This is a genomic window from Streptomyces sp. NPDC001858 (assembly GCF_053594615.1).
In genome coordinates, this window is record NZ_JBSFEV010000017.1 from 1 (window position 1) to 114,004 (window position 114,004).

Here is a 114,004-nt window from a genome sequence, read left to right on the forward strand (position 1 = left end):
CTCGCTGTCGTCGACGTCGCTCCGGTGGAAGTCGACGTCCCGGTCGTCGATCCCCTTCGCGGCCGCCGCCGTCAGGACGTCTCGAAAGCCGCCCGCCACCGCCTACCGGGCCACCGGCGGGCGGCTAGCGGTCGGCGTCCAGTGGCTCCAGTTCCTCGTCCTCGATGTCGTCCACCAGGTCCTCGTCGCCGTCCTCGTCGCCGTCGTCGCCGTCGTCGGCGTCGTCGTCGTCGAGTTCGTCGAAGACCGAGCTCACGTCGAAGCGGCAGACCACGCGCCCCGGGTCGACCTGGTCGAAGGGCGTCTCCAGCCACTCGCCCGGTTCGGCCGGTTCCTCGGCGGCCAGCACCCACAGGGTGGAGTCGCCCTCCTCCAGGCCGAACTCCTTGTGCCGGGAGGCGATCTCGTCCGCCTCGAACTCGCCGAACAGGATGCCCAGCGCCCCGTGCACGGTGCCCGCGACCTCCGCGCCCGCTCCGTCGTCGTCCGCCGCCTCCACCCGCTGGGCCTGCGCCATCAGCCGCTGCGGCTCCGCGACGGCGTAGTCGCGGCGGATCAGCACGCTCAGCGCGTTCGGCTCCTCGGGGCCCTCGTACGGCGGCAGGGAGTCCTCCGCGCCGGGGATCTCGAAGGGCGTGACCTCGTCGTAGCGGTCGTAGAGCAGTTCGTCGTAGACCTCGGCGGCCGCGGCCAGCTCGTTGAACGCCTCGTATACGGCCGGGTCGTCCTCTCCCGTCCTGCGTTCGACCGCCGCCAGGTGGCGGTCGAGCGCGGTCTTGACCGCCTCGGCGGCGGCTCGTACCTCGGCAGCGGTGGGCTGCGCAGCATCAGACATAGTGCAGACGCTATCCGTACCGGGCCCCAGCCCGCACAATAGATGCGATGCCGGAATACGAATTTGTCGACGTCTACGTGCCGCGCGGGGTCTCCCGCAAGGAGGCGACACGACTGCTGACCGACCATGCCGAGTACGGACACTGGGAGTTGGACCGCCTGAGTCTGCTGCGTGACGGCAGCCGCAGGGTGCGGTTGCGCCGGCGCATCATCCGCCAGGTGCGTGCCACGTGGTGAGATGAGACGAAGAACGGAGCGGGCCCCGCCGAGGCGGGGCCCGCTCCGTCGTGTGGGGCGTGCCGTGCGCGGTTACGCGGAGGCGCGCGCCTTGCGGTAGATCAGCGCGCCCGCGAGCAGCGCGCCCGCGCCGGCCGGCAGGGCGAAGCCGATCGGCAGTTCGCTTCCGGTCTGCGCGAGCTGTGCGGCGTGGGCCGGGGACCGGTGGGCGGAGGAGGAGCCGGCCGGCGTCACCTGATCCGGGGTGGACGGCACGCCCTGGGGTCCGGACGGGCGGGACGGGTTGGACTGGCCGTGCTCGCCCGGCTTGCCGGGGCCCTGGTTCCCGGGCTCGCCCGGCGCCTCGGGGCCGCGGGAGGGCGGCGTGTGCGCGCCGGAACCGCTGTCGTTCGCGCAGTCGTTGCCCATCGACGGGTTGAGGATCCCGACGACGTCGACGCTGTTGCCGCACACGTTCACCGGCACGTCGACGGGGGCCTGGACGTGGTTGCCGGAGCCGACGCCGGGCGATCCGCCGGTGTGCCCGCCCGCGTGCGCGCCCCCGGAGCCGCCGTGCGTCCCGGAGCCGCCGTGACCGCCGCCATGGCCCCCGCCATGACCGCCGCCGTGGTTGCCGGTATGGCCGCCACCGCCGCCCTTGTCGTCGCCGTAACCGCCCGACGACGCCCTGCCCCCCTTGTTGGCGCAGGAGTTGCCGAAGCTCGGGTTGAGCGCCCCGACGACGTCGACGGTGTTGCCGCAGACGTTCACGGGGACGTTGACCGGCGCCTGCACCGAGTTGCCCGACAGGACGCCGGGCGAGTCGGTGGCGGAGCCGTTCGCGGCGGAGTCGGCGTGGGCGTAGCCGCCTGCGGCGGCGATCACCCCCGTCGCCGCCGCCACGGTCATGAGGCTTTTGCGGGTGACCTGTCGCATTGCTGAATCCCTGCTCTCAAATCTCTTCCGGGAGAAAGACCGGTCGGCCCCGGAGCGCATGGCGTGCGCTCCGGGGCCGACGGCGAAAGACGACCCCTCAGCGGGTCGACGTCACTTGTTGATGCAGGTGTTGCCGAAGGCGGGGTTCAGCAGCCCGATCACCGAGATCGTGTTGCCGCAGACGTTCACCGGGATGTTCACGGGAACCTGAATCACGTTGCCGGACGCGACACCCGGGGAGTGCACCGCGGCACCCTGGGCGCCGGCGTCGGCGACGGCCAGGCCCGCTCCCGCGAGAACCAGCCCACCAGTGGCAGCCGCAGCAGCGACGACCTTCTTGATCATTATTCCTCCTTGTTGGCAAAGCGACCCCAAGCAGCGGATCGCATCACCAGTAACGAGGCGGAATTAATGGGGCTACGCGCTTATCGGCGCATTCACTCTTCCCAGTCATGCCCGTACAGGCGGCCGATTTCAGGACGCGTCGATGAAGCGGTCGAGCACCCGCACCCCGAACCGGAGCCCGTCCACCGGGACCCGCTCGTCGACGCCGTGGAACATCCCGGCGAAGTCCAGCTCCGGCGGCAGCTTCAGCGGGGCGAAGCCGAAGCCGCGGATGCCGAGGTCGTCGAAGGACTTGGCGTCGGTGCCGCCGGAGAGCATGTAGGGGATGGCCTTCGCGGTCGGGTCCTCGGCGAGCAGCGCGGACTGCATCGCCTCGACCAGCGCCCCGTCGAAGGACGTCTCCAGCGCCTTGTCGGAGTGCACGTCCTCGCGGCGCACCTTCGGGCCGAGGATCCGGTCGAGGTCGGCGAGGAACTCCTCCTCGTGCCCGGGCAGGAACCGTCCGTCGACGTGGGCCGTGGCCTCGCCCGGGATGACGTTGACCTTGTAGCCGGCGCCCAGCTGGGTCGGGTTGGCGGTGTTGCTGAGCGTCGCGCCGATCAGCTTGGCGATGCCGCCGAGCCGGGCGAGCGTGGACTGCATGTCCTCGGGGTCCAGCTCGAGGCCGAGGGCGTCGCCGAGCTCGTCGAGGAAGGCGCGGGTCGTCTTGGTCACCCGCACCGGGAAGGTGTGCCGGCCGAGCCGCGCGACGGCCTCGGACAGCTCGGTGATCGCGTTGTCCCGGTGGATCATCGAGCCGTGCCCGGCGGTGCCGGCGACGGTGAGCTTCATCCAGTGCATGCCCTTCTCGGCCGCCTGGATGAGGTAGAGCCGCCGCTCCTCGCTCACGGTGAACGAGAACCCGCCGACCTCGCTGATCGCCTCGGTGACGCCCTCGAACAGGTCGGGGTGGTTGTTCACGAGGTGCCGGGCGCCGTACAGGCCGCCGGCCTCCTCGTCGGCGAGGAAGGCGAGGACGATGTCGCGGGGCGGCTTGCGCCCGGAGCGCAGCCGGTCGCGGACGACGGCCAGCGTCATCGCGTCCATGTCCTTCATGTCGACCGCGCCGCGGCCCCACACGCAGCCGTCCGCGACCTCGCCGGAGAACGGGTGGTGGGTCCAGTCGACCGCGTTGGCCGGTACGACGTCGAGGTGGCCGTGGATGAGCAGCGCGGGCCTGGACGGGTCCTCGCCCTCGATGCGGGCCACGGTGGAGGCGCGGCCCGGGTGGGACTCGAAGATCTTCGATTCGAGCCCTACCTCGGCGAGCTTCTCGGCGACCCACTCGGCCGCCTTGCGCTCGCCCGGTCCCGAGTGGTCGCCGTAGTTGCTGGTGTCGATCCGGATCAGCTCGCGGCAGAGGTCCACGACCTCGTCCTCGCCGGTGACGCCCCTGGCCGTGTCGTCCGTCGCGCTCACTGAAGGTTCCTCCCGCTGTCACTGCTGGTGGGTCCCACTCATCCTCCCTCTCCCCCGGGCCGAGGCCCAAGACCGCTGCCCGCCCGTCACACGCAGTTAACGCGGGGCGTGGTCCCGGGGCGTCCTCGCGGGACGGCCGCCCGTGATCGGGCACTCCGGAAAGCCTGGTAATGTTTACGACGTCGCCGCGGGGGAAACCCCGCACGGCACACACCCTGTCCGGGTGGCGGAATGGCAGACGCGCTAGCTTGAGGTGCTAGTGCCCTTTATCGGGCGTGGGGGTTCAAGTCCCCCCTCGGACACTGGATCGCAGATCCGAACGTATCCGCTTGTGCGGGTCGAGCTGAGGCTCGGCCCGCACAAGCTGTTTCTGCGTGGTCTCGACCGGTCACCGTGCTCGACCGGAGCGCAGCGCGGACACATTTCTTCCACTCGCCCTTCCTACGCTCACGCCACCGTAAGGCCGTAGCCGTGTGAGCGAAGGAGCGACGCATGCCGTATGCCGTTGTCGACAGCACCCGGATCTTCTACACCGACGAGGGCGACGGGCCGGGGACCCTGCTGCTGGTCCACGGTGCGCTGTGCGACTCGCAGGACTGGTCGATGCAGATCGGCCCGTTCACCGACCGGTACCGGGTCATCGCCCCGGACCTGCGCGGCCACGGCCGGTCCGAGGACCATCCGGTCGCGCACGATCCCGACGCGATGGCCACCGATCTCGCCGTGCTGCTCGAACGGCTCGGCACGGGGCCGGTGACCGTGGTGGGTCACTCCCTGGGCGCGTTGGTGGCCTCGGTGCTCGCGGTGGAGCATCCCCACCTCGTCCGTGCCGTGGTCGCGGTCGATCCGGCGTACGGCTTCGACGAGGAGTACGCGGCGGGCGTCATCGAGGGTATGAGCGGCGCGGATCCGCTGGGCCTGGCGGTGGCGGTGCTGAGCGGTTCGGAGGGGCCCGGGTCGGGGGCGCCGACCCCGCGATGGCTGTCGCACTGGCACCGCCGCCGGGCGTTGAGCGCCACGCCCCAGGTGGTCCGGGACGTCTTCATCGGCACGTTGGAGGCCTGCCACCGGGCGGCCGTGCGTCCCGCCGCCGAGGAGTACCTCGCCCGGCGGTCCTGTCCCGTGCTGACGGTCTCGGCGCGTGCCTCGCTGCGGGCCAAGGGCCTGGACGCCGAGTGGGACAAGGCGGTCAGCCCGCACCCCGCCAGCGCGGCCGTGGTGCTGGACGACGTCGGCCACTGGTTCTTCCAGGAGCGCCCGGAGGACTTCGACGCCCTGGTTCTGGAGTGGCTCGCGGGCCTTCCCACGGCCGGACCGGTACCGGCCGTGGGAGGCGGCGGCCTCGGGTAGGCGGGTCGGGGGAGGTCGGCAGCGCCCTGAAGGGGCGCGGGTGCGCGACCAGCCACGACGGCACATCGCGGCACTTCCAGCGGTGCGCTCAGCGGCGGCTCCGCGCGGGAGTGGTCGTCAGAGGCGGAGCCGTTTGATCATCGCTTCGGCCAGGTCGAGCAGTTCGGCGGTCGTGGTGGCCGTCTGCTGGAGGTCGATCAGCACCTCGTCCGCGCCCGCTTCGGCCGCGCCGAGGAGGTAGTCGGTGATCTGGGCGACCGTTCCCCGGGTCGGCGCCTCCTCCGGCGGGGCCTCCTCGGCGGTCACCGTCGGGTTGACCCGCAGGACCATGCGGAGCGCGTCCGCGTCGCGGCCGGCGGCCTCGGCGGTCTGCCGGATCGTGTTCCACATCGCGGTCAGATAGGGGACCGGCATGCCGACCGCGAGCCAGCCGTCGGCGCGGCGGCCGATCCGCTCCAGGGAGGCGGGGGAGAAACCGCCGAGGAGGATCGGGGGGCGCGGACTCTGCACCGGCTTGGGGCCGATGTGCGAGGCCGGGATCGTCCAGCGTTCGCCGTCGTGGCGGACGGTCCCGTCGGTCCAGACGGCCTCCGCCACGTCGAGCCACTCCTCCAGGCGGCCGGCGCGGTTCTCCCACGGCACGTCGACGGCCCGGTACTCGTCGCGCAGCCAGCCGAGTCCGATGCCCACGTCCAGTCGTCCGTGGCTGATCACGTCCAGCGTGGTGAGGGTGCGGGCGAGGAGGACCGGAGCGTGCCACAGCGCGTTGAGGGTGCTGGTGCCGAGCCGGACGCGGCGGGTCGCGCCGGCGGCCAGGGTGAGGACGGCGAGCGGATCGAGGAAGGTGCGGTACTCGTCGGGCATGGTGCCGTCCCCGCCGGGGTACGGGTCGCTCGGCTCGTGCGGGGTGAGGATGCGGTCGGAGGCCCACAGGCTGTCGAAGCCGAGTTCCTCGGCGGCCGTGGCCACCTCCACGATCGCCTCGGGCGTCGCGAACAAGCCGTACTGCGGTACGGCGATACCTATGCGCATCTCGGGAACTCCTTGCGGTGGAAGGGCGGAACGGGGTGGTGGGTCAGAGCTCGGCCGCTGACGACACGGCCGCGATCCGCGGCGCCGGAACCTCGTCGCCGAGGGCCGACAGCCTGGTGCGGATCTCGCGGGCCGCCGTCGGGTCGGTGCGGGCCAGGAAGCGCAGCGCGCGCTCCCAGACCGTGCGGGCCGATCCGGAGTCGCCGGTGGCGAGGTAGGTGTCGCCGAGCCGGCACAGCGTCCCGGCCTCGCTGAACGTGTCGCCGACCTCGCGGTAGAGCCGGAGCGCGCACTGGTAGGCGGCGAGGGCCCGCGGGTGTTCGCCCAGGCGGTGGCGGGCGATGCCGAGGCTGTCCCAGGCGCCGGCCTCGGCGTACCGGGTTCCGTCGTGGCCGGCCAGGCCGGTCAGGGACTCCTCGAAGTAGGCGGCCGCCCTGCGGTGTTCGCCCCGCGACAGATGGGTCCGGCCGAGGGCGTGCAGCGCGCTGGTCTGCGCGATGCGTTCGTCGAGGGCCCGGTAGAGGGCGAGCGCCCGGCCGGACGCGTCGAGGGCTCCGTCGTGGTCGCCGAGCCGGTCGAGCAGCCAGCCGTGGCTGCGGTGGGCGTGGGCGAGGCCGAGCCGGTCGCCGAGCTCGGCGAACAGGTCGAGGGAGTGCCGGACCTGGGTCCGGGCCTCGTCGTGGCGCTCCAGGCGGGCCGAGGCGCGGGCCAGGCCGCGGTGCAGATGGGCCTGTGCGGTGCGGTGGCCGTCGCGGACGGCCGCCTCCAGACCGGCGCGCTGGAGTGCGGCGGAGTCGTGCCAGTGGCCCTGCCGGTCCATGAACCGCTCCAGGGACCAGGCCAGGCCCCAGACATGGGCGTCGTCCCGGCGTGCCGTCGCCCGCTTGGCGACGGCGCGCAGCACCTCCGACTCGGCCGTGTACCAGCGCAGCGCCTGCGCGTCGTCGGCGAAGGTCTCGGGGCGCGCCCCCTGGGCGGCCGCGGGCAGCGGGTTGAGCCGCCAGAACGGCGAGTAGACGTGGCAGGCGGCGTGCGCGGAGTGCAGGTAGTGGTCGAGGAGACGCCGCACGACGGCTTCCCGCTCGCCCGCGCCGTCCTCCTCGACGGCGCGTTCGCTCGCGTAGGTGCGCAGCAGGTCGTGGCAGACGTACCGGCCGGGCGCGTGCTCGGTGAGCAGATGGGACCGGGTGAGCTCGGCCAGCAGCCGGCGGACCTCGTCCGGGCGGTCGCCGGTGGCGGCCGCGGCGGCCGGCAGGGTGGCGTCCGGGCCCGGGTGCAGGGACAGCAGGCGCAGCAGCCGGGCCGCGCCGGGGCTCAGCGCCCGGTACGACCAGGAGAAGACCGCCCGTACGTCGCCTGCCGGGTCCGCGTCGGTGAACGCGTCGAGGCTGCCGTGGGTCGTGCGCAGTTCGTCGGCGATCGCGGCGAGCGGGAAGTCCGGGTGGGCGGCGGCCCGGGTGGCGACGACGGCCAGGGCCAGCGGGAGGCCGGCGCACCGGGCGACGATCTCGTCGACGGCGGCCGGTTCGGCCTGGACGCGGTCGGCGCCGAGGCGGCGGGTCAGGGACTCGCGGGCCTCGGCGTCCGGCAGCCGGTCCAGGGCCAGGGGGCGCGCGGCCTCGGCGGTGACCAGGCCGAGGAGGCGGTCGCGGCTGGTGACGACGACCAGGCAGCCGGGGCTGCCCGGGAGCAGCGGGCGCACCTGTTCGGCGTCGCGGGCGTTGTCGAGCACGATCAGCACCCGGCGTCCGGCCAGCAGGCTGCGGTAGAGCCCGGTCTGGGCGTCCGGCTCGGCCGGGATGCGCTGCGGAGGCACCCCGAGGGCCTCGATGAAGCCGCGCAGGGCCTGCCCCAGGTCGGTCACGGCTCCGCCCGGGTCGAAGCCGCGCAGGTTCAGGAACAGCTGTCCGTCCGGGAAGCGGTGGGCGATCCGGTGCGCCCAGCGCACCGCGAGCGTGGTCTTGCCGATTCCGCCCATGCCGCTGATCACGGCGATCCGCATGCCCGGGGTCTCGGTCGCCGACGTCTGCGCCACCTGGGCGAGTTCGGTCCGCCGGCCGGCGAAGGCGGGCAGGTCGGCGGGGAGTTGGGCGGGCCGGACGAAGGGATCGGGGGGTTGGGGCGCCGCGTCCGCCGTGCGCAGCCCCGACGGCTGCGTCCGCCCCGGCGCGTCGGGCACCACGAACAGGCGGGCGGCCGCGGTACGACCGCCCGGGGACGGCGCGACGGGCTTCGTCCGCCCGGCCGTCGCGGAAACGGACGTCGTGGGGGCAGGCGTCGTCGGAGCGGACGCTCTGGGGGCGGGCGTCGTGGGGGCGGGGGTGCCCTCGCGCAGGACGTCGCGTTGTGCGGCGCGCAGTTCGGGGCCGGGCTCGACGCCCAGTTCGGCGACGAGCCCGGCGCGTATCCGCTGCCAGGTGTCGAGCGCTTCGGCCCGCTGGCCGGTGGCGGCCAGGACGCGCACGAGGCGGGCCTGGAGCTGTTCGTCGAGCGGATGCTCGGCGGCGGCGCGGTGCAGGACGGCGAGCAGGCGTCCGGCCGAACCCGCCGCCAGCAGCACGTCGGCGGCCTCCTTCACCACCGCGAGGTGCTCGCGCTCCAGCGCGTTGAAGGCGGGGTGGGACCGCGCCTCCACCGGGACGCCGGTGGCGACGGCCCCGGTGCGCAGGTTGAGTGCCTCGACGTAGAGCGGCACGGCGGATTCGGACGAGCCCGCGGCGGGGCCGCGCGTCCGCTCGGCTTCCCTCGCCCGCCGTACCAACTCCCGGAAACGCAGTACGTCCAGGGTCTCGGGGGACGCGTTCAGCCGGTAGCCGCCCGCGTCCCTGACGAGCCACTTGCCGGGCGCCCGGAGCGGCAACCCCGGCTCCAGCAGCCGGCGCAGCACTCCGATGTGCCGGTACACGGCGTTCGTGGGCGAGCCCGGCGGCGCCTCGCCCCAGAGTGCCTGCTGCATCTCCTCCATGGGCACGGGCCGCCCCGCGTGCGCCATCAGCAGGGCCAGCAGGAGGCGTTGCTGGGCCGCCCCCAGCCGTATCTCCCCGTCGTCCTGCCAGACCCGCACCGGCCCCATGACCGCGAACCGCATCGTCACCATTATCCTTGTATGCCCCGTGTGTACGTCGTCCCCGTGTACCGCCCGTCTTCGCTCAGGCGGACGGCAGCCCGTCGATCCAGCCCAGTACCAGCGCGTTGAACTCGGCCGGCCGCTCCTGGAACAGCCAGTGGCCGACCCCTTCGAGCACCACGGACGCGCTGTGCGGGTGCCGGGTCAGGTTCTCCTCCCAGTCCCCGTCTATCCCCTTGGCCTTGAGGGAGTCGGCCGCCGACAGCGACAGCACCGGGCAGGTGCGGCGCGCCAGGTAGGCCTCGACGCCCGGGCGCACGGTCAGCGGGGTGGCCGCCTCGTCGAACAGGCCCTGGAAGACGTCCCGTACGGTCATCGGGTCCATGGCCAGGACCCGCCTGCGGTGCTGGACGCGCAGGGCCTCCGCCTCGGGTCCGGCCTCGGCGGTGTTCTCCAGGCCGCCGAGGACCGCCGCGGCGGTGCCGACCGGGTCCGGGACCCGGAAGGCGGCGGCGAGCTGCGGGGCGAACTCCGCCTCGAATCCGTACGCGGGGTCCACCGCGACGACGGCCCGCACCAGGGACGGGTACTCGACCGCGAGCACCGAGGCGACGAGCGCGCCCAGCGAGTGCCCCACGACGACGACCGGCCCGGCGTCGACGCTGTCCAGGAGCTCCGCCAGGTCGGAGGCGAAGTCGCGCGGGCGCTGTCCGCCCGTCAGCCCGGAGGACCGGCCGTGGCCGCGCAGGTCCGGCGCGATCACCCGGTGGCGCGCGGAGAACGCGCCGATCTGCGCCGACCAGTCGTGCGAGTCGCAGGTCGCGCCGTGCACGAGCAGCACCGTCTCGCCCTCGCGGTCCGCCGCGGGCCCTTCGACGGTGTGGAACAGCCGGTTGCCGTTGATCATGTTGTACGTCACTGAAGAGTGCTCCTTGCTCCTCGGCGGCTCATGGACTCTCCTGGCCGCTCGAAGGTGGCGGGAGCTTAGGCAGGACGCAGTGGACGAAGTGTGCCTGGCTTGTGAACGGGGCTGTGACCAGGGCGGCAGGCGGGGGCGGGGGCCGATGACGGTCGATCTTGCGCTGCACCTCGGCCGCCGCGACGGGGTCGAAGTCCCGGAAGGCGTCCCGGGCGCGCCGCCAGGCGCCGAGCGCGTCCCCGGGGTGGCCGGCCGCGAGCCGGGCGTCGCCGAGCCGGTCGCGTACGCAGGCCTCGTTGTAGAGGTCGCCGACCTCCCGGAACAAGGCGAGTGCGCGCTGATAGCAGGTCACCGACCGCTCGTGCGCGCCGAGTTGGGCGTGGACGTGGCCGATGGCGTCCCAGGTGTATCCCTCGGCGAGGCGAATGCCGAGTTCCTGGAACAGGGCGAGCCCGCGGTGCGCGAGGGTGAGCGCGCGGCGGCCGTCGCCCAGGCAGGCCTGTCCCCAGGCCGTGGCGACGAGCACGTCGGCCTGTCCCCTGCGCGCGCCCGAGGCCTCGTACAGGCCGAGGGCGGGCGCGAGTTCGTCGAGGGCGTCGGCGTGCCGGCCCTGGCGGGTCCGCAGGGCCCACAGGGAGATATGGGACTGGGCCCGCTGGTCGACGTCCCGGGCCGATTCGTCGAGCGAGGCGCGGAGATGGCCGAGGGCCTCGTCGTCGAGCCGCAGCATCATGCAGGCGCGGCCGAGCGCGCGGTGGGTCTGGGCGAGGGCGACGGGGTCGTCGAGGCGTCGGGCGGCCGCGAGCGCGGTGCGTTGCAGGGCGAGGTACTCGGGCCAGTGGCAGCAGCGTTCGTGGAAGCGCTCCAGGGTCCAGGCGAACTGCCAGACATGGGCGTCGAGTCCGTGGTCCACGGCCAGGCGCAGCGCGCCGAGGAGGACCGGCCGCTCGGAGGTGAGCCAGGCCAGGGCGGCGCTCTCGTCGGCGAGCGGCTGCGGTCGTACGGACGGCAGGGCCGGCTCGGCCGGTGCGACGGGGGTGATGACGGACGTCGGGGCGTCGAAGAGCAGCGCGGCGGCGTGTGCGGTGTGCAGACAGTGGTCGAGCAGCCTACGGACGGCGGCCCGCCGTTCGCCCGCGCTGTCGGTGGCGTGGACGAGTTCGCCGGCGTACGCGCGCAGCAGGTCGTGGCAGGCGTACCGGCCGGGCGCGCGCTCGGCGAGCAGGTGGGCGTCGGCGAGTTCGGCGAGCAGGATCCGGGTCCTGGCGACGGGTTCGCCCGCGAGGGCGGCGGCTGTCGGCACGGTGAACTCCGGCCCGGGGTGCAGGCCGAGCAGCCGGAAGAGCCGGGCCGCGGCGATCCCGAGCGCCTCGTAGGACCAGGAGAACACCGCGTGGACGTCGGTGGCGGGGTCGGAGTCGCGGAACGCCTCCAGGCCGCCGTGCGCGGCCCGCAGCTGCTCGGCCAGGGTCGCCAGCGCGAACGCGGGGAAGGTGGCGGCGCGGGCGGCGACCATGGCCACGGCGAGGGGCAGCCCCGCGGTGAGCGAGACGATCTCCCGCACCGCGTCCGGCTCGGCGGACACCCGGGCGACGCCGAGCCGCAGGGCCAGCGCGGAGCGGGCCTCGGCGGGCGTGAGCACGTCCAGGGTGAGCGGACGGGCGCCGTCGGCGCGGAGCAGGCCGGTGAGCCGGGCGCGGCTGGTGACGAGCACCGGGCAGCCGGGTGCGCCGGGCAGCAGCGGCCGGACCTGGTCGGCGTCACGGGCGTTGTCGAGCAGCACCAGCAGTCTGCGGCCCGCCAGCAGAGCGCGGTACAGGGCGGCCTGGGCGTCGAGCCCGTCCGGCATGCGCGCGGCCGGCACCCCGAGGGCGTCCAGGAAGCCCCGCAAGGCGGCCTGCGGACTCAGGGGCGGCGCGCTCGGGTCGAAGCCACGCAGATTGACATACAGCTGCCCATCAGGAAACCGATCAGCCACGTCATGCGCCAACCGCACGGCAAGAGCGGTCTTCCCGACACCGGCGGGCCCACCGATGACTCCGATCACGGGGGTGCGGCCGGCGGACGGGGCGAAGGAGGCGGCGGGGTCGGCGGACGGGGCGAAGGAGGCGCCGGGGTCGGCAGCGGGGGCGGACGGGGTGCCGGAGTCGGCGAGCAGGGCCGCAGGCCCACCGGGGTCCGCGGACGGGGCATACGGCGTTCCGGGATCGGCGAGCACGGCCGCGGGGCCGCCGGAGTCGGCGGGGCCGTGAGTGGTGAGCCGGGGCGTGGGGGTGTCGGAGGGGGTGGGTGGGGTGGTGAGTAGGGCTCGTAGGTGGGTCAGTTCGGTGGTGCGGCCGGTGAAGACCGGGATGGCGGGCGGGAGTTGGGCGGGCCGGAGCGGCAGGGGGGCCGGGGTGGGCGGGGGGACCGCGGCGGGGTTCGGGGCGGCCGGTGTTTCCGCGGGGTCCGGGACGGCTGCGCGGCGGGCGGCGGCGATCAGTTCGGGGCCGGGGTCGACGCTCAGCTCGTCGGTGAGCCGGGCGGCCGTCGCGCGGAACACCTCCAGCGCCTGGGCCCGGCGGCCGGTCGCCGCGAGGGCGCGGACGAGCAGGGCCTGAAGTCCCTCGTCGAGCGGGTGGCGGGCCGCGCTGCCGGACAGCGCGGGCAGGACACGGTCCGCCCGGCCGCAGCCGAGCGCCGCGTCGGCCGCCTCGCGCACCACGGCGTCGTACTCGCGGTCCAGTTCCCTGAAGACGGGATGCGGGGCGGCATGGGCCGGGCAGCCGGCGGCCGGGCCGCGGCGCAGCGCGAGCGCGTCCGCGAACACCTCGACGGCCCGCTCCGGATCGTCGCGCCGCAGCGCTTCCCGTGCCGTGTGCACCAGTCGACGGAGGATCAGCAGGTCCACGGAGTCGGGCGGCGCCATCAGCCGGTAGCCGCCGGCGCCGCGCAACAGCAGGCTGCCTTCGGCCCGGTTGGGCAGTCCGGGCTCCAACAACCGCCGCAGCTCGCCGACATGACGGTGCACCATGTTCACCGCGCGAGCCGGGGGCGGGTCCGCCCACAGCGCCTCGACGATCTCCGGCAGCGGAACCGGGGAACCGGCCCCGGCCAGCAGCAGCGCGAGGAGCGTACGGCGCAGCGGCGGGCCCGGATCCACCTCCGCCCCGCCCCGCCAGACCCGCACTTCCCCGAGGACCGTGAACCGCAACGGCATCGGCGACATGAACCCCTCCGCACCCGTCAGCCAGCGGAGGTCATGCTAGGCAGCGGCGGGGCCGCCGCTCACGGGGCAGGACATTCCGGGCGCGGCGCGGCAACGTCTACCTCTATGCCTGCGCCTACGCCCATTCGACCACCTCGGCGATGGCCGCGAGCGCGTCATGGCGCTCGAACTCCGCCTGCAACTCGGCCGCGCGCCTGCGGTGTCCGGGTTCGGCCAGCACGGTCCGCACGGCGTCCCGCACGGCTTCGGGCGACGGCCGGCCGGTCCGCAGATCGCGCCCCGCCCCGCTCCACTCGACGCGGGCCGCCACCTCCGGCTTGTCCTCCCCGTCCCCGCCGACGACGAGCGGCACCCCGTGCCGCAGGGCCTCGTGCACACCGCCGTACCCGCCGTTGGTGACCAGCACCGAGGCATACGGCAGGAGCATGTCGAGCGGGACGTAGCCGCCGATGCGCGCGTTCGACGGCACCGGCCCCGCCGCACGGACCTCGGCGGGCCCGTCGGCGCGTCCCGTGACGGCCACGACGAGGGCGTCCTCGTCGGCGAGCGCCTCCACCGCGGGCCGCACCAGCCGTCCGAGGTCCCAGTTGTCGAACGACCCCTGGGTGACCACGACGACCGGCCGCCGCGCCGACTTCACTTCCCCCCACCAGTCCGGGAGCGGCTGCGGCCGCGGGGGCGTGGCGGGCAGCGGTCCGACGAACCGGAACGAGCGCGGCAGGTCGGCGCGCGGATACTCGAAGCCCGGGACCGTCAGCTGCAGGTAGTGGTCCGGCGCGGTGACCAGCGTGTCGAGGAGGAAGCCCGGCAGTTCGACGCCGCTCTCTCCGAAGTTCTCCTCGATATGCCGCTGGGTGTCGGCGAAGACCTCCCTGACCTGGTCGTTCATCTCTCGGTGCCGCTTTTTCGCGTCCTCCCCCCGCAGCGGCGGCAGCCCGAACCCGATGGGGGGCGCGTCCTCGCTGAGCACGGTCGGCAGGGTGATGCCGAGGCTGACGGTGACCGGCCGATGCCCGGGCGCGGCGGACAGGGAGAGCGCCGTGGCCCCCCAGAAGTACGGGTCGCCGATCACGACGGACGCCGGGAACCGGCGGGCCAGCAGGGTGGTGAGCGCGCGGTACTGGGCGGCGGTCGGGTCGCCGAAGATGTGCTTCAGGTCGTACGACAGCTGCGCCGGTCCCGGCGGAAGGGCGGCGCGCTCGGGGAAGTACAGGTCGAGCTTGCGGTCGTCGAAGTCCGCCTCGGGCGGCAGCGCCACATGCAGGGCGCCGACGGCCCGCACGTCCTCGGCGAACCGGGCCCCGGTCAGCACGACGACCTCGTGTCCGCGCCGCACCAGGTCGGCGGTCACGGTGAGGACCGGCTGAACATGGCCGTGGAACGGTGCCGCGACGGCGATGACGAGTGTCATGGAGACTCCCTGGGTCGGGTGGGTGGACGGTGCCACGGGAGCGTAGAAACCCGGTGTGCAGAAGAAGTGGACCCCCTCTGACCTGCCCGCTGAACTGCCCGCTGACCTGCCCCTCGGGCCTGCCCGCTCAGGCCGGCCAATCGAGGTCGGTGACGCACAGACCGTGGTGTTTGTAGAGCCCTCGCACGGCCACCCGCAACGCGGTGTTGGGCAGCTCGGGCACTGCGGCGGGCCAGTCCCGGACGAGGATGTCCTGGAGGAGTTGGCGGTCGACGAACTCCTCCGACTCCGCCAGCTGGGCGAGGAAGTTGTTCAGCGTGGGCAGCAGCTGTGCGGCCCTGGGCGCGACCAGCCAGTACAGCAGCCAGAGGGCCACCTGGACGGCCCGGTTCTCCAGGCCGTCCTCGACGGCGGGGTCGGCGTGCCGGGGCCGGGGCCGCAGCAGCAGACGTTCGTACAGCAGGCTCCTGCACAGGTCGCCCAGCTCCGTGTCCGTGTAGTCACGCTCCCCCAGCGTGGCCAGGACGAGGTTCTGGGCCTGGCAGTTCAGCCGCGCCCCCAGGATGTGGACGAGGTCGGTCAGCGTCGCCTCGCTCAGGAGCCTGTCCTTGAGGTTTTTGCGCAGCTCGTCGGCGTGCGGGGGGTGCGGCTCCATCAGCTGTCTCACCAGTTCCTCGCGGACCCTGTGCTGCATCGGCTGCCTCGCCTTGAGGCGCTTCTTGGGCTTCGGCTGCGGGAGGACGTCCAGGAAGTGGATGTCGAACACCTCCTCCAGGATCGCCGCGCGCTCGTGCTGCGACAGCGGCGGGCCGTCCTGCCGGTAGGAGTCCGCGGCGCCGACGGCGGGCGGGCGTTCGGGCCGGGGCGGGACGGCCACGGTGGGCGCGGTGCTCGTCGGCGCGGCGGGCACCGGGGGCGGTGGTGGTGGAGGAGGTGCCGACGGTGGTGGAGGAGGCGGTGGCGGCGGCGGCTCGGTGGGCGGCACCGCCGTCGGACTGACGGGCATGACGGTCGCGACGGGCACGGCGGGTGCGACGGTCGGCCAGGAGTCCTCGCGCGGGTCCGGCGGCGTGGCCGTCTCGGGGACGCCCGGGTCGCCGATCTCCGGGTGGTGCGGGCTCTCGCGGCGCGGGTTTTCGCGGTGCGGGCTCTCGCTGCGGGCCGCAGTGTCGCGTCGTTCCGGCTCCGGCTCTGCCGTCGGCGCGGGCTCGGTCCAGAGGTGTTCGTCGACCCAGAGGCCCGGCTCGTCCTCGCCGGGGTTCACCTCCGGAGGGGAGGGGGCGGCGGGAGCGGCGGGCGGCCGGGGGGCCGGGGGGCGGGGGTGGAGGCGGGGGTGGCGGAGTTGGCCCGTCAGGGCGCCGTGGATGACGTCGTAGCGGTCCTCCTCCGGGAGGGACGCCGCGTCGGGGACGCGTTGCAGGGGGCGTGGGTACTTGTCCTGGGAGCGGGTGGTGAGCCAGTTGCGGTAGTGGGTGACCAGCTGCTCCGCGAGCTCGACCGCGCGGTCGCGGTCGGTGTCGGTGAGCTTGATGCGGCGCAGGTCGTTGTCCTGGGTGTGGGAGCGGCGCCAGTCCGGGACGAAGACCACGCGGTGCGGATGGGCGTCCGAGGTGTCGTAGGTGGCGTACGTCCAGCCGTCGTTGCCCAGCCAGTTGCCGAAGATGTCGCACAGGGCCCACAGGGCCGACAGGGCGGGGTCGGGGGGCTCTTCGTCGGTCTCGGCGCGGGCGCCGCGGGCGGCGTCGGCGGCCGACTCCAGGTCGCCGACGAGGGCCGACACCCGGCCGCCCGGGGTGCGTACGAGCTCGGCGACCAGGCGGACCAGCGGTTGCCGGATGTGCAGGACGCCGTCCTTCAGGGGGCCCTGGCGCCGGTCCGCCAGCTCCTGGACGGCCTTGAGGTCCATGCGCGGGATCGTGCCCCGGGCCTCGTCGAGCCAGCCGTCCTCCTTCCAGGGCCCGGAGCCGAGGGCCAGGCAGAGGCGGGCGGTGAGGGTGGCGGCCGGCGCCATGAGGGCGTGGCACACGGTGTTGCGGCGGCTGATGCCGTCGGTGTCCGGCATCCTGCGCAGCAGGACCGCCCGGTCGTCGTGGATCAGCCGCACCACGCTGGTGCGGCTGCCGCCGCCCTTCACCCGCAGCACCGAGCCGCGCTGTTCCACGAGTTCGCGTGCGAGGCGTTCCTCGCAGGAGTAGGCGACCGCGGTGATGCCGGCCCCGCGGGTGGGGCCCCGGTTGCCGGCCCACCGGAACACCATCTGGTCGACCACGCCGATCCCGTCGCTCACATCCCCACCTCGGCGGGACCGTCGGCGCCGGTGTCGGCGATCATGCCGCACATCGAGAGCACGGAGACCAGCGGTTCGAGGACGCGGCGCGGCCGGACCCCGTGCACGAAGCGGTCGTCGCGGTACTGGCTGCCGGTCGCGGAGGCGAAGTGCAGGGTGCAGCGCAGCACGGTGTCGAACGGCCGTACCCAGGCGGGTCCCGCGTGGTGGCGCAGGAACGCGTAGGCGTCGCAGCTCTCGGCGCGGAAGCGGGCGGCGGAGACCTGGGGCATGGCCGGTTGGGAGAGCCAGCGGTCGACCGGCGGTTCGAAGCGCAGCAGATCGCATTTGTTGATCACCACGGCCGCGGCGACCCCGAGATAGGTGCCGTGGCGGGGCAACCGGTCCAGGACGGTCTGGAAGGCCGGGTCGCCGCCGCGGGTGTAGTGGAACGCGCCGCGCAGCGGGTCGAGTTGGGCGTGCGGCAGGGCGCGCAGCGGATCGACGACGAAGATCAGCGCGTCCACGCCGAGCATGAAGCGCAGCAGGGCGTCGGTGCGCCGCAGGTCCTCGCCGCTGAGGTCGAAGAAGGCGAGCGGACGGGTTCTGCCGTCGGCGCCGGTGAGCAGCAGGGCCTCCTCGAAGGTGGCGGAGGTCTCCAGCTGCGGGGTGTGCTCCAGCATCCGGCCCGAGCGCAGCACGTCGACCTGTTCCTCCATGAACTCGCGGTGGTCCTGCGGGTTCACGGACTGCCAGGTGATGCCGTAGGGCTCCAGGCCGCCGTCGGTGATCTCGCCGATCATCTGGGTGAGCAGGTGGGTCTTGCCGGTCGCGGAGTCGCCGACCATGGCGACGGTGAGCGGGCTGCCGTTGGTGAGGTAGGGGACGGGGATGTAGTGGGGGGTGACGCCGTCGGTGTTGCGGCAGCGCTGGTAGGCGGAGCGCAGGGTGTCGGCCCGGCGCAGCGGGCTGGTCTGGCCGCTCAGGTCGAGGGTCTGGTACTGCTGGCGCTCGTCGCGGACGAACAGGTGGCGGTCGTCGTAGGAGACGACCTCCAGGCAGTAGGGGCAGAGCATGTCGGCGCCGGTCGGGCCGGCGGTGAACGGGCTCATCGGTAGCCACCCCTGTCGGTGCCGGCGGTCTCGGGATCGTGGGTGGTGCTGCCGCCGTAGAGCCAGGTGCTCGTGGCCTCGGCGGGGTCGGCGGGCGGCCGGGGTTCGCCGCGCCAGGGCGGCGCCGGGGGTGGTGCGAACGACGGGGCGGACCGCGGTGCGTAGGGCGGGGCGGACGGCGGTGGTGGGAGCGGGGCGCGGCGCAGCGAGGCGCGTTTGCGGAGCATCGCGGCGTCGAAGTCGCGCCGGCAGGGGTCGAGCGGGTCGGGCTGGGCGGCGGCGGGGAAGTCGGCTCCGGCGCCGGGCATGAGCAGTTGCAGCAGCGTTCCGGGCAGCGGCCGGTCGGTGGCGCGGGGTGCGAAGACCGGGGCGAGGGTCTGGGCGAGGGAGGGGTGGGCGGGGAGGTCGGCGGAGGGGCCGTCGGGATGTCCGGGGCGTCCGGTGACCAGTTGGTGCATGATCTGTCCCACGCTCCACAGGGCGTCGCGCGCGTCGGTGAAGCCCTCGCCGTGGCGCTGTTCGGGGGCGGCGTAGGGCGGGATGCCGTAGGGCCTGCGGGGGCGGCCGAGGTGGGTGACGGAGCCGAGGTCCCAGAGCTGGATGCCGTGGTCGTCCCAGCGCACGGCGGCCGGGACGAGGCCCTGGTGGACCAGTCCCACGGCCTCCATGAGCCGTACGGCGAGGACGAGATCGCGCTCGATGACCCGCTGCTGGCTGGTGGAGACGCCCTGGGCGAGGGCGGCGACCGAGCGGCCGCGGGGGGCGGCGTAGACGATGAAGGGTTCGGCGGCGTTGATGTCGTAGCCGATCGGCACCGGGAAGAGGCCGCTGTAGCGGGTTCCGGAGTAGGCGCGGTGCACGGCCAGGACGGCCGCGGTCTCGGCCTCGATGGCGGTCTGGGCCGGCTCGTTGGCCGACTCGGCTTCCGGCAGCCGCACCTGGAGGCCGGTCCGCTCGTCCCCGAACTGCACGCGCCGGCCGACGGCGGGCGGGCGGACCAGGCGCGGCAGGTCGGGTCCGAAGCGGACCTCGACCCGCAGCGGGGCGCCCTGCGGGGAGACCATGCTCAGCTCCTCGAACTCGCCGTCGGCTCGCGCGTTGTCGTCGTTCACCATGAGGCTCCCCCACTGTCGCCGTGCGACATCCGGCTGTCCGCCTTGTCGTCGTCCGCGGCCCGCACGCGGATCCGTACCGTCTCGACCGCCCCCGGGCGCAGGGCGGTCAGTCTGATCGCGCCGACGAAGCGACCGGACGACATCCAGACGGCGTCGTCGGGCGCGGACGCGAGCGCCGGACCCGGGCCCGGGCCCGCGGCCGGGCCGAGCGCGGTGCGTACCGCCCGCGGGGCGAAGCGGATGACGTGCATGGCCGTCGGGTCCCGGCTGAGCAGCGGGAGTTGGGCCGTGGAGCACAGCGAGCGCAGCCGGTCGGCGGCCTCGGGGGTCAGGGCCTCGCGCAGGGGTCGCAGGCCGCTGCCGAGCAGGGCCATGGCGTCACCGCGGCGGCGGCCGTGCCGGGCGAAGGGGGGCACGGCCAGCACCCCGCAGCGTTCCAGGTGGCGGCGGGCGGTGCCGAAGCCCTCGCGGACGGCCTCCGCGAGGGTGTCGGCGGGCCGGTGCGCGGTCGAGGCCGGTCCGGCGGCTCCCCAGAACCGGTGGAGGGCGTCGACGGTGGCGTCGGCGAGGTCGGCCACCAGCGTGGGCAGCAGTTCGGGGCCGCCGTCGGCGGTGGTGTGCACGAGCCAGTGCGGTGCGTCGGGGGCGGCGGGACGGCCGTCGGCGTGGGCCTGCGGCGGCTCGTGCGCGGGCGGTGGCTCGTCGAAGGCGGGGTCCTTGCGCCGGGGCACGTCGTCCCAGGGGCCCGCGTCGGCGGGGCGCTCGCTCCAGGGGTCCTCCGACCAGTCCTCGTCCGACCAGGTGTCGGCCGTCCAGGTGTCGGCCGTCCAGCCGTCGCCGGTCCGGCCCGCGCGGGCGGGATCGCCCTGGAGCGGATACGCGGCGGCGTCCGGCTGTCCGGGGACGGTCGGGGGGTGCGCGGTCCGGCTGCCGTGCGCCTCGGCGGCGCTGCGGCGCAGGACGACCGCGAGGGCGCGGGCGGAGTCGGCGCACCGGGTGCGTTCGTCGGCGGCCCACCACTGCCGGCGCATCGCGTCGGCCAGCACGGCGTCGACGCCGTCCAGGCCGTGGCGCAGCAGGGCGAGGCCGGTGCTCTCGCACCAGTCGTCCACGGCCCGCACCCAGTCGGCGCAGACCAGCAGCAGACAGGCCGAGGCGGCCACCGCCGCGCCGATCGCCCCGATCCACAGGGGCGGTTCCAGGAGCCGCCCCAGGAGGAACGCGCCGGCGGCGCCGAGGGCGACGGCCGCCGTGCGGGATCCGACGGCCTGGCGGATCGGGCCGCGCACGGCCGGGGCGGGGCGGCGGGCGGCGGCCAGCGCCCCGCCCGCCAGCAGCACCAGGACCGGTACGACGGCCAGCGCGAGGCCCGGCAGGCGGCCGAGCCCGGCCAGGGCGACGAGCGCCGCGAGCGCGGCGAGCCGCCCGGGTCCGGCGGAGGCGAAGCCGAAGGGGTGGGAGAGGCTGACCCGGCCGGGCAGCTCCGTCGGGCAGCGCTGGTCGAGGCGGGCGGCCAGGCCGGCGGCCGGGACCGTGGCGACCTGCTCGGACAGCGAGGTGAGCCGGCCGGCCACCGTGTGCAGGGCCAGGCCCCGGGAGAGCAGGCCGACGGCGAACGCGCCGAGCTCCAACTCGGCGGCGCGCTCGGGCCGCGCCGTGGAGCGCGGGCCGGCCGGCGGGGTGACCCCCAGCCGGTCGAGCAGGGCCGCGGACTCGGCGGGCGGGACGCCGGGTGCCCCGCTCTCGCGCAGGACGCGGGCGACGACGTCGCGGTAGCGGCGCAGGCCGCGGGAGGCGTCCTCGACGGCCCGGGGCAGGGCCTGCGCGGCGGTCTTGCCGGTGAGCAGCGCGAGCGGCCGGGCGAGGTCCGACCAGGCCGTGTCGGCGGCGTCCAGGGCCCTCGCGCAGGAGTCGCGTTCCGCGGCGACCGGTCCGTCGGGGCGCAGCATCCGCCGCGCAGGGGCGGCGGCGCCGTCCGGCAGCAGTTCGGCCAGTGCCCTGGGCAGATCCTCGGGCGCCGGGGCGGTCTCGACGCCGGTGGCCGGTGCGGCCGGGTCGCCGGCGAACCGGGCCAGGGCCGCGCGCCAGGCCCGGTCGCGGGCCTCGGCGGGCAGGTCGTAGGCGAGGACGTGGGCGGAGAGCGCGGCGGTGGCGGAGGGGCAGCGCAGGGCTTTGTCCAGCACCTCGTCGAACAGCTCGGGCGGGCGCAGCAGTTCGACCAGCAGGGCGACGGCCGCCTCGCTCTCGGCGGTCCGCACCGCGACGGGGCGCGGGTCCGGTTCCTGCGCCGCGCCGCTCGGGTCGGAGACCCACAGGACGGCGGCGCCGGCCGTGCCGAGCACGGTGGGCAGCCGCAGTCGGCGGCCCGAACCGGGCGCGCCGCCCGGTTCGGCCGCGGCGGGGGGCACGTCGCCGACCGCGACGCACAGCACCTGCGGCGCCGACGGGGCCGGGTGGCCCATGACGCGTTCGTAGGCGGCGGTGTGGGCGGTGAGGCCGACGGCGGTGTCCAGGACGAGCAGGCGCAGCGGTCCGGGTCCGCCGCGGCGGGCGCGGGCGAGCTGTTCCTGCGCCTTCCGCTGGGCGGCGGCCGGGTCGGCGGGGCGGCCCGGCGGCGGCCGCAGGTCGAGTACGCGGACGCCGTCGGCGTCGCCGTCGCCGGGCCTGACGTCGGTCACCGCGGGTCTCCCTTCCAGGGATCGTGCTCGCCCGCGTCGTTCCAGTCGTCCTGGCCGTCGCTGTGGGCGATCCCCCAGGGCGCCGAGGGGTCGGCGCCGGGCCAGGGCGGGTCGGCCGGGGCGCGGTCCGGGTAGGGCGGGTAGCCGACGGGCTGCTCGGAGACGGGGACCGTGCGGCCGGCGGTGGGCACCTGCGTCGGCCCGAGGGGGCCGCCGTGCTGCTCCTGCCGGGCGGCTTCGGAGCCGGGCCAGGGCGGCGGGGCCCCCTCGGCGGGCGCGCCGCCCGGGGGCGGGCCCGCCTCGGCGGGCCACCAGGGCGTGCCGTTCGCCGACCCGTCCGGGCCGGCCTCGGCGGCCCGACGGGACGGGTCCCCGTTAACCGCACCGGACCAGGACGGCGCGCCGCCCTGTGCCTCGGCGGGCGCGGGACGGTGCCACGGGTCCGCGGGCGCGGATGCGGGTCCGACACCGGGCGGCGACGTGCGGCCGGGCGGGCCCGCGGCCGCCGCGCCGGGCCAGGCGGGCGCGCCGGCCGGTGCCTCGGCGGGGGCGGGGCGGTGCCATGGGTTCGCGGGTGCGGGGTCGGTGCCGGGCGGCGTCCCGCCCGGGTGTTCGTGCCGGGGCGGGGGCGGGGGCGGTGGGGTGCCGGGGCGGCCGCCGATGCGGGTCCACTCCTCCAGCGCGCGCAGCGTCGACTGGACGGCGCGTTCCTCGTTGGGGAACGCGAGGTCGAGGGCGCCGGGGAGCGACAGGGACCAGAACTCGCGCAGCGGGCGCAGCCATTCGGCGATCCGGCCGCCGTACGTCCGCTCCCGTTCGGTCAGCAGTGTGAGCTGGAGCGGCGCGACTTCGTGGACCAGCTTGAGGTAGAGGGGCGACGGGCGGCTGCCGGAGGTGCCGAGACCGTTGGGGAGGGTGTTCATCAGGACCCGGCAGTAGTCCTCGACGATGGCGTCCTCCTCCAGCAGCGCCCAGCGCTCGTAGGCGCGCAGCAGGCTCGCCCAGCTGGACACGTCGTCGCGGTGGTCGTCGAGCCGGAGGGTGAGGCCGGGGGCCTCGGGGCCCATCTCGTCGTGCAGGCGCAGGGTGACGCGCTGCGGGGACGCGGGGTCGCCCTGGACGTCGACGCGGCCGTTCCAGATGACGCACAGCAGCCGCTGGAGGATGTGCCGGCGGTCGTCGGGGGTGCAGGCCAGCCAGTCGTCCTGGTAGCCGAGCCGTTGGCGCCAGCGCAGGACGTCGTCGTCGCGGCGGTCCTCCTGGGCGCGGGCCCATTGCCGCATGACCTCGCGGGCGCCGGGCACCTCGGTCAGGCTCATCTCGCTGCGGAACAGCACGACCGTGATCGAGTCGGTGTCCACGGGCCGGAAGACGATGCTGCGGCGGCCCTTGGGCAGGTGGAGGGCCTTCTCCAGGTAGTCCTCGATCGCGGTCCGGCCGCCGAGGGCGCTGGGGTAGGTGATGAGGATCTTCAGGGGGCCGTTGCCCTCGGGGGTGAAGCCGGCCGGGAGCAGGCCGGCCAGTTTGTAGGTGAACTGCTCCAGCGCGGGCTTGCTGACGCTGCGGGCGGCCTGGCCGTCGCCCACGGCCGCGGACAGCAGCGTGCCCATGCTGGGCAGCAGGGGCTGGGCCCGCTGCTGGGCGCCGGGCTCGGCGAACAGCTGCTCGACCCGCTTCTGCAGGACGGTCTTGACCTCCGCGACGGCGGCGGCCGGGTTGCGGCGGCCGGCGGTGAAGGCGGCCTCCCAGCGGTCGGCCGAGACCAGGTGGGTCAGCAGGTCGGCCTCGTCGCCGCCGCGGCCGACCTGGGCGCTCTCCACGAGACGGTCGATCAGGTCCTCGTAGAAGTCGCGCAGGCTGTTCTGCGGGGGCAGCAGATAGGAGACGCCGGCGCGGTCGTCGTACAGCTCCTTGAGCCCCGCGTCCCAGGCCCGCGGTTCCTCCTCCAGGTGCTTGCCGAAGGCCTCGGCGAGCCGGCCGAGGTCGTGCCGCAGTTCCTCCGCCGAGCGGCGCCAGCGCGGTTCCTGTTCGTCCCAGGCGCGGTGCCAGACGTCCTTGGCCCGCCACGCGTACCAGCGGTCCTGCTCGTCGAGGGCGGCGCGGACCTCCTCGTCGCCCCAGCGGGCCCGCGACAGGCCGCCGGCCCGGCGGTGGATGCGGGGCACGGACGGCGGCTGCACCTCGACGCCGGGCGGCCGGGCCGGTTCCTGACGGCGGTTCTCCAGCATCCCGAGGAAGCCGAGTCCGACGGCGCCGCTCTGGCCGGGCACGCCCTTGACGACCGTCTCCAGGCTCAACAGGTCGACCTTGCGCAGCAGTTGCTCGGCGGCCACCCGCGGCACGAAGGCGTCCGCCAGTGCGGGCGCCTGCCGCTTGAGGCGGGTCTCCAGGTCGCCGAGAAGCCGCTGCATCTCCTCCAGCCGGTCGCGCAGGGCCTGCTGGATCTCCGAGGTGCCCTTGGGCACCGGGTCCGGGTCGGGCACGGGAAGCGCCTCCCGTCGCCACACGGGCGCGATGCCGGCGGCGGTGAACATCTCCTGCACCAGGGCGCGGACGTCCAGGGAGGTGGGCGACGCGGTGTCGGTGAGCCGGCGGACGGCCAGGGCGAGCATCCGGGCCGCGACCAGTTCGGCGAGTTCGTCGAGCGGGGAGGTCATGGCAGCGACCAGGCTGGTGGAGATGCCGCGGTGGCCGATGCCGGTGGCGGAGCGGGTGCGGCGGTCCACCTCGGCGTTGATGAAGTTGGAGGAGAACGTCTGGTCGTCGTGGTCGGCGCCGCCGGCCGCCGACTCGCCCAGGTCGGTGCCGATCAGCGACATCACCAGGGAGACCATGGAGCGGCGCAGGTCGTCGGGACGGATGCCCGCGGTGGGGCTGAACAGGAACGCCGTCGGGACGGTGCCGGTGCGCAGCCGCACCGGGTGCATCTGCGGGTAGCGCATGGCCGTCGGGTCGGATCGGCCGGTGTCCCCCAGGTTGGCCTTGGGGTCCGGCACGTTCTGCTCGTCCACCAGCCGGGACAGGTCGACGACGGCCCGGGCGGCGTTGAGTTCGGCCCGGCGGCCGCCGCCCTTGCCCGGCGGGAACGCCTTGGGCATGACGACCAGCGGGTACACCCGGGCGGACAGCCGCTTCTCCTTGAAGACCTGCCCGATCAGGTACAGGTAGTCCAGGAAGATCCCGGCGCCGGTGCCGCCCGCCACGGAGAACGCGACGAAGACGTCGCAGCCGTTGAGGGGTCCGCCGCCCAGCTCGCTGAGTTCGCCGCCGGACAGGCCGATCGCGTCGATCGCCCGGCGCAGCGGGTCGAGCACCGGGGCCGGGCCGTCGCGCAGGGTGGCGAACAGCGCGGCGCGGCCGACGGTGGGCAGTTGTCCCGCGCCGCTGCGCAGCGGGGTGACCTTGGGTTCGTCGTCCACCGGCGGCAGCCAGCCGGCCACCTCGGTGCGGAGCACGGCCCGGAGCATCTGGGTGACCTCGGGCGAGCTGTCGAACTCGGCGGGCAGCAGGTCGTGGCTGGCGCGCGCGGTGCGGGAGTACGCCTGGCGCAGCGCCGGGTCGGCGCTGAGGTGGGGCAGTTTGGCGAGTTCGGCCTCGCTGTAGTCGGCGTACACGAACTGGACGCAGTCGGGCAGTTGGTGCGGGAGGCGGCGGCCGTCGCCGGTGAGGGCGGTGCCGTCGGGCCCGCACAGTTCGGCGCGCAGACGGCGTTCGAGCTCGGCCCCTACCAGGCCGCCCGTGCCGCCCAGGCCGACGAACAGCATCGGCTGGAATATCTTCATCGGTGCGATCCCCTCTGCCCGGGCGGCGGTTCGCGGCCCGGCAGCGTGTCCGTGTGGCCCGGCCCCCTGGTGCGGGCCGGTGGTTCGAGGTGTGCGCGACGGCGGGGCCGCGGGTGGTGTCCGGGCCCCGCCGTCCGGTCACAGATCGGGGTCGTAGCGTTCGGTTCCGGCGGCGGGCACCCGGGTGGTGTCGTCGTGGACGGTGCGTCCGCCGGCCGGCCCGGACGCTTCCTGGCGTGGCCCCGGTGTCGTACGGCCCGGGCGGCCGGGCCGGTCGGCGCGGGCGAGCCCCGGGAGCGCGAGGCGGGGCAGGCGCAGGCCCGCGCCGAACGCGGGTCGCCGGACGCGGCCGCGGGACGAGTCGACCTTGAGCCGCAGCCCGTCGGTGAGCGGCGCGGTCCTGCCGTAGGAGACGGGGATGCCGGCGCTCTCGGGGGTCTGCAGCCGGGCCATGCGCTGGGCGTCCCGCCGTACCGCGAACCGGCCCTGCCGGTCGGGCACCAGCCGGGGGTCGGTGCCGCTGCCGGCGACGACGCCGAACCGGTACTCGGGGCCGTCCGTGCGCACCTGGATGGTGCTGACGGGCCGTTCGCCGTGTCCGTCCTCGTCCGGGACGAGCAGGGTGAGGACCAGTCCGCGGACGTTGTGGACGCGTTTGCGTTCGAGCAGTTGCCAGCCGGTGACGGCGGTCGCGGCGGCCAGCAGCAGGCCGAGGGACAGGAGCAGGAGCCAGTGTTCCTCCGGCCAGTCCGGCGGCGGAGTCACCCGCAGGGTCAGCAGCCGGGCGTCGAGGACCCGTGCGGGCTGCCCGGTGTCGTAGACCACGATCTTGGCCGAGAGCCGGCCGGGGGCGACGCCGGTCCCGACGCGCACCTCGGCCCGCACGGTCCGGGTCTGTCCCGGCTCCAGGCGTACGCGGGCCGGGGTGACGGTGAGGTCGCCCCCCGAGCTGTCCTCCAGGATCAGGTGCAGGACGCGTGCCGCGGCGGATTCGTCGGACGCCTTGAGGGTCAGCGGCACGCTGTCGCCCGGGTGCAGGGTGGCGTCGGAGACGCCGAGATGGGCCTGCACCTGCGCGTTGACTCCGGCCACTCCGGTGACGAACGGCCGGTGGTCGGCGGTGAGTCCGACGGCGGTGAGCACGCCGGTCACCTTCAGCCGGTCCTTCGCCGTCCGCGGGACGGTGACGGCGCCGGTGAACCGGCCGTCGCCCGCGTGTTCGTCCTTGCCGCGGCCGTCGTCGGCGAGCGGCACGCCCTGGGGGGTGAAGCCGGCGCCGTCGAGGGTGGCGGAGACCTCCAGCGCGTCGAGGTCGGCCGGGTCGCTGACCGGCCGGCCGTTCCAGGTCTGGAGCTGGAGGCCGACGGTGGCCCGCTCGCCGGGGCGCGGCGAGGCGGGCGTCATGACGATGGACGAGCGCAGCGCGCCGCGCCACTGCACGCCCACGCTGGCCAGCTGGTCGCGGTGGCCCTCCGGCGCGCTCAGGTCCACGGTCCAGATGCCGGGGCGCGGGGCGACGACGCGCAGCGACTCCACTTCCTGGTCGGCGCCGGTGCGCCGGTAGGAGGACACGCCGTCGTCGCGGGTGCCGTCGATCTCCTCGCCGCCGGGGGCGCGGATGCGCACCTTCACCGCCGCGTCGCCCTTGGACACCACGATGGTGGCCAGGGTGGCCAGCGGCGAGATCCGCAGCCGGAAGGTGGCGGGCGGGGTGTCCTGGTGAGTGGGGTCGGCGATGAGACAGCGCGCGCTGGCGAACGCCTGCTGGACGGCCTCGCCCAGCGCGGCGGAGTCCGCGACGACCCGGGAGGCGGGCTTCGCCTGTGGCAGGTCGACGCAGGCGCCCTGGTAGCCGCCGGCCGCCATGGCGCGCAGGGCTTCCGGGTCGGGCGAGCCGAAGCCGAGCGGCCAGATCTGCACCTTGGCCTGCCTGGCCTCGGCGAGGGCCCGCTGGAGCTCCCGTTCGCCGTTGGCCTCCCGGCTCTCCGCGTCCGCACCGTAGGCGGGGCTGTCCGAGACGTCCAGGACGCCGTCGGTGAGCAGGAAGAGGATCCGCGGGCCGGTCACCGACCCCTCGGAGAGGCGGGCGATGCCCTGTCGGACGGCGGCCGGGAAGTCGGTGCCGGTGCCCTCGCCCTTGCCGCGCCGGTCGAGCTTTCCGACGCAGGCGGCGATCTTCTCGCGGGCCACCTCGGTCAGGGCGGTGGTCGGGCACACCTCGTCGACGGCCTGCTGTGCGTCGTTGTCTGCGCTGGCGAAGCCGAGCACGGTCAGCCGCGAGCCGGTGGATATCTCGCCGAGCGCGATGCGCTGCGCGGCGTCCCGCTCGCGGTCCACGTCGTCGGCGCTCAGGCTGTTCGACTCGTCGACCGCCACGGCCAGGTTGATCGGGTCCGGCGCGGCCGGAGCTGTGGCGGGGCCCGCGCCCGCGGCGCCGGGCGCCGGACCGGCGGCGCCGATCAGCAGCGCCGCCGTGATCAGCGCGGCGGCCGCCCGGACACGCGCCCGTGCGGTGGAGCGACGCACCCGAAAACGTATCGAACATTTGCCCACATACCGGACATCATTGCTGGATGGATTCCCCACGTACCCCACGTTCTCCACGTTCCCCACTTCGTCTTCCGATGCGGTCCCGGTCCCGGACCCCGTCCCGGACCGGTTGATCAACCGACCAGCAACCCGACCGTGGCGCACACCAGCCCCGTGAGCGCCGAGAGGATCCCCCACCGGATCCACCGGTACTTCGCGGCGAGGATGGCGCTGACGTCGACCGCCTGGGTCAGCAGCCAGACCACCGGATCCCGGCCCGCCCGGGCCGCCTCCGCCCGGATCCCGTCGATGCCGTCGTCCCGGTGCAGGGCCAGGACGTCGGCGTAGTAGGTGAGCCCGGGGCCGCTGCGCCGGGTGCCGCTGCGCGGCAGGACCGCGTGGACCAGCGCGCCGACGCCGGTCAGCCATCCGACGGCCGCGAGGGCGAACAGCACCGGCGCGGTGGTCGTACGCCAGTGCGGCAGGCCGGTGATGCCCACGACCAGCGTGGGCAGCGCGATCACCAGCGTCAGCAGGAAGGACGCCTTGGCGTCGGCGCGTCCCGCGTCCTCCCGGATCACCGCCAGCAGCCGCGCCGCCACGAACTCCGCCTCGCCCTCACCGGCCATCGCCGTCGGGCCCTTCCGGAGCGGCGTTCCAGTAGTCGTCGTCGCGTCGCCGCCGCCGCGTGCTGTCCGGCGGGTACGGCTCCGGGGTGTACGACTCGGGTGGGTACGGCTCCGGGCGGTACGGCTCGGGCCGGTATGCCGGTGGTTCCGGCCGGTCGGGCCTCGGCCAGGGCGGGGTGTCCTCGGGCTCCGGCTCCGTGCGGGCGCGCGGCGGGGGCTCCGCCGTCGGGAGTTCCCTCGGCGGCGGCACGAAGGGGCCGGGCACCGCGGGGCCGGGCACGGCCGGGGGTGCGAAGCCGCCCTGGGTGAGCGAGGCGAGCACCCTGGTGCGCAAGAACGCCTCCAGCTCGGGGCTCGTGATCCGGCCCTGTTGCAGCATGCGGAGGAAGAACTCCTGCGTCTCGCGCCGGCCCTGGGCCTCGTCCTCCCGCATCATGGCGATGACGTCGGCCACGTCCTCCCGATTGCCCATGGCCATCAGATAGGTGAGCCGGCCTTCCGCCGAACCCGTCGGCAGCTTGGCGAACTCCTCCAGGCGGCGGGCCGCCGCGTCCCGCTGCGCGGCCTCCTCGCGGGCCTCGGCGACCTGGCGCTTGCGCATCTCGTCGGTGTCCACCTCGACGAACAGCCGGGTGTGCAGGCCCACATCGGCCCCGAAGTCGGCCCAGCGGTCGGTCTCGGTCTCCGCCAGGATGGCCTGGTTCGCCCGCTGCACGTCCTCCACCGCGAACCGGCCGGAGACCTGCCGCAGCCGGGAGACGATCTCCGGGCCCAGGTCGCTCTCGATGCTGGCCAGGCGCACCCGGGCGACGCGTTGGTAGTCCGTCACCTCCCAGCGCAGGGTGACCTTCGTCGGGAAGAAGGTGGCCCCGTTCGCCGTCGGCAGGTCGACGGTGAAGACGGTGGTGTGCCGTCCGCACGCTATCTCGCAGACGCTGACCGGACGAGCCCGGTAGCGCCGGGGCACGAGGTGCTCCGTGCCCTGCACGGTGACCAGGCTGGACCCGCCGCCGTCGTAGTAGACGATCGAGGCGATCTCGGCACTCGTGTGCTGGAACTTGGCTCCCTGCAACATCCGTTCACGCAGATAGGGCCCGATGACGGTGCCCGGCAGACCGGCCGGCTCCGGCTGCGGTTCGTCGCTCACTGCTGTCCCTCTCCCCGGCCGCGCAGGCCTGCCCCCACCGCGTCGAGCACCTGGCCGACGAAGCGTTCGTCCATCGGCTCTCCCGGGTCGGCGGCCATCGCCTCCAGGACCCAGCCGAGCCGCTGCCAGTCCCGCTCCTCACGGACGAGGAGGGGGAGGAACCACACGAGCGCCCGCAGCAGTTCGCCGTCCGCCGCGTCTGTCGCGTCTGTCGCAACCGCTGGAGCCGCCGCGGCCGCTGTCGGGGCCGCTGTCGGCGCCGCGTCCTGTTCCGCCGCGCGCAGCCACGAGGACAGTCCGTCGAGGGCGCGCTCGCCCGAGAGATGGCTGTCGAAGACCCGCCAGAGCAGTCCGGCCAGCGGACCGGCCGCCTCCGGCACCGTGACGGCGAGCGCGAGCGCCAACGGCCAGTCCCGCAGCCGGCCCAGCTCCGCGTCGACGGCCGCGACGTCCGCCCGGGGCACGGCCGGGCGGTCCGGGACCGTCCGCCACATGCCGGGCAGCCGGACGGTCGAGGCCGCCCGGCCCGCCGACCGCGCCGCACCCACCCAACCGGGGCGTCGGGAAGGCCGGCCCGCACCGGCGGGGCCGGTCCGGGCGTCCCGGCCGGCGGGTTCGCCGCCACCCCCGCCACCGCCGCCGTCACCGCCGTCCGTGTCGCCCGCGACTTCCTCCGCGTCGGGGCTCTCCGGTTCCCAGTAGTCCTCACCGACGGCGGTGCACAGCCGTACCCCGGTCAGCAGGGCGAGATCACGGCGCTCTCCGGCGACTTCGGCGGCCCATTCGTCCAGCAGCGTCAGCGCCTCGGCGGCCCTGCTGCCCGCGGCCAGCCGGGCCAGGGCGTAGGAGGCGACCTGGAGGTGCCTGCCCTCGTCCCGGGTGCCGAGGCGGCCGAGCAGTTCCACCGCGGTGCGGGTGTCGGGCTCGACCCTGCCGTGGCCGAGGGTCAGGGCGGCCGTCCAGCGCAGTCCCGCGTCGTCGGCGTGCGCCCATTCCTCGACGACGGCCCGGACCGCGCTCCGGTAGGGCTCGCGGCGCCCGGCCTGGTCCAGGGCGGTGGCGGCGGCGTACCGCCTGCGGGGGGAGCGCGCGGCGGCGAGCGGAGCCACCAGTTCGACGAAGCCGTAGCCGGGATCGGCGGTGCACAGTTCGCCGGCCGCCAGGGCGGCGCGGACCCAGACCTGCGGCCGGGGGTCGTCGGCGAGCGCGCGCAGCCAGCGGACGACGGGCCCGCGGGCCGCGTGATGGCTGTGCCACACCTCGGCCAGGACCGCGCCGGCGAAGGCGTCCCCCCGGTAGCGGACGGTGCGCACCGGCAGCGGCACTCCGGCCAGGCTCTCGTCGTCGGTCCGCCCGAACTCGGCGCGGGCGGCGGCGAGGAGGCCGTCCCAGTCCTCGGCGAAGACCGGACGTCCGGGCTCCTCGCCGGGGGTCCGGGCGGTCAGCAGTTCGCGGGCCAGCAGGTCGGCCGCGTCGGCCACCGAGCTGAAGGCCTCGCCGTCCAGGACCGCCAGGGCCACCCGGAACGCGGCCTGCCGCAGCAGGGCGTGGGCCGCCTCCTCGGTCGTCGCCGCCGCCTCCCTGGCCCCGGCGAACCAGGACCGGGCCTGGGCGCGCGCCACCTCGCCGCAGCGGTCCAGGAGTTGAGCCCTGGTCAGTGGGCCGCGCAGGTGCCGTACGACCAGCCCCGCGAGTGCGTCGGTCTCGGCGGGACGGAGTTCGTCGAGCGGGATCCCGAGCGCCTGGCGCAGCAGCGGGTGGCGCAGGATCCGCTCGCCCTTGTCGAGGGTGTCCGGGCCCGCTTCCGCCTCTTCGGCCGCGAGGCGTCGCAGCAGGTGCCAGGAGAGCAGTTCGGGGGCGGGCGCCGACGGGCAGCGCAGGGCGTGGCGCCCGGTGAGCAGGGCGCCCGCCGGGGTGGACGGCGAGGCGACCAGCACGGCGTACGCGTCCCGCCGGGCGAGGGCCGCGGCCAGGGCGCCCAGATGCGCCTCGCTCGGCGCGGTCCAGTCGCCCGGTGCGTCGGGCAGCTGGAGGACGAACCCGCCGCCGGGGGCCACGCGGGCGGCGACGGTGGCGGGGTCGCGCAGGATGTGCTCCAGCGACGCGGCGTCCAGGCGGGTCACCTGGCCGGGGGCGAGCTCGGCGTGCTCGCCCGGGGCGGCGGGCGGTTCGGGGGTGTCACCGGCCGGTTCGTGGATCGCGTCGGCCGGCTCCTTCCGGGCCTGCTGCCGGGCGTCCCTGGTCAGCTCCTCCAGCAGGCACAGTGCGGTGGTCCGGCGTCCGGTGCCGGGCGGCGCCACGAGGACGAGCACGCTGCGCTCGCGCAGCACCTCCTTGAGCGCCTGGTAGCCGTCGGGAGCGCAGTAACTCCGGCTGAGTCGGACGAGTTCGTCCTCCGGCACCTCGCCGAGGACGGCGGAGCCGGCGTCGCCCGCGCCCAGGTAGACGTTGCCGAAGTGCGCGTAGCCGATGCTGCTGCGGTCGAACACGCTGCTGTTGCCGCGCACGGTGAAGCGGGCGCGCCCTTCGGAGCGGGACCGGCTGACGGCCCGGGCGCCGCCGGTGGCGCCGTCGGCCGCGACGGGGTCCTGCATCGCCTCCCGGAAGCGCTCGCCATCGCGCCGCTGCTTCTCCTCCCACTCCGCGCGGGCCCGCCGGGCGGCTGCGTCGTCGTCGCTGTCGCTGTCGCTGTCGCGGACCTTGGCGTGAGCCTTGTCGTTGGCCTTGGCGTTGGCGTAGCCCTTGTCGTCGAGGTCGCCTGGCCCCCGGTCGCGGTCCCGGTCGGCGGGCTGCGGTGGCGGTGGTGACGGCGGCGGTGGCGGTGGCGCGGCGGCGACGTCCGCGGGTGCCGCCGCGGCGAGGCCCTCCGGGCTCACCTGGTCGCTCCGTCGCCGGTGCCGCGTCCCCCGAAGTGCGTCGGCCCGTGCAGCACGGAGTCCGTGACGACATAGCTGTCGCCCTCGACGTCGATGTCGAACCGGCCTCCCGCGCCTGCCGCGCTTCCCTCGCCGTCCGTGCGGTCGGGCTCCGGCGTCCGGCCCGCTCGGGACGGCGCGGCGGCGGGCTCGGCGGCGGCGCGCTGCTGCGCGAACCCCTCGTCGCCCGGCACCGCGGGGAGCGGCCCGCCCGGGAGGTGGAACCAGGCGGTCGTCGGGCCCTCCTTGAGGATGACGGGCGCGGCGCGGTAGGCGAGGGGCTCGATGAAGCGGCCGCCGTGCCTGACCACGTCCTGGTAGAGCCGCTCGCTGACCACGCAGACCAGGTCCCGCCCGGAGCGCTCCAGCACCGCCCGGGTGACCTCGGCGTCGGCGAGTCGGCAGACCAGGTCCATCGCCTCGCCGGCCAGGCCGTTGTCGTCCTGTGCCACGGGGCCGACGTGCAGGGCGACCCGCAGGGCCAGCGGCCGGCTGCGCTCCTCGTTCAGGGGTCTCAGCCCCTGGTGGACCTCGGCCAGCCAGGACCCGATCAGCCGGGCCGGCGGCACCCGCGCGTCGAGGGCGGCGATGAAGCCGTCGCCCCGGTCCTCCCGGTGGATCAGCGCCGGGCCGACTCCCACGGCGTGGAAGGCGTTGTCGGTCAGCTCGTAGAGGTCCCGGCGCATGCGCAGTTTCGCGCCATCGGGCAGACCCCCCGATCCCCGGACGTCCACACTCATCAAGAACTTGTAGACAGCACTGCCCGCCACCCGCATCGCCCCCATGCTGCGTGAATGGGCATCAGCATTCCGGAATCCGGAGGGGCTGGATGTAGCCGTTCACACATTGCGATGCTCCAGCGGGAGCATGCCGGGAGGTGCGCGCCCCAGGCGCACGAAGCCATCCCTTTTTCACCACTTCACGCCCCGAACGAAAGGGATATTCGAACGACTCGGCCGCTGTTCCCGCCGATGTGGGGCAAGTCTCGCGGGCTTGCGAACCGTCCAGGTCAGAGCGTTGCCGATGATCAATTCCGGGCACCCGGACGGCCTACCGGGGTGGCCGGGCCAAGCGGGCGCGCCTAGCGTCGTACTAAAATTTCCGGCTTGTTACGGTGCTGGACCGGACAACCCCAGGCAGACCTGCGGGCCCGCCGGCGCCCCGGAGGCTTCCGGGATCGAGACGCGAGGACCGATGGCAGCCATACACGAGAGCAGTGCTCTCGGCCTGCTCGACGAAGAAATCCGCGTACAGCTCGGCGACACCGCACGCTTCTCCGGTGGCCCCGCCGCCTCTCCCCGCACCCTCGTCGACGTCTTCGACGCGGCCCTGCGCTCGTTCCCGGACGAGCTCGCCCTGGACGACGGCAGCACCCCCCTCACCTACCGGGCCCTCGCCGTCGAGGTGGAGCGCCTGCGGCACCGGTTCGCCGCCGCCGGGGTCGGACTGGGCGACCGGGTGGGCGTGCGCGTGCCGTCCGGCACCAACGACCTCTACGTGGCGATCCTGGCGGTCCTCGCCGTCGGCGCGGCCTACGTGCCGGTGGACGCCGAGGACCCCGACGAGCGGGCCGAGCTGGTGTTCGGCGAGGCGGACGTACGGGCCGTCGTCGGCGCCGGGCACGAGATCACCGTGCACGGCGCGTCCGAGGCCGCGGCCGGCCGGCCCGGCACCGAGCACGACGCCTGGATCATCTTCACCTCCGGCTCCACCGGCAAGCCCAAGGGCGTCGCCGTCAGCCACCGCAGCGCCGCCGCGTTCGTGGACGCCGAGGCCGCGCTGTTCCTCACCGAGGAGCCGATCGGCCCCGGCGACCGGGTCATGGCGGGTCTGTCGGTGGCCTTCGACGCCTCCTGCGAGGAGATGTGGCTGGCCTGGCGGTACGGGGCCTGTCTGGTGCCCGTGCCCCGGTCGCAGGTCAGAAGCGGCGCCGACCTCGGGCCCTGGCTCGTCGAGCAGGAGATCACGGTCGTCTCGACCGTGCCGACGCTGGCCGCGCTCTGGGAGCCCGAGGCCCTCAACGAGGTCCGGCTGCTGATCTTCGGCGGCGAGGCCTGCCCGCCCGAGCTGGTGCAGCGGCTGGTCACGGAGGGCCGGGAGGTCTGGAACACGTACGGGCCGACCGAGGCCACCGTCGTCGCCTGCGCCTCCCTGATGTCGGGCGAGGAGCCGATCCGGATCGGGCTGCCGCTCCGGGGCTGGGAACTCGCCGTGGTGGACGAGGCCGGGGAGCCCGTGCCGCTGGGCGACAGCGGGCAGCTGGTGATCGGCGGGGTCGGACTCGCCCGGTATCTCGACGCCGAGAAGGACGCGGAGAAGTACGCGCCGCTTCAGTCGCTGGGCTGGGAGCGGGCCTACCGCAGCGGCGACCTGGTGCGCGCCGACGCCGAGGGCCTCGTCTTCCTCGGCCGGGCCGACGAGCAGATCAAGCTCGGCGGGCGGCGCATCGAACTGGGCGAGGTGGACGCGGCGCTGCAGGCGCTGCCGGGCGTCGCGGGGGCCGCGGCCGCCGTGCGGACCGCGCGCAGCGGCAACCAGCTCCTCGTCGGGTACGTCGTCACGCAGGACGGCTGGGACCAGGCGGCGGCCGTGGAGCGGCTGCGCGCCGAGCTGCCCGCCGCCCTGGTGCCGCTGCTCGCGCCCGTCGACGACCTGCCGACGCGGACGTCCGGGAAGGTCGACCGCAACGCGCTGCCCTGGCCCCTGGAGGGCCTGGAGACGGCCGGCCCGACCGAGCAGCTCTACGGCACCGAGGCGTGGCTCGCCGAGCAGTGGACGGAAGTCCTCGGCATCCCCGTCGGCAGTGCCCGCGACGACTTCTTCGCGATCGGCGGCAGCAGTCTGGCCGCCGCCCAGCTGACGACGCGGCTGCGCACCCGCTACCCGAGCGCGGCCGTCCTCGACATCTACCAGCAGCCGACCCTGCGCAAGCTGGCCCGGCACCTGGAGGAGTCCGCGCAGGGCGACGGCTCGGCGCGGGTCATCGCCCCGGTGCCGACGCGCGCCAAGGCGATCCAGCTCCTGCTGCTCCTGCCGCTGTTCACGCTGCGCGGAGTGCGCTGGACCGTGCCGCTGGCCCTGATCGGGAAGCTGCTGCCCGGATACGCCTGGCTGCCGACCGCCCCCTGGTGGCTGATCGTGGCCGGGCTCCTGCTGCTGTTCAGCCCGCCCGGCCGGCTCGCGATCGCCGCGGGCGGGGCGCGGCTGCTGCTGCGCGACGTCCAGCCCGGCCGGTACCCGCGCGGCGGCAGCGTCCATCTGCGGCTGTGGACGGCGGAGCGGCTGGCCGAGTTCAGCGGGGCGACCTCGCTGACCGGAGCCTGGCTGGAGCGGTACGCGCGGGCCCTGGGCGCCAAGGTCGGGCCGGACGTGGACCTGCACTCGCTGCCGCCGGTGACCGGCATGCTGAAGCTGGGCCGGGGCGCGGCCGTCGAGTCCGAGGTGGACCTGTCCGGGCACTGGCTGGACGGCGACCGGCTGGAGATCGGCCCGGTCAAGGTCGGCGCGCACGCGGTCGTCGGCACGCGCAGCATGCTCTTCCCGGGCGCGCGGGTCGGCAAGCGGGCCGAGGTGGCGCCCGGTTCGGCGGTCACCGGCCAGATTCCCACCGGTCAGCGGTGGGCGGGCGCGCCCGCGGTCAAGCTGGGCAAGGCCAAGCGCAACTGGCCCAAGGAGCGGCCGGCGCGGGGCACCCACTGGCGGGTGATGTACGGCCTGACCGGTTTCGCGCTGACCTCGCTGCCGGTGCTGGCGGCCGGGGCGGCCCTGCTGGTGGCGAGCCTGTTCGTGGCGTCCGGCGACGGGCTCGGCGAGGCCCTGCGGGGCGCCGCGCTCGCCCTGGTCCCGGCCACGCTCGCCTTCGGCCTGGCGTACGCCGTGGTGCTGCTGATCGCGGTGCGGCTGCTGAGCATCGGCCTGCGCGAGGGCACGCATCCCACGCACAGCCGGATCGGCTGGCAGGCCTGGACCGTGACGCAGCTCATGGACCGCTCGCGCGAGACCCTGTTCCCGCTGTATGCCGGGCTGGTCACGCCGGTGTGGCTGCGGCTGCTGGGGATGCGGATCGGCAAGGGCGCCGAGGTGTCGACCGTCCTCGCGCTGCCCAGTCTGACCACGGTCGGCGAGGGCGCGTTCCTCGCCGACGACACGCTGACCGCGCCGTACGAGCTCGGTGGCGGCTGGGTGCGGATCGGGCGCGCGGAGATCGGCCGGCGGGCCTTCCTCGGCAACTCGGGGATGACCGCGCCGGGGCGCAGCGTGCCGGACGGCGGCCTGGTGGGCGTGTTGTCGGCGACCCCGAAGAAGGCGAAGAAGGGCAGCTCGTATCTGGGGCTGCCGCCGGTGAAGCTGCCGCGGAACACGACCGACGGCGACCAGAGCCGGACCTACGAGCCGCCCGCGCGGCTGCTGTGGGCGCGGGCCCTGGTGGAGCTGTGCCGGATCGTGCCGGTGTTCTGCTCGGCGGGGCTGGCCGTGCTGACGGTGGCGGCGCTGTGCGCGCTGGGCGGCTGGGCGCCGCTGCTGTCCGGGCTGGTGCTGCTGGGCGCCGGGGCCGCGGCGGCTCTGCTGTCCGTCGTGGCGAAGTGGCTGCTCGTGGGCCGGCACCGCAGCGGGGAGCACCCGCTGTGGAGCGGCTTCGTGTGGCGCAACGAGCTGGCGGACACGTTCGTCGAGGTGGTCGCGGTGCCGTGGCTGGCGGGCGCCGTGCCGGGCACGCCGGTGATGACCGCGTGGCTGCGCGCGCTCGGCGCGCGGATCGGCGCGGGCGTCTGGGCGGAGAGCTATTGGCTGCCGGAGTCGGATCTGGTCACACTGGGAGACGGGGCCACGGTCAACCGGGGCTGTGTGCTCCAGACTCACCTCTTCCACGACCGGATCTTGCGGACGGATACTGTGGTCCTCCGTGAGGGCGCCACGCTGGGCCCTGGCGGGATCGTGCTGCCCGGCAGCACGATCGGGGCCCGTACGACCCTGGGCCCCGCGTCGCTCGTCATGGCCGCGGAGTCCGTCCCGGACGACACCCGCTGGCTCGGCAACCCGATCGAGGCGTGGCGTCCCTGAGAGCGGGCCGCTGAAAGCCGGCGGGCGGGGTAGTAGGGACCCGGCGGCGGGTGGTTCGAGCACAGGTCAGGGAGCGGACGGGGAAGTGGCAGTTCAGCAGACGGTCGGGCCGGATCCGTACTTCCCGGCCAACGGTGACTCCCGGTACCGGGTGCACCGCTACGAGCTCACGCTGGACTACCGGCCCGGTCCCAACCGGCTGTCGGGCGCGGCACGGATCAACGCGATCGCGGGGCGCTCGCCGCTCGCCGAATTCCAGCTGAACCTGGCCGACTTCAAGATCGGCCGGGTGCGGGTGGACGGCCGGCAGACGCACTACACGCACCGCGGCGGGCGGCTGCGGATCCGTCCCGCCAAGCCGATCCGCGCCGGGGCCGCCTTCACCGTCGAGATCCACTGGTCGGGCAATCCGAAGCCGGTGAGCAGCCCGTGGGGCGGGATCGGCTGGGAGGAGCTGGGCGACGGGGCGCTGGTGGCGAGCCAGCCCGTCGGCGCGCCGTCCTGGTACCCGTGCAACGACCGGCCCGCGGACAAGGCCTCGTACCTGATATCGGTCACGGTGCCGTCGGCGTACTCGGTGGTGGCCGGCGGCCGGATGCTGACGCGGACCACCAAGGCCTCGACGACGACCTGGGTGTACGAGCAGTCGGCGCCGACGTCGAGCTATCTGGTCGGGCTGTCGATCGGCAAGTACCAGACCGTCCTGCTGGGCGATCCGGGGCTCGGCGGCATCCCGCAGCACGGGCACATCCCGGGGCATCTGCTGGCGGAGTTCTCCCGGGACTTCGCACGGCAGCCGGGCATGATGCACCTCTTCCAACAGCTCTTCGGGCCCTACCCGTTCGACGAGTACGCGGTGGTGGTGGCGGACGAGGAGCTCGATGTCCCCGTCGAGGCACAGGGGTTGTCGCTGTTCGGCGTCAACCATGTGGACGGGGCGCGGGGTTCGGAGCGGCTGGTGGCGCACGAGCTGGCGCACCAGTGGTTCGGCAACAGCGTGTCCATCGCCGACTGGCGGCACATCTGGCTGAACGAGGGGTTCGCGAAGTACGCGGAGTGGCTGTGGTCGGAGCGGTCGGGCGGCCGCAGCGCGCAGCAACTCGCCGCCGTCGCGCACCGGTTGCTGTCCTCGCGCCCCCAGGATCTGCGGCTGGCCGACCCCGGCCGCAAGTCGATGTTCGACGACCGGCTCTACGAGCGCGGCGGCCTCACCGTCCACGCGCTGCGCTGCGCGCTGGGCGACGAGGCGTTCTTCCGCCTGCTGCGGGCCTGGCTCGGCCTGCACCGGGGCGGTTCGGTGACGACGTCGACGTTCGTCGCGCACGCGGCCCGCTTCGCCCCGGAACCGCTGGACGACCTGTTCGACGCCTGGGTGTACGGCACGGCCCTGCCCCCGCTGCCGATCCTGACACCGGCCCGCAGCGCGGGCGCGGAATCGGCGTGACGCTCCGCTGTGACGGGGCAGAATGAGGCCCATGTCCCGACGCCCCGCCTCCTGTCCCTGTGGTCTGCCCGAGCCGTACGAGGCGTGCTGCGGGCGGTTTCACGCGGGCGGTGACGCCGCGCCGACCGCCGAGGCGCTGATGCGGTCGCGCTACTGCGCTTTCGTGAAGGGCGACGCCGGGTATCTGCTGCGGACCTGGCATCCGCGGACGCGGCCGGAGCGGCTGGAGCTGGATCCGGGGATGCGCTGGACCGGCCTGGAGATCCTCGCCGCGGTCGGCGGGAGCGCGTTCCACACCACCGGGGTCGTGGAGTTCCGGGCGTCCTACCGGGGCGGGGCGCTGCACGAGCGCAGCAGCTTCGAGCGGGTGGCCGGGGCCTGGGTGTACGTGGACGGGGAGTTCCCCGAGTAACGCGTGCCCGAGTAGCGCGCCCGAGCGGCGCGTCACGGCGCCAGGATGTCCAGTTCCTTCAGCGCGCCGAGCGTGATCTCGCGGGTGAGGCTCTCGGCCCGGGCCGGGTCGCGTTCGCGGACCGCCTCCGCGACCTGGACGTGCAGGGTGACCGCGGCCGGGGCCGGATCCTCGAACATGACCTGGTGATGGGTGCGGCCGGTCAGGACCTCCGCGACGACGTCGCCGAGGCGGGCGAACATCTCGTTGCCGGAGGCGGTGAGGATCACCCGGTGGAAGGCCACGTCGTGGTCCAGATAGCCCTCCAGCCGGTGGCCGCGTGAGTTGGCCACCATGCCGAGCGCGCACTCCGTCAGCTCGGCGCACTGCTCGGCCGTCGCGTGCTGCGCCGCCAGGCCCGCCGCGACCGGCTCGATCGCCGAGCGCAGGACGGTGAGCGAGCGCAGTTGGTGCGGGCGGTCGGCGCCGGCCAGCCGCCAGCGGATGACCTGCGGGTCGTAGACGTTCCACTCCGCCTTGGGCCGGACCGTCACGCCCACCCGGCGGCGGGACTCGACGAGGTGCATGGACTCGAGGACGCGGACCGCCTCGCGCATGACCGAGCGGGAGACGTCGAAGCGCTGGGCGAGTTCGTCGGTGCGCAGGACACTGCCCGGCGGGTAGCCGCCCGCGGTGATCGCGGGGCCCAGGGCGTCCAGTACTTGGCCGTGCAGACCCCGGCCCGGAGTGGTCATGCACACAGAGTACGGGGTAGATCACGGAGCCAAAAAGTCAGACTTATTTGTCACACACTCTTGAATTAGTCCTACCTAATCGGCTTCAGTGTCCGTCGGCGTCCGTTGACGTCAGGTGTCGAAGAAGACAGCGAAGAAGACAGCGAGGCATCAGATGCGTACCCCCCACGTCGTCGTGGTGATGGGCGTCGCCGGCACGGGCAAGACCACCATCGGTCCCCTGCTCGCCGCCCGGCTCGGCGTCCCCTATGCCGAGGGCGACGACTTCCACCCGTCGGCCAACATCGCCAAGATGTCGGCCGGCACGCCGCTCGACGACGACGACCGGTGGCCCTGGCTCGACGCCATCGGCGCCTGGGCGGACGGGCGGGCCGGGCTCGGCGGGGTGGTCAGCTGCTCGGCGCTGAAGCGGTCCTACCGCGACCGGCTGCGGGCCTCGGCCTCCGGTGTCGTCTTCGTGCACCTGGCGGGCGACCGTGCGCTGATCGAGGACCGCATGGCGCACCGGCAGGGTCACTTCATGCCGACGACCCTGCTGGACTCCCAGTTCGCCACGCTCCAGCCCCTCCAGGCGGACGAGGCGGGCGTCGTCGTCGACGTCTGCGGCAGCCCGGAGGACATCGCCGGGCGGGCCGTGACCGCGCTCGCCGCTCTTCCCGACACCGCCGCGTAAGCCTCCGCACTCCCCCTCACCCGTCTCCCCCCTCACCTCTAAGGGACCCCCGTGACCAGACTCAGTGTCGAGGCACTGGCAGCGGACACCGCCGAGCCCATCACCTCGGCCGGCCACGCGCAGTTGGGCATCGCCGTTCTGGCGGGCATCGCCGTGATCGTCCTGCTCATCACCAAGTTCAAGCTGCACGCCTTCCTGGCGCTGACCATCGGCTCGCTCGCGCTCGGCGCGTTCGCCGGGGCGCCGCTCGACAAGGCCATCGCCTCCTTCACCACCGGGCTCGGCGCCACGGTCGCCGGCGTGGGCGTGCTGATCGCGCTGGGCGCGATCCTGGGCAAGATGCTCGCGGACTCCGGCGGCGCCGACCAGATCGTGGACACGATCCTCGCCAGGGCGAACGGGCGCACGATGCCGTGGGCGATGGTGCTGATCGCCTCGGTGATCGGTCTGCCGCTGTTCTTCGAGGTCGGCGTGGTGCTGATGATCCCGGTGGTGCTGATGGTCGCCAAGCGGGGCAACTACTCGCTCATGCGAATCGGCATCCCGGCGCTGGCCGGTCTGTCGGTGATGCACGGGCTGGTGCCTCCGCACCCCGGCCCGCTGGTCGCGATCGACGCGGTCGGCGCCAACCTGGGCGTCACCCTCGCGCTGGGCGTGCTCGTCGCCATACCCACGGTCGTCATCGCCGGCCCGCTGTTCTCCCGGTACGCCGCCCGCTGGGTCGACGTCCCCGCCCCCGACCGGATGATTCCCCAGCGGCCGTCCGAGGACCTGGAGAGGCGGCCCGGGTTCGGCGCCACGCTCGCCACCATCCTGCTGCCCGTCGTGCTGATGCTGTCCAAGGCGCTGGTCGACATCGTCGTGGACGACAAAGAGAACACCGTGCAGCGCGTCTTCGACGTCGTCGGCTCGCCGCTGATCGCGCTGCTGTCCGCCGTGCTCGTCGGCATCTTCACGCTGGGCCGACCCGCGGGCTTCAGCAAGGAGCGGATCTCCCAGCTCGTCGACAAGGGTCTCGCGCCCATCGCGGGCATCCTGCTGATCGTCGGCGCGGGCGGCGGCTTCAAGCAGACGCTGATCGACTGCGGCGTGGGCCAGATGGTCCTGGACGTCTCCGAGGACTGGTCGATACCGGCCCTGCTGCTGGCCTGGCTGATCGCGGTGGCGATCCGGCTGGCGACCGGTTCGGCGACCGTGGCGACCATCTCGGCGGCCGGCCTGGTCGCGCCGCTGGCGGCCGACATGTCGACCACGCACACCGCCCTGCTGGTCCTGGCCATCGGCGCCGGCTCGCTCTTCTTCAGCCATGTCAACGACGCCGGGTTCTGGCTGGTGAAGGAGTACTTCGGCCTCAGCGTCGGCCAGAACATCAAGACCTGGTCGGTCATGGAGACGATCATCTCGGTGGTCGCCGGCGGTCTGGTCCTGCTCCTGTCACTGGTCATCTAGGCGAGGCGGGCCGCGGTTCGGCAGCGCCCTGAAGGGGCGCGGGGAACTGCGCGACCAGCCACGACGGCGCCGCACCGGAACGACGACGCATCGCGGCACTCCCAGCGGAGCTCTCCGCGGAGCGCGTGGGCACCGCCGGTGGCGTCCTCGACGGATCTCCGTCACGGGCGCCACAGGCGGTGTTCCCGCTCCGCCCACTCCCGGCTCACCGTGCCCGTGCGCATGCCGCGGCGGGCCTCCGGGTCGCCCAGGGCCATGCCGATGTGCCCGGCGAGGACGACGCCGATGGTCAGGGCCAGCCAGTCATGGACGAAGGTCGCGCTGGTGCGCCACATGATCGGGGTGAGATGGGTGAACCACATCAGCAGACCGGTGCCGACCATCACCAGGGTCGCCCCCGCGATCCAGGCCGTGTAGACCTTCTGCCCGGCGTTGAACTTGGCCGCCGGACGCGACTCCCGGCGCTTGTCGCGGCGCAGGGCGGCCCGCAGCCAGCGGCGGTCGTGCGGGCCGAAGCGGTTCAGGTGCCGCAGGTCGGCGCGGAAGGCGCGGGAGGCGAGGCCCGCCAGCACCGGGACGGGCAGGGCCAGGCCCGCCCACTCGTGGATCCGGACCACCAGTTCGCGGCGGCCCACGAGCTGGGCGAACTCCGGGACATAGAGAAAGGCCGCGGTCACCACGCAGACGCCCATGAGGAGGGCCGTGGTGCGGTGCACCCACCGTTCGGCGCGGCTGAACCGGCGGATGCCCGTGGCGACGGGCGGCGCGTCAGCTCGTAGGCTCATCGTCGCGTCCGTTCGAACGGCCGACCCAGGCGTCGACGTCGTAGCCGCGCTCCTCCCAGTAGCCGGGCTTCACCTTCTCGGTGACGGTGATGCCGGAGAGCCACTTGGCGGACTTGTAGAAGTACATCGGGGCCACATAGAGGCGGACCGGGCCGCCGTGGTCGTGGCCCAGGTCCTTGTCCTGCATACGCAGTGCGACGAGGACGTCGGCGCGGCGCGCCTGGGCCAGGGTGAGGCTCTCGGTGTAGGCGCCGTCGAAGCAGGTGAAGCGGATCGCGCCGGCCTCGGCCCGGACGCCGGCCGCGTCGAGGAGCGCGGAGAGCCGGACGCCCTCGAAGGGCGTGCCGGGGACCCGCCAGCCGGTGACGCACTGGACGTCCTTGACCATGCGGGTCTGGGGCAGGGCCCTGAGCTGGGGCAGTGTGTAGCTGCCGGGGCGGTCGACCAGGCCGTCCACGGTGAGGCGGTAGTTCGTGGCGTTCTTGTGCGGGACCGACGAGGTCACCGAGTAGTAGCGGAAGCCGCCGCCGTTGGGCAGCAGACCGGTGAGGCCGGTGGGGTCCTTGTCGGCGGCGCCGGCCAGGAAGGACTCCATGCCGCGCTGGAGCGGGGGCGCGGCGACGACGCCCAGCGCACCCAGGGCGAGCGTGCCGAGGAAGATCCGACGGCCCACGGGCGCGCCACGTTCACCGGGAGACTCCGACGGCTCGGAGGGCTCGGACGCCGCTGACGGTCCGGATGGTTCGGGGTTCACCTTTCCATTCGAACACTCGCGGCCCGCCGGGGCCAGGGATCCCGGACGTCCGCCGGACTCGGGTCGTCACTTCTTACCTCACTCGGCAGGGTCCGGCCCTGGTGGGAGCCGGTGCGGCCTCGGCTTCGCAGAACCTGTGTGGTGTATGCCATGGCGCGGCCTCGCCGGAGCCCACACCATGGCCGTAGAGGGACGCTAGAGTCGGCCACCACGCACCCCGTCCGTGGTCCGACCGGATGATCGAGGTACGCAGCGTGTCGGTTCTGGTTCTGGTTCTCGCCGTGAGCGCCGCCTGCTGCCTGGGCTTCGGGTACGTGCTCCAGCAGAACGCGGCCCAGCGCGCACCGCTCGGCGACTTCCTCTCGCCGCGGCTGCTCCTCGACCTGATGAAGGTGCCGCGCTGGCTCGGCGGCATCGGCCTCATGGTGGCCGGCATGGCGCTCGGCGCGGTCGCGCTCGGCCAGGGCGAGATCTCCCTGGTGGAGCCGCTCCTGGCGACGAACCTGCTGTTCGCCCTCGCGCTCTCCCGCCATCAGACCAAGCAGCCGCTGGGCCGCCAGGGCTGGGCGGGCCTGCTGCTGCTCGCGGGCGGGGTCAGCGCCTTCATCGTGGCGGGCGAGCCGCGCGGCGGCAGCGCGCTGACGGATCCGCTGCGGCACTGGCTGATCATCGGCGTGATGGTCGGACTGGCCCTGCTGCTCACGGCGTACGCCAAGCGCTCCCGGCTGAGCTCCGGCCCGGTCCTGCTCTCCCTGGCGGCCGGTCTCCTCTACGGCGTCCAGGACGCGCTGACCCGGGTCAGCGGGCAGCGGTTCTCCGCGGGCGGCCTCGGCGAGATGCTCACCGGCTGGCAGCCCTACGCGGTGCTCGCGCTCGGCGTGACCGGGCTCGTGCTGGTCCAGAGCGCCTTCGAGACGGCGCCGCTGCGGCTGTCGCTGCCCGCGCTCACCGCCGCCCAGCCCCTCGCCGGGATCATCTGCGGCGTCGGCTTCCTCGGCGACCAACTGCGCACCGACGCCGGCTCGCTGGCCTGGGAGGCGGCGGGGCTGGCGGCGATCGTCGCGGGCATCGTGCTCCTCGGGCTCCACCCGGCGATGCCACGGGGCGGGGCGCCGCGCGAGCAGGTGCCGGACCTCCAGCCCCAGTAGCCGCCGCGGTCAGCGGCGGCGGGCCTGCTTGGATGGGGGCATGAGCGCTGCTGACGAGATCCTCGACATCGTCGACGAGCACGACCGGGTGGTCGGACGGTTCCCGCGCGGGCAGGCGTACGCCGAGGGCCTGCGCCACCGCTGCGTCTTCATCCGGGCCCGGGACGCCCAGGGCCGGATCTTCGTGCACCGCCGCACCCCGACCAAGCTGGTCTTCCCCTCCCTGTACGACATGTTCGTCGGCGGGGTGGTCGGCGCGGGCGAGAGCTATGACGACGCCGCCCTGCGCGAGGCCGAGGAGGAGCTCGGCGTGAGCGGTCTGCCCCGCCCGGAGTTCGTCTTCAAGTTCCTCTACGACGGCCCCGCCGGGAGCTGGTGGTCGGCCGTCTACGAGGTCCGCTGCGAGCTGCCGGTGAACCCCCAGGCGGAGGAGGTGGCCTGGCACGACTTCCTCCCGGACGACGAGCTCGAACGGCGGCTGTCCGACTGGGAGTGGGTGCCGGACGGGCTCGCCGCGTACGAGCGGCTGCGGGAGTTCCGGGCCCGGGGCGACGGGTAGGGTCCTGCGGGTGATCGAGTGGGTACGGAACGTCCGGTTGTGGTTCGCGCCCGCGCGGGTGCGGGAGGGGGGCAGCACACCCGACTACCGGTTCTCGCTGGCGAACGAGCGCACGTTCCTGGCCTGGCTTCGCACCGCGCTCGCGCTGATCGGCGGGGGCTTCGCGGTGGACCAGTTCCTGCCGGACCTGCGCTGGGGCTGGCGGGTCGGGCTCGCGCTCGCGCTCCTCGCGGCGGGCGTGCTGTGCGCGCTGCGCGCGGTGAACCACTGGGTGCGCTGCGAGCAGGCCATGCGCCGGGGCGAGGACCTGCCGGCGACCCGCTTCCCGGCGCTGCTGGGCGTGCTCGTCGCGGTGGTGGCCGTCGCGATGGTCGTCGTGGTGCTGTTCGGGTGGGAGGGATGAGCGGCGCGGCGCTGCCGGAGCGCGACCCCGGTCTGCAGCCCGAACGGACCCGGCTCGCCTGGCGACGGACGACGCTGGCGAGCACCGTCGTCGCCGTGCTCGGCCTGAAGACCGCGCTGCACGGCGGCCCGTCGGCGGCCGCGATCGTCGGCTGCGCCCTGGTCTGCGGCCTGTGGCTGGCCTTCCTGCTGCTGGCCCACCACCGTATCCGCGCCCTCGCCGCCACGGCGGACCCGGCGGCCCTGACCCCACGGCACGCCACGGCGGCGGCGCTGTGCACGGTGGCCACGGCGGTGTGCGCCGCGGCCCTCGTCCTCTGAGTCGGCTGCGCGCCCCGAAGGGGCGCGAGGCGCTGACAGCTGCGGCTCCGCCGCGATGGGGGTCCCCCCGCTCGAGCGCAGCCGAGAGTGGGGGAACGACCGGCCACGACGGCGCCGCAGCGAAACGACGGCCCATCGCAGCACGTCCAGCGGAGCGCCTACTCGTCCGGCCAGTCGACCGTCACCACGATCTTGCCGCGGGTGCGGCCCTGCTGGTTCAGCCGGTGGGCGTCCGCCGCGCGCTCCAGCGGGAACGTGTCGGAGACGTGCACGGAGACCACGCCCTGTTCGACGAGTTCCCCCAGCCGGGTGAGGTCATCGGCGTCGGGCCGGACCCAGTAGTACCGGCCGCCGTAGCCGACCACGTCCCCGTCGGCGATCGACGCCAGGCGGCCTTCCGGGGCCAGCAGGTTGGCGGAGACCTTCAGGGTGTCGCCGCCGACCGTGTCGAAGGCCGCGTCCACGCCCTCGGGGGCCAGTCCGCGCACCCGCTCGGCCAGCCCCTCGCCGTAGGTCACGGGCTCGCCGCCCAGCGAGCGCACGAAGTCGTGGTTGGCCGCGCTCGCGGTGCCGATCACCCGGGCCCCCAGATGGCGTGCGAGCTGCACCGCGATGGAGCCGACGCCGCCCGCCGCCGCGTGGACGAGCACCGTCTCGCCCCGCTTCACCCGCAGAGCCTTGGTCAGCACCTGGTAGGCGGTGAGCCCGGCCAGGGGCAGGCCCGCGGCCTCCTCCCAGCTGAGGTTGCGCGGCTTGCGGGCCAGGGTGCGCACCGGCGCGGCGACGTACTCGGCGAAGGTGCCGCGCGAGAGGAAGTCCTCGCGGACATAGCCGATGACCTCGTCGCCGACCTCGTACTCGGTCACGGACACCCCGAGCCCGACGACGACCCCCGAGACGTCCCACCCGGGAACGACCGGGAAGACGGCGTCGATGATCGGGTCCAGGTACCCCTCGCGGCACTTCCAGTCGACGGGGTTCACCGCCGCCGCCCGAACCCTGACCAGCACCGAGTCGGGACCGACCTTGGGGTCCCGGACGTCTCCATAGCGAAGCGTCTCCGGCCCGCCGTAGCGTGAGTAGCTGATGGCCTTCATGGGTCCGACCCTCCGGGGTACCCGGACGCCACGCAAGCCGAAATGAGCCGTTGTGCGGAGTTCGGCACGATACGCGTGGCAGCCTGTCCGACGTCGTCATCCCCCCCGCAGCTTCGAAGGCGAGCACCCCATGACCACCCTGCACGTCGAGCACCCCGCCCACCCGCACAGCCACGGCCCGGACTGCGGGCACACCCGGGTGAGCCACGGCAACCACGTCGACTACGCCCACGACGGGCATCTGCACCGCGAGCACGGCGGCCACTGGGACGAGTGCGAGCCCGGCGGGCACGTGACCCACGCCGGGCACGAGCACCGGCACGGCGCGGACTGCGGGCACCCGAGCGTGCTGCACGGCGACCACGTGGACTATCTGCACGACGGCCACCGGCACGCCGAGCACGACGGCCACTGGGACGACCACTGACGCGACGCCGGCAACTGACGCGACGCCGACGCGACCGAAAACCGCCTGTCGACGGCTCCCCGGGTGCCCCCCGGGGAGCCGTCGACCTGTCGTGACCCCCTATCGTGGCCCAGATCACGTTGGACGCGACTACTGGACGGCATACCGACCGGTCGGCATCATGGTGCGGAGCCTTGTTCACCCGTCCCGTCCGTAGGAGCGACGCATGAGCCCCGATCACCCGCCCGGACTCGACCTCGACGGGCTGCGCGCCCTGCTGGAACGTGAGCGCCCCGGTCTGGTCCACGGCCCGCTCACCGGCCGGCTGATCGAGGGCGGACGCTCGAACCTCACCTACGCGGTCTCCGACGGCGAGACGAAGTGGGTCGTGCGGCGGCCCCCGCTCGGGCACGTCCTGGCCACCGCGCACGACATGAAGCGCGAGCACCGGGTGATCAGCGCACTGCACCCGACGAGCGTCCCGGTGCCGCGCCCGGTGCTGCTGTGCGAGGACCCCGAGAACGAGGCGGCGCCCGGGGCCCCCTTCTACGTCATGGAGTTCGTCGAGGGCATCCCCTACCGCACGGCCGAGGACCTCGCCCCGCTCGGCGAGCAGCGCACCCGCGGCGCGGTGCTGTCGCTGGTGGACACGCTGGTGGAACTGCACGCGGTGGACCCCGCCGGGGTGGGCCTGGCCGACTTCGGCCGTCCCGAGGGGTTCCTGGACCGGCAGCTGCGCCGCTGGGGCAAGCAGCTGGACGCCTCCCGCAGCCGCGACCTCGCCGGGATCGACGAGCTGCACGCGGCGCTCGGCCGCGCGCTGCCGCACTCCCCCGCCCCGGCGGTCGTGCACGGCGACTACCGGCTCGACAACGTCCTGATCGGCGCCGACGACCAGATCAAGGCGATCCTCGACTGGGAGATGTCCACGCTCGGCGATCCGCTGACCGACCTGGGCCTGCTGGTGATGTACAGCGTGCCGCTGGAGCTGCCGGACTCCCCCATCTCCACGACCGCCACCGCCGTCGGACACCCCTCGGCGGCCGAGCTGATCGAGCGCTACGCGGCCCGTTCCGGGCGGGACGTCTCGGCGGTCGCCTGGTACACGGCGTTCGCCTGGTTCAAGCTCGCCGTGATCCTGGAGGGCATCCACTACCGCTACACGCTGGGCCAGACCGTCGGGCGCGGCTTCGACCGCATCGGCGATCTCGTCCCCCTGTTCATCGCGCACGGCACGACCACTCTCCAGGAAGGCTGACCGGCATGGACTTCGCGTTCGACGCCCGCACCGAGGAACTCCGCGCCAGGCTGCTCGCCTTCATGGACGAGTACGTCTACCCGGCCGAGGCCGTCGCCGAGGAGCAGCGCGCGCTGCTCGCCTCGCCGTGGGACACCCCGGCCGTGGTGGAGGAGCTGAAGGCGGAGGCGCGCAGGCAGGGCCTGTGGAACCTCTTCCTGCCCGACGCCGAGCACGGCGCCGGTCTGACGAACCTGCAGTACGCGCCGCTGGCCGAGATCACCGGCCGCTCCCCGCATCTGGCGCCGACGGCCCTGAACTGCGCCGCGCCGGACACCGGGAACATGGAGGTGCTGGCGCAGTTCGGCGACGAGCGGCAGCAGAAGCAGTGGCTGGAGCCGCTGCTGGCCGGTGAGATCCGCTCGGCGTTCGCGATGACCGAGCCGGACGTGGCCTCCTCGGACGCCACCAACATCACCACGCACATCGAGCGCGACGGCGACGAGTACGTCGTCACGGGCCGCAAGTGGTACATCTCCGGGGCGATGAACCCGGACTGCCGGATCTTCATCGTGATGGGCAAGACGGACCCGGACGGCGCCGATCCGCGCCGCCAGCAGTCCATGGTCCTGGTCCCGCGCGACACGCCCGGTGTCACCGTGAAGCGCGCGATGAAGGTCTTCGGGTACGAGGACCACTCCCACGGCGGCCACGCCGAGGTGCTCTTCGACCACGCGCGCGTGCCGGTGACGAACCTGGTCGGCGAGGAGGGCGGCGGCTTCGCCATCGCCCAGGCCCGGCTCGGCCCCGGCCGCATCCACCACTGCATGCGGCTGATCGGCATGGCGGAGCGGGCGATCGAGCTGATGTGCCGGCGGGCCGTCTCCCGTGACGCCTTCGGCACCTCGCTGGCCCGGCAGGGCGTGATCCACAACTGGATCGCGGACGCGCGCGTGACGGTGGAGCAGCTGCGGCTGCTGGTGCTGAAGACCGCCTGGATGATGGACACGGTCGGCAACCGGGGCGCCCACACCGAGATCCAGGCCATCAAGATCGCGACGCCCCGCGCGGTCGTCGACATCATCGACCGCGCGATCCAGCTGCACGGCGCGGGCGGCGTCAGCCAGGACTTCCCGCTGGCCGAGCTGTACGCGAGCGCGCGGACCCTGATGATCGCCGACGGCCCGGACGAGGTGCACCAGCGGTCGCTGGCGCGACGGGAGCTGAAGAAGTACCTGTAGGCCTGCGGTGCGGGCGCCGCTACGGACGCAGCGCCCGCAGCAGCAGGTCGGCCAGGTGGTCGGCGACCTCCTGGGGGCTCATCGGCCCGCCCGGCCGGTACCAGGTCGACAGATGGTGCACGGACCCGAAGTGGTAGTCCACGACCAGGTCGGCCGGGGTCGCCGTGGAGAAGACGCCGGACTCCTGGCCCTCCTCGACGAGCGCGCGGAACCGTTCGTGATAGCGCCGCCGCTCGGCTCGGACCTGCTTGTTCTTCTCCGGGCTCAGATGGTGCATCGACCGGAAGAAGATCATCGCGTCGTCGAGGTTCTCGATCGTCGTGACGACGACGTCCGCCGCCGCGGCCCGCAGCCGCTGCTCGATCGGCGCGTCGGCGTTCGCGAAGGCGTCCAGGCGCTCCTGCTGGACGCGCAGCACGCGCGCGTACACCTCGTGCAGAAGGTCGTCCTTGGAGCCGAAGTAGTGGTACAGCGCCCCCTTGGTGACGCCGGCCGCCTCCACGATCTCCTGCACCGAGGTGCGGTCGTAGCCCTGCTCGGCGAAGAGCCGGGTGGCGGCGGCCAGCAGCCGCTGCGGCACGGGGGTCCCCTCGCCGTCCGTCGTCCTGGGCACTGCCGCCACCTCTCGCTTCGTCTCTACCGGCTGTCGTGCGCGCGGGAACGCAGTTCCCGACGGAGGATCTTCCCACTCGCCGTCTTGGGCAGGGCGGGCAGGATCTCCACCTGACGCGGACACTTGTAGGCCGCCAGTCTGTCCTTGCAGTAGGCGGCGAGCGTATCGGCATCCGCGTCGGCGCCGGGGCGCAGACCGATGTACGCCTTGACGGTCTCGCCGCGACAGCCGTCCGGCACCCCGACCACAGCCGCCTCGCGCACCGCCGGGTGGGTCATCCGGCGGCCTCCCACTTCTGCTGGAGGTGGTTCATGTTGGTCAGCCAGCGGTCGGGGTCGCCCGCGCGCACCTGGTAGTACCCGGCGACCTCGGGGTGCGGCAGGATCAGGAAGCGGTCCTCGGCGATGCCCTTGAACAGGGCGTCCGCGACGTCCTGCGGCTCGATCGCGGTCGGCTTGAGCACCAGGTCGCCCGCGCTGCCGGTGGCGTCCAGCATGTCGGTGCGCACGCCCTGGGGACAGATCGCGTGGACCTTGATCCCGCGGTGCCGGTAGGTCAGCGACAGCCACTCGGCGAAGGCGTACGCGCCGTGCTTGGTGACGCTGTAGGGCGCGGCGCCGATCATCGTGAGCAGCCCGGCCGCGGAGACGGTGGAGACGAACCGGCCCCGGCCGCGCTCCAGCCAGTCCGGCAGCAGTGCGTGCGCCGCGCGGACATGGGCCATGACGTTGACGTCCCAGGCCTGTGCCCAGACGGCCTCCTCGGCCGCCTCCGAGCCGCCCGAGGCGACTCCGGCGTTGGCGCAGTACACGTCGACCGTGCCGCCGAGCGCCTGCCGGGCCGCCTCGACGACGGCCGAGGCGTCGCCCGGAACCGCGATGCCGCCGATCTCGTCGGCGACGGCGCGCGCCCGGTCCGCGTCCAGGTCGTTGACGACGACCCGGGCCCCCTCGGCGGCGAAGCGGCGGGCCAGCGCGGCCCCGATGCCGCCCCCCGCTCCGGTCACGACCACTCCGGCATCCTGCACGGCTTCCACCATCGGTCTCCTTCGACGCGACTGCGGCACGACTGCGGCACGAATCGGCTCCGCCGTCAGACTAACCGGTCGGTATGTATCAGGAAAGGGTCGGCCGCGGGGTACGCGCGCCCCGGCGGACCCGTGAGGATCGTCTTTTGTGCGGATCAGCCGTGACGTATGGCCAAGTGCGGCGGTTGGCAGGACGATGCGCGCAGCTGGCGCACCACTTCGGGGGACGAGGGGGCCTGTCATGGCGGATCCGGCGATGAGCGTGACTCCCTACTGGGAACTGACTTTCGACGCCGACGGGGACGTCGACGGCACGCGGCGCGACCGGCTGCTGACCGAGGTGAAACGGCGCGGCGTGCAGCATCTGATCGTCTTCTCGCACGGCTGGAACAGCGACCGCTCCGGCGCGACCGGCCTCTACAGCCGCTTCTTCGCCCCGATCCCCTCGCTCGCCCCGGCCGCGAAGATCGGTTACGTGGGCGTCGTATGGCCGTCGATGCGGTTCTCGGACGAGCCGATCCCGGACTTCCCGCGGTCGGTGGCGGCCGGGCCGGCGCACCGCCCGGCACTGGACGAGGACACCCGGCACGCCCTCCTGGAGACGTTCCCGGGCCGGGCCACGGTGGTCGACCGGATCGGGCGGATGCTGGAGCAGCGGCCGCCCGAGGAGGCCGAGCTGGAGGAGTTCGGACGGCTGTTGCGGCTGCTCGTGGACGTGGTGCCGCCGGGACCGCAGGCGCTGTTCGCCGCGGACACGCTGGCGGAAGGGGTGCCGCAGGACGAGCCGGAGATGCTCACCGGCTCGACGGCGGAGGCCTGCGAGGAGTTCGCCCGCGCCCTGGCCGGACTCGAATCCCCGTCGGGTGTCCAGGAGTTCAGTGTTCCCAACCCGTGGGACGGGGCGCACGAGCTGCTGCGGCAGGCGACCTACTACGCGATGAAACGGCGCGCGGGGACGGTCGGTGAACGGGGACTCGGCCCGTTCGTCGGGCGGCTGGCCGCGGTGGCGCCCGGCGTCCGGGTGCATCTGGTGGGGCACAGCTTCGGCGGGCGGCTGGTGTCGTTCGCGCTGCTCGGGCTGCCGGAGGGTGTGCGCACGGTGAAGTCCGTGACGCTGCTGCAAGGGGCGTTCTCGCACTACGCGTTCTCCGCGCGGCTGCCGCACGACACGCGCGCGGGCGGGGTGCTCCAGGGGCAGCAGAACCGTATCGACGGCCCGCTGGTGTGCTGTTACTCCTCCTTCGACCAGGCGCTGAGCACGATGTACCCGCTGGCCTCGCGGATGGCGGGGGACGCGCGCGGGGCGGTCGAGGAGTTCGGCGTCGGGAGCGTGCTGGGCGCGAAGTGGGGTGCGATGGGGCACGACGGGGTGCAGGCGGTGCCGGGCACGCGCGCGTGCACGCTCGCCGAGGCGCTGGCCGGACGGCTGCCGGCCGCGGGCTGTGTGAACGTGGACGCGTCCGAGGTGGTCCGCCGCGGTGGGGCGCCGGCCGGGGCGCACAGTGACATCGTGCACCCCGAGCTGGCGCGGGTGGTGCTGGCGGCGGGCCGCGTCCACTGAGGACGTCCGGTGGAGGACCCGGCCCGCCGCCGTCTTTCACGGGCTCATCGGTACGAGCTCATCGGTGCAGGCTCAGCGGTGCGAGGTGAACTCCACCACCTGCTGGAAGGTGGGCCGGTTCTGCCAGCTGATGTTGCCGTGCTTGATGCCGCCGAGGGTGCGCTGGACGATCGAGTCGGCGCACCACTGGTTGCCGGCCGCGCACAGGGCGTCGCCGGGGTAGACCTGGGCCGCGGTCCGGCCGGCCGCCGTCTTCAGGGTGCTGATGAGGACGTCCCGGCAGCCGGTGAGGGTGCCGCCGCCGCAGTACTTCTGCGTCAGCCCGCCCTGTACCGACTCGCCGAGCACGGCCCGGATGTCCTTGTCGACGTAGCTCCACCAGCCGTACTGGAAGGAGCTTCCGGCGTGCGCCCCGGTCGGTCCGTGGGCCGCGGACGGGGCCTCGTCGACGGGCAGGTTGGCGGTGAACGCGGTGTAGAGGGGCGTCCCGAGGCCGGGTTCGAACTCGGCCTTGACCAGCAGCGGCCACCAGGCGTCCAGGATGCGGATCGCGTCGGCGTTGGCGTAGGTCTTGGAGCCGGCCGTGGTCTCCGTGCGTTTGCCGCCAGCCGTGAGCCAGGTCTGGAGCTTGGTCACGGCCGCCGCCGCGGTGGAGTCGGTGACCGTGGAGCTGTTGATCACCTTCAGCAGGTCCGGCAGGACGTCCTCGGCGCGCAGGTCGGCGAGCGCCGCGTCCGCCATCGCCTTGGTCAGCGACGCGCGCGTGACGCCGCCGGCCGCGACCAGCTTCTTCACCCGGTTCTCGAGCAGGTTGCCGCGGTGCACGGACCCGTCGCCCCAGGAGGCCGTCGAGTAGTCCAGGGCCTGTTTGTTGTTCCAGGAGATGTAGTAGTCCTGGTCGATGGAGTTGGGGTGCGCCGAGGCCGGCGTGTACTCGGCCGTGTTGGTGGCCGGCACCCAGTTCTTCCACTCGTACGCCGCCTGCGCCCAGACCGGGAACTCGGCGTCGACGCCGCTCGCGCGCACCGGGTTGTCGCCGCTGTTGTAGTAGGCGGTGTGGGTGGAGTCGGCGTAGAACCAGTTGAAGGTGTAGTTGATGTGCTGCACCGCGCTCTGGAAGGTCTGCGGGCTCTTGACGTAGTCCGGGTCGTTCAGCATCTGGAAGCCGATGATCGAGTCGGCCTCGTGCATGTACGACGAGCGCAGGGTGGTGTAGGCGACCTTCTTGCCGCCCACGGTCGCCCGGTACTCCACGGGACCGTACTTGGTGCGGTAGACGCGCATCGTGTACGAGCCCACGGCCGTGTCGTCCGCGGTGGTCGGCTTCCAGGCGTTCTTCTGCTCCACCACGTCCATGGCCGTGCAGGTGCCGCGGTACAGGTAGTGGTAGTCGTCCTGGCACAGTTCGACCGCGTAGGTGTCGATGATGTCCTGGCCGGAGGTCGTGGCGCTCCACGCGTAGTCCTGGCCGCGGCCGAGCTCGACGTACATGCTCAGGCCCGCGAAGGAGGCGCCGCGGGCGCTGATGCCCGGGCCCTGGATCTCCTGGAGCATGAGCAGCTGCGGGGCGAAGTAGCCGGTCTGCGGTCCGAAGACGGCGATCGGGTGTCCGCCGGCCGTGGCGTCGCCGCTGACCACGAGGGCGTTGGACATGCCGCGCTTGGCCGAGCTCAGCGCGGTGGCGGTCGCCGTGGCGGAGGCGGCGCTCGCGCTCGCGTCCCCGCCGGTGCCGGTGGCGTCGTAGATCAGCGGTTGCGTGGTCACCGAGCCGGCGTCGGGCAGGGCCGCGCCCTGCGGGTTCGCGGGCTTGGTCGCGTACGGGAAGCTCTCGCCGTCGTGGACGGTGAGGACGGCCTCGGGGTCGTTGCGTTCGCGGAACGCCTCCCAGACCTGGGTGCCCTGCGTGACGCCGTATTTCTCCTGTGCGGCGAGCAGCGAGATGGCGTTGTTGACCTCTCCTCCGCCGCCGGAGCCGAAGAGCGCGCCGATGACCGAGGCCAGCGCCACCAGATCGGTGATCTTGAAGTGGTCGATGGTGCCGGCGTTGGTGATTGAGTCCTTGTGCCCGGTGAGGACGTATTCACCGGGGAAGTAGCGGCCGCTGTCGGAGGCGTCGATATAGGCGTTGACGCCTGCCAGATAGGCGTTGGCGTCGGCGAGTGCCTGCTGGCCGCGGGCGCCGTTGTTCGCCACGGCGTTGTCGATCTGGGCCTGGAGGTCTGCCTCGGTGTACGGAGCATTGCGCCAGAACTGCTGCTCGAGACCCTGGTTGGACGGGTCGCCGCCGGCGAACGTCGTGAGCCGGCCGCGGCCGACGTGGCGGAAGACGTCCATCAGCCACAGCCGGTCCTGGGCCGCCGCATATCCGGCGCCGAACTCCGTGCCGTATCTGGTGGTACCGGTGATGTGCGGGACGCCCGTCTTCTTGTCCCGGACGATCGTCACGTCCGTACGGCCGGCGGGATTGAGAGTGGAGGCGACTTGATCGGCGGAGACTCCGAACGACGCGTCGTTGAAGAACGTGTTGATCGTGGCGTTGGTGAGCGTGGAGTAGCCCTTGGCCAGGTTGGCGTAGGGGCCCAACTGGTCCTCGGCGTGCTCGGGTTGGGTGCCGAAGGCCTGGTTGAGGAGGATCTGGGCGAGGGTCGCGTTGCCGTTCTGGCCGGGCGGCAGGATGTCGGAGCACTGGCCGCCGCAGTAGTCGTTCGCGGCCGTGACCTCGGCGGCGACCGCCGTTTGGGAAAGCGGCGACAAAAGTCCGGCAATCAGCGCGCATACGGAGGCGGTCTTCAGGAACCCGGGGAATCTGCCGGGAGTTCTCAGTCTGTCGAGAGTTGTTCGGGGGGTTCGCCGTGGCATCGGCTGCTCCTAGCGACAGGGGGGTCGGCGGAAGGTTACCGGCGGTATCCCCGAGTTTGAAGATGAACATGCGTCAAGTTTTCGGCAGGGGGAGGTCATCGGAAAATCGGATGGAGCCGAATCGCATGTCGATACGTCTATTCGACGACGTCCGTACGACGACGCCGAAGTGACCGAAGTACAGGTGCAGATGTGACGGAGGTGCAAGGCGATGGCGGGTTTCCGAAGTCTGGCAAGACAGGTGCGAGACCCTCGGTGCGATCTGGCACTGCGGCGGTATTCGCTGCGTAAGTGCCTGGAGCGGTTCGCCCCCTACGGGCACCGGGCGACCTGGGACCACCTCAGCTCACGCGCCGGGTTCGGTCCGGAGGACCGCTCCCCCGACCCGGCGCGGCTCGTGGCCGCGCTGGACGAGTTGGAGGAGGCGCGGGCGGTGTGGCTGGCCTATGAGGTCGAGTTCGCCGAGCGCCGCAGGAAGGAGAAGCACGGCGGGCTGCGCAGGCCCGGCAGTGTGGACGACTGGCACCGGCTGACCTGGGGCGGCTTCGGCGTCGCCTGGTGCGACGACCCGCGACTTCACCCCCGTGAGTCGCTGGCCGAGGTACTGCGCAGGCTGATCGCCGCGCTCAAGCGGGAACCGGGCTCGGGCTGCCCGGTGTGCGGCGGCGAGCGGCTCCCGTGGAAGTACGAGCTGGATCACGAACCGTCGGCGGGTCCGGTCTGCGCGGACTGCGGAATCCTCGTACCGCGCCCCGTCCTCACCCCCGAAGCCCTGGCCTGTGCCAGGCGCGGGCGGCTGCTGGTGTCGGCCTGAGTCCCTGACACCGGCCCCGTGGCTCCGCCCGAGGTCGGCCCACGCCCGACCTGAACAGCACGCCGGGGGCGCGAGAGCACTACGGGGGTGCGAGGGCACGAGTGGGGATGCGAGGGCACGACGGGGGTGCGAGGGCACGACGGGGGTGCGCTGGGGATGCCGCACCCCCCTGTTCCCGCCGGGCCGGCGAAGCGCGGGAGGCTACCAGCCGCTAATCGGGTGGCTCCATCCCTTTCCCTGCGGGGAGAGTTGGGGCGATGGAACCGAGCCGAGGAACCCGTACGCGGTCCTGAAGGAGCCCCCATGTCGACGCTGCGCGTCACCGCCGAAGTGCTGACCGTCCACGAACACCCCAACGCGGACGCCCTCGAACTGGCCCAGGTCGGCCTGTACCGGGCCGTCGTCGCGAAGGGCGCCTACCGAACCGGCGAGGCGGCCCTCTACATCCCCGAGCAGTCGGTGCTGCCGACCGAGCTGGTCGAGGAGCTGGGGCTGACCGGGCGGCTGGCGGGCAGCAACTCGGACCGGGTCAAGGCGGTGCGGCTGCGGGGCGAGCTGTCGCAGGGGATCGTGTGCCGCCCGAAGGCACTGGCGGACGTCGACCTGGCGCTCGCCGCGGCCGAGGGCGCCGACTTCGCGGAGCGGCTCGGCATCGTCAAGTGGGTGCCGCCGATCCCGCCGACGATGAGCGGCGAGGTCGAGGCGGCCCTGGAGCTGCTGCCGTGGGTCGACATCGAGAACATCCAGCGCTACCCCGGCATCTTCGAACCCGGCGAGCCGGTGGTCCTCACCGAGAAACTCCACGGCACGGCGTGCCTGCTGACGTATGTCGCGGACGAGGATCGGGTGCACGTCTCCTCGAAGGGCTTCGGCGCGAAGTCCCTCGCCCTGGCGGAGGACCCGCGCAACCTGTACTGGCGTGCCGTGCGCGGCCACGGGGTCGCCGAGGCGGCGGCCGAGATCGCCGAGCGACTGGGCGCACGCCGAGTCGGGATCTTCGGCGAGGTGTACGGAGCGGGCGTGCAGGACCTGAGCTACGGCGCGGACGGACGACGCGACACCCTCGGCTACGCGGTGTTCGACGTGTCCGCGGAGATCGACGGGACGGTGCGCTGGCTGGACGCGGCGGAGCTGCTGGCGGGCCGACTGCCGCTCGTGCCCCGCCTGTTCGAGGGACCGTACGACAGCGAGCGCGTGCTGGAGATCGCGACCGGCCGCGAGACGGTGTCCGGACGCGAACTGCATCTGCGCGAGGGCGTGGTGATCCGGCCGGCCGTCGAGCGGTACAGCCCGGTGACGGGGGGACGGGCGATCGCCAAGGCGGTGAGCGGGGCGTATCTGACCCGGAAGGGCGGCACCGAGTACGAGTAGCGGGCGGCCGGGGGCGCGGCGCGTGGGCCTGTCCGGGTCAGCCGCGCCCCCTCGTGCGCTCCACCAGCAGCCGGGAGCCCGATGCGCTTTCGCCGAAGACGTCGTCCGGGTTGGACAGGACGCAGGTGGCGAGGGACAGACAGCCGCAGCCGATGCAGTCGGTGAGGTGGTCGCGCAGCCGGTTGAGCTGCTTGATGCGTTCGTCCAGCTCCGCACGCCACGCGCGGGACAGACGGGCCCAGTCCTCGCGGGTCGGGGTGCGCTCCTCGGGGAGCTCGGCGAGCGCCTCGCGGATGGTGGCCAGCGGGATGCCGACCCGCTGCGCCGCCCGGACGAACGCGACGCGGCGCAGCGTGTCGCGGTGGTAGCGGCGCTGGTTGCCCGTGGTGCGACGGCTGCTGATCAGGCCCTTGGACTCGTAGAAGTGCAGGGCGGAGACGGCGGCGCCGCTGCGCGCGGCGAGCTGGCCGACCGTGAGCTCATGGATCTTCTCGGGAATCTGCGGCACCCCTCGAACCCTACCCATCGTTGACATGCGCCCCCATCCCCACCATGCTAAGCAGTCGCTTAGTAGGACATCGTGCGAGAGGGCCGGAGACACATGGCAGAGCCGAGGATCTTCACGTCCGCCGAGGAACTGAAGTCGGCGGTGGGCGAGCAGCTGGGGCACACCGACTGGCTGGACGTCGACCAGAAGCGCATCGATCTCTTCGCGGAGGCCACCGGCGATCACCAGTGGATCCACGTCGACCCGGAGAAGGCCGCCGCCGGCCCGTTCGGGACCACGATCGCGCACGGCTATCTGACTCTGTCCTTGCTGCCGCTGTTCGGGCCGCAGCTGATCAAGGTCGAGAACGTCAAGATGGGCGTCAACTACGGGACGAACAAGGTCCGTTTCCCCTCCCCCGTGCCCGTCGGCTCGCGGCTGCGCGCCACCGCGAAGATCACCGGCGTCGAGGACGTGACCGGCGGCGTCCAGGTCAGCGTCGCCTTCACGGTGGAGCGCGAGGGCGGGGACAAGCCGGTGTGCGTGGCGGAGTCGGTGTCCCGGTACTACCTGTAGGCACTACCCGTAGGCGCTACTTCGCCGCGCCCACCATCCGCAGCACGAGGTCGGCGTACAGCGCGCCGACCTCTTCGGGCGTGCGGGGGCCGTCGACGTTGAACCAGCGGGCCACGTCGATGCAGAGGGACAGCACGGCGAGGGTCGTGCCGCGGACGTCCGGCACATCGAACTCGCCGCTCGCCACGCCGTCCTCGATGATCCCGCGCACCTCGGCGTCGACCTGGCGGCGCAGGTCGAGGATCTCGGCGCGGGCCTCGGGGCCGAGCGCGTCCAGTTCGTACTGGACGACCCGCGCGGTGGTGCGCCGCCCGGCGTGCCAGCGGACGAAGGAGCTGACCGCGTCCGCGAGCCGCCGGGTGGCGTCGCCGTCGCCGGCGGCCGCCGTGCGCAGGATGTCCAGCGCGCGGTCGTGGCCGATCCGGCTGATGCGGTGGAGCAGCTCTTCCTTGGTCTTGTAGTGGATGTAGAGGGCGGCCGGGCTCATCCCCGCGCGGCCCGCGATGTCCCGGGTCGTCGTCGCGTGGTAGCCGCGCTCGGCGAAGGCCTCCACGGCGGCGACGAGCAGTCGCCGGGCCGCGTCAGGGGTGACCTCTTCCCACGGCTCGATCTCGCCGCCGGACGTCTCCTGCGCCGCAGTCATCGCTCGTTCGCCCCTCTCGGTACCGGAGCTACACCATACCGCCGAAGCTGAGCGCCCGCTTAGAGTGCCCGCTCAGAGCTTTTCGGTCCGCTCAGAGCTTTTCGAACGGGCTGTACGTGCGGGCCGCCGCGTCCTGCTTGTCCCTGATCACCTTGGCGAGGGTGAAGGCGGACGTCACGAGGTAGAGGACGGCGATCGCGAGGAAGCCGCGCACCCAGGCGTCGGCGTTCAGCTTGAAGATGCCGATGGCCGTCGCCGCCATCGCCACGGCGAAGGACGCGACCGCCTGGCCGTAGAAGGCGGCGGTGTTCTGCTTGCCCGGTGTCTCACTCATGGCAGCAGCCTCGCCGAGCGCGGCCGCCGGCACATCCGTCGAGCTACTCAGAAGGTACTCAGAACGCCGAAACCCCGGTCAGCGCCCGCCCGATGACCAGCTTCTGGATCTGGCTCGTGCCCTCGTAGAGGGTCATCACGCGGGCGTCGCGCAGGAGTTTGCCCGCCGGGTACTCGTCGATGTAGCCGTAGCCGCCGAAGACCTGGAGGGCGTTGTTGGCGGCGCGGACGGCGGCCTCCGAGGCGAAGAGCTTGGCCTTGGAGGACTCGGTGGCGAAGGGCAGGCCCCGGTCGATCAGGTCGGCGACCCGCCAGGTCAGCAGCCTCGCCGCGTCGACGTCGACCGCGATGTCGCTGATCAGTTCCTGGACGAGCTGGTGGTGGGCGATGCTCCTGCCGAACTGCTCGCGTTCGCCGGCGTAGCGCACCGCCGCGTCCAGGGCGGCCTGCGCGATGCCGACGCAGCCCGCCGCGACCGACATCCGCCCCTTGGCCAGCGCCGACATCGCGACCGAGAAGCCCTTGCCCTCGGGGGCGAGCAGCCCGGAGGCGGGCACCCGGACGCCGTCCAGGACCAGTTCGGCGGTGGTCTGGCCGCGCAGGCCGAGCTTGCCGTGGATGGTGCGGCGGGTCAGGCCGGGGGTGTCGGTCGGCACGAGGAAGGCGGAGACGCCCTTGTGTCCCGGGGCGTCCGTCGAGCGGGCGAAGAGCAGGACGACGTCGGCCCAGGCGCCGTTGGTGATGAACATCTTGGCGCCGTCGATGACGTACGAGTCGCCGTCGCGGACCGCGCGGGTGGTCAGGTTGCCCGCGTCCGAGCCGGTGCCGGGTTCGGTCAGACCGAAGCAGCCGACGGTCTCGCCGGAGGTCAGCCCCGGCAGCCAGCGCCGCTTCTGCTCCTCGCTGCCCCAGGCGGCGATCGTCTTGGCGACCAGCCCGAGCGAGACGGAGACGATCCCGCGCACGGAGGAGTCGCCGCGACCGAGTTCCTCCGTGACCAGGCAGTAGGCGAGATGGTCGCCGCCCGAGCCGCCGTACTCCTCGTCGACGGTCAGCCCGAGGAAGCCGACCTCGCCGAGCTTCTTGACGAGGGACCGGTCCACCTCCTCGGCACGGTCCCAGGCGACCGCGTGCGGCGCGATCTCGCGCTCCACGAAGTCCCTGGCGAGCCGCTGGACGGCCGCCTGCTCCTCACTGAGCCCCAGATTCATGACCGCCCGCACCCTCGGATCAGCTGGATCAACGCGATAAATTAGCACTGCTAGTTTCTGTTGCGCAGCCCTACTATGTGCGCCATGGCCCGACCGCGCAAGCCCCTCCTCAGCACCGACCGGATCATCGAGACCGCCCGGGCGCTCGTGGACGCGGAAGGCCTCGCGGCCGTCTCGACGCGCCGGCTCGCGGCCGAACTCGGGGTGAGCGGGCCCTCGCTGTACAACCACTTCCGCACCAAGGACGAGATCCTGGAGGCCGTCGCGGACTCGGTGAGCGCCCAGGTCGATCTGTCGATGTTCGAGGACGGCCGGGAGTGGCGGACCGCGCTGCACGACTGGGCCGTCTCCTACCGGGCCGCCCTGCGCGACCACCCGAACATCGTCCCGGTGCTCGCCCGGGGCCCCGGCCGCCGCCCCGCCGGACTGCGCCTCGCCGACGCGGTGTACGGCGCGATGGTCCGGGCCGGCTGGCCGCCCGCGCAGGCCACCTCCATCGGCGCGCTGATGCGCTACTTCATCATGGGCTCCGCGCTCGGCTCCTTCGCCGGCGGCTTCGTCGACGACGTGAGCGCGTACGACCCCGCCGACTATCCGCATCTGGGCCAGGCCCACCTCCTGGCCGAGCAGCAGGAGAAGATCGACGAGCGGGCGTTCGAAACCGGCCTGACGGCGCTGCTGACCGGGCTGGCCCACCAGTTCGAACAACTCGGCTGACACCGTTCGGGCGGACACCGTGAGGCTGACACACTTCGGCGGGCGCCGAAGTGTCCGTCGCTCATGCTGGAAGGCGTGAGCATCAAGGACACCGGGAACCGCCGGGACGCACGGGCCCCGGGGCTGGCCGCCCTCGCCGGTCTCGTCGCCGACGAGACCCGGGCCGCCTGTCTGCTGGCGCTGCTCGACGGGCGGGCCTGGACCGCGGGCGAGCTGGCCCGGCACGCGGGAGTGGCCGCGTCGACGCTGAGCGAGCACCTGGGCAAGCTGGTCGCGGGCGGGCTGCTGGCCGAGGAACGGCAGGGCCGGCACCGGTACGTACGGCTGGCCGACACCCGGGTCGCCCAGCTCCTGGAGGACCTCGCCGCCGAGGTCGCCCCGGACCCCGCCCGCCGTCCGCGCGGCCTGCGCGCCTCGACCGCCGGATCGGCGATGGCCCGGGCCCGCACCTGCTACGACCACCTCGCCGGCCGCCTCGGCATCACCGTCACCGACGCCCTCACGGCACAGGGACTGCTGGACCTGGATGGACAGGCCGGGCAGGCCGGGCTGACCGAGGCGGGGCTGCGGTGGTTCGCGGGCCACGGCATCGCGCTGGACCGCACGACCCGACGTCCGCTCGCCCGCGCCTGTCTCGACTGGACCGAGCGCCGCCCCCACCTGGCGGGCGCCGCGGGCGCGGCCCTGTGCCGGCACGCCTTCGACACCGGCTGGTGCGTGCGCATCGGCACGGAGCGGGCGGTGAAGGTGACTCCGTCGGGAGAGCGGGCGCTGCACGACCTGCTCGGCATCGAGGCAGCCTCGCTCCGCTGAGACACCCCCGCACACGCACGACCGAAATCCGCGAGCTCTGCAAGCGTCCCCTTCGTAGCCTCAGGAGAATGATGACTCCCCGCCACACCCCCCTGCTCGCGGGCGCCGCGGCCACCGTCACCGTCGTGCTGTGGGCCTCCGCCTTCGTGTCGATCCGCAGTGCGGGCGACGCGTACTCGCCCGGGGCGCTGGCGCTCGGGCGGCTGGTCTGCGGGGCCGCGGTGCTGGGAGTCGTCTGCGCGGTACGGCGGACGGGGTGGCCGCCGAGGGCCGCCTGGCGCGGGATCGCCGTGTCGGGCGTGCTGTGGTTCGGCTTCTACATGGTGGTGCTCAACTGGGGCGAGCAGCAGGTGGACGCGGGGACGGCGGCCCTGGTCGTCAACATCGGGCCGATTCTCATAGCCCTGCTCGGCGCGCGGCTGCTCGGGGACGAGATGCCGCCGCGGCTGCTGGCCGGGATGGCGGTGTCGTTCACCGGCGCGGTGGCCGTGGGGCTGTCGATGTCGGGCGAGGGCGGCGCGTCGGTGCTCGGGGTGGTCCTGTGTCTGCTCGCCGCCGTCGGCTACGCGGGCGGGGTGGTCGCGCAGAAGCCGGCGCTGGCCCGGGCGAGCGCGCTGCAGGTGACGACGTTCGGGTGTGTCGTCGGGGCGGTGGTGTGTCTGCCGTTCGCCGGGCAGTTGGCGCACGAGACGGCCGACGCGCCGCTCTCGGCGACGCTCAACATGGTCTACCTGGGCGTCTTCCCGACCGCGCTGGCCTTCACCACCTGGGCGTACGCCCTGGCCCGGACGACGGCGAGCCGCATGGGCGCGACGACGTACGCGGTGCCCGCGCTGGTCGTGCTGATGTCGTGGCTGGCACTGGGCGAGGTGCCGGGCCCGCTCACACTGGCAGGCGGAGCCCTGTGTCTCGCAGGCGTGGCCGTGTCACGCTCGCAACCGAAAGCACCTGCGGGCCTGGAGGGCGCTCCGCGGCCGACGGGGCCACGCCCCGAGCGGAACCTTGACCGCAAAGCGTCCTAAACAGATCGGCCGAAGCCGAGGCAGCGCCCCGAAGGGGCGCGAGGAACTGCGCGACCGGCCACAACGGCGCCGCAGCAAAACGACGCCACATCGCGCCGACTCGGACGAAGCCAACTCCGGTTCGGCAGCGCCCTCAAGGGGCGCGGGGAACTGCGCAACCAGCCACAACGGCGCCGCAGCACAACGACGGCACATCGCGGAGCGCTCCGCGGCGCCCCTAGAAAACCACCAGGGCCCGGCCGCCCTTGCCGGCCAGCATGTTGTCGAAGGCCGCCGGGATGCCGTCCAGGGCGATCCGCTCGGTCACGAGGGCGGAGAGGTCCAGCCGGCCGGCCCGGACGTGTTCGGCGAGCACCGGGAGGTCCTCGGCCGGGTCGCAGTTTCCGTAGACGCAGCCGGAGAGGGTCCTTCCCCAGTGGAAGAGTTCCAGCGCGTTGAAGGTGACCTGCTGGTCCTTGCCGCCGATGCCGACGACCGTGGTGCGCCCGCCGCGTCGGGTGGACTCCCACGCCGTGCGGATGGTGACCGCGCGGCCCACGCACTCGACGGCCACGTCGACGCCCTGCTTGCCGGTGAGGGCGCGGATCTCGCGGGCGGTCTGCGCGGAGGCGACGACGTACTCGGTCGCGCCCGCCGCCCGCGCCAGCTCCTCCTTCTCCGCGGAGACGTCGACGGCGACGATCGTCGAGGCGCCGGCGATGCGGGCCGCCTGGAGGGTGGCCAGGCCGACCCCGCCGACGCCGAACACGGCGACCGTCTCGCCGGGTCGGACCCGGGCGCAGTGGTGGATCGCGCCGTAGCCGGTGAGCACCGCGCAGCCGAGGAGGGCCGCGTCGGTGAGGGGGATGCCGTCGGGCAGGGGCAGCAGACAGGAGGCCGGGACGACCGTCTCCTCGGCGAAGGCGGCCACGTTCAGGCCCGGGTGGAGGTCGAGGCCGTCCGCCGTGCGGGCGTAGACCTCGGCGGCGCCGTTGAGGGCGTTGGCGCACAGCCAGACCTCGCCGAGCGAGCAGGCATGGCAACGGCCGCAGGACGGAGCCCAGTTGAGGACGACGCCGGCGCCGGGCGCGAGGTGTTCGACTCCCTCGCCGACGGAGACGACCGTGCCGGCGCCCTCGTGCCCCAGGACCGCCGGGACCGGCACCCGCAGGCGGCCGTCGGACAGCGACAGGTCGGAGTGGCAGACGCCGACGGCGGCGAGCCGGACGCGGACCCGGCCGGGGCCGGGCTCCGGCAGGTCGATCTCCCTGATCTCCAACGGAGCGCCGACGGCGGGCAGCACGGCGGCGCGGACGAACGGTCGGGCGGCGGCTCGCAGGGCCATGGCGGGCTGACTCCCTTAGAACTGGAGGGACTTGGTCTGGAGGTACTCGGCGAGACCGTGCGCGCCGAGTTCGCGGCCGACGCCCGACTGCTTGTAACCGCCGAAGGGGGCGAGGGGGTTGAAGCGGCCGCCGTTGATGTCGACCTGGCCGGTGTCCATCCGGCGGGCGAAGGCCACCGCCGTCGCCTCGTCGCCGGCCCAGACCGCGCCCGCGAGCCCGTACACCGTGCCGTTGGCGATGCGCAGGGCGTCGTCCTCGTCCTCGTAGCGCAGGACGGTCAGGACCGGGCCGAAGATCTCCTCCTGGGCGACGGTCATGTCGGGGGTCACGTCGGCGAAGACCGTGGGGCTGACGAAGTAGCCCGGTGTGCGCGGGGCTTCGGGGCCGCCCGCGACCAGCCGCGCGCCCTCGGCCACGCCCTTCTCGATGTAACCGCGCACCCGCGCCTGCTGCGCGGCGCTGACGACGGGGCCGATGCGCTCGCCGTACTTGGCGGCCGCCGCCGCGGCGAGCGCGACCGCCTCCTCGTACCGGTCGCGGTGGACGAGCATCCGGGTCCAGGCGCTGCACGTCTGGCCCGAGTTGGACATCACGTTGGCGACGCCGACGTTCACCGCCCTGGCGAGATCCGCGCCGGGCAGGATCACGTTGGCGGACTTGCCGCCGAGTTCGAGGGCGACCTTCTTGACGGCCGCGCCCGCCGTCGCGGCGATCTGCTTTCCGACGGCCGTGGAGCCGGTGAAGGAGACCAGGTCGACGTCGGGGTGTTCGGCGAGCGCCCGGCCGGCGACCGGGCCGAGGCCGGTGACGAGGTTGAAGACGCCGGCCGGGACGCCCGCGGCATGGACCGCCTCGGCGAAGAGCTGGGCGACGAGCGGGGTGTCCTCGGCGGGCTTGAGGACCACGGTGCAGCCCGCGGCGAGCGCCGGGGCGACCTTGGCGACGATCTGGTGGAGCGGGTAGTTCCAGGGGGTGATCGCGCCGACCACGCCGATCGGCTCGTGGAAGACGGTCGAGTTGCCGACCCGCTCCTCGAAGGAGTGGGTCGCGGCCAGCTCGGCGTAGGAGCCGGCGACCGCGATCGGCACGGCCGCGTGGACCGCCTGGGAGAAGGCCGGGGGCGAGCCGAGTTCTGCGGTGACGGTCTCGGCGATCTCTTCCTTGCGGGCGGCCAGGACGTCCCGCAGTGCGGCCAGCCGGGCGGCGCGCTCGGCGGGCGGGGTCGCGGCCCAGCCCGGCAGGGCGGCGCGGGCGGCCCGTACGGCGGCGTCGACGTCGACGGCGTCGCCCGCCGGGACCCGGCCGATCACCTGTTCGTCCACCGGGTCGACGACCTCGATCACGGCCTGGCCCGCGGCCGGGCGCCACGCGCCGTCCAGGTAGATGCCGTCGTGTGCCTTCATCGCGTTCCCTCCGGGCGGTGCTCGTCGACCGCGACCTAAACTAGCGTCGATAGTTTTAAGGCACCAGAGGACGGCCGGGGACACTCGACGTGGTTGTGGGGCAGCGGGTCAGCGGGTTGCCGTCAGGTGGGCGAAGACCACGACGTTGCTGGTGTAGCCCGTCGCATGGCGGAACAGGCCGCCGCAGGTGAGGACGCGGAGCTCGGGGCGGCGGGTCGGACCGTAGACCTCCTTGTCGGGGAAGGTGGCCTTGTCGAAGACCCGTACCCGGTCGACGGTGTAGACGGCGGTGCGCCCGTCCGCGCGCCGGGCCTCGATCCTGGCGCCCCGGGCCACCCGCGCGAGCCCGGCGAAAACCGCGGGGCCGGTCTTGGTGTCGCGGTGTCCGACGGCGACGGCGGTGCCCCGCTCCCCCGGGGTGGGGCCCCCGGCGTACCAGCCGACGAGCTTGGGCTTGTCGAGCGGCGGGGTCCCAAGGTGCCGGTCGGGGCCGAGCCGCAGCGGCATGATCGGCGCGACGATGCCCAGCGAGGGCACGTGCAGGGTGGTCGCCGGGGACCGGGGCAGCGGGCGGGGAGGAGGCTTGCGGGGCTCGGACGCCTTCTTGCCCGTCGTCCGCTCGTCCTCGTCCGCGCCGCCCCCGGCGGCCGGGGCGCCCGGGGCCCCGGCCTGCGCCGGGGCGACCGGAACGTCGTGCCCCCCGCACCGGACTCCCGCCGTCACCAGCACGACCGCGAGCACGGCCGTCCTGGTGAGGCGAAAGGCGCGAGTCCGGTGCCAGGGCCTGCGTGCGCGCCTACGCGGCACCGTGCGTGCGCCGACGGGTCAGTCGGAAGTACGCGACGCCGCCCACGGCCACCAGACCGACGGCCGCGGCCCCGGCCAGCGGGGTGAAGGCCCGCGCGGGGTCGGCGAGGCCGCCGCCGCCCGCGTGGACGCCGCCCGCCGGAGCGCCGCCCTTCTCGCCGCTCCAGGCACTGCCGCCCTGCGCGGTGCCGCTCTGCGCGCTGCCGCCCCGACCCGTGGCGGTCGTGCCGCCCTGGCCCGTGGCGGTCGTGCCGCCCTGACCGGTGGCGGTCTGGCCCGTGGCGGTCTGGCCCGTGGCGCTCTGATCGGCGGCCGTCTGGCCTGCGGCGTTCTCGCCGACCGCCGTCTGGCCGGTGGCGGTCTGACCGGTTGCGGTCTGGCCCGTGGCAGTCTGGCCCGTGGCGGTCTGGCCCGTGGCGGTCTGACCGGTTGCGGTCTGGCCCGTGGCGGTCTGGCCCGTGGGCGTCTCGTCGCCGCCGGCCGGGCCGCCCGGGGCCGCGGCCTCCTGACCGTCGTCCGTGATCGGCCGGTTCGGACCCTGGTTCCCGCCGCGTCCGCCGTTCTCACGGCAGTTGACCCTGAAGACCTTCACCCGGGTCGAGGCGACGACCCCGCCATCGGCGGCGGGAAGGTCCCAGCTGAGCGTGTACGAGCCCTCGGCCAGCCCCAGCGTGTCGGTGTGCCCGGCGCCCTGGGTCAGGTCGATGGTGCCGGTCACGGTGGCCGTGCCGTTGGTGGGGGGCTTCGCCTTGATGGTGTAGGTGACGGCCTTGAGGTCGGCGAAGTTCGCGGCGTCGAGGTAGAAGCGGCAGGCCACCGGGTCGTCCTTCGAGACGCCGGGGGGTACCTGCTCGCGGTGGATCCTGATGTCTCCGGCTTCCCCTACGGCCATGGCGGACGGCGCGGCGAGGCAGGTGAATCCCGCCGCGGCCAGCACCGTGAGGGCCGTGGCGCCGAGGCGGGAGCCGCGGGCGGACGGGAGCGTCGAGGTGGACATGTGCATTCCTCCGAGTCAGGACGATTTTCATACAAATCGTTCTCGCACCTGACTCTCTTTCACATCGACGCCCCCGACTGTGGGAGCGCCGACCGACGCGCCGTCAGACATCGCTCGACCGGCGCAACCGCGATCCGGAGCGCCGTCCGGCCGAGGACGCCCCCGAGCCCCCTCCCCCGCGGGGCTCGCGGGGCTCGCGCGGCCCTCCCGGCCCTCCCGGCTCCCCCGGCGCCCGCACCGCCACCCCGGACGACATCAGCAGCAGCGCCCCCAGCATCACGAACGGCGCGGCCACGCCCGCGACCCCGGCCACCAGACCCGCCGCGGCGGGCGCGGCGACCTGGCCGAGCCGGTTGCCGGTGAGGCGCAGCGCGAGGGCGGTGGACCGGGCGCCGTCGGGGGCCGCCTGGACGACCGTCGTCATGGAGAGCGGCTGCCCGACGCCGAGGCAGAAGCCCAGCAGCGCGAGGATCACGCCGAGCCCCCAGACCGGCACCGGCAGCGCGATCGCGGCGCACAGCAGGGCCGCCAGCAGACAGGTCACGGTGAGCAGCGCCGTCCGCCCGAGCAGCCGCAGCAGCGGGGTCAGGACGAGCCGGCAGGCGATGGAGGCCGCCGCGCGGACGCTGAGCAGGACGCCGATCACGGACGGCGCGATGCCCCGGTGTTCGCCGACCACCGGCAGATAGGCGGTGAGGATGTCGGTCGCGGACAGCACGGACAGGCTGATGAGGATGCCGGCGGGGACGCCCCGGGCATGCAGGATCCGGCCGACGGGGACCCGATCGCCGTCGCCCGCACGGGACTTGGGCCGGGTGTCGCGGTGCTCGATACGCCACAGCGAGGTGAACGCGACCGCGCAGCCCGCCCCCGCGACGAGCAGGGCCAGCGCGCTGCTGCCCGCCATGTCGGGACCGCCGATCAGCGCGCCGGCCGCCACGGGGCCGATCAGCTGGCCGAGGGAGGCGCCGATCGTGAAGTGGCCGAAGTTGCGGTCCTGTTCGTGCGGCGCGGACTGGCGGGCGACCAGCGACTGGGCGCCGATGACGAAGCAGAGGTGGCCGAGGCCCATCACCCCGCTCCACAGGGCCATCGTCCACAGCGAGCCGGCGAGGCCGCTCAGCACGCAGCCGCCGGATATGAGGACCACGCCGACGGGCAGCAGGGGCGCGCAGCGGCCGTGGTCGGTGCGGCGGCCGAGCGGCACGGCCGCGAAGAGGGGCAACAGCGCGTACACGCCCGCGATGACGCCGACCGCCCGCTCGTCGGCGCCCAGCGCGAGGGCCCGGTAGGAGACGGCGGGCCGGGCCATCGACACCGCCCCCTGCGCGAAGCCGAAGGCGATGACGAGGCGGAGCAGCCAGCCGCGGTTCCTACCGGGCCTCACAAGTTCCTCCAGGGGTGGGTCAGATGATCCCGAACAGCATGCCCGCGCCGAGGATCACCAGGCAGGTGAGGGCGGCCCACTTGACGACGAACCTCGTGTGGTCGCCGAACTCGACCTTCGCCATGCCGACGAGGACGTAGACGGCCGGGACCAGCGGGCTGGACATGTGCAGGGGCTGGCCGACGAGCGAGGCGCGGGCCATCTCCAGCGGGGAGACGCCGTGCGCCGCACCGGCCTCGGCGAGGACGGGCAGGACGCCGAAGTAGAAGCCGTCGTTCGACATGAAGTAGGTGAGCGGGAGGCTCAGGACGCCGGTGACGAGCGCCATGTGCGGGCCCATGCCCTCGGGGATGACGTCGACCATCCACTTGGCCATGTGGTCGACCATGCCGGTGCCCTGCAGCACGCCGGTGAAGACGGCCGCGGCGAAGACCATGCCGGAGACGTTGAGGACGTTGTCGGCGTGGGCGGCGAGCCGCTCCCGCTGGGAGGGGATGTGCGGGAAGTTGACGGTGAGGGCGAGCGCGGCGCCGAGCAGGAACAGCACCGGGATCGGCAGCCACTCCATGATCATGGCGGTCAGCAGGGAGACCGTGAGCAGCGCGTTGAACCAGTACAGCTTGGGGCGCAGGGTGGCCCGGTGCGGGTCGAGGCCCTTGAAGTCGTCCTCTTCCTCGTCGTCGTCGCCGAGTGCGACGGCTCCGCCGGAGCCTGCGGCCGGGGTGGCGGACTTGTCGCTGCCGGAGCCGGCGCCGGCGCCGACGAGCACGGTCTCCGTCTGCTCGACCTTCTCCTCCACCAGCGTCTTCTTCTCCACCAGCACCTCGTCCAGCGTCAGCACGCCGAGCCGGGCGCGCTCGCGGCGGCCGAGGATGTAGGAGAGGGCGATGACGAAGACCAGGCCCACGGCCAGCGCGGGGATCATCGGCACGAAGATGTCGCTGGCGTCGAGCTTCAGCGCGGTGGCGGCACGGGCGGTCGGCCCGCCCCAGGGCAGCGTGTTCATCACGCCGTTGGCCATGGCCGCGACACCGGTCATCACGACCAGGCTCATCTTCAGGCGCTTGTACAGCGGGTACATCGCCGAGACGGTGATCATGAAGGTGGTGGAGCCGTCGCCGTCCAGGGAGACGATCGCGGCGAGCAGCGCCGTGCCGACGACGATGCGCAGCGGGTCGGCCTTGCAGAACTTCAGGATGCCCCGGACGATCGGGTCGAAGAGGCCGACGTCGATCATCACACCGAAGTAGACGATCGCGAACATGAGCATCGCCGCGGTGGGGGCGAGGCTGGTGACGCCGTCGATGACGTAGTCACCGAGCTTGGCGCCCTTCCCGACGAAGACGCAGAACAATGCCGGGATCAGTACGAGCGCCGCGATCGGCGACATCTTCTTCAGCATGATCAGGACCAAGAAGGTCGCGATCATGGTGAAGCCGAGGATGGTCAGCATGAGTGGACACCTAACGTTCGCCCTTGAACATCCCACCTGGGGGTCGGCGGTGCGATGACGTTAGGTCTGTTCAATTGGTGTTAACAAGACGTTGACGTGCGAGCAATAAGCGCAAAACTCCAGGTCACGGCTTTGCTCAGCTCACAGGGCCACGACGGCGGCGCATTCCACCGGCACTCCGTTGAGGACCGCGTTGCCGGACAGCGGGTCGAGCAGGCTGCCGTCGAGGAGCTGGTTGACGTTGACGCCGGGGTCGACGGCGGCATGGCGGAGCCGGGTGCCGGGGCGATCGTGGCCCCAGCCGTGCGGCAGGCTGACGACGCCCCGGCGCACTGCGTCGGTGACCTCCGCCGGGGCCGTGACCTCGCCTCCGGCGCCCTTGACCCGCACCGGCGCGCCGTCGCGCACGCCGAGCCGTTCGGCGTCCTCGGGGTGGATGTGCAGGGTGCAGCGGTTGGTGCCGCCGGTGAGGGCGGGCACGTTGTGCATCCAGCTGTTGTTGGACCGCAGATGCCGCCGCCCGACGAGGACGAGGCCGTCCGGCTCGCGCCGCAGTCCCTCGCGCAGGCGCGGGAGATCGTCGGCGATCGGCTGCGGGAGCAGTTCGATCCGTCCGCTGCGGGTCTTGAGCGGCTGGGGCAGCCGGGGGCGCAGCGGTCCGAGGTCGATGCCGTGCGGGGCGGCGAGCAGCCGGGCCAGGCCGAGGCCGTCCGGGCGGGCGCCGAAGCCGTCGCCGTAGGGGCCCAGGCGCAGCATCAGGTCGAGGCGGCGCTCGGGGCCGCTCTCGCCGACCAGTTGCGCGGCGAGTTCCCGGGGGTCGCGGCCGTGCACGGGCGAGTGCGCTTCGGTGACGGCCTTGCCGAGGGTCTGGCCGATGACGAGGTCGTCGACGGCCGACGGGTCCGCGCCGTGCATGCCGGTCGCGACGAGGATCAGCCGGGCGAGGATCTCGGTCTCGGCCATCCGGCCCGGCTCCAGCGGGACGGCCGCGCGGTTGTAGCGGACCTGGTTGCGGACGGCGAGGGTGTTGAAGGCGAAGTCGTGGTGCGGGCTCTGCGAGGGCGGCGGCGGGGGCAGCACGACGTCGGCGTGGCGGGAGGTCTCGTTGAGGTAGGGGTCGACGCTGACCATGAAGTCGAGCGAGTCGAGCGCCTTGTCGAGCCGGTCGCCGTCCGGGGCGGACAGCACGGGGTTGGCGGCGACGGCGATGAGCGCGCGGACCGGTTCGCCCTCCGGGGTCGCGGTGTCGATCTCCTCGGCGAGCGCGGACAGCGGCAGCTCGCCCTTGGCCTCGGGGTGCCCGCTGACCCGGGAGCGCCAGCGGGCGAGCCGGAAGCCGTGGCCGGGGCCGGCGGGGCGGGGGGTGCGGTCGGTGGCGGCCTGCGGGAAGAGCGCGCCGCCGGGCCGGTCCAGGTTGCCGGTGAGGATGTTGAGGACGTCGACGAGCCAGCTGGCGAGGGTGCCGTAGGGGACCGTGCAGCTGCCGATGCGGCCGTAGACGGCGGCCGTGGGGGCGGCGGCGAGTTCGCGGGCCAGGGTGCGGATGAGCCCGGCGTCCACGTCACAGGCGGCGCTGACCGCCTCAGGGGTGAAGTCCCGTACGGACTCGGCGAGTTCGTCGAGGCCTTCGACGTGCGGGGCCAGCTCCCCGAGGTCCACCAGGCTTTCCTCGAACAGCGTGTGCGCCATCGCGGCGAGGAGCAGCGCGTCGGTGCCCGGCCGGATCGGGATGTGCCGGTCGGCGAGCTTGGCGGTGCGGGTGCGGCGCGGGTCGATGACGGTGAGGGCGCCGCCGCGGGCCTTGAGCGCCTTGAGCTTGCCGGGGAAGTCGGGGGCGGTGCACAGGCTCCCGTTGGATTCCAGGGGGTTGGCGCCGATGAGGAGGAGATGGTCGGTGTGGTCGAGGTCCGGCACCGGGATCGCGAGGGCGTCGCCGAAGAGCAGTCCGCTGGAGACGTGCTTGGGCATCTGGTCGACGGTGGAGGCGGTGAAGAGGCTGCGGGTGCCGAGGCCGGCGATCAGGAGAGTCGGGTAGAGCGCGCCGGCCATGGTGTGCACGTTGGGGTTGCCGAGGACGACGCCGACGGAGTTCGCCCCGTACCGCTCGACGGCCGGCCGGATCCCGGCGGCCACGGCGTCGAAGGCCTCCGCCCAGGTGGCCTCGCACAGCTCGCCGTCCCGGCGCACGAGGGGTGTGCGGAGCCGGTCGGGGTCCGCGTCGACGGCGCCGAAGGAGGCGCCCTTGGGGCAGATGAAGCCCTTGCTGAAGACGTCCTCGCGGTCGCCGCGGGCGCCGGTGACCTTGGTCCCCTCGATGGTGAGCGTCAGCCCGCAGGTGGCCTCGCACAGGGGGCAGATTCGCAGAGCGGTGCGGGACACGGGTCCTCCTGGAGCGGCGGCAACGATGACGCACGGACTGCGACCGAGCATACCGACCGGTACGCAGGCAGGGGAGGGCCTCGGGGCGACCCCTCAGTCCAGCACCCGCGCCAGATACGACCGCAGCAGTACGCGCGTCTCGTCGATCACCTTGGCGTCGCCCTCCGGATCCACCCGGAAGGCCAGGTGGACGAGGGTGTCGGCGGTCTCCACGGCGATCAGGAAGGTGCGGCGCAGATCGTCGTCGGGCGCACGGACGAGATAGTCGGAGAGCAGGGTGGTGAGGCGGTCGGCGACGCGGTGGTTGGGCTCGGCGTGCCGGGCGCCGACCGGGATCTGGTTGCCGAAGTCGACGAGGGAGAACCCGGGCGCGGTGCGCTTCATGGCCAGGTACTCGTCCAGCACGGCGTCCATGGCGGCCCGCCAGTCCCCCCGGCGGGCCCCCTTGAGCCGCTCGGTCACGCGCTCGGAGTAGTGCTCGAGGTTGCGCTGCGCGAGCGCGTCGGCCATCTGCCGCTTGTTGCCGAAGAAGCGGTAGACGGAGCCGATGGGGACGCCGGCGCGCTCGGCGACGGCGCGGGTGCTCAGGGCGTCGTAGCCGACCTCGTCCAGCAGGTCGGCGCAGGCGTCGAGAATCCTGGTCAGCCGTTCGGCACTGCGCCGCTGCACGGGCGCACGACGGAGAGATGTCGCTTGGGGCACGGGCCTCATGATGCCTTTCCCCCGCGGCCAGGTGAACCTCGCCCCCGGGTACGGAGAAAGATGCCTGATGCACCCATCGGGACGGCTCGGCAGGTCGGGCGAAGTCGGCAGCGCCCCAAAGGGGCGCGAGGAACTGCGCGACCAGCCCCGACGGCGCCGCAGCAGAACGACGGCACATCGCGGCACGTCCAGCGGAGCGCATCGCGGGCGGGGCGCTCAGGACGCCGGCTCGGACGCCGTGACGTCCGCCGTGCTCTGCACCGGCTTGCCGTCCACCGCCCACACCGTGCCGTCGTCCGCGTACAGCCGGGCGGTGACCTGGTGCGTGCCGTGCGGGAGGTAGCCGGCCGGGATGCGGTAGGCCGGGGTGCGCAGGTCGGCGACCGGCGTGTCGTCCACGAAGAGCCGGGCGACGCCCTGGCCGTGCACCGCCGTCGGCTCGGCCCCGGCGGCGGGGGTGAACCGGAAGTTCTCCACCTTCAGGCGGACGTCCCAGCTGCCGTCGGCCTCGGGCTCCACCTCGACGCCGACCTCGGGCGCCCCCTTCTGCTCCACCTCACGGTAGTGCCGGCCTTCGCCGTCCGTGTCCTTCAGGACCTTGCCCACGGGCGACGGGGTGACCGACGCCGCGGTCGTCACCTCCGGCCCCTCCTGGGCGTCACTGGTGCCACAGCCCGCGGATCCGGTCAGCAGCACGACACAGACCGCGGCCACGGCAAGGCTTCCGCGCGTCCACGACATGCGGGGGAGCGTAGAACAACGGACCGGCGCGCGAATCCCCCTGGGGTCTGGTTCCGGCCGTCTTGATCGTCCTCCAGGAGGAGGACCGCCGCACCTCTTGCACCCGGGAAAACGCAATCCTACGGTGATACATAGGAATCAGGGATCAGGAGTCGGAGAGTGGGGCGAGCATGAGCAGCGGGGACGCACGCAAGACGGCCGAGGGGTTGGGCTATCTCTCGGGGTTCGGCAACGAGCACGCCTCCGAGGCCGTCCCGGGCGCCCTGCCCGACGGCCGCAACTCGCCGCAGCGCGCCCCTCTCGGCCTGTACGCGGAGCAGCTCAGCGGCGCCGCGTTCACCGAGCCGCGCGCCCACAACCGCCGCTCGTGGCTGTACCGGATCCGCCCGTCGGCCGCGCACCCGGCGTTCACCCGCGTCGAGAACGGCGCGATCCGCACCGGCCCCTTCGCCGAGACCGTCCCCGACCCCAACCGGCTGCGCTGGAACCCGCTGCCCGAGCCCCCCGCGGGCACGGACTTCCTGGCCGGCCTGTGGACCCTGGGCGGCAACGGCGACGCCGCCCAGCGCGCCGGGATGGCCGTGCACCTCTACCACGCGAACACGTCCATGGAGCGCGTCCTCGGCGACGCGGACGGCGAGCTGCTGATCGTCCCCGAGCGCGGCGGGCTGCTGCTGCGCACGGAGTTCGGGCTGCTGCACGCCGAGCCGGGCGAGGTCGCGCTGATCCCGCGCGGGGTCCGCTTCCGCGTCGACCTGCTGGACGCCTCCGCGCGCGGCTACGTCTGCGAGAACTACGGCGCCCCGTTCCGCCTGCCCGACCTCGGCCCGATCGGCGCCAACGGCCTGGCCAACCCCCGCGACTTCCGGGCGCCGGTGGCCGCGTACGAGGACGTCGAGGGTCCGGTGGAGGTGGTCAACAAGTTCTGCGGCCGGCTCTGGAGCGCGACGTACGACCACTCCCCGCTGGACGTCGTCGCCTGGCACGGCACCCATGTGCCCTACGTCTACGACCTGCGCCGCTTCAACGTCATCGGGAGCATCTCCTACGACCACCCGGACCCGTCGATCTTCACGGTGCTGACGTCGCCGACCGACACCCCGGGTCTGGCCGGCGTCGACTTCGTGGTGTTCGCCCCGCGCTGGCTGGTCGGCGAGGACACCTTTCGGCCGCCGTACTTCCACCGGAACGTGATGAGCGAGTACATGGGCCTGATCGAGGGCGCGTACGACGCGAAGACGGCCGGAGAGGGGGGTTTCGTGCCGGGCGGCGGCTCGCTGCACAACATGATGTCCGCGCACGGCCCGGACCGGGAGACGTTCGACCGGGCGAGCGCCGCCGAGCTGAAGCCGCAGCGGATCGACGACGGGCTGGCGTTCATGTTCGAGACGCGCTGGCCCATCGCCCTCACCCCGCAGGCAGCCGGGGCGGACTGTCTGCAACCGCGCTACGACGACGTGTGGCAGGGCCTGGAACGCCACTTCCGCCCGGCCGGCTTCCCCCCGTCCGACGGCTCATTGCACTGAACGTTCCCGACCGGTACGGATAGCCCCGTGACCTCCTTCGCGCCGGACTCGATCGTCCTCACCCGCAAGCTGCCGCTGTGGTACCAGGTGTCGCAGTCGCTGCGCGCCTCGATACTCGGCCGCTCGCCCCGGGACCCGCTCCGGCTGCCCACCGAGGAGCAGTTGGCGGGGCACTACGGGGTGAGCGTGCTGACCATGCGACAGGCGCTGAAGGAGTTGGAGGACGAGGGGCTGATCACCCGGCACCGCCGCCGCGGCACGTTCATCGAGCCGACCGCGCAGCGCGGCGCCCCGGTCCGGCTGCTCGGCTCGGTCGACGCGATCGTGGCCCAGCAGTCCGGCATGGCGACCCGGCTCCTCGACCACGGCCGGGCGCCCGTCCCCGCCGAACTCGCCGAGCACTTCCCGGAGCTGGCCGAGGTGGCCACCTATCACCGGCTCAGAAGCGACGAGAAGACGGGCGAGCCGACCAACCACGCCCGCAACTACGTCCGTCCGGAACTCGCCGCCCGGATCGACCCCGACGACCTGGTGCGCTGGCCCATGACGAAGGTGCTGCGGGACGTCCTGGGCGCGGACATCGGCCGGATCACGGACACGGTCGAGGCGCGGCTGGCGGACCCGGAGACGGCCCGGCTGCTCCGGGTCCCGCTGCTGAGCCCGATCCTGCACTACACGGGCGTCACCTACGACGCGGGCGGCCGGGTCCTCGACGCGGCCGTCATCCACTACCGGGGCGACCGGTTCTCCTTCACCGTCACGCTCGACGCGACCTGACCGGCCGGGTGCGAGCCGTCGTACGATGCCCGGCGTGACGCCCGACGACGCTCCGCCGCTGGCGGACCTCATGCCGTGGTCCGTCGCACCGCCACGGCTCGGCCGGGGGTGGCCGACGGACCCCGACCCGGCCTCCCTGAAAGCCCGCTGGGACGCCCTGCTGAAGGCCGAGGGGCCGGACCGCGAGGCCCTGTTCGAGCCGACGCGCTCCCGCACCCTGCACACGGCGGTGGGGCAGCTGCCCGGCCGGTCCGGCGGCACCGAGAAGCTGGTCCGCGCCTCGGGCCCCTGCCCGGAGCCGGTACGGGTGCTGGCCGCGCCCTTCGACGAGCAGTGGCTCATCCCCGACCACCGTCTCATCGACGCGGCCCGCCCGGAGCTGTGGCGGGTGGCGGACGACGCACAGGTGTTCGTGGTCGAGACCCCGGACCCGCCGGACCGGCCGCTGCTGGCGACCTCCCTGCTCCCGCTGCTGCGCCCGGGCCGGATCCGCCCGCTCTACCGGCGGCCGGGCGGCAGGGAGCCGAACCTCGCGCCGGGCCTGCCGGCCTTCCTCGCCGGCCTGGGCCACTCCCCCGATCCGGTGGACTTCCTGGCCTGGACCCTGACGGCCGTCCGCCCCGATCTCACCGTCCCGCTCACCCGGGATCGCGAACTCTGGGCGCGCGGCGTCGAGATCGGCCACCGCGCCCTGTGGCTGCTGCGCCGGCACGGCGAGCGCCCCAAGCTCCCCGGCGGCCGCCGCCCGTACGTCCGCGCCCCGCTCCCGGCCCGCCCCCTCACCCTGCTCTACGACCGGGACGAGGAGACCCTGCACCTGGACGAGGGCCGCGTCTCCCCCGTCCCGCCCGAGGCCTGGGACTTCGGGACGGGACCGGGCGGCCGGGTGCTGGAACAGTGGTTCGCGGCCCGGACGGCGGAGCACGCCGAGCCGGGCACGCTGGCCGCGATCCGCCCGACGGCCTGGCGGCAGCCGTGGACCTCCGAACTCCTGGAGCTCATCACGGTGTTGGCGCTGCTGGCGGAAGTCGGCGCACAGCAGGCCGAGTTGAAGGTGACGGACCCGGTCACGGCGGCGGAGCTGCGCGCGGCGGGCGTCCTGCCGGTCCCGGAGGCGGCCCGGCACCCGGCGACGGTCCTGGACCACCACGAGGAGGGCCCGGAGGGCCAGTTCGCCCTGCTCTAGAGCCTACGAGCGAATCGACGGGGTGTGTCGGTGACCTCGAGCGCCCCCACCGCTGCCGGGCGGAGTGGGGGCGTGAAGGGGGGAGAGGGGAGACGTTCCCGCGCTCGGGGAGCACACCGAAGCATTGCCGCGTGCCGTGGGGATGACGGACGACGAGATCGCAGCACTGCGCCGGGACGGTGTGGCCGCCTGAGCGCGGGACTCAGTACGTGAAGACGCGCCGGTCGGTCAGTGCTTGCCGCCGAACAGCGTGCGGCGCAGTCGGCGCAGGGGGGCGAAGAGCGAGACGCGGCTCATGCGCGCCGTCCTCGAACTGTGGTCGCGCACGGGCTCACGCGCGGTCAGCTCCCGCATCAGCGAAGTCGCCTCGACCGTCTCCCGCTGCGGTATGGCGGGGCCCGCCAGCACCGAGAGATGGCGGTCGAGGCGCGAACTGGTCGCGCTGCTCCCGCAAGTGATCGCAGGGACCCTCGCCCTGCTGTGCATCGTTATCTGTTCCATGTCACTCCCCACCCGTACGAGTCCACCCGGCCCGGGCAGGGTAACCCTATCGCCCCGTCGCGGCACACATGTATCGAGCTCACAGGATTCACCTTCCCCATAAGGGGGTTGACGACTCCTCTCCGATCACTCTCCGAATCCGACCGATTTCAGGGTGAGTTGGACAATCGGCTGCGTGGTGGGCTGCGGCGAGCCACCGTCGGGCTCGACGGTCACAGCGAGTGATGTCGCCGCCTTGTCGAGGCCGGTGGCGACCAGGGGCGTGTCGCCGTCGAAGAGCCCGAGGGAGCGCGGTTGCGCGTTGGGGCGCATGAGCCACAGCTGATGCGCCTGTCCGGTGGGCAGGTCGCCGTATCCGCTCAGGGTGACGATCGCCTCCCCCTCCGATGCGGAAGCGATCACTCCGATATTTCTGCCCTGCGCGTCCTTCCCACCGCTCGCCCGCGCGTCCGGAGCTGCGAGAACGTGGGCGATGTCACGTGCCTGGGCACGCTCCGCGGTCAGCTGGTCCTGGGTCCGGTTCGCCTGGACGGCGAAGAGCCCGGCGACGACGAGCGCCGCCGCGGCCGTCGCCGTCGCGAACGGCACGAAGAACGGACGGCGCGTACGGGGCGCATGGGGCGCACGGGAGCGTCCGGGCGGCGGCTGCGTGCCCCAGACGTGCGGCGGCAGTTGCGGCTCGTGCTCGCGCACCGGCGCCCGCGACTGCTCCTGCGGAGTCCTCTGGACGGCGGCCAGCACCCGGTCGCGCATCGCGGCCGGCGGCGGGGCGGCCGCGGACCAGGCGAGCCGGACGGCGTCCTCGGCCATCGCCCGCACCTCGACGGAGCAACGGTCGCAGCCCTTGAGGTGCTTCTCGAAGCGGCGGCGTTCGTCGCCCTCGAGCGCGTCGAGCGCGTAGGGGGCGGCCAGCGAGTGCAGGTCCTCCCGGCGGAACAGACCGAGCACACTCATGCGGCACCTCCCAGGCAGTCGCGCAGCCGGGTGAGTCCGTCACGCATCCGTGTCTTCACCGTACCCAGCGGCAGCTTGAGCCGGTCGGCCACCTCACGGTAGGTGTATCCGTCGTAGTAGGCGAGGGTGACGGACTGGCGCTGAAGCGCCGTCAGCCGGTCGAGGCAGCGGCGGACCAGCTCGCGTTCCAGACCGGCCTCGACCTCCTCCGTCACCTGGTCGAAGGCGGGGTCGTGGTAGCGCCGGGCCTCGCGCTGCTCGCGGTCCACGGCCGCCCGGGCGCTGCGCACCCGGTCGACGGCCCGCCGGTGCGCGAGGGTGAGGATCCAGGAGAGTGCGCTGCCCCGACGCGGGTCGAAGCGGCCGGCGGAGCGCCAAGCCTCCAGGAGCACCTCCTGGGCGACCTCCTCCGACTGCGCGGGATCCCTGACCACCCGGCGCACCAGCCCGAACACCGGCCCGGACACCAGTACGTAGAGCCGTTCGAATGCCTGGTGGTCGCCTCCCGCCACGAGCACCAGCAGCTCGTCCGCCTCCATGCGGTCCCCCTCTCTGCGGCCACCACAGCCGGGCCGCCCCGTCACACCAGGCATTCGCAACGAACACACCTCCGGATGGGGGGTACGGATATGAAGGCCGAAAACGCGGGTGAGCAGGAAAGAAAAAGTTTTTCGGCTTCGACCAATCCGAACCCGCCCTTCGCTCCGTATCACTGTCCGTCAGGCAAGTTGGATCAGAGGACGGACGGCATGACAGCTATCTCCAGGAGCGGCAACCGACGCAAGAGCGTCGCGACCCTTGTATGCGGCGCGCTGGCCGCCGGAGGGCTCGCAGCCGCCGGCGTCGCCACGCTGGGGCCGGGGGCGGCCTACGCCTCCAGCCACCGTGAGGCCCCTCTCATCTCCGGTACACCGCAGTACGACAACACGGACGTGTACGCCTTCGTCAGCCCGGACCACGCGGACACCACGACGATCGTCGCCAACTGGATACCCTTCGAGGAGCCGGCCGGCGGCCCCAACTTCTTCCCCTTCGCCGAGGACGCGCAGTACGACCTCAACATCGACAACAACGGTGACGCGAAGGAAGACCTGGTCTTCCGCTACACCTTCAAGACGCACACGAAGAACAAGAAGACCTTCCTCTACAACACCGGCGTCGTCGAGAGCCTGGACGACCCCGACCTGAACATCACGCAGACGTACGACCTCGAGCTCATCAAGTTGAAGAAGGGCAAGGTCGAACACGAGACCAAACTCGCGGACGATGTGCCGGTGGCGCCGTCCAACGTGGGCAAGGCCTCGATGCCGAACTACAAGAAGCTGCGCGACGAGGCGATCTACAAGCTCTCCAGCGGCGCCAAGACCTTCGCGGGCCAGGCCGACGACCCGTTCTTCCTCGACCTGCGCGTCTTCGACCTGCTGTACGGCGGCGACCTCTCCGAGGTCGGCAACGACACGCTCAAGGGCTACAACGTCAACTCGATCGCGCTGCAGGTCCCGAGCGACATGATCGCGGAGTCGAAGCACCAGCCGATCGTCGGCATCTGGTCGACCACCCAGCGCGAGAACGCCAAGGGCAAGTACGAGCAGGTCTCCCGTCTGGGCATGCCGCTGGTCAACGAGGTCGTCAACCCGATCAAGGACAAGGACAAGTTCAACGCGTCCGAGCCCAAGGACGACGCCCAGTTCCTGAAGAACGTCACCAACCCCGAGCTGCCGAAGCTCATCGAGGCGATCTTCAAGATCAAGGCGCCGGCCGAGCCGCGCAACGACCTCGTCGACGTGTTCCTCAAGGGCGTCAAGGGCCTCAACCAGCCGCCCTACGTGACGCCGTCCGAGGAACTGCGCCTCAACACCTCGATCAAGCCGGTCTCCAGCCCCAAGCGACTCGGCGTCCTCGACGGTGACACCGCGGGCTTCCCGAACGGCCGCCGTCTCACCGACGACGTGATCGACGTCTCGCTGCAGGTCGTCGAGGGCGAGCTGCTCGGCACGAAGAACGACCTGGGCGACGCGGTCGACAAGAACGACAAGGAATTCGAGAAGGCCTTCCCGTACGTGGCCCTGCCCACCGAGGGTTCGCGCGGCGCGACCGCCAAGACCGACGCGGCCACCCGCAGTGCGCTCGGTGACGCCCTCGGCGACTCGAGCAACACCGCCCTCATCGCCTCGTCCGCCGGCGCCGGCGCCGCGGGCATCCTCCTCATCGGCGGCGGCCTGATGTGGTGGCGCGGGCGGCGGCGGGCCTACTAGGCCCTCCCCCTGAGCGGGCCGGGGAGAATCCTGCGCTCCCCGGCCTTGCCCCACAGACTGGCGCGGCCCGCGTACTCATCCCCCACGGCGCGGGCCGCGCCACCCTCGTATGAGCAGGCTGATCAACCCCAGGCGACCTAGGAGAGGGCATGTCCGCGCGGACGAACGACGGCCGGCCGGAGCACGAGGACGACTCCGTCACGAAGCACGCGACCGAGGCACAGGCCGAGGCCGATGCGGCGAAGCCCGCAGACGCCACGACCGCGGGGACCGCGGGCGCGGAGCCGACAGAGGCCGCGTGCACGGAGACGGCGGGCGGGGAGCCCTCCGGGACCGCGGACGCCGAGGCCGGAAACGTCGCAGGCGCGGAGACGGCGGGCTCAGAGCCCGCTGCGGCCGCGGACGCGGAGCCGGCAGGGGGCGCGAGCACGGAGGCCGTCGACTTCGCGGGCACGCAGCCCGCAGAAGCCGCAGGCCCCGAGACCGCTGGGACCGCGAGGGCGGAGGCCCCGGCGGACGGCGAGACGACGGGAACCGGTGCCGACTCGGACGCCGAAGCCGCTGCGGCCGGCGCGGACACGGCCGCTGCCGCTGCCCTTGACGACGAGCGCATCGCCGCCGTCCGGCGGGTGGGTGCCGCGGGACGCCGTTGGCGTGGGGTGCAACTCGGGGCGTGTGCGGCCATGCTGGCCGTCGCGCTCACCGCCGGGGCGATCGCGATCGGCGCGGTGCGGGACGGACAGAACGTGCCGGTCGTGACGGCCGCGGCGGTCTCCCCCGGACTGCTCGCCAGCGGTGACCTCGACTCCGGCATCACCGCACTGCAGGCCCATCTCCGCGCCCAGCCGAAGGACTTCGGCGGCTGGGCCACGCTCGGACTCGCCTACGTCGAGCAGGCCCGCACCAAGGGCGACCCCTCCCGCTACCCGCAGGCCGAGCAGGCCCTGAAGCGCTCCCTCTCGCTGCGCTCGGACAACGACCAGGCCCTCGCCGGCCAGGCCGCGCTCGCCGCCGCACGCCACGACTTCGCGAACGCCCTCGCGCTCGCCGACCGGGCGCTGAAGCTGAACCCGTACAACGAACGCGCCCTGTGCTCCCGCATCGACGCCCTCGTCGAACTCGGCCGCTACGACGACGCCGAGGCAGCCGTGAACACGGCCGACGACCGGCGACCGGGCATCCCGGTGTTCACCCGCTACGCGTACGTGCACGAACTGCGCGGCGACGTCGACACCGCCCGCCGGGTCCTGGACAAGGCGCTCGCCGCGTCGACCACCCCGGGCGACATCGCCTACGTCGCCAGTCAGCTCGGCCAACTCGCCTGGAACCAGGGCGACTACGCCACCGCGCTCACCCACTACGCCCGCGCGCTCGCCGCCGACGAGAACTACCTCCCCGCACTGGAGGGCCGCGCCCGCGCCCAGGCCGCGAGCGGTCAGCAGGCCGAGGCGATCAAGGGGCTGGAGCTCATCGTCGCCCGCTACCCGCTCCCCGGCCCGCTCGTCGAACTCGGCGAGCTGTACGAGGCCCGGGGCGGCGAGGGCGACCGGGCGAAGGCCGCGGACCAGTACGTCCTCGTCGACGCCTGGACGGCCATCGCGCGGGCCAACGGCGTCAACGCCGACCTCGACACCGCGCTCGCCGCCGCCGACCACGGCGACAAGGCGACGGCACTGCGCGCGGCCCGCGACGACTGGTCGCGCCGGCACACCGTGCACACGGCGGACGCCCTCGCCTGGGCCCTGCACGTCAACGGCAAGGACGCCGAGGCCCTCGCCCACGCCCGGCAGGCCACGGCCACCGGCTACCGCAACGCGTCCTTCCTCTACCACCGCGGGGTGATCGAGAAGGCCACCGGTCATCCCGCCGACGCCCGTACCCACCTCTCCGCCGCCCTGAAGCTGAACCCCGGCTTCTCACAGCTCGGCGCCGGCGCGGCCCGTACGGCTCTCAAGACGCTGGAGGCGAGCAAGTGATTTCCCGTCGTCTGCTCGCCTCCTGCGCGGCCGTGTTCACGGCCGGCTGCGCGCTCGTGCTGGTTCCTTCCGCCAGCGCGAGCGCGCACCCCCTCGGCAACTTCACCGTCAACCGCTACGACGGTCTCGTCGCCGCCCCCGGACAGCTCCGTATCGACCACGTCGAGGACCTCGCCGAGATCCCGGCGACCCAGGCCAAGCCGGACCTCGAACGGCTCGGGATGACCGAGTGGGCCCGGCAGCGGTGCGCGACGGCCGCGAGCGGCAGCAAGCTCACCGTCGACGGCCGTGCCGTCACCCTCACGGCGGGCACGAGCAAGGCCACGGTGCGTCCGGGACAGGCCGGGCTCGACACCCTGCGCGTGGAGTGCCGGCTGACCGCGCCGCTCCCCGACGAGGAGTCGATCACCCTCGGCTTCCACAGCGAGGGGGCCGACGGCGGACCGGGCTGGCGGGAGATCACCGCCCGCGGCGACCGGATGACGCTCACCGACTCCGATGTGCCGCAGAAGTCGCTCTCGGACGAACTGACGGCCTATCCGCAGGAGTTGCTCTCCTCCCCCGCGGACACCGCGACCGCGTCCGTGCAGGTGCGGCCCGGCGGCGCGGCCCTGGTCGAGGAGGACCGGGACGCGCCGGCCGCCTCCGTGCTGCCGCGCGGCGCCGACCGCTGGACCCGGGCGCTGGACAACCTGGTCGCCCGGCAGGACCTCACCGTCGGCTTCGCCGCGCTGGCGCTGCTGATCGCCGTGTTCCTCGGCGCGATGCACGCGGTCGCGCCGGGCCACGGCAAGACCATCATGGCCGCGACGGCGGCCGCCCGGGGCGGCAAGGCCCGGATGAAGGACGTCCTCCCGCTGGCCGCCTCCGTCACCATCACGCACACCCTGGGCGTCGTCGCCCTCGGTCTTCTCGTGACCGCCGGTTCGGCCGCCGCGCCCTCGGTGATCGCGTGGCTGGGGCTGGCGAGCGGTGCGCTGGTGCTCGCCGCGGGCGCGACCCTCGCCCTGCGGGCCTGGCGCGGCCGCGGCCCGGACACCCCGCACACCCACCCGCACGGCGACCACCCGCACCCCCATCCCCACGGCGACCACCCGCACGAGCCGGCGAAGACCCCCGATCGTCAACTCGCTCTCGTCGGCGCCCCCACCTCGCACAGCCATTCCCCTCACGCCCACGAGCCCAGCCATGACCACGATCACGGCCACACGCACGGGCACGACCACGACCACGGGCACACGCACGACCACGATCACGAACACCACCACGATCACGACCACGCCCACTCGCACGGCCACCGCCGTACCCACACCCACACCCACGGCGGCCGCACCCACACCCACGCCGTCGCCCCCACGATGCGCGGCACGATCCTGCTCGGGTTCGCCGGAGGCATGGTCCCCAGTCCGTCCGCCGTGGTCGTCCTGGTCGGCGCCGCCGCGCTCGGCCAGGCCTGGTTCGGGCTGCTGCTCGTCGTCGCGTACGGCGTCGGGCTCGCGCTGACCCTCACCGCCGCCGGGTTCGCCGTCGTCAGGCTGGGTGCGCAGGCGACCCGGCTGCTGGACCGTCAGCCGCGCTGGACGACCCACCCGGTCGTGACGCTCGTCCGGCGCAATGTGCCCCTGTGGTCCGCGTTCCTCGTCGTCGCCCTCGGCGCGGGACTCGTGCTCAAGGGGGCCGCATCCGTACTCGGCTGAGCTACGTTTGTGAGGTTGCGGAGGTTTTCGCCCGGATACGAAGAGCGAAATGGGGGCGCGGTGTCCGAAGAATCGGGCAGTGAACGTCTGATCGCGGGCCGCTACCGCCTGCTGACCCCGCTCGGCGAGGGCGGCATGGGCGTGGTCTGGCGGGCCCGTGACGAGGTGCTGCACCGCGAGGTCGCCGTCAAGGAGGTGCGCGCCCCGGCCGGGCTGCCGGCCTCGGACGTCGAGCGGATGTACGCGCGGCTGGAGCGCGAGGCCTGGGCCGCGGCCCGGGTCGCGAACCGGAATGTCGTGACGGTGTTCGACGTGGCCCAGCAGGACGGCCGGCCGTGGATCGTCATGGAGATCGTGCGCGGGATCTCGCTCGCCGAGCTGCTGGACTCGGAAGGGCCGCTCGAACCGGCGCGGGTCGCGCACATCGGGGCCGAGGTGCTGTCCGCGCTGCGGGCCGCGCACGAGGCCGGAGTGCTGCACCGGGACGTGAAGCCGGCGAACGTGCTGATGTCGAACGACGGCCGGGTGGTGCTCACCGACTTCGGCATCGCGACCGTCGAGGGCACCTCGGCGCTGACCATGACCGGCGAGGTCATCGGCTCCCCCGAGTTCCTCGCGCCGGAGCGCGCGCTGGGGCGTACGCCGGGGCCCGAGTCGGACCTGTGGTCGCTGGGCGTGCTGCTGTACGCGGCGGTCGAGGGCAACTCCCCCTTCCGGTACGACACCCCGCTGAGCACGCTGCGCGCGATCGTGGACGAGGAGCTCCCGCCGCCGCACCGGGCCGGGCCGCTCGCGCCCGTCATCGAGGGCCTGTTGCGCAAGGATCCGGCCGAGCGGCTGCCCGCCGACCGGGCCGAGGAGGATCTGCGGCTGATCGCCGCGGGCGGCGACCCCCGGGCGGGCTCGACGCGCGTGGCGCCGTACGCGCCGTATTCGCCGACGGTCGCGACGCCCGCCGAGCCGCTGCGCCCGGGGCCGCCGACTCCGACCCCGTCCCAGTCGCAGCCGCAGCAGCCCTGGGCGACCACCCCCACCGGCTCTCCGCCGGGTTCCCCGACGACGTCCACGTCGTCGCCGCCGCATCGCAACCGGCGCGCCGGCGTGATGCTCGTCGCGGGTGTGGTCGTGGTGGCGCTGGCGGTCGCCGGGCTGACGTACGGGCTGCTGAACCGCGACTCCGACAACGGCGCGGGCGGTACCGGCGGGGTCACCAACAGCGGTACGGACACCGTGAGTTCGCCCGCGGCGCAGCCGTCGGCGAACGAGGACACCGGCAAGCCGTCGAGCCCCGAGCCGAGCGAGAGCGAAAGCTCCGAAGCCCCGAAGCAGACCGTCGCGGTCACCGTCAGCGGCGCGCACACGGACTACGCCGGCGACTGTCCGCCCGAGGACGCCGACGCGCCCGCGTTCACCGCGACGATCAAGGTGGGGCAGCTGCCCGCGACGGTGTCCTACCGCTGGGTGTCGAAGGACGGCGAGCTCTCCGGGCAGACCTGGAAGACGCTGGAGTTCCCGTCGGGCGGGGGCCGGTCCAAGACGGACAAGGTGATCCTGTCGACGTACGCGGAGAGCGGGACGTACCAGAACTCGATCGCCGTCGAGGTGCGCGATCCGGTGAAGGTGACGTCCAACTCGGTGCCGTTCTCGGTCACTTGTGAGACGGAGGCCCCGTCGGACGGAGCCTCCCCCTCCTCCTCGCCGTCGGAGTGACGGCTCAGGCCGCGCTGTTCAGGACCGGCAGGTAGCCACCCGACTGACCGGATGCGGTCGGGTGGTAGGACTCGCCGATGTTCAGCCAGTTGAGGCTGTGCAGCCAGGAGCTGCCGGAGCAGATCTCATGGCCGCTGAACGGGGTGCGGACGTCGCCGAAGGCGAACCCGTGGGCCGCCGCGCGCTGGGCGACGGCGGCGTCGAGGTAGTCAGCCGCGCTGTTGATGGCGGAGCGCTTGGTCTCGGACAGGCCCAGGCAGACCGTGCCGAGCTTGTAGAAGCGGGGGTAGCCGATGACGACCACCTGCGCGTTGGGCGCCTTGGCGACGATGGCCGAGTAGACGGTGTCGAGTTTCCCGGGGAGCGTCGAGTCGACGTAGGCGCGGGCCGTGTCGATGCGGGACAGGCAGGTGCTGTCGGAGCCGGTGACGCAGGTGGTCATGACGTCGGCGAAGCCCGCGTCGTTGCCGCCGACGGTGATCGAGACGAGGCCGGTGGCGGAGTTCAGACCGCCGAGCTGGTTCGCCAGCACATCACCCGTCCGGGCGCCCGAGCAGGCCGCGAAGGTGAACGAGGCTGGTGCGTGGGCGGCGTTCCAGAGGTACGGGAACGCCTTGGTGCTGCGCTTGCAGTCGCCGCTGGAGCTGATGTAGCTGCCCGCGCCGACGCCGGAGGAGTAGGAGTCGCCGAGCGCCACGTAGCCGCCGGTCGCGGCGAGTGGGGACGCCTGGGCCGCGGTCGCCCCGGTGAGGGCTGCGCCGGCGGCGAGGAGGAGTGAGCTGACGAATACGACAAGTCGGGAACGTCTCATGGAACCTCCCTTTAGCAGGGTCTCTGCCATAACCGTGGTAGCAACTACGCGTGTTGACGGGAAGTGTTCATGCCAAGACTTTTCATCGCCTACCGGAATCGTTCAGCGACCGTTTCCGCTCATCTCGTTACGTGCACATGTCAATGTTGTTGACAACCCCTCAGCTCCCTTGTCTTTGCCCGCAGATGACGGAAGCTTTACCTCGACCGAGAACGGAACGCGACGCTCGCGGTCGTGTGCGCAACCGCGCGCACTCCCCCACAGCGTGCGCCCGACCCAGGCGCACGCGGCCTAGAGGAGGACTCCCTCGTTATGGCGCAACTGCGTAGCAACAAGGTCCGGATAACCGCCGCCGCCACCGTGGCGGCCGCCGCTCTCGTCGGCGGGCTCACCGCACTCCCCGCCCAGGCCGCCCCGGCCGAGGGCAAGGTGCTCGCGGCCGGCTCCCCCACCGCCGTCAAGGACAGCTACATCGTCACCCTGAAGCCGCAGGCGGGCTTCAAGGCGTCCTCGGCGACCGGCAAGGACCTCATCAAGGAGTACGGCGGCACGGTCGACAAGACGTTCGGCGCCGCGCTGAACGGCTACACCGCCACCCTCTCCGCCGCCGAGGCGCGCAGACTCGCCGCGGACCCGGCGGTGGCCGTCGTCGAGCAGAACCAGACCGTCCAGGTCACCGACACCACGCAGTCGAGCGCCCCCTGGGGCCTGGACCGCGTCGACCAGACGTCGCTCCCGCTGTCCGGCACGTACACGTACCCGGACACCGCGGGCACCGGCGTCACGGCGTACGTCATCGACACCGGAGTGCGCATCACCCACTCCCAGATCAGCGGCCGCGCCGCCTACGGCTACGACGCCGTCGACGGCGACACCACCGCCTCCGACGGCAACGGCCACGGCACCCACGTGGCCACCACGATCGCGGGCTCCACCTACGGCATCGCCAAGAAGGCGAAGATCGTGGCGGTCCGGGTGCTCAACAACGCCGGTTCCGGCACCACGGCGGGCGTCATCGCCGGCATCAACTGGGTGACCGCGAACCACTCCGGTCCCTCGGTCGCCAACATGTCGCTCGGCGGCGGCGCCTCCGCCACGCTGGACACGGCGGTCGCCAACTCGATCGCCAGCGGAGTGACCTACGCGGTCGCGGCGGGCAACAGCGCGGCCAACGCCTCCTCGTACTCCCCGGCCCGCGTCGCCAGCGCGATCACGGTCGGCGCCACCACCAGCACCGACGCCAGGGCCAGCTACTCCAACTACGGCTCGGTCCTGGACATCTTCGCCCCCGGCTCCTCCATCACCGCCGGCTGGTACACCAGCGACACCGCGACGAACACCATCTCGGGGACGTCGATGGCCACGCCGCACGTCGCGGGCGCGGCCGCGGTCTATCTGGCGGGCCACACCTCGGCCACCCCGGCCCAGGTCGCCACGGCCCTGACCGGCGGGGCCACCACCGGCAAGGTCACCAGCCCGGGCACCGGCTCGCCCAACCGGCTGCTGAAGATCGTCCCGTAACGCTTACGCAGCACTGAAACAGCTGTTCCCCGGAGGGTCCCCCACCTCCGGGGAACACTCGTTTCCCAAGCCTTCAACGGGACGCACCATTGTGTAACGGTCAAACGAACAAAATGGTGAGAGGAACACCAAGGGCTTGCCATCCGGGCGTAATCATCAATACCGTCATACATCTCACTCGCAGCGGACCGTCGGCAACGGCTCCAGGGGAGGGCTCAGGGACCGCGACGGCATCCGGGGCGAGAGCGCGGTAGGGGGGTGCCGTGCTCGGTGGCCACAGCGGCGACCGAGCCGTGCCGCGCGGTCGGCTGCCGTCTTTTCGCCGGTAGCCGGTCAGTTTTGCCGGCTCACCGGTGTGCGCGGAGGTCACTCCGGCATGCGGCGGAGAACCAGTCCGCCATGGGTGAGAAACCAACCCCCCTTTCGAACCGGACGTGGATTCGGGCCGCCCCCCAGGGGCGGGCGGCCCACCGGACGAGAGGGACAGACTCATGAGTTCCGTTCTGCAGCCGGCGACCTCGGGCCAGGATCTCGACAGCCCGTCGACCGTCGGCAAGTACCGGCCCATCTCCTCTCACCTGGCCATCGCGCCACCGGTGAGCGTGGTCATCCCCGCGATGAACGAGGCCGAGAACCTTCCGTACGTCTTCAAGACCCTGCCGGACTGGATCCACGAAGTGGTCCTGGTCGACGGCAACTCCACCGACGACACCGTCGCGGTCGCACGTGAGCTGTGGCCCGGCGTCAAGGTCGTCGGCCAGCAGGGCCGGGGCAAGGGCGACGCCCTGATCACCGGCTTCGAGGCGTGCACCGGCGACATCATCGTGATGGTCGACGCGGACGGCTCGGCCGACGGCAACGAGATCGTCAGTTATGTCTCCGCCCTCGTCTCGGGCGCGGACTTCGCCAAGGGCTCCCGCTTCGCCAACGGCGGCGGCACCGACGACATGACCTTCATACGCCGGCTCGGCAACGCGGTCCTGTGCGCCATCGTCAACCGCAAGTTCGGCGCCCGCTACACCGACCTGTGCTACGGCTACAACGCGTTCTGGCGGCACTGCCTGGACAAGATCGAGCTGGACTGCACCGGCTTCGAGATCGAGACCCTGATCAACATCCGGGTCGTCAAGGCCGGGCTGAAGGTGCAGGAGATACCCAGCCACGAGTATCTGCGCATCCACGGCGTCAGCAATCTGCGCGCCGTCCGCGACGGGCTGCGCGTGCTGCGGGTCATCCTCAAGGAGCGGTCCAACCGGCGTGCGCTGCGCCGGCTGACCCGCCGCTCGCCGATGCTCGACTCGGTCCGGGGAGAACTGTCTTGAGCTCGATCGACGTCTCCGTCGTCATCTGCGTGTACACCGAGGACCGCTGGGAGGACATCCTCGCGGCGGTCGCCTCGGTGCAGGCCCAGACCCACCCGGCCCTGGAGACCCTGGTCGTCGTCGACCACAACCCGACCCTCCTGGACCGGCTGCGCAGCGAGTACAAGGAGACCGACGGGGTGCGGGTGCTGCCCAACGCGGGCCCGCGCGGACTGTCGGCCGGCCGCAACACCGGCATCGCCGCCTCGCACGGCGAGGTCATCGCCTTCCTCGACGACGACGCCGTCGCCGAACGCGACTGGCTGCGGCGGTTCGCCGACCCGTACTCCGACCCCCGCGTCCTCGCCGTGGGCGGCCGGGCGGTGCCCGTCTGGTCCTCCGGACGGCGGCCCGACTGGTTCCCCGAGGAGTTCGACTGGGTGGTGGGCTGCTCCTACCGGGGGCTGCCGCCCGGCCGGGTCCGGGTGCGCAACATCCTCGGCGGCAACGCCTCCTTCCGGCGCACCGCGTTCGACTCCGTGGGCGGGTTCGCCACCGGCATCGGACGCGACGGCAGCAAACGCCCGATGGGCGGCGAGGAGACGGATCTGTGCATCCGGCTCACGCACGCGAGACCCGAGGCCGTCCTGCTGATGGACGACCGCGCGGTGATCCACCACAAGGTCCCCGAGGCGCGCGAGCACTTCGGGTACTTCCGCACCCGCACCTACGCCGAAGGCCTGTCCAAGGCGCTGGTCGCCCGCAGCGTCGGCGTCGACAAGGGCCTGGAGTCCGAACGCCGGTACGCCACCCGGGTGTTGCCGGCCGGAGTCCTGCGCGGACTGCGCGACCAGCTGCTGGCCCGGCGCGGCGGCGCCCGGCGGGCGGGCGCGATCGTCGCCGGGGTGCTGACGGCGGCCGGCGGGTACGCGGTCGGCAGCCTGCGCGCGCGGCGGCAGGGGACGACGTTCGCCGTGGTCCCGATCATCCTCGACGAGGACGAAGCGGAGCGGGCCGGATGACCGAGGCACGCGTGCCGATCCTCATGTACCACTCGGTGGCCGCCGAACCGAACGACGCCACCCGCACGCTGTCGGTCGCGCCCGAGGCGTTCGCCGGACAGCTGGCGGCGATCGCGGAACGCGGTCTGACCCCGCTGACCACCGCCGACCTGGCGGCCCGCTGGCGGGCCGGCCGGCCGCTGCCGGACCGCCCGGTCCTGATCACCTTCGACGACGGCTACGAGGGCGTGCACCGGCACGCCCTCCCGGCGCTGGCGCGACACGGCTTCCCGGCCACCCTGTTCGTCTCCACCGGCTGGCTCCGGGGCGCCCATGACACCGGCGGCGGCCTGGACACCATGCTGGACTGGCGGCAGGTGCGCGAACTGGCGGACGCGGGCGTGGAGATCGGCGGCCACAGCCACAGCCACCCGCAGCTCGACCGGCTCGACGACGCCCGGCTGCACGCCGAACTGACCCGCTGCCGGGACATCGTCGCCGACGAACTGGGCGCCCTGCCCCTGTCGTTCGCCTACCCGTACGGCTACTCCAGCCGCCGGGTGCGGACCGCGGTGCGCGCACACGGGTTCGCCCAGGCGCTCGCCGTGGGCAACTCCCTCGCCCGCCGCGCCCAGGGACCGTTCGCCCTGCGCCGGGTGACGGTTCGGCGGACCACGGACGCCGCGGAGTTCGAACGACTGCTCGATGGTCGGGCGATCGCCCGTACGTTCGCCCGGGACCGGGCTCTCACCAAGGGGTACGCGATGGTGCGCAGGACCCGGCAACTCCAGCGGCCGGTCTGAGGGGTGGCCCCGGCGGAGCCCGTCGGGGCCGCTCACGACAGGCCCCGTCGAACAGACACAGCCGACACACGCGACACACCCGACACACCACGCGCACTGCGGAAACCGGGTGCAGAGGGCGTCCTCGTGCCGGATCATGGCGGCATGTCCGTACAGCCACACGACGCTCTGCCGATCCGGCTCACCGTGGACGACTCCGACTCCCCCTCCGATGTCGTCGACGCGCTGTTCCTCGGCCGCTTCGCGACGGGCGAGCAGCCGTACTCGCACGCGGCGAACATCGACCGCGTGCGCTCCGGCGCGACCCTGCTGCCGGCGCACGCCCGCGTCCTGCGCGTCGCGCGCGACGACGACCGCAGCGCCACCCTGGCCGAGGGCGACGGCTGGACGCTGCTGATCTCCCGCTGGAACCGCGGCGCCGACGTCACGGTCACGGCGACCACCCCCGAACTGGCCGCACAGGTGCTCGACGAGGCCACGGACGGCGCGGCGGACGAGCCGGAACCCCAGCCGGAGAACGTGACCATGGGCTTCTGGTACGTCTCCCCGCGGCGCGGCCCGCACCGCACCACCCGGCAGATCTCCGCGGGCACCTGGGACGAGGTGCGCACCAACTACACCGCGCCCGTCGCCGACGCCATGGACCACCTGATGGGGACGACCCCCGAGGACATCGCGGGCCGGCTGCTCCTGCTGCACGGCCCGCCCGGCACCGGCAAGACCTCCGCACTGCGCACGCTGGCCCGGTCCTGGCGGGAGTGGTGCCAGGTGGACTGCGTCCTGGACCCCGAGCGGCTCTTCTCCGACGTCGGCTATCTGATGGACATCGCGATCGGCGAGGAGGACGGCACGGGCAAGGGCCGCTGGCGGCTGCTGCTCCTGGAGGACTGCGACGAACTGATCCGCGGCGAGGCCAAGCACACCGCGGGTCAGGCCCTGTCCCGGCTGCTGAACCTCACCGACGGCCTCCTCGGCCAGGGCCGCAATGTGCTGGTCGGGGTCACCACCAACGAGGACCTGGAGCGCCTCCACCCCGCCGTCGTGCGCCCCGGCCGCTGTCTGGCCCGGATCGAGGTCGGCCCGCTGACCCGGCGGGAGGCGGTGGACTGGCTGGGCACCGAGGAGGGCGTCGGCCGCGAGGGCGCCACCCTGGCCGAGCTGTACGCACTGCGCCGGGGCGTCTCGCCCACCTCGCTGCCGGAGCCGCGGGGCGGGGCGGACGCGGGGCTGTACCTCTGAGTCGGCCCCCGGGCACGGCGGGTGTTTTCATGGAGGTATGACGCTGTACGTGGGCACGTCCGGCTGGCAGTACAAGGACTGGAAGGGCGTCCTGTACCCGGCCGACGTGCCCGCGCGGCGGTGGCTGGAGGAGTACGCGGCGCAGTTCGCCACCGTCGAGGTCAACAACGCGTTCTACCGGCTGCCGTCGCGGGAGAACTTCGCGTCCTGGGCGGAGCGCGTCCCGCCGGACTTCGTGGTCGCCGTGAAGGCGAGCCGCTATCTGACCCACGTCAAGCGGCTGCACGACCCCGAGGAGCCGGTGCACCGGCTGATGGCCCACGCCGCCGGCCTCGGGAGCCGGCTCGGCCCGGTCCTCCTCCAGCTGCCGCCGACCCTGCACGCCGATCCCGGGCTCCTGGACGCCTGTCTGTCCTGCTTCCCGGCGGGCACCCGCGTCGCGGTGGAGCCACGGCACGACTCCTGGTGGATCCCCGAGGTCCGGCAGGTCCTGCGGTCCCGGGGCGCGGCCCTGTGCTGGGCCGACGCCCAGGCCCGCCCCCTCACACCGCTGTGGCGGACGGCCGACTGGGGATACCTCCGCTTCCACGAGGGCCGCGCCGAGCCATGGCCGCGCTACGGCCACCGCTCCCTGAAGACCTGGCTCGACCGCATCGCGACGACCTGGGCCGACGGCGGTGACGTGTACGCGTACTTCAACAACGACCCGGGCGGCGCGGCCGTGGGCGACGCGGCCCTCTTCGGAAGAACGGCCGAGCGAGCCGGCCGAACAACCACCCGCACCCCACACGCCCTAGCCACCCGCAACTGACCACGCCACGGACGCGGGCGTGCCACGCACGGCTACGCCGTTGCTGTCGGCCGCCGACTCCCCCGCCCACCTCGCCGCCGACGGCTGCTCACGCCACGGCCCCGGGGCGCGCCACGCACGGCTACGGCGTCGCCGTCCACCGCCGACTCCCCCACGCGCGCCCTCGCCGCCCCCGGCTGATCACCCCACGGACGCGGGGTCCGCCACGCACGGCTACGGCCTTGCCGTCGGTCGCCCACTCCCCGCCCACCTAGCCACCCACGGCTGCTCACGCCTCGGACGCGGGGGGGGGCCACGCACGACTACGGCGTCGCCGTCGTTCGCCGACTCCCCCGCTCACCTCGCGCCCCGGCTGATCACGCCGGGGACCCAGCGTGTGCCACGCACGGCTGCGGCGTCGCCGTCGTTCGCCCACTCCCCCGCCCACCTCACCGCCCACGGCTGCTCACGCCACGGACCCGGGGCGCGCCATGCACGGTTGCGGCGTCGCCGTCCGCCGCCGACTCCCCCACGCGCGCCCTCGCCGCCCCCGGCTGATCACCCCACGGACGCGGGGTGCGCCACCCACGGTTGCGGCCTTGGCGTCGGTCGTCGGCTCACCCGCTCGCCTCGCCGCTCGCGGCTGTTCACTGCTCGTAGGCCGCTCGTAGGGCGTCGCGGGCGGCGGCCGTCGCCTGCTCCTCGGTGAGGCCCAGTCGCCGTGCCCGCTCGGCGTAGGCCTGCGCGGCGGCCGCGGCCTCCCGCTCGGCCGCCGAGCCCGCCGCGGCGACGAACGTGCCGTTGCGCCCCCGGGTCTCGATCACCCCGTCCGCCTCCAGCGCCCGGTACGCCTTGGCGACGGTGTTCGCGGCGAGGCCGAGCGACTCGGCCAGCCCCCGCACCGTCGGCAGCCGGTACCCGACCGGCAGCGCGCCCGACCGCGCCTGCCCGGCGATCTGCGCCCGCACCTGTTCGTACGGCGCGGCACTGTCATCGATGTGGATCTTCAAGGTCACGGCCCGATTCTCCCGCACCCGCCGGAAAACGGCGGCACCGGAAAATGAGAGGCAGCCGGGGCCGCCCGCCCGTAGCGTGCGCTCACATGACCGTCATCGTGCGCGATCTGCGCCCCGGTGCGCCTGCCGACGTCGAGGGCTTCATCCGGGTCCGGCACCTCGTCCTGCCCTATGTGTTCTTCAGCCCGGCGTCCGTGCTGCACAGCCTCTCCCTGTCCCACCCCGGCGCTCACGCCCGCAAGCTGGTGGCCGTCGAGGACGGCGAGATCGTCGGCACGGCCGAGGTGAGCCTCGCCCATGACAGCCCGGAGCCCGGCCAGGGCTCCCTGAACGTGTACGTTGACCCGGCGCGCACCGGGCGCGGCGCGGGCGCCGCGCTGGTCCGCGCGAGCGAGGAGCAGTTGGCGGCGCACGGGGCGACGAAGCTGTTCTCCTGGGTGCTGGACGAGCCGGGCAACCGGGCCTTCGCCGAGCGCCACGGCTACCGGCCGAGCCGCTCCGCGCACTTCCTCCGGCTGGACCTGGCCCGGACTCCGCTGCCGCCGCTCCCGGACCCGCCGCCCGGCGTCGAGCTGCGGACGGCCGCCGACTTCGCCGAGGACCCTCGCCCGCTGTTCGCCCTGGACGCGGAGGCCGGCTCCGACGAACCGAGCGACATCGACACCGAGTTCACGGACTACGCGGCCTGGGTCGACGAGTACTGGAAGCACCCCCACCTGGACCTGGAGCTGACCTCGGTCGCCGTGGCCGACGGCCGCCCCGTCGCCTTCAGCGTGGCCCACACCGGCGACGCCAACCGGTACGCCACGGGCATGACCGGCACCGCCCGGAGCCACCGCGGCCGGGGCCTGGCCAAGCTGGTCAAGAACGACTCCCTGCACCGCGCCCGCGCCAAGGGGTACACGCAGGCGTACACGGCCAACGACGCGGGCAACGGCCCGATGCTCGCGATCAACCGCTGGTTCGGGTACGAGATCTGTGCGACGGAGGTGCGGCATGTCCGCGAACTCGGCTGAGTCGACGCGTTCGGTGGAGGTCGTCCTGGTCAAGGGCGGCCGGACGAAAATCCGTTACGCGGCCGAACTGCTGTCCGACGACGGCGTCCGGATCGCGGTGCGCGCCCCCTGGGCAGGTGACGGCGTACGCGACTTCGGCTTCGTGCGGTTCGAGGCCGGCGACGTCTTCACCGAGTACTACTGGCGCGACCGCTGGTACGCCGTGAAGGAGGTCCGCGACGCGACGGGCGCGCTGAAGGGCTGGTACTGCGACGTCACCCGCCCCGCCACACGGTCCGGCGCCGAACTCGTCGTCGAGGATCTCGACCTGGACCTGTGGCGTTCCGCCGACGGGACGGACGTACGGCGGCTGGACGAGGACGAGTTCGAGGAGAGCGGACTGGCGCGGCGGGACCCGGAGGCAGCCGCCGCCGCGCTGACCGCCCTCGACGAGCTGGAGGCGTTCGCCACCGTCGAGGGCGGCCTGGAGTCGCTGCTGGCGTGACAGGTCCGGGCGAGGGACCCGAGTGAAAGGCCAGGGCGAGAGGCCAAGGCGAGGGGCTTTCACACCGTGGCCACCACGGCGTACCGCTCGTCGTCCACCGCCCCGCCCCACAGCCCGGCCTCCTGCGACAGCGGCTCCACGCGCGTGTGCACGGTCACCGGGGCCAGCAGGGCGGTGAGCCGGTCCGCCGGTATGCCGACCGGGGCGACGGTCCCCCACACGCCCTCGACCAGCACGAGCCGCCCGCCCGGGCGCAGCAGCCCGCGCCAGTGCCGCAGGACGCGGGCGGGGTCGGGCAGGGTCCACAGCACATGCCGTACGAGCAGGGCGTCGAAGCGCTCCTCCCCGACCGGGGGCGCCGCCGCGTCGCCGAGGAGGAACACCGCGTCCCGTCCGGCGAGTTTGGCGCGGGCCAGGTCGATCATGGCCGGGGACAGGTCGACGCCCGTCACCCGATGTCCCTGTTCGGCGGCGAGGAGCGACAGGCTGCCGGTGCCGCAGCCGAGGTCGAGCACGTCACAGCCGCGCTCCGGGAGCCAGGTCCGCAGCCGCCGGGCCCAGGCCGCGCGCACTTCGGGGTCGCGCAGACCGTGGTCCGGCTCCTCGTCGAAGGCGGCGGCCGCCGCGTCCCAGTCGACACTCGGCGGATTCGGTTCGTCACCGTTTTTCATCATGTGCCCAAGAGTGACACCCACCACTGACACTCGAATCGTGACAGCCGCCACTGACAGACCGGGGGGCGATGAGGAAGTCTCCCCCAAAGGGTCTATCTCCGTGGGATCGCGGAAACAGGTAGTTCCTGTAAGGAGGCAGCCATGCGCCGTACGACCGTGCAGAAGCCCCTGAAGAAGACGGACTCCCGCCGCATCCGCGAGGAGGCCGAGGAACGGCCCGCCGGGCGCCCCGAGGTGCGCAAGGACATCGCCCGCACCTGGTGGCCGGACGGCTGAGGACAGCCCCGCCCGGCCCCGCCCGGCCCCGTCCGGCCCCGCCCCCCGATCCCGCCACAGCAGGCCGGATCTTCTCGTTCGGCATGCCTGGAGGCCGGCTACCTGATCCCAGGCTCAGCGGTTCCTTAAGGCGACCCTAAAGATCGCCGACGGCCTCCCCCAGCAGGCGATTTCGCGGTTTCTTGGTTCCGGCACACCTCAGCGTGGCGACACTCCGGGGCCTGACCGGCGGCTCAGGTCGGACAGGCCCCGGCGGGACGACCGCAGCGGGTCAGCTCAGGGCGGAGGCGCAGGTGGTGGCGGTGGCGTGGGCCGGGTCGAGCGCGTTGGCCACCTCGTGGAAGGCGATCCGGTCGAACAGCCCGATCGCCACGTGCTCGGAGAAGTCCAGCGGGCACAGGTCCTGGAGCAGGACGTTGCGCACGTCGGAGCCGCTCAGATACTGGCTGCGCCAGGGGGTGACCACCTCGTCGTACTTGGTGGCGATGACGGTGTAGCGGACGCCGGGGACGGTGTCGCCGCCCGCGTTGAGCTTGGTGAGGAAGGCCGACCCGGCGATCTGGTCGGCGAGGCCGGGGGTGGCCGTCGAGAGCAGGTCCTCGGCGCCGGGGAAGTACGGCAGCAGGTTGGCGAGTCCGCTCAGCGTGGTGCCGTGGTTGTCGGGGGCGATACCGACCAGCGCGTTGACCTTGGCGGCTCCGCCGAGGAACTTCAGGTAGTAGCGCGGCATCATGCCGCCCTGCGAGTGGCCGACGAGGTCGGCCTCGGCGGCGCCGGTCGCGGCGAGCACCTTGTCGACGAAAGTGGAGAGCTGCCCGGCCGACTTGTCGATGGGGCCGAGGCCGTTGAAGAGCGGGACGCCCGGCAACTGGCCGTAGTCGACGGAGAAGACGCAGTATCCACGGACCGTCAGATAGGGGGCGAGGGCCAGCCAGTTGTCGATCGAGTTCCCGAAGGTGCCGTGCACGAGCACGACGGGGCGGGGGTGGGCGGCGGAGGGCTTGCAGCCGTAGTCGTTCCAGCCGCTCGACGAGGCGGCGGTGGCGGCAACCGTGGGGTGGGCGGCGGTCTCGGCGTGGGCGGCGGTGGCCGCCGTGGCGGCCAGCAGCAGTGCGGCGAGTGGTCCGAGCACGCGCTTCCAGGGCAGCATCGTGTGATCTCCTTGCGGCTCAAGGGAGGTGCGATGGCCTTACGCCCTGTGATCCGGATCACGAGGATGCTGTTCACTCGTCAAGTTACGGATGAGTAGGTGAAGTGTGAAGTTACGCGTCAGTAAAAAATTCCGGTGATGGTCAGCGGCATCAGTGGTGTCAGTGATAGCGGACGGCAGTCGGAGTCACTGACATTCCGTCACCAGGCAGGCCTGATGGGACCGTAGGGCGCAATACGCGCCAATTGGTCGCACAACACGCGCACTTCACCCTCGCCCAGCACATCGGCCCATGCCCGCACCGCCTCGGCGGCCGCCTCCTCCGCCGCCCGGGTGCACTCCCGGCCCCGCTCGGTGAGCACGATCAGCCGGGCCCGCGCATCGTCGGGATGCGGACGGCGCTCGACGTACCCCTTGCGCACGAGCTCCTCGACGAGCTGGCTCGCCGCCTGCTTGGTCACCCCGAGATGGACGCCGAGCTCACCGACCGTCGCACCGCCCGGGGTGAGCCGGGCGAAGGCGAAGCCGTAGGCGGGCCGCCCCTCGAATCCACGGGCGACGACCCCGTCGTTGATGCGCTGGGTGAGCTCGCCCGCGGCGGCGAGCAGGGCGGCGGACAGGGCCAGGGCCTCGGAGTTCTGCACGTCCGCATTGAAACACCTTGACGGAACGGTCAAGCAGCTTGACCATGGAGATATAGTCAATCTGCTTGACTATATGCCCGTTCCGGAACCGCCTGCCAGGAGGCCCCATGCCCGTCGTCCGCTCGTCGGAGGCCGTCACCCATGAGATCCACGGCGCCCGCTTCGTCCTGTACGCCAACCCCCGCACCGGCAGCAAGGAGCTGTGCGCCTGGCGGGGTGAGATTCCCGCGGGGACGAAAGGCCCCGCGCACACCGTCAACCGGGAGGAGATCTTCCATCTGCTCGTCGGCGAGCTGATCCTCACGCTCGACGGCAGCGCCGAGCGGATCACCGCCGGCGACACGGTGATCGTCAATCCGGGCGCGACCCTGGCCGTCGAGAACCCGACCGGTCACACCGCGCTCTCCTGGGTCACCACGTCCATCGGCCTGGAGGCGGAACTGGCCGACGGAACCCGGATCACTCCCCCGTGGGCCAACTGAACCGCCCGGATCACGCCGCCAGCGTTCCCGGCTTCACCGCCCCCGGCCCGAACTTCGCCCGCACCCGGTCGGCGACCTCCTCCACGCGCCGGACCTTCTCGTCGACGGGGTCGAAGGTGAGCTGGTACGAGGCCTGTCCGGCGGGGCCCAGGGCCTCCGCGCGCAGCGCGATCGCGCGGACCCGGGCGCGCTGCAGACCGAGCGCCTCGTACAGGCCGTACGCCGTCCTCGTCAGGGCCGCCGAATGCGCGGTCGGCTCCTTGAGGGTGCGGCTGCGGGTGGTGGCCGTGGGGTTTCCCCCGCTCGGACCCGTCCGGGAGCGGGGGAAGCCGGCGTAGCGCACGGTGAGGGTCAGGGCGCCGCACACCGTCTCCAGGGCGCGCAGCCGGGCGCCCAGTTCCTCGGCGGCCGAGAGCAGGGCGCGGCGGTGCCGGTCCGGGTCCACCTCGTCACGTTCGAAGGGGCGTTCGGTGGCCAGCGACCGTGACACGGCGTTCGGCACGACCCGGCCGCGGTCGACGCCGTTCGCCTTCTCGTGCAGTTCCCGGCCCGCCTTGACGCCGATCAGGCGCTGGAGCGTGGACAGGGGCGCGGCGGCGACCCGGCCGAGGGTGTCGAGTCCGTACTCGTCCAGGGCGCGGGCGGTCGCCGTGCCGACACCGGGCAGCGCGACGACGGGCTGTCCGGCGAGGAACTCCCGCACCTCGCCCTCGGGGACCGCGCAGGTCACCCCGGGCCGGGCGGCCCGCAGCGCCATCCGGGCCGACAGCGGGCCGGCGCCGGCGCCGATCACACAGTCGACGCCGTGCAGCGCGAGCGCCCGCACCCGGATCACCGACGCCAGCTCCACCGCGCTGCGCCCGAAGTACCGTTCCGCGCCCCGGAGATCGGCCAGCGCCCCGTCCGGCGGCAACGCCTCGACGACCGGCGTGAACTCCTCCAGCAACCCGAGCAGCGCCGGCAGGGCTGCCCCGGTGCCGGCCCCGGTATCGATATCGGTCTCCGCCGTCCCGGACGTCGAAGGCGACTGGAAACGTACGCAGAGGATGGTCATCCCGCACTCCCCGGACTCTGGTGCCACAACTTCCGTACGTTCGCAGGCCCTTGTGAGGCGTCCTGCCCCGCGGGCCGCAGATCGGCCCACGGATGCAGCTCGTATCCGGTGGGCAACCGAATCCGCCTCCCCCCGGCCGCCTCCCCGCCCCCCGCCCGACCACGGCCCCCGGCCCGATCACGGCTCCCGGCCCGGCCACCGCTCTCCGCCCGGTCGTCGTCGCCGGCCCGATCACCGCTTTCCGACGACCCGCCGCTCCCCGACGAATCACCGTCCCCCTCCGCCACAGGTGCGGGCGCCGTCTCCCCCGTAGCCTCCGCAAGGCGGGTCGCCACCTCGTCGAGGCCGCCCTCGGCGCGCAGTTCGACGAGATCGGCGAGGTTCCAGGCCGCCGCGCCCACCACGCTGAGGCTGCGCGGACCGCGCCGCTGCACCACCCCGCGCACCAGCAGCAGCCAGGAGTGGAAGACGGTGTGGGCGCAGGCGTCGTGGGAGTCGTCGAAGAAGGCGAGGTCGACCAGGCCCGTGCCGTCGTCCAGGGTGCTGAAGATGACCCGTTTGCCGGACCGGACCGGCGGTGTCTGGGTGGCCGCCTTGGCGCCGGCGACCAGCACCGTCTCCCCGTGCCGCGCGTCCCGCAGCCGACGTGCCGAGACCACGCCCAGCTCGTCGAGGAAGGCCCGGTGGTCGTCCATCAGATTGCGCGAGGCGTCCATGGAGAGCACGCCCAGCTCGGCGCTGAGCCGCTCGGCGGAGGACAGGTCCGGCAGTCCGGCGGGCGCCGTCTGCCGTCCGCCCGCCAGGGGGAGTTGGCCGCCGCCCGCGCCCCGCGCGCCCCGGTGCAGCTCGGTCAAGTGCAGTTGGAGATCACGCCGGTTGGCGCCGAAGGCGTCCAACGCGCCGACCTGCGCCAGCCTTTGGGCCAGCGGACGGCTCGGCCGGGCCCGTTCCCAGAAGTCGAGCAGCGAGGCGTACGGCTGCCCGTCCGCGACCCGCGCCGCCTCGGCCTCGCTGATGCCGTGCACGTCGGAGAGGGCCAGCCGCAGCCCCCAGACCCCGGATTCAGACACCAGTTCGATACGGTGGGCGACCCCCGACCGGTTCACATCCAACGGCAGGATCGGCACCCCGCGCCGCCGCGCGTCCGCCAGCAGCAGCCGCTTCGGATACATCCCGGGGTCGTGCGTGAGCAGCCCGGCGTAGAAGGCGGCCGGGTGGTGCGCCTTCAGCCACGCCGACTGGTACGTCGGAACGGCGAAGGCGACCGCGTGCGCCTTGCAGAAGCCGTACGAGCCGAAGGCCTCGACGATCTCCCAGGTCCGCTGAATCGTTTCTGCCCCGTATCCTCTCGCCGCCGCGTGCTGCGCGAACCACACCTTGATCCGCCCCTGCGACTCCGGGTCGGACAGCCCGCGCCGCACCCGGTCCGCCTCGCCGCGTCCGCAGCCGGTCATGATCGCGACGATGTCGATGATCTGCTCGTGGAAGACGACGACCCCGTAGGTGTCCCGCAGCGGTTCCTCCAGGTCCGGGTGCGGATACCGGATCGGCGCCCGCCCGTGCCGCGCCTCGATGAACGGCCGCACCATGTCGGCGGCGACCGGCCCCGGCCGGAACAGGGAGATGTCCACGACCAGGTCGTGGAAGCCGGCCGGCTGCAACCGCCCCACCAGATCGCGCTGGCCGGGCGACTCGATCTGGAAACAGCCCAGCGTCTCGGCCGACCGGATGAGCCCGTACGTCGCCGGGTCGCCGCCCTCGACCGCGTCCAGGTCGATCCGCTCGCCCGTCGCCCGCGCCACCTCCGCCACCGCGTGCGCCATCGCCGACTGCATCCGCACCCCCAGCACGTCCAGCTTGAGCAGCCCGAGGTCCTCGACGTCGTCCTTGTCGAACTGGGCCATGGGCAGCCCCTCGCCGCTGGTCGGCATGACCGGCGTACGGGAGAGCAGGGAGGCGTCGGAGAGCAGGACCCCGCACGGGTGCATGGCGACTCCGCGCGGGAGGGCGTCGAGGGCCTCGACCAGCTCCCACAGCCGTCCGTACCGCTCCTTCTCCCCTGCCAGCGCGCGCAGTTCGGGCAGTTCCGCCAGGGCCGCGCGGGCATCGCGGGCCCGGATGTGCGGGAAGGACTTGGCGACGCGGTCGATCTCGGCGGGGTCCATGGACAGGGCCGCGCCGACGTCCCGGACGGCATGGCGGACGCGGTACGTCTCCGGCATCGCGACCGTCGCGACCCGCTCGGCGCCGAAGCGGCCGATGATCGCGCGGTAGACCTCCAGCCGGCGCGCGGACTCCACGTCGATGTCGATGTCGGGCAGCACCACCCGCTCCTTGGACAGGAAGCGCTCCATCAGCAGCCCGTGCTCGACGGGATCGGCGTGGGCGATGCCGAGGAGGTGGTTGACGAGGGACCCCGCGCCCGAGCCGCGCGCGGCGACCCGGATGCCCATGTCCCGTACGTCGTCCACGACCTGAGTGACCGTCAGGAAGTAGGAGGCGAAGCCGTGGTGGGCGATGATGTCGAGTTCGCGGTGCATCCGCTCCCAGTAGTGCCGCGCCCGCGAGGAACGGTCGTAGCCGCGCAGCACCATCCCCGCCGCCGCCCGTGAGGCCAGCGCCCGCTGGGCGGTGCGGCGGCCGGCGCCGACGAGGTGCGGCTCGGGGAAGTGGACGGCGCCCATGCCGAGGTCGTCCTCGGGGTCGACCAGGCATGCGGCGGCGGCCGTCCGGGTCTGCTCCAGCAGATGATGGGCGGCGGCGCGCCGGAAGCCGGCGGCCTCCACGATCCGCTCCGCCGCCCCGAGCATGACGTCCGCGCCCTTGAGCCAGGCCTCGCCCGAGTCCAGTTCCTTGGCCGGGTCGATGGGGACGAGCCGGCGGGCGGCGTCCAGGACGTCCGCGACCGGCCCCTGGCCGGGGTCGGCGTACCGGACGGCGTTGCTGAGCACGGGCCGGATCCGCTGTTCGGCGGCGAAGCCGACGGTACGGGCGGCCAGCCGCAGGGAACCGGGTCCGGTGCCGGAGCGCCCGTGCCAGACGGCCTCCAGCCGCAGGGCGTCGCCGTACACCTCCCGCCAGGGGGCGAGGAGCCGCGCGGCCCGGTCCGGCCGGCCGGCGGCGAGCGCGCGGCCGACGTCGGAGGCGGGGCCGAGCAGGACGGTCAGTCCGTCCCCGTGGTTTCCGGTCCAGGGCAGCACCGGGACGTCCGCCCCGTCCGCGTGCGCGGCCGTGACGATCCGGCACAGGTCGGCCCAGCCCCGGGCGCCGTCGCGGGCGAGGAAGGTGACGCGGGGCGTCGACTCGTCGACGAAGGCGCCGCCGCGCACGGGGGTGCGGCGGCGGTCCCGCCGTACGTCGCTCCCCTCCCGCAGCGGCGCCGCCACCGCCAGGTCCACCCCGAACAGCGGGCGGACGCCCTCCTTCGCGCAGGCCTTGGCGAAGCGGACCGTGCCGGCGAGGGTGTCGCGGTCGGTGAGGGCGAGGGCGTCCATGCCCCGCTCCGAGGCGCGCCCGGCCAGCCGCTCCGGGTGCGAGGCGCCGTAGCGCAGGGAGAACCCGGAGACGGTGTGCAGATGCGTGAACCCTGGCATCCGCACCTCCGATATCGAACATCAGTTCCCAACCTGCTCACCCCCACCATAGACCAAATCCCGAACATATGTACGACACCCGTTCGAACGCCTCCCACCTGCGGAAACGCCCTTCACCGGGACCGTGCGGTACGGGTGGCCGCGGGGGCGTCGGTGGCGGCGGTCGGTGTCATGTCGCGCACGCGTGAGGTCCCGCCCCTCGCGCTCGGGGCGGGACCTCCACAGGTGCCGGGCGGGCGGGGTCAGCCGATCTGCGTCCCCGTGGCCGACAGCGCCTCCGTGACCGGCTGGAAGAACGTCTCCCCGCCGGAGGTGCAGTCGCCGCTGCCGCCCGAGGTCAGGCCGACGGCGCTGCTGCCCGAGAAGAGGGAGCCGCCGCTGTCGCCGGGCTCGGCGCAGACGTCGGTCTGGACGAGACCGCTGACGACGTCTCCGTTGCCGTAGTTCACGGTGGCGTCCAGGCCGGTGACCGTGCCGGAGTGCACCCGGGTGGTCGAGCCGCTGCGGGTGACCTGCATGCCGACGGTGGCCTGCGCGGCGCCGGTGATCGTCTGCGCGGAGCCGTTGTAGAGGTCGACCTCGCTCGGGTGGTCGACGTCGGCGGTGTACTTGACGAGACCGTAGTCGTCGCCCGGGAAGCGGGAGACCTCGTTGGCGCCGATCACGGCGCCGGAGGAGTCCGACCAGGTGGAGACGGCCTCGGTGCAGTGCCCGGCGGTCAGGAAGTACGGCTCGCCGCCCTTGACCACGTTGAAGCCGAGCGAGCAGCGCCCGCCGCCGCCGGTGATGGCGTCGCCGCCGGCGATGAAGGGCTTGAACTCCCCCTTGGTGCGCTGGAGTTCGGCGGTGCCGCCGAGCCCGTCGACGACCTCGGCGAGCTTGGCCCACTCGGCGTCGGAGACGGTGCGGTCGGCGGTGACGACGATCTTGTTGGCCGTCGGGTCGGTCACCCAGGCGGTGCCGGGGATGGCCGCGTCCGCCTTGAGCGTCGCCTGCGCGCCGGTCAGTTCGGCGAGGGAGTTCTCGACGAGTCTGGCCTCGGCCCCGGCCGCCTCGACGGCCTTCGCGGCGGTCTCGTCGAGGACGTTCACCACGAGACTCCTGCTCTTCGCGTCGTAGTACGTGCCCGCCGCGTCGGCGCCGAGATCCGCGCCGAGCGCCGAGGCAAGCCGACCGGCCGCGAGGGCCGAGAGGGTGGTCGGCTGCGGAGCCTTCGCGGACTCGCTGGCGTTCGCGGTCTGAAAGGTGACTCCGGCCGCGACGAGCGCGGCGACGCCCGCGCCCGCCATGACCGCCCGCCGCCTGGGTATACGTCGATGCTTCAACTCGCGTCCTCCTGTGGGGGTCGGCCCGGCGGCCGTGGGGGACCGCGGCAGGCCGGAAGGTGGGGACTTGCCCTGATTGACGGGCGCTCACTCTTCCGAACCGCACAGGGAGCACACAAGGTCGCCTTCAGGAAGCGCACAAGGTAGGCACCGCAAGCCCCCCGCCCCTTCACCCCCTCCCCCACGCCCCCACGCCCCCACGCCCCCACGCCCCCGACCCCTTACCCCCCGCCCACCCCCGACTCCCCCTCCGCCACGGGCGCGGGAGCAGGAGCGGGCGCGGCCACAGACCCGGGGGTAGGGGTGGGCGTGGGGGCCGTCGGGGGTTGTTGGGCTCGTTCCAGGAAGCGTAGTAGTTCCACCGGGAAGGGCAGGACCAGCGTGGAGTTCTTCTCGGCGGCCACCGCCACCACCGTCTGGAGCAGGCGCAGCTGGAGCGCGGCGGGCTGCTCGGACATCTCCTTCGCCGCCTCCGCCAGCTTCTTCGACGCCTGGAGCTCGGCGTCCGCGTTGATGATCCGCGCCCGGCGTTCGCGGTCGGCCTCGGCCTGGCGGGCCATGGACCGCTTCATCGTCTCCGGCAGGGAGACGTCCTTGATCTCGACCCGGTCGATCGTGACGCCCCACTCCACGGCCGGGCTGTCGATCATCAACTCCAGCCCCTGGTTGAGCTTTTCGCGGTCGGACAGCAGATCGTCCAGCTCGCTCTTGCCGATGATGGACCGCAGGGAGGTCTGCGCCATCTGCGAGACGGCGAACCGGTAGTCCTCCACCCGCACCACCGCCTCGGCCGGCGCGGTCACCTTGAAGTAGACGACGGCGTCCACCCGCACGGTGACGTTGTCCCGGGTGATGCCCTCCTGCCCCGGCACCGGCATCGTGACGATCTGCATGTTGACCTTCCGGAGCCGGTCGATGCCCGGAACGATCAGGGTCAGTCCCGGCTCGCGCACCTCGGGCCGGAGTTTCCCGAGCCGGAAGACCACGCCCCGCTCGTACTGTTTGACGACCCGCGCCGCCGCCGTCACATACACCGCCCCGGCGGCCACGAGCGTGACTCCCGCCGCCAACAGTTCCTCGACCATGCCGGCCCCCAAGGGTCCGAAACGCTTGCCGTACCACGACGGTAACTCCGGGTTCCGGGCAAGAGCGAGCCCCCGCACGCCGGTTCGCGCGCGGGGGCTCGTCGTACGTGAACTCGTGGTGCGGGGTCGGGACAGGCTTAGAAGACGCTCACCCCGTACGCGCTCAGGGCCTCGGCCACCGGCTGGAAGAAGGTCGTGCCGCCGGAGGTGCAGTTGCCGCTGCCGCCGGAGGTCAGACCGTAGGCGATGCCGCTGGTCGAGTAGAGCGGACCGCCGGAGTCGCCGCCCTCGGCGCAGACGTTGGTCTGGATCATGCCGTAGACGATGTCGCCGCTGCCGTAGTTCACGGTCGCGTTCAGCGCGGTGACCCGGCCGCTGTGGATGCCGGTGGTCGAGCCGTCACGGTAGACCGTGGTGCCGACGCTGGGCGTGCCCGAGCTGGTGATGTCCGTGTTGCCCGCGCCGCCGGTCTTGGTGACCGAGGTGTTGGTGTAGCGGACCAGCGCGTAGTCGTTGGTCGGGAAGCTGTAGCTGACGTTCGTGCCGAGCGTGGTCGTCTGCCCCGAGTTGGAGTACCAGGTCGACGCGACCTCGCCGCAGTGGCCGGCGGTGAGGAAGTAGTAGGTGCTGCCGCTGACGACGTTGAAGCCGAGCGAGCAACGGTAGCCGCCGCCGTAGATGGCGTCGCCGCCGGTGATCAGCTTGTTGAACTTGCCCGGCGTGTGCTTGATCGTGAGCGCGCCGGCGTTGCCGCCCGCCTGCTCCTTGATCTGCGCGATCTCGGCCTGCGAGACCGTGCTGTCGACGGTGACCACGACGCGGTTGGTCTTGGCGTCGACCGCCCAGGCCGTGCCCGCGATGTCCGCCTGGAGCACCGAGCTGCTGGCGCTCTTCAGCTCGGCGGTGCTGAAGGTGGCGTCGTCCGCCGCGTTCGCGTTGGGGGTCGCGATGGCGGCCGCGGCCACGAGTCCGGTGGCGACCGCGGTCAGCCGCATCCGTCTCGAGACACCGCTCATGGGGGTGGTGGGGGTGGTGCGCTTGATCCTCACGTTTCGTTCCCTCCCAGGGGAAGTCGGGGGCCCGTCGTGTGGGGTCGGGGCCCGTGAGGCGCAGCCAGGACCGACGTTCGCCCGGAAATCGGACACGCCGTGACCCTGACAAGCGCTGAGGGGGAGTATTCGGCCGAACGGCCGGTCGGCGCAAGAGCGCCTTTCGGCCGTCAGACGTCGATCGAACCGCGCGAGTTGAACCCTCGCGCAGCCCTCTTGCCCCAGCTCAGACCTGGTTGCGCTCCCCTGCCTCGACCGCCACGTGACATGTGTTCCCCGGCGACGGGCCGGGGCAGCCGAAACCGTCGGCAAAGGCGCACGGAGGCAGTACGACGCGGTGGAGGTCGACGGCCGTGCATCCGTCCGCGTCGGGTGCGCCGGAGTGCGGTGCCGTCCCCTTCCGTCACCCGGGTCCCGGGGGTGTCCGGAAGTCGACCGTCCGGATCGTCGGGCGGTCGGCGGGCCGGGGCAGCCGCAGCCCCAGGTGCTCGCGCAGGGTGCTGCCCGGATAGAAGGTGCGGAACAGACCGCGGTGCTGAAGCACCGCCACCGTGCCGTTGACCAGCCGTTCCAGGTCGCGGCGCGGTTCCACCGGGATGAGGTGGAAGCCGTCGGCCCCGCCGTCCTGCCGCCAGGACGCGATCAGGTCGGCGAGGTCGACGGGGCCGCCCCGGTAGAGCGGGCCCTGCGCCGTCTGCCGGGGGCCGCCTCCGCCGTGGCCGCGCTCGGCGGCGTGCTCGCCGTCGCCGAGGTCGATCAGCAGACTCACCAGGACGCGCAGGCTGTCGGGGTCGCGTCCGGACCGGGCCGCCTCGGCCCGCAGCCGGTCGCGGGCGGCACGGGCCTGCGCGCAGTCCGCCGCCCGGACGAGAGCCACGTCGGCCCGGCGCGCGGCGACGGACAGGGCCGGTCCCTCGACGGCGTCGACGACGCACACCGGACGGCGTCCCGTCACCGGGGAGGGCGCGCACGCCGGTTCCTCGGTCGCGGAGGCGCCGATCCGCCATCCGGCCCTGCCGCTGCTGACCCGGTCGAGGTCGGCCACCGCGTCGGCGGTGGTGAGCCTCGGCACCAGTCCGACGCGGTGGGTGGCGGGCGCCACCCGGGACAGCACGGTCGGCGCGTCGGGCCCGGGCCGCGCGAAGGCGTCGTCGTCCAGCGTCACGAAGTCGAGCCCGCCGCGCTCGGCGAGCCGCGCCAGTTCGACGTAGGGGCCGGTGTCGTGCACCCCGGGCCCGGGCTGGTCGACTGCGGCGGCCAGGTGCAGCAGGCCCCGGCCGGGCGATGAGGTCGATCGCGAGGTCATCGGGAGGAACCCCTTCTCGAAGGTGACCGGCTCACCCGACGGCGTCGGCGCCCAGGTCCCGCAGGAACACCAGCGCGGCCCGCGCGGTCGCGTCGTTCTGCCGGAACGCGGGTCCGCCCGTGCGCGGCCGGGTGAACGCCCCCGGCGTACGCCCGTCGGTGTGCGGGCCGAGCGCGAAGCGCCGTGGGTGCGGCAGACCGGCCCGGTCCAGGATCCGGCCGTCGGCGCGGTCCACCCGCAGCAGCCCGTCCGGGGTCTCGCCGGCGCCGTCGGTGTGCAGCTCGCGCAGCAGCGGGTCGAGGGCGCGGCGGAGCGTCGGCTCCGGCAGCCGGGCCTCGACCAGCGCCCGCGCCTCGACCGAGAACCCCGGCACGGTCGCCCCGGACGCCCGGAACACCCCGTCCTCGGCGCGTACGGCCATGTCGGCGCCGACGAACTTGAGCAGTCCCGCCCGGGACAGCGCGAGCAGCTGCCGCAGCCGGGGGCCGGGCGGCCCGGAGGCGAGGTGGCTGAAGAACCCGTGCCACGAGGAGCCGATGTTCCCCAGGCGGATCAGCTGTCCGTAGACGGACAGCAGCGCCAGGAAGACGGCCAGGTCAGGGCTGTGGGCGGCATCGTGACGGCGGCTCAGATCGTCCTCGACGTATCCGCGCAAGCCCTCCTGGAACTCCTCGGAGGACCCGTACGTCACCCCGGCCAGCGGTCGGTCGAGCGCGGTCAGGTCGAGCCGGTCGCGTGGATCGGGCACGGCGGACGCCACCAGCGCCTCGCGCTCGGCCCCCGCGGAGGCGGCCGCGTACTTCTCCTCGAAGTCGGTCCAGGCGATCGCGGTCCGCTCGGCGTGGACGGTGAACAGGCGGTGGTAGTGGGCGAAGCCCAGCTCCTTCTCCACCAGCGGCCACACGTCCCGCCGGAAGTCGAAGCCCTCGGGCCGCGCGAGCAGTCCGTCGATCTCGGCGGGTCCCAGGAACCGGGGCAGCGGCGGCCGTTCGCCGGTCCAGTCGTAACCGATCTTCGAGTGGTACGGCACTCCGCGCCGCGAGCCGACGTACAGCACCGGCTCCCGCCCCGAGGGCACATAGGCGTCCCCCTCGTACCGTCCGCCGCGCCCTTCGGTGAGCAGCGCCATCAGGTCGACGAAGGCGAGCCCGAAGCCGCGCACCAGGACGGGTTCGCCGGCCGGGAGCGCGGACAGATCGCTGTCGGCGGTGAAGTCCGGCGGGAGGTGGACGAGCCCGTGCTCGCGCGCATAGGCCGCCAACTCGCGCTGCTCGTCGTCGAGTTCGGCGTCGAGGTGGCCGAGGGCGAGGACCACGAGGTCGGCGGACAGGGGCCGGTCCCGGCCCTCCAGCCACACCTGCTGGCGCCCCTCGCGCGAGCCGCTCACCCGCAGCGCGCGCCGCGGATGGTGGTGGACGGTGATGTCCGGGGGCAGCGCGGCGACGGCCCGCTCGTGCACCCAGCGCAGATAGTCGCCCTGGATCCGCCGGTCGGCGAAGGTGCGCCCGTCGAGGCCGGCCCACTCGTGCAGGGTGGGGCCGGGCCGCACGGGGCCGTCCATCTGCACCGTCTCGTCGGTGAACATGGTGACGTCCTCGGCGTGCGAGTTCATCCACAGCAGCGGCGACTGGGCGGCCCGCCAGATACGGCCGGCGCCCGGCGGATGCGGGTCGACGAGGTGGATGGTCAGACCCGAACCTGCGTACAGCTCGGGCGCGTTGGCGGCGATCCGCTCGATGAGACCGGTGCCCCGCGGCCCGCCCCCGACGATCACGAGGGTGGCAGGGGATGCGGGAGTGAGGGTTTCGGAAGACATGCGAAGGCTCCGTGGCGCGAGAATGTCGAACACGGTGAAGGTGCCTTCACGCACCACCACGGCCGAGCCCCTCAGCACGGCCGTCCGGCGAGAGTACGCGGGCGTTTCCCCTCGCTGTCAAGGCCGTCCACACTGTGAGCCGTACGTCTCACGTCGGTTGACGCAAAACCGGAGACCTGTTCCACTTGGCCCATGCATCCGCAGCAGTGGCTGGTCACCCGCTCCCACATCGACTTCGGTCGCGTGTGGTCCTGTTCCTGTTGAGCTGACCCACTGCGGCCCCCGGGCTCCCGGGGCGCCCTTCTCGCGCTCTTCCCCCGCACCCGGTCTCGCCTTCACGCACTCACGCACACCCCTCCCCTCGCACCCCCTCCCCTCGCACCTCCCTCGGTACGCCCGCCTCGGCGATCAGCGCACCCCGACCGCCTTGCGCCTGGCGGCGGCCCGAAACGCGATCACCTGGTCCATCAACGCCCCCAGCACATCCCGCACGGAGTCGCGCTCACGCGCGTCGCACTCCAGTAAGGGCACGTCGTCGCTCAGCTCCAACGCCTCCCGGACCTCCTGCAGTTCGAACCGCTCGGCCCCGTCGAAACGGTTCACGGCGAGGACGAAGGGCTGACCCCGGGACTCGAAGTAGTCCAGGGCCGGGAAGCACTCCTCGATCCGCCGGGTGTCCACGAGGACGACCGTCCCGAGCGCCCCTTCCACCAGGTCGTCCCAGAGGAACGAGAACCGGCCCTGTCCGGGCGTGCCGAACAGATACAGCGCGATGCCCGGATCGACCCTGATCCGGCCGAAGTCGAGGGCGACCGTGGTCGTCGTCTTGGACTCCACGCCTTCGAGCGAGTCGACCCCGACCGACACCTGGGTGATGGCCGCCTCCGTGTCGAGCGGCTCGATCTCGGAGACGGCCCTGATGAAGGTGGTCTTGCCCACCCCGAGCCCCCCGCTCACCACGATCTTCACGGCGAGCGGCACGGTCTTGTCAGAACGCCCGGGCATGATCACTGATCCTTTCGAGCATCCGTGTCCGCATCCTCTCCGGGAGATACGGCCCCGGGGCGCTCACC

Annotated in this window: 93 protein-coding genes, 1 tRNA gene and 3 pseudogenes; 39 read left to right on the forward strand and 58 right to left on the reverse strand. The window is 73.3% G+C overall.

Annotated features, from left to right (window positions below; genetic code table 11):
* Positions 1-124: 124 nt before the first annotated feature.
* A complete protein-coding gene (locus tag ACWCPF_RS23365; RefSeq protein ID WP_451046995.1) occupies positions 125-835 on the reverse strand; it encodes a hypothetical protein in 711 nt (236 codons plus the stop codon).
* Between the two features lie 47 nt (positions 836-882).
* Here ACWCPF_RS23365 and ACWCPF_RS23370 point away from each other — a divergent pair, with 47 nt between their 5' ends.
* On the forward strand, positions 883-1,071 hold the full coding sequence (locus tag ACWCPF_RS23370) for a DUF5703 family protein (RefSeq protein ID WP_014671721.1): 189 nt from the start codon (positions 883-885) through the stop codon (positions 1,069-1,071).
* 72 nt (positions 1,072-1,143) lie between these two features.
* On the opposite strand, the gene ACWCPF_RS23375 is transcribed toward ACWCPF_RS23370, so the two are convergent.
* From ACWCPF_RS23375 to ACWCPF_RS23385, 3 genes are all read right to left on the reverse strand, one after another.
* Positions 1,144-1,986 carry a chaplin gene (locus tag ACWCPF_RS23375; protein WP_451046996.1) on the reverse strand — a complete coding sequence of 281 codons (843 nt, stop codon included), beginning with the start codon at positions 1,984-1,986 and terminating at the stop codon, positions 1,144-1,146.
* A gap of 111 nt (positions 1,987-2,097) precedes the next feature.
* The gene (gene chpH, locus ACWCPF_RS23380; protein ID WP_351919830.1) at positions 2,098-2,331 is read right to left on the reverse strand and encodes a chaplin ChpH; all 234 of its coding nucleotides are present in this window, start codon (positions 2,329-2,331) and stop codon (positions 2,098-2,100) included.
* A 129-nt stretch (positions 2,332-2,460) separates the two neighbouring features.
* Positions 2,461-3,789 (reverse strand): M20/M25/M40 family metallo-hydrolase, encoded by a 1,329-nt coding sequence (locus tag ACWCPF_RS23385; RefSeq protein WP_451046997.1) that lies wholly within the window; start codon positions 3,787-3,789, stop codon positions 2,461-2,463.
* A gap of 217 nt (positions 3,790-4,006) precedes the next feature.
* On the opposite strand from ACWCPF_RS23385, the gene ACWCPF_RS23390 reads away from it, so the two are divergent.
* Positions 4,007-4,091, forward strand: a tRNA-Leu gene (locus tag ACWCPF_RS23390).
* 190 nt (positions 4,092-4,281) lie between these two features.
* Complete coding sequence (locus tag ACWCPF_RS23395) at positions 4,282-5,139, forward strand: alpha/beta fold hydrolase (RefSeq protein WP_451046998.1); 858 nt, start codon at positions 4,282-4,284, stop codon at positions 5,137-5,139.
* A 117-nt stretch (positions 5,140-5,256) separates the two neighbouring features.
* On the opposite strand, the gene ACWCPF_RS23400 is transcribed toward ACWCPF_RS23395, so the two are convergent.
* From ACWCPF_RS23400 to ACWCPF_RS23475, 16 genes and pseudogenes are all read right to left on the reverse strand, one after another.
* A complete protein-coding gene (locus tag ACWCPF_RS23400; RefSeq protein WP_451046999.1) occupies positions 5,257-6,171 on the reverse strand; it encodes a TIGR03619 family F420-dependent LLM class oxidoreductase in 915 nt (304 codons plus the stop codon).
* 43 nt (positions 6,172-6,214) lie between these two features.
* Entirely contained in the window at positions 6,215-9,259 is a 3,045-nt protein-coding gene (locus ACWCPF_RS23405) for an AfsR/SARP family transcriptional regulator (protein WP_451047000.1), read from the reverse strand.
* A gap of 61 nt (positions 9,260-9,320) precedes the next feature.
* Positions 9,321-10,157 (reverse strand): alpha/beta fold hydrolase, encoded by an 837-nt coding sequence (locus ACWCPF_RS23410; RefSeq protein WP_451047001.1) that lies wholly within the window; start codon positions 10,155-10,157, stop codon positions 9,321-9,323.
* Between the two features lie 28 nt (positions 10,158-10,185).
* On the reverse strand, positions 10,186-10,890 hold the full coding sequence (locus ACWCPF_RS23415; protein ID WP_451047125.1) for a tetratricopeptide repeat protein: 705 nt from the start codon (positions 10,888-10,890) through the stop codon (positions 10,186-10,188).
* An 822-nt stretch (positions 10,891-11,712) separates the two neighbouring features.
* Positions 11,713-13,365: pseudogene (locus tag ACWCPF_RS23420) on the reverse strand (BTAD domain-containing putative transcriptional regulator); the annotation flags it as partial.
* Positions 13,366-13,480: 115 nt separating this feature from the next.
* Positions 13,481-14,776, reverse strand: coding sequence for a nucleotide disphospho-sugar-binding domain-containing protein (locus tag ACWCPF_RS23425; RefSeq protein ID WP_451047002.1), 1,296 nt, complete (start codon positions 14,774-14,776; stop codon positions 13,481-13,483).
* A gap of 127 nt (positions 14,777-14,903) precedes the next feature.
* Positions 14,904-17,063 carry a hypothetical protein gene (locus tag ACWCPF_RS23430; protein ID WP_451047003.1) on the reverse strand — a complete coding sequence of 720 codons (2,160 nt, stop codon included), beginning with the start codon at positions 17,061-17,063 and terminating at the stop codon, positions 14,904-14,906.
* Entirely contained in the window at positions 17,060-18,154 is a 1,095-nt protein-coding gene (locus ACWCPF_RS23435; protein ID WP_451047004.1) for a TRAFAC clade GTPase domain-containing protein, read from the reverse strand. The genes ACWCPF_RS23430 and ACWCPF_RS23435 overlap by 4 nt, the downstream gene beginning before the upstream one ends.
* Entirely contained in the window at positions 18,151-19,269 is a 1,119-nt protein-coding gene (locus ACWCPF_RS23440) for a hypothetical protein (protein WP_451047005.1), read from the reverse strand. Before ACWCPF_RS23440 ends, ACWCPF_RS23435 begins: the two co-directional genes overlap by 4 nt.
* Entirely contained in the window at positions 19,263-21,947 is a 2,685-nt protein-coding gene (locus ACWCPF_RS23445) for a hypothetical protein (RefSeq protein WP_451047006.1), read from the reverse strand. Before ACWCPF_RS23445 ends, ACWCPF_RS23440 begins: the two co-directional genes overlap by 7 nt.
* Complete coding sequence (locus tag ACWCPF_RS23450) at positions 21,944-25,729, reverse strand: tubulin-like doman-containing protein (RefSeq protein WP_451047007.1); 3,786 nt, start codon at positions 25,727-25,729, stop codon at positions 21,944-21,946. Before ACWCPF_RS23450 ends, ACWCPF_RS23445 begins: the two co-directional genes overlap by 4 nt.
* Positions 25,730-25,867: 138 nt before the next feature.
* Positions 25,868-28,255, reverse strand: a complete 2,388-nt coding sequence (locus tag ACWCPF_RS23455) for a VWA domain-containing protein (RefSeq protein WP_451047008.1) — start codon at positions 28,253-28,255, stop codon at positions 25,868-25,870.
* A 137-nt stretch (positions 28,256-28,392) separates the two neighbouring features.
* The gene (locus ACWCPF_RS23460) at positions 28,393-28,887 is read right to left on the reverse strand and encodes a Pycsar system effector family protein (protein WP_451047009.1); all 495 of its coding nucleotides are present in this window, start codon (positions 28,885-28,887) and stop codon (positions 28,393-28,395) included.
* Positions 28,877-30,034, reverse strand: coding sequence for a hypothetical protein (locus tag ACWCPF_RS23465; protein ID WP_451047010.1), 1,158 nt, complete (start codon positions 30,032-30,034; stop codon positions 28,877-28,879). The genes ACWCPF_RS23460 and ACWCPF_RS23465 overlap by 11 nt, the downstream gene beginning before the upstream one ends.
* On the reverse strand, positions 30,031-32,910 hold the full coding sequence (locus ACWCPF_RS23470; RefSeq protein ID WP_451047011.1) for a hypothetical protein: 2,880 nt from the start codon (positions 32,908-32,910) through the stop codon (positions 30,031-30,033). Before ACWCPF_RS23470 ends, ACWCPF_RS23465 begins: the two co-directional genes overlap by 4 nt.
* Positions 32,907-33,689, reverse strand: coding sequence for a hypothetical protein (locus ACWCPF_RS23475; RefSeq protein ID WP_451047012.1), 783 nt, complete (start codon positions 33,687-33,689; stop codon positions 32,907-32,909). The genes ACWCPF_RS23470 and ACWCPF_RS23475 overlap by 4 nt, the downstream gene beginning before the upstream one ends.
* Positions 33,690-34,143: 454 nt before the next feature.
* Here ACWCPF_RS23475 and ACWCPF_RS23480 point away from each other — a divergent pair, with 454 nt between their 5' ends.
* The 3 genes from ACWCPF_RS23480 (at position 34,144) to ACWCPF_RS23490 (ending at position 39,866) form a co-directional block, all read left to right on the forward strand.
* A complete protein-coding gene (locus tag ACWCPF_RS23480; protein WP_451047013.1) occupies positions 34,144-38,010 on the forward strand; it encodes a Pls/PosA family non-ribosomal peptide synthetase in 3,867 nt (1,288 codons plus the stop codon).
* Between the two features lie 85 nt (positions 38,011-38,095).
* Positions 38,096-39,454, forward strand: coding sequence for a M1 family metallopeptidase (locus tag ACWCPF_RS23485; protein ID WP_451047014.1), 1,359 nt, complete (start codon positions 38,096-38,098; stop codon positions 39,452-39,454).
* Between the two features lie 22 nt (positions 39,455-39,476).
* Positions 39,477-39,866 carry a YchJ family protein gene (locus ACWCPF_RS23490; protein WP_451047015.1) on the forward strand — a complete coding sequence of 130 codons (390 nt, stop codon included), beginning with the start codon at positions 39,477-39,479 and terminating at the stop codon, positions 39,864-39,866.
* A 32-nt stretch (positions 39,867-39,898) separates the two neighbouring features.
* Here ACWCPF_RS23490 and ACWCPF_RS23495 read toward each other — a convergent pair whose 3' ends face one another.
* Positions 39,899-40,600 carry a FadR/GntR family transcriptional regulator gene (locus ACWCPF_RS23495; protein WP_451047016.1) on the reverse strand — a complete coding sequence of 234 codons (702 nt, stop codon included), beginning with the start codon at positions 40,598-40,600 and terminating at the stop codon, positions 39,899-39,901.
* A 154-nt stretch (positions 40,601-40,754) separates the two neighbouring features.
* Between ACWCPF_RS23495 and ACWCPF_RS23500 the strand changes: the two genes are divergently transcribed.
* Positions 40,755-41,273, forward strand: coding sequence for a gluconokinase (locus ACWCPF_RS23500; protein WP_451047017.1), 519 nt, complete (start codon positions 40,755-40,757; stop codon positions 41,271-41,273).
* Between the two features lie 51 nt (positions 41,274-41,324).
* Entirely contained in the window at positions 41,325-42,722 is a 1,398-nt protein-coding gene (locus ACWCPF_RS23505) for a GntP family permease (RefSeq protein WP_451047018.1), read from the forward strand.
* Between the two features lie 161 nt (positions 42,723-42,883).
* Here ACWCPF_RS23505 and ACWCPF_RS23510 read toward each other — a convergent pair whose 3' ends face one another.
* Positions 42,884-43,507, reverse strand: coding sequence for a cytochrome b/b6 domain-containing protein (locus tag ACWCPF_RS23510; protein ID WP_451047019.1), 624 nt, complete (start codon positions 43,505-43,507; stop codon positions 42,884-42,886).
* Positions 43,491-44,261, reverse strand: coding sequence for a molybdopterin-dependent oxidoreductase (locus ACWCPF_RS23515; RefSeq protein ID WP_451047020.1), 771 nt, complete (start codon positions 44,259-44,261; stop codon positions 43,491-43,493). The genes ACWCPF_RS23510 and ACWCPF_RS23515 overlap by 17 nt, the downstream gene beginning before the upstream one ends.
* Before the next feature lie 254 nt (positions 44,262-44,515).
* On the opposite strand from ACWCPF_RS23515, the gene ACWCPF_RS23520 reads away from it, so the two are divergent.
* The 4 genes from ACWCPF_RS23520 to ACWCPF_RS23535 are packed head-to-tail and all read left to right on the forward strand — an operon-like array spanning position 44,516 to position 46,691.
* Positions 44,516-45,409 carry a DMT family transporter gene (locus tag ACWCPF_RS23520; RefSeq protein ID WP_451047021.1) on the forward strand — a complete coding sequence of 298 codons (894 nt, stop codon included), beginning with the start codon at positions 44,516-44,518 and terminating at the stop codon, positions 45,407-45,409.
* Positions 45,410-45,449: 40 nt separating this feature from the next.
* Positions 45,450-45,968: an NUDIX hydrolase gene (locus ACWCPF_RS23525; protein ID WP_451047022.1), complete on the forward strand. Its 519-nt coding sequence runs from the start codon at positions 45,450-45,452 to the stop codon at positions 45,966-45,968.
* Positions 45,969-45,978: 10 nt separating this feature from the next.
* Positions 45,979-46,371, forward strand: a complete 393-nt coding sequence (locus tag ACWCPF_RS23530; protein ID WP_451047023.1) for a YidH family protein — start codon at positions 45,979-45,981, stop codon at positions 46,369-46,371.
* Positions 46,368-46,691 (forward strand): DUF202 domain-containing protein, encoded by a 324-nt coding sequence (locus tag ACWCPF_RS23535; RefSeq protein ID WP_451047024.1) that lies wholly within the window; start codon positions 46,368-46,370, stop codon positions 46,689-46,691. The genes ACWCPF_RS23530 and ACWCPF_RS23535 overlap by 4 nt, the downstream gene beginning before the upstream one ends.
* Before the next feature lie 158 nt (positions 46,692-46,849).
* On the opposite strand, the gene ACWCPF_RS23540 is transcribed toward ACWCPF_RS23535, so the two are convergent.
* The gene (locus ACWCPF_RS23540) at positions 46,850-47,788 is read right to left on the reverse strand and encodes an NADP-dependent oxidoreductase (RefSeq protein WP_451047025.1); all 939 of its coding nucleotides are present in this window, start codon (positions 47,786-47,788) and stop codon (positions 46,850-46,852) included.
* 130 nt (positions 47,789-47,918) lie between these two features.
* Here ACWCPF_RS23540 and ACWCPF_RS23545 point away from each other — a divergent pair, with 130 nt between their 5' ends.
* The 3 genes from ACWCPF_RS23545 (at position 47,919) to ACWCPF_RS23555 (ending at position 50,672) form a co-directional block, all read left to right on the forward strand.
* Positions 47,919-48,215 (forward strand): hypothetical protein, encoded by a 297-nt coding sequence (locus tag ACWCPF_RS23545; RefSeq protein ID WP_451047026.1) that lies wholly within the window; start codon positions 47,919-47,921, stop codon positions 48,213-48,215.
* 205 nt (positions 48,216-48,420) lie between these two features.
* Entirely contained in the window at positions 48,421-49,452 is a 1,032-nt protein-coding gene (locus tag ACWCPF_RS23550; RefSeq protein ID WP_451047027.1) for a phosphotransferase family protein, read from the forward strand.
* 5 nt (positions 49,453-49,457) lie between these two features.
* Complete coding sequence (locus ACWCPF_RS23555; RefSeq protein ID WP_451047028.1) at positions 49,458-50,672, forward strand: acyl-CoA dehydrogenase family protein; 1,215 nt, start codon at positions 49,458-49,460, stop codon at positions 50,670-50,672.
* A 19-nt stretch (positions 50,673-50,691) separates the two neighbouring features.
* Here ACWCPF_RS23555 and ACWCPF_RS23560 read toward each other — a convergent pair whose 3' ends face one another.
* The 3 genes and pseudogenes from ACWCPF_RS23560 to ACWCPF_RS23570 form a co-directional block, all read right to left on the reverse strand.
* Positions 50,692-51,285, reverse strand: coding sequence for a TetR/AcrR family transcriptional regulator (locus tag ACWCPF_RS23560; RefSeq protein ID WP_451047029.1), 594 nt, complete (start codon positions 51,283-51,285; stop codon positions 50,692-50,694).
* 23 nt (positions 51,286-51,308) lie between these two features.
* Positions 51,309-51,563 (reverse strand): annotated as a pseudogene (locus tag ACWCPF_RS23565) (AMP-binding enzyme); the annotation flags it as partial.
* A complete protein-coding gene (locus ACWCPF_RS23570; protein WP_451047030.1) occupies positions 51,560-52,324 on the reverse strand; it encodes an SDR family oxidoreductase in 765 nt (254 codons plus the stop codon). The pseudogene ACWCPF_RS23565 and the gene ACWCPF_RS23570, both read right to left, overlap by 4 nt.
* Positions 52,325-52,553: 229 nt before the next feature.
* Here ACWCPF_RS23570 and ACWCPF_RS23575 point away from each other — a divergent pair, with 229 nt between their 5' ends.
* Positions 52,554-53,873, forward strand: a complete 1,320-nt coding sequence (locus ACWCPF_RS23575; protein ID WP_451047031.1) for a serine-threonine protein kinase — start codon at positions 52,554-52,556, stop codon at positions 53,871-53,873.
* 72 nt (positions 53,874-53,945) lie between these two features.
* On the opposite strand, the gene ACWCPF_RS23580 is transcribed toward ACWCPF_RS23575, so the two are convergent.
* Positions 53,946-56,732, reverse strand: a complete 2,787-nt coding sequence (locus ACWCPF_RS23580; protein ID WP_451047032.1) for a penicillin acylase family protein — start codon at positions 56,730-56,732, stop codon at positions 53,946-53,948.
* Between the two features lie 211 nt (positions 56,733-56,943).
* Here ACWCPF_RS23580 and ACWCPF_RS23585 point away from each other — a divergent pair, with 211 nt between their 5' ends.
* Both ACWCPF_RS23585 and ACWCPF_RS23590 read left to right on the forward strand, forming a co-directional pair.
* Positions 56,944-57,546 carry a hypothetical protein gene (locus ACWCPF_RS23585; protein WP_451047033.1) on the forward strand — a complete coding sequence of 201 codons (603 nt, stop codon included), beginning with the start codon at positions 56,944-56,946 and terminating at the stop codon, positions 57,544-57,546.
* A gap of 303 nt (positions 57,547-57,849) precedes the next feature.
* Positions 57,850-58,917: an RNA ligase (ATP) gene (locus ACWCPF_RS23590; protein ID WP_451047034.1), complete on the forward strand. Its 1,068-nt coding sequence runs from the start codon at positions 57,850-57,852 to the stop codon at positions 58,915-58,917.
* 37 nt (positions 58,918-58,954) lie between these two features.
* On the opposite strand, the gene soxR is transcribed toward ACWCPF_RS23590, so the two are convergent.
* Positions 58,955-59,425, reverse strand: a complete 471-nt coding sequence (gene soxR, locus ACWCPF_RS23595) for a redox-sensitive transcriptional activator SoxR (RefSeq protein ID WP_451047035.1) — start codon at positions 59,423-59,425, stop codon at positions 58,955-58,957.
* A 93-nt stretch (positions 59,426-59,518) separates the two neighbouring features.
* On the opposite strand from soxR, the gene ACWCPF_RS23600 reads away from it, so the two are divergent.
* Positions 59,519-59,980, forward strand: coding sequence for a MaoC family dehydratase (locus tag ACWCPF_RS23600; protein WP_451047036.1), 462 nt, complete (start codon positions 59,519-59,521; stop codon positions 59,978-59,980).
* A gap of 16 nt (positions 59,981-59,996) precedes the next feature.
* Here ACWCPF_RS23600 and ACWCPF_RS23605 read toward each other — a convergent pair whose 3' ends face one another.
* From ACWCPF_RS23605 to ACWCPF_RS23615, 3 genes are all read right to left on the reverse strand, one after another.
* Positions 59,997-60,623: a TetR/AcrR family transcriptional regulator gene (locus tag ACWCPF_RS23605; RefSeq protein WP_451047037.1), complete on the reverse strand. Its 627-nt coding sequence runs from the start codon at positions 60,621-60,623 to the stop codon at positions 59,997-59,999.
* A gap of 91 nt (positions 60,624-60,714) precedes the next feature.
* Positions 60,715-60,957 (reverse strand): YiaA/YiaB family inner membrane protein, encoded by a 243-nt coding sequence (locus ACWCPF_RS23610; RefSeq protein WP_451047038.1) that lies wholly within the window; start codon positions 60,955-60,957, stop codon positions 60,715-60,717.
* 58 nt (positions 60,958-61,015) lie between these two features.
* On the reverse strand, positions 61,016-62,167 hold the full coding sequence (locus ACWCPF_RS23615; protein WP_451047039.1) for an acyl-CoA dehydrogenase family protein: 1,152 nt from the start codon (positions 62,165-62,167) through the stop codon (positions 61,016-61,018).
* A gap of 75 nt (positions 62,168-62,242) precedes the next feature.
* Here ACWCPF_RS23615 and ACWCPF_RS23620 point away from each other — a divergent pair, with 75 nt between their 5' ends.
* The 3 genes from ACWCPF_RS23620 (at position 62,243) to ACWCPF_RS23630 (ending at position 64,719) form a co-directional block, all read left to right on the forward strand.
* Entirely contained in the window at positions 62,243-62,884 is a 642-nt protein-coding gene (locus ACWCPF_RS23620; protein ID WP_451047040.1) for a TetR/AcrR family transcriptional regulator, read from the forward strand.
* A gap of 63 nt (positions 62,885-62,947) precedes the next feature.
* Positions 62,948-63,697, forward strand: coding sequence for an ArsR/SmtB family transcription factor (locus tag ACWCPF_RS23625; RefSeq protein WP_451047041.1), 750 nt, complete (start codon positions 62,948-62,950; stop codon positions 63,695-63,697).
* 71 nt (positions 63,698-63,768) lie between these two features.
* Positions 63,769-64,719, forward strand: a complete 951-nt coding sequence (locus tag ACWCPF_RS23630) for a DMT family transporter (protein WP_451047126.1) — start codon at positions 63,769-63,771, stop codon at positions 64,717-64,719.
* Positions 64,720-64,936: 217 nt separating this feature from the next.
* Here ACWCPF_RS23630 and ACWCPF_RS23635 read toward each other — a convergent pair whose 3' ends face one another.
* The 9 genes from ACWCPF_RS23635 to ACWCPF_RS23675 form a co-directional block, all read right to left on the reverse strand.
* Positions 64,937-66,043: a Zn-dependent alcohol dehydrogenase gene (locus tag ACWCPF_RS23635; RefSeq protein WP_451047042.1), complete on the reverse strand. Its 1,107-nt coding sequence runs from the start codon at positions 66,041-66,043 to the stop codon at positions 64,937-64,939.
* Positions 66,044-66,058: 15 nt separating this feature from the next.
* The gene (locus ACWCPF_RS23640; protein WP_451047043.1) at positions 66,059-67,447 is read right to left on the reverse strand and encodes an aldehyde dehydrogenase family protein; all 1,389 of its coding nucleotides are present in this window, start codon (positions 67,445-67,447) and stop codon (positions 66,059-66,061) included.
* A gap of 108 nt (positions 67,448-67,555) precedes the next feature.
* Positions 67,556-68,188: a class F sortase gene (locus ACWCPF_RS23645; protein WP_451047044.1), complete on the reverse strand. Its 633-nt coding sequence runs from the start codon at positions 68,186-68,188 to the stop codon at positions 67,556-67,558.
* Between the two features lie 55 nt (positions 68,189-68,243).
* Positions 68,244-69,251, reverse strand: coding sequence for a hypothetical protein (locus ACWCPF_RS23650; protein ID WP_451047045.1), 1,008 nt, complete (start codon positions 69,249-69,251; stop codon positions 68,244-68,246).
* 103 nt (positions 69,252-69,354) lie between these two features.
* Entirely contained in the window at positions 69,355-70,638 is a 1,284-nt protein-coding gene (locus ACWCPF_RS23655; RefSeq protein WP_451047046.1) for an MFS transporter, read from the reverse strand.
* A gap of 19 nt (positions 70,639-70,657) precedes the next feature.
* Complete coding sequence (locus ACWCPF_RS23660) at positions 70,658-72,091, reverse strand: CitMHS family transporter (protein ID WP_451047047.1); 1,434 nt, start codon at positions 72,089-72,091, stop codon at positions 70,658-70,660.
* A gap of 141 nt (positions 72,092-72,232) precedes the next feature.
* Complete coding sequence (locus tag ACWCPF_RS23665) at positions 72,233-74,470, reverse strand: molybdopterin oxidoreductase family protein (protein ID WP_451047048.1); 2,238 nt, start codon at positions 74,468-74,470, stop codon at positions 72,233-72,235.
* Between the two features lie 93 nt (positions 74,471-74,563).
* A complete protein-coding gene (locus tag ACWCPF_RS23670; protein ID WP_451047049.1) occupies positions 74,564-75,181 on the reverse strand; it encodes a TetR family transcriptional regulator in 618 nt (205 codons plus the stop codon).
* A gap of 207 nt (positions 75,182-75,388) precedes the next feature.
* The gene (locus ACWCPF_RS23675; RefSeq protein WP_451047050.1) at positions 75,389-75,913 is read right to left on the reverse strand and encodes a hypothetical protein; all 525 of its coding nucleotides are present in this window, start codon (positions 75,911-75,913) and stop codon (positions 75,389-75,391) included.
* A 170-nt stretch (positions 75,914-76,083) separates the two neighbouring features.
* Between ACWCPF_RS23675 and hmgA the strand changes: the two genes are divergently transcribed.
* Genes hmgA through ACWCPF_RS23690 form a run of 3 tightly spaced genes read left to right on the forward strand, consistent with a single transcriptional unit; the run spans position 76,084 to position 79,402 of the window.
* Positions 76,084-77,439, forward strand: a complete 1,356-nt coding sequence (hmgA, locus tag ACWCPF_RS23680; RefSeq protein WP_451047051.1) for a homogentisate 1,2-dioxygenase — start codon at positions 76,084-76,086, stop codon at positions 77,437-77,439.
* A gap of 27 nt (positions 77,440-77,466) precedes the next feature.
* Entirely contained in the window at positions 77,467-78,216 is a 750-nt protein-coding gene (locus ACWCPF_RS23685) for a GntR family transcriptional regulator (RefSeq protein ID WP_451047052.1), read from the forward strand.
* Between the two features lie 25 nt (positions 78,217-78,241).
* The gene (locus ACWCPF_RS23690; RefSeq protein ID WP_451047053.1) at positions 78,242-79,402 is read left to right on the forward strand and encodes a type ISP restriction/modification enzyme; all 1,161 of its coding nucleotides are present in this window, start codon (positions 78,242-78,244) and stop codon (positions 79,400-79,402) included.
* A gap of 228 nt (positions 79,403-79,630) precedes the next feature.
* On the opposite strand, the gene ACWCPF_RS23695 is transcribed toward ACWCPF_RS23690, so the two are convergent.
* The 3 genes from ACWCPF_RS23695 to ACWCPF_RS23705 form a co-directional block, all read right to left on the reverse strand.
* The gene (locus tag ACWCPF_RS23695) at positions 79,631-79,903 is read right to left on the reverse strand and encodes a hypothetical protein (protein WP_351914273.1); all 273 of its coding nucleotides are present in this window, start codon (positions 79,901-79,903) and stop codon (positions 79,631-79,633) included.
* Between the two features lie 126 nt (positions 79,904-80,029).
* A complete protein-coding gene (locus tag ACWCPF_RS23700; RefSeq protein WP_451047054.1) occupies positions 80,030-80,857 on the reverse strand; it encodes an anti-sigma factor in 828 nt (275 codons plus the stop codon).
* Positions 80,854-81,396 carry a sigma-70 family RNA polymerase sigma factor gene (locus ACWCPF_RS23705; protein ID WP_451047055.1) on the reverse strand — a complete coding sequence of 181 codons (543 nt, stop codon included), beginning with the start codon at positions 81,394-81,396 and terminating at the stop codon, positions 80,854-80,856. The genes ACWCPF_RS23700 and ACWCPF_RS23705 overlap by 4 nt, the downstream gene beginning before the upstream one ends.
* A gap of 210 nt (positions 81,397-81,606) precedes the next feature.
* Between ACWCPF_RS23705 and ACWCPF_RS23710 the strand changes: the two genes are divergently transcribed.
* The 4 genes from ACWCPF_RS23710 (at position 81,607) to ACWCPF_RS23725 (ending at position 88,495) form a co-directional block, all read left to right on the forward strand.
* Positions 81,607-83,112, forward strand: coding sequence for a DUF4331 domain-containing protein (locus ACWCPF_RS23710; RefSeq protein WP_451047056.1), 1,506 nt, complete (start codon positions 81,607-81,609; stop codon positions 83,110-83,112).
* Positions 83,113-83,261: 149 nt separating this feature from the next.
* Complete coding sequence (locus ACWCPF_RS23715; RefSeq protein ID WP_451047057.1) at positions 83,262-85,088, forward strand: tetratricopeptide repeat protein; 1,827 nt, start codon at positions 83,262-83,264, stop codon at positions 85,086-85,088.
* The gene (locus tag ACWCPF_RS23720) at positions 85,085-86,785 is read left to right on the forward strand and encodes an urease accessory protein UreH domain-containing protein (protein ID WP_451047058.1); all 1,701 of its coding nucleotides are present in this window, start codon (positions 85,085-85,087) and stop codon (positions 86,783-86,785) included. The genes ACWCPF_RS23715 and ACWCPF_RS23720 overlap by 4 nt, the downstream gene beginning before the upstream one ends.
* A 60-nt stretch (positions 86,786-86,845) precedes the next feature.
* Positions 86,846-88,495 (forward strand): serine/threonine-protein kinase, encoded by a 1,650-nt coding sequence (locus ACWCPF_RS23725; protein ID WP_451047059.1) that lies wholly within the window; start codon positions 86,846-86,848, stop codon positions 88,493-88,495.
* Positions 88,496-88,499: 4 nt separating this feature from the next.
* Here ACWCPF_RS23725 and ACWCPF_RS23730 read toward each other — a convergent pair whose 3' ends face one another.
* Complete coding sequence (locus ACWCPF_RS23730) at positions 88,500-89,306, reverse strand: SGNH/GDSL hydrolase family protein (protein ID WP_451047060.1); 807 nt, start codon at positions 89,304-89,306, stop codon at positions 88,500-88,502.
* A gap of 312 nt (positions 89,307-89,618) precedes the next feature.
* On the opposite strand from ACWCPF_RS23730, the gene ACWCPF_RS23735 reads away from it, so the two are divergent.
* The 6 genes from ACWCPF_RS23735 (at position 89,619) to ACWCPF_RS23760 (ending at position 95,982) form a co-directional block, all read left to right on the forward strand.
* Complete coding sequence (locus ACWCPF_RS23735) at positions 89,619-90,827, forward strand: S8 family peptidase (RefSeq protein WP_451047061.1); 1,209 nt, start codon at positions 89,619-89,621, stop codon at positions 90,825-90,827.
* Between the two features lie 491 nt (positions 90,828-91,318).
* Positions 91,319-92,149: a glycosyltransferase family 2 protein gene (locus ACWCPF_RS23740; RefSeq protein ID WP_451047062.1), complete on the forward strand. Its 831-nt coding sequence runs from the start codon at positions 91,319-91,321 to the stop codon at positions 92,147-92,149.
* Positions 92,146-93,150, forward strand: coding sequence for a glycosyltransferase family 2 protein (locus tag ACWCPF_RS23745; RefSeq protein WP_451047063.1), 1,005 nt, complete (start codon positions 92,146-92,148; stop codon positions 93,148-93,150). Before ACWCPF_RS23740 ends, ACWCPF_RS23745 begins: the two co-directional genes overlap by 4 nt.
* A complete protein-coding gene (locus tag ACWCPF_RS23750) occupies positions 93,147-93,932 on the forward strand; it encodes a polysaccharide deacetylase family protein (protein WP_451047064.1) in 786 nt (261 codons plus the stop codon). The genes ACWCPF_RS23745 and ACWCPF_RS23750 overlap by 4 nt, the downstream gene beginning before the upstream one ends.
* 144 nt (positions 93,933-94,076) lie before the next feature.
* Positions 94,077-95,171 (forward strand): DUF5925 domain-containing protein, encoded by a 1,095-nt coding sequence (locus tag ACWCPF_RS23755; RefSeq protein WP_451047065.1) that lies wholly within the window; start codon positions 94,077-94,079, stop codon positions 95,169-95,171.
* 37 nt (positions 95,172-95,208) lie between these two features.
* Positions 95,209-95,982, forward strand: a complete 774-nt coding sequence (locus ACWCPF_RS23760) for a DUF72 domain-containing protein (protein ID WP_451047066.1) — start codon at positions 95,209-95,211, stop codon at positions 95,980-95,982.
* 626 nt (positions 95,983-96,608) lie between these two features.
* Here the strand turns inward: ACWCPF_RS23760 and ACWCPF_RS23765 are convergent.
* Positions 96,609-96,977: a GntR family transcriptional regulator gene (locus tag ACWCPF_RS23765; protein ID WP_451047067.1), complete on the reverse strand. Its 369-nt coding sequence runs from the start codon at positions 96,975-96,977 to the stop codon at positions 96,609-96,611.
* An 86-nt stretch (positions 96,978-97,063) separates the two neighbouring features.
* On the opposite strand from ACWCPF_RS23765, the gene ACWCPF_RS23770 reads away from it, so the two are divergent.
* Entirely contained in the window at positions 97,064-97,993 is a 930-nt protein-coding gene (locus ACWCPF_RS23770) for an N-acetyltransferase family protein (RefSeq protein ID WP_451047068.1), read from the forward strand.
* Positions 97,974-98,477, forward strand: coding sequence for a DUF402 domain-containing protein (locus ACWCPF_RS23775; RefSeq protein WP_451047069.1), 504 nt, complete (start codon positions 97,974-97,976; stop codon positions 98,475-98,477). Before ACWCPF_RS23770 ends, ACWCPF_RS23775 begins: the two co-directional genes overlap by 20 nt.
* A gap of 59 nt (positions 98,478-98,536) precedes the next feature.
* On the opposite strand, the gene ACWCPF_RS23780 is transcribed toward ACWCPF_RS23775, so the two are convergent.
* Positions 98,537-99,151 (reverse strand): class I SAM-dependent methyltransferase, encoded by a 615-nt coding sequence (locus tag ACWCPF_RS23780; protein WP_451047070.1) that lies wholly within the window; start codon positions 99,149-99,151, stop codon positions 98,537-98,539.
* A 141-nt stretch (positions 99,152-99,292) separates the two neighbouring features.
* Here ACWCPF_RS23780 and ACWCPF_RS23785 point away from each other — a divergent pair, with 141 nt between their 5' ends.
* Positions 99,293-99,427 carry a hypothetical protein gene (locus ACWCPF_RS23785; RefSeq protein ID WP_328482808.1) on the forward strand — a complete coding sequence of 45 codons (135 nt, stop codon included), beginning with the start codon at positions 99,293-99,295 and terminating at the stop codon, positions 99,425-99,427.
* A gap of 271 nt (positions 99,428-99,698) precedes the next feature.
* Here the strand turns inward: ACWCPF_RS23785 and ACWCPF_RS23790 are convergent, their stop codons facing one another.
* The gene (locus ACWCPF_RS23790) at positions 99,699-100,577 is read right to left on the reverse strand and encodes an esterase/lipase family protein (protein ID WP_451047071.1); all 879 of its coding nucleotides are present in this window, start codon (positions 100,575-100,577) and stop codon (positions 99,699-99,701) included.
* A gap of 200 nt (positions 100,578-100,777) precedes the next feature.
* Positions 100,778-101,221, reverse strand: coding sequence for a MarR family winged helix-turn-helix transcriptional regulator (locus tag ACWCPF_RS23795; protein ID WP_451047072.1), 444 nt, complete (start codon positions 101,219-101,221; stop codon positions 100,778-100,780).
* A gap of 107 nt (positions 101,222-101,328) precedes the next feature.
* On the opposite strand from ACWCPF_RS23795, the gene ACWCPF_RS23800 reads away from it, so the two are divergent.
* On the forward strand, positions 101,329-101,703 hold the full coding sequence (locus ACWCPF_RS23800; RefSeq protein ID WP_451047073.1) for a cupin domain-containing protein: 375 nt from the start codon (positions 101,329-101,331) through the stop codon (positions 101,701-101,703).
* A gap of 10 nt (positions 101,704-101,713) precedes the next feature.
* Here the strand turns inward: ACWCPF_RS23800 and ACWCPF_RS23805 are convergent, their stop codons facing one another.
* The 9 genes and pseudogenes from ACWCPF_RS23805 to ACWCPF_RS23845 all read right to left on the reverse strand — a co-directional run bounded on the left by ACWCPF_RS23805 (position 101,714) and on the right by ACWCPF_RS23845 (position 113,936).
* Positions 101,714-102,757: a DNA polymerase Y family protein gene (locus ACWCPF_RS23805; protein ID WP_451047074.1), complete on the reverse strand. Its 1,044-nt coding sequence runs from the start codon at positions 102,755-102,757 to the stop codon at positions 101,714-101,716.
* Positions 102,754-106,350, reverse strand: coding sequence for a DNA polymerase III subunit alpha (locus ACWCPF_RS23810; protein ID WP_451047075.1), 3,597 nt, complete (start codon positions 106,348-106,350; stop codon positions 102,754-102,756). Before ACWCPF_RS23810 ends, ACWCPF_RS23805 begins: the two co-directional genes overlap by 4 nt.
* A gap of 242 nt (positions 106,351-106,592) precedes the next feature.
* Positions 106,593-107,675, reverse strand: a complete 1,083-nt coding sequence (locus tag ACWCPF_RS23815; protein ID WP_451047076.1) for a S1 family peptidase — start codon at positions 107,673-107,675, stop codon at positions 106,593-106,595.
* 221 nt (positions 107,676-107,896) lie between these two features.
* Positions 107,897-108,760 (reverse strand): slipin family protein, encoded by an 864-nt coding sequence (locus tag ACWCPF_RS23820; protein ID WP_451047077.1) that lies wholly within the window; start codon positions 108,758-108,760, stop codon positions 107,897-107,899.
* A 137-nt stretch (positions 108,761-108,897) separates the two neighbouring features.
* Positions 108,898-109,809 (reverse strand): S1 family peptidase, encoded by a 912-nt coding sequence (locus tag ACWCPF_RS23825; protein ID WP_451047078.1) that lies wholly within the window; start codon positions 109,807-109,809, stop codon positions 108,898-108,900.
* 226 nt (positions 109,810-110,035) lie between these two features.
* Positions 110,036-110,173: pseudogene (locus ACWCPF_RS23830) on the reverse strand (DUF1684 domain-containing protein); the annotation flags it as partial.
* 39 nt (positions 110,174-110,212) lie between these two features.
* Positions 110,213-111,115, reverse strand: a complete 903-nt coding sequence (locus tag ACWCPF_RS23835; RefSeq protein WP_451047079.1) for an LLM class flavin-dependent oxidoreductase — start codon at positions 111,113-111,115, stop codon at positions 110,213-110,215.
* 31 nt (positions 111,116-111,146) lie between these two features.
* A complete protein-coding gene (locus ACWCPF_RS23840) occupies positions 111,147-112,931 on the reverse strand; it encodes an FAD/NAD(P)-binding protein (protein WP_451047080.1) in 1,785 nt (594 codons plus the stop codon).
* A gap of 408 nt (positions 112,932-113,339) precedes the next feature.
* Positions 113,340-113,936 carry a GTP-binding protein gene (locus ACWCPF_RS23845; protein ID WP_451047081.1) on the reverse strand — a complete coding sequence of 199 codons (597 nt, stop codon included), beginning with the start codon at positions 113,934-113,936 and terminating at the stop codon, positions 113,340-113,342.
* Between the last annotated feature and the right edge of the window lie 68 nt (positions 113,937-114,004).

Excerpts from the sequence above, each read along its gene's own strand:
- ACWCPF_RS23365 (WP_451046995.1), bottom strand. The coding sequence starts at position 835 with ATGTCTGATGCTGCGCAGCCCACCGCTGCCGAGGTACGAGCCGCCGCC.
- ACWCPF_RS23370 (WP_014671721.1), top strand. The coding sequence starts at position 883 with ATGCCGGAATACGAATTTGTCGACGTCTACGTGCCGCGCGGGGTCTCC.
- ACWCPF_RS23375 (WP_451046996.1), bottom strand. The coding sequence starts at position 1,986 with ATGCGACAGGTCACCCGCAAAAGCCTCATGACCGTGGCGGCGGCGACG.
- chpH (WP_351919830.1), bottom strand. The coding sequence starts at position 2,331 with ATGATCAAGAAGGTCGTCGCTGCTGCGGCTGCCACTGGTGGGCTGGTT.
- ACWCPF_RS23395 (WP_451046998.1), top strand. The coding sequence starts at position 4,282 with ATGCCGTATGCCGTTGTCGACAGCACCCGGATCTTCTACACCGACGAG.
- ACWCPF_RS23400 (WP_451046999.1), bottom strand. The coding sequence starts at position 6,171 with ATGCGCATAGGTATCGCCGTACCGCAGTACGGCTTGTTCGCGACGCCC.
- ACWCPF_RS23405 (WP_451047000.1), bottom strand. The coding sequence starts at position 9,259 with ATGCGGTTCGCGGTCATGGGGCCGGTGCGGGTCTGGCAGGACGACGGG.
- ACWCPF_RS23415 (WP_451047125.1), bottom strand. The coding sequence starts at position 10,890 with ATGATGCTGCGGCTCGACGACGAGGCCCTCGGCCATCTCCGCGCCTCG.
- ACWCPF_RS23425 (WP_451047002.1), bottom strand. The coding sequence starts at position 14,776 with ATGACACTCGTCATCGCCGTCGCGGCACCGTTCCACGGCCATGTTCAG.
- ACWCPF_RS23435 (WP_451047004.1), bottom strand. The coding sequence starts at position 18,154 with ATGAGCCCGTTCACCGCCGGCCCGACCGGCGCCGACATGCTCTGCCCC.
- ACWCPF_RS23440 (WP_451047005.1), bottom strand. The coding sequence starts at position 19,269 with ATGGTGAACGACGACAACGCGCGAGCCGACGGCGAGTTCGAGGAGCTG.
- ACWCPF_RS23450 (WP_451047007.1), bottom strand. The coding sequence starts at position 25,729 with ATGAAGATATTCCAGCCGATGCTGTTCGTCGGCCTGGGCGGCACGGGC.
- ACWCPF_RS23460 (WP_451047009.1), bottom strand. The coding sequence starts at position 28,887 with ATGGCCGGTGAGGGCGAGGCGGAGTTCGTGGCGGCGCGGCTGCTGGCG.
- ACWCPF_RS23475 (WP_451047012.1), bottom strand. The coding sequence starts at position 33,689 with ATGAGTGTGGACGTCCGGGGATCGGGGGGTCTGCCCGATGGCGCGAAA.
- ACWCPF_RS23480 (WP_451047013.1), top strand. The coding sequence starts at position 34,144 with ATGGCAGCCATACACGAGAGCAGTGCTCTCGGCCTGCTCGACGAAGAA.
- ACWCPF_RS23490 (WP_451047015.1), top strand. The coding sequence starts at position 39,477 with ATGAGGCCCATGTCCCGACGCCCCGCCTCCTGTCCCTGTGGTCTGCCC.
- ACWCPF_RS23495 (WP_451047016.1), bottom strand. The coding sequence starts at position 40,600 with ATGACCACTCCGGGCCGGGGTCTGCACGGCCAAGTACTGGACGCCCTG.
- ACWCPF_RS23500 (WP_451047017.1), top strand. The coding sequence starts at position 40,755 with ATGCGTACCCCCCACGTCGTCGTGGTGATGGGCGTCGCCGGCACGGGC.
- ACWCPF_RS23510 (WP_451047019.1), bottom strand. The coding sequence starts at position 43,507 with ATGAGCCTACGAGCTGACGCGCCGCCCGTCGCCACGGGCATCCGCCGG.
- ACWCPF_RS23525 (WP_451047022.1), top strand. The coding sequence starts at position 45,450 with ATGAGCGCTGCTGACGAGATCCTCGACATCGTCGACGAGCACGACCGG.
- ACWCPF_RS23535 (WP_451047024.1), top strand. The coding sequence starts at position 46,368 with ATGAGCGGCGCGGCGCTGCCGGAGCGCGACCCCGGTCTGCAGCCCGAA.
- ACWCPF_RS23540 (WP_451047025.1), bottom strand. The coding sequence starts at position 47,788 with ATGAAGGCCATCAGCTACTCACGCTACGGCGGGCCGGAGACGCTTCGC.
- ACWCPF_RS23545 (WP_451047026.1), top strand. The coding sequence starts at position 47,919 with ATGACCACCCTGCACGTCGAGCACCCCGCCCACCCGCACAGCCACGGC.
- ACWCPF_RS23550 (WP_451047027.1), top strand. The coding sequence starts at position 48,421 with ATGAGCCCCGATCACCCGCCCGGACTCGACCTCGACGGGCTGCGCGCC.
- ACWCPF_RS23555 (WP_451047028.1), top strand. The coding sequence starts at position 49,458 with ATGGACTTCGCGTTCGACGCCCGCACCGAGGAACTCCGCGCCAGGCTG.
- ACWCPF_RS23570 (WP_451047030.1), bottom strand. The coding sequence starts at position 52,324 with ATGGTGGAAGCCGTGCAGGATGCCGGAGTGGTCGTGACCGGAGCGGGG.
- ACWCPF_RS23575 (WP_451047031.1), top strand. The coding sequence starts at position 52,554 with ATGGCGGATCCGGCGATGAGCGTGACTCCCTACTGGGAACTGACTTTC.
- ACWCPF_RS23580 (WP_451047032.1), bottom strand. The coding sequence starts at position 56,732 with ATGCCACGGCGAACCCCCCGAACAACTCTCGACAGACTGAGAACTCCC.
- ACWCPF_RS23585 (WP_451047033.1), top strand. The coding sequence starts at position 56,944 with ATGGCGGGTTTCCGAAGTCTGGCAAGACAGGTGCGAGACCCTCGGTGC.
- ACWCPF_RS23590 (WP_451047034.1), top strand. The coding sequence starts at position 57,850 with ATGTCGACGCTGCGCGTCACCGCCGAAGTGCTGACCGTCCACGAACAC.
- ACWCPF_RS23600 (WP_451047036.1), top strand. The coding sequence starts at position 59,519 with ATGGCAGAGCCGAGGATCTTCACGTCCGCCGAGGAACTGAAGTCGGCG.
- ACWCPF_RS23605 (WP_451047037.1), bottom strand. The coding sequence starts at position 60,623 with ATGACTGCGGCGCAGGAGACGTCCGGCGGCGAGATCGAGCCGTGGGAA.
- ACWCPF_RS23610 (WP_451047038.1), bottom strand. The coding sequence starts at position 60,957 with ATGAGTGAGACACCGGGCAAGCAGAACACCGCCGCCTTCTACGGCCAG.
- ACWCPF_RS23615 (WP_451047039.1), bottom strand. The coding sequence starts at position 62,167 with ATGAATCTGGGGCTCAGTGAGGAGCAGGCGGCCGTCCAGCGGCTCGCC.
- ACWCPF_RS23620 (WP_451047040.1), top strand. The coding sequence starts at position 62,243 with ATGTGCGCCATGGCCCGACCGCGCAAGCCCCTCCTCAGCACCGACCGG.
- ACWCPF_RS23625 (WP_451047041.1), top strand. The coding sequence starts at position 62,948 with ATGCTGGAAGGCGTGAGCATCAAGGACACCGGGAACCGCCGGGACGCA.
- ACWCPF_RS23630 (WP_451047126.1), top strand. The coding sequence starts at position 63,769 with ATGACTCCCCGCCACACCCCCCTGCTCGCGGGCGCCGCGGCCACCGTC.
- ACWCPF_RS23635 (WP_451047042.1), bottom strand. The coding sequence starts at position 66,043 with ATGGCCCTGCGAGCCGCCGCCCGACCGTTCGTCCGCGCCGCCGTGCTG.
- ACWCPF_RS23640 (WP_451047043.1), bottom strand. The coding sequence starts at position 67,447 with ATGAAGGCACACGACGGCATCTACCTGGACGGCGCGTGGCGCCCGGCC.
- ACWCPF_RS23650 (WP_451047045.1), bottom strand. The coding sequence starts at position 69,251 with ATGTCCACCTCGACGCTCCCGTCCGCCCGCGGCTCCCGCCTCGGCGCC.
- ACWCPF_RS23660 (WP_451047047.1), bottom strand. The coding sequence starts at position 72,091 with ATGCTGACCATCCTCGGCTTCACCATGATCGCGACCTTCTTGGTCCTG.
- ACWCPF_RS23670 (WP_451047049.1), bottom strand. The coding sequence starts at position 75,181 with ATGAGGCCCGTGCCCCAAGCGACATCTCTCCGTCGTGCGCCCGTGCAG.
- ACWCPF_RS23675 (WP_451047050.1), bottom strand. The coding sequence starts at position 75,913 with ATGTCGTGGACGCGCGGAAGCCTTGCCGTGGCCGCGGTCTGTGTCGTG.
- hmgA (WP_451047051.1), top strand. The coding sequence starts at position 76,084 with ATGAGCAGCGGGGACGCACGCAAGACGGCCGAGGGGTTGGGCTATCTC.
- ACWCPF_RS23690 (WP_451047053.1), top strand. The coding sequence starts at position 78,242 with ATGCCCGGCGTGACGCCCGACGACGCTCCGCCGCTGGCGGACCTCATG.
- ACWCPF_RS23695 (WP_351914273.1), bottom strand. The coding sequence starts at position 79,903 with ATGGAACAGATAACGATGCACAGCAGGGCGAGGGTCCCTGCGATCACT.
- ACWCPF_RS23700 (WP_451047054.1), bottom strand. The coding sequence starts at position 80,857 with ATGAGTGTGCTCGGTCTGTTCCGCCGGGAGGACCTGCACTCGCTGGCC.
- ACWCPF_RS23705 (WP_451047055.1), bottom strand. The coding sequence starts at position 81,396 with ATGGAGGCGGACGAGCTGCTGGTGCTCGTGGCGGGAGGCGACCACCAG.
- ACWCPF_RS23710 (WP_451047056.1), top strand. The coding sequence starts at position 81,607 with ATGACAGCTATCTCCAGGAGCGGCAACCGACGCAAGAGCGTCGCGACC.
- ACWCPF_RS23715 (WP_451047057.1), top strand. The coding sequence starts at position 83,262 with ATGTCCGCGCGGACGAACGACGGCCGGCCGGAGCACGAGGACGACTCC.
- ACWCPF_RS23730 (WP_451047060.1), bottom strand. The coding sequence starts at position 89,306 with ATGAGACGTTCCCGACTTGTCGTATTCGTCAGCTCACTCCTCCTCGCC.
- ACWCPF_RS23735 (WP_451047061.1), top strand. The coding sequence starts at position 89,619 with ATGGCGCAACTGCGTAGCAACAAGGTCCGGATAACCGCCGCCGCCACC.
- ACWCPF_RS23740 (WP_451047062.1), top strand. The coding sequence starts at position 91,319 with ATGAGTTCCGTTCTGCAGCCGGCGACCTCGGGCCAGGATCTCGACAGC.
- ACWCPF_RS23750 (WP_451047064.1), top strand. The coding sequence starts at position 93,147 with ATGACCGAGGCACGCGTGCCGATCCTCATGTACCACTCGGTGGCCGCC.
- ACWCPF_RS23755 (WP_451047065.1), top strand. The coding sequence starts at position 94,077 with ATGTCCGTACAGCCACACGACGCTCTGCCGATCCGGCTCACCGTGGAC.
- ACWCPF_RS23760 (WP_451047066.1), top strand. The coding sequence starts at position 95,209 with ATGACGCTGTACGTGGGCACGTCCGGCTGGCAGTACAAGGACTGGAAG.
- ACWCPF_RS23770 (WP_451047068.1), top strand. The coding sequence starts at position 97,064 with ATGACCGTCATCGTGCGCGATCTGCGCCCCGGTGCGCCTGCCGACGTC.
- ACWCPF_RS23775 (WP_451047069.1), top strand. The coding sequence starts at position 97,974 with ATGTCCGCGAACTCGGCTGAGTCGACGCGTTCGGTGGAGGTCGTCCTG.
- ACWCPF_RS23780 (WP_451047070.1), bottom strand. The coding sequence starts at position 99,151 with ATGATGAAAAACGGTGACGAACCGAATCCGCCGAGTGTCGACTGGGAC.
- ACWCPF_RS23785 (WP_328482808.1), top strand. The coding sequence starts at position 99,293 with ATGCGCCGTACGACCGTGCAGAAGCCCCTGAAGAAGACGGACTCCCGC.
- ACWCPF_RS23790 (WP_451047071.1), bottom strand. The coding sequence starts at position 100,577 with ATGCTGCCCTGGAAGCGCGTGCTCGGACCACTCGCCGCACTGCTGCTG.
- ACWCPF_RS23800 (WP_451047073.1), top strand. The coding sequence starts at position 101,329 with ATGCCCGTCGTCCGCTCGTCGGAGGCCGTCACCCATGAGATCCACGGC.
- ACWCPF_RS23805 (WP_451047074.1), bottom strand. The coding sequence starts at position 102,757 with ATGACCATCCTCTGCGTACGTTTCCAGTCGCCTTCGACGTCCGGGACG.
- ACWCPF_RS23810 (WP_451047075.1), bottom strand. The coding sequence starts at position 106,350 with ATGCCAGGGTTCACGCATCTGCACACCGTCTCCGGGTTCTCCCTGCGC.
- ACWCPF_RS23820 (WP_451047077.1), bottom strand. The coding sequence starts at position 108,760 with ATGGTCGAGGAACTGTTGGCGGCGGGAGTCACGCTCGTGGCCGCCGGG.
- ACWCPF_RS23835 (WP_451047079.1), bottom strand. The coding sequence starts at position 111,115 with ATGACCTCGCGATCGACCTCATCGCCCGGCCGGGGCCTGCTGCACCTG.
- ACWCPF_RS23840 (WP_451047080.1), bottom strand. The coding sequence starts at position 112,931 with ATGTCTTCCGAAACCCTCACTCCCGCATCCCCTGCCACCCTCGTGATC.
- ACWCPF_RS23845 (WP_451047081.1), bottom strand. The coding sequence starts at position 113,936 with ATGCCCGGGCGTTCTGACAAGACCGTGCCGCTCGCCGTGAAGATCGTG.